Genomic DNA, 115,343 nt, shown 5'->3' on the forward strand with positions numbered 1-115,343 from the left:
CTGCTGTTGCTGATCAACCAGAAACTGGTGGACGCGCAGCGCCAGAACCTCGAACGGGCATCGATTTTCAAGCGTGTTACCGACGCAGCCGTGAGCTCGGGAATGCGCCCGGGCGTGGACAGTTCCCTGGCCGCTGCGGAATATGCCAAAGCGCAATTGCTGCTGCTGGAAAGCCAGCGGTCGGAAAAAGCGCAGCGACTGCGGTTTTCGGAGCTTACCGGCGAGCTGCGCGACAGTGTCCAGGTGGATATCATGGGTTTTTACTCCCAATTGCCGATTGTGCCGGGCGAAGCGACTTCATTGCTCAAAAACCCTGCATTGCGGTTTGCGCAGGCACAGATGGACGCCTCGCTGGCACGTAGCCTGGCCGTGAAACGGTCCTTTTTACCCTCGATTTCCCTCGTAGGCGCCGGTTGGGGCCGCGGGTCGGGCATTTCCAACAAGGACGACTCTTTCCACACCGATTTTTCGAGCGGTGTCAAATACCAGGTCTTCAACTACCTGGTCGGCGTTTCCACGCGCTGGAACCTGACCGGCATCCTGAAAGTAAGGAACGACTACCACGCCGAACAATTCCAGGTGGAGCGTTTCAAATCGCTGTACCAAACCCAGCAATTACAACTCGACCGCCAGGAGCGCGAATCCGAAATCCAGTTCCAGCTATCGCTCGCGCAAGCGCGCCTCACGCCGGTGCAACTCGCAGCCGCCCGCACGGCTTTCAACCAGGCCGAGGCGCGCTACCAGAGCGGCATGACCGACCTGTTTACATTGGCCCAAAGTGTGAATGCATTGAACCGCGCCGAAGTGGACAAGTTTGTCACCACCGGCAACGCCTGGCGCTCGCTGCTGCTGAAAGCCGCCGCAGCCGGCGACCTCGACATTTTTTTGAGCCAGATAAACCAATAATATTATGTATCAACTCATCAGAACTGCCCTCCGACAGCCCATTTCTATCGTGGTGGTCGTGATCGGCATCCTATTTTTCTCGGTTTTGTCGATCCGGAGCATTCCGGTCGATATTTTCCCAAACCTCGACTTACCGACCATTTACGTGGTGCAGCCCTACGGCGGTATGGCTCCCGACCAAATGGACGGCTTCATCGCCACGCGCTACCAGGACCACTTTCTGTATGTGTCGGGGATTCGCGATGTGGACGTGAAAACGATCCAGGGTTTGTCGCTGATCAAACTGTCATTCTACCCCGGTACCGACATGGCGCAGGCTGCTGCGGAGGTTGCCAACAACGTCTCCCGCGCGAAAGCCTACATGCCCGAGGGCACGGTGCCTCCGCAGGTAGTCCGTTTCGATGCGAGCTCAGTGCCGATCGGGCAGATGGTTTTCGAAAGCGCTTCCCGCTCGCTGAACGAGATCCAGGACTTCGCCTCGTCGCGTGTGCGGCCGATGTTCAGCCGGATCGAGGGCGTTTCCAGCCCGCCGCCATTCGGTGGTAACCAGCGTACGATCGTCGTGCGCGTGGACCCGGAGCGCATCAGAAGCTACCATCTGACCCCGGAAGAGGTCATTAAATCCATCATTGCCAACAACCAGCCCTCCCCCGCCGGTAACATCCGCATGGGCGACAAAACTTTGATGACGCCCGTTAACTCTCTCATTAAGAAACCGGAAGACTTCCTTAACATCCCGATTCGCGTGGGAGCCGGGCCTACCGTGTTCATCCGTGATGTGGGCGTGGTGGAAGATGGTGCTGATGTTACCGTGAGCTACGCGCTGATCAATGGCCGCCGGGCGGTTTATATTCCGGTAGTGAAAAAATCTGACGCGTCGACGCTGGATGTGGTGAACAATATCCGGGCTGCATTGCCGCAATTACGGAATGCGGTGCCGGAGGATGTGAAGATTTCCTACGAATTCGACCAGTCGGTGTATGTGACCAACTCGCTCAAAAGCCTGATTACCGAGGGTATTCTCGGTGCATTGCTCACCGGTTTGATGGTGCTGCTCTTCCTCCGCGACTGGCGCAGCGTGATCATCGTGATCGTCACCATCCCGATTTCGATTCTTTCGGCGGTGATTTTGATGAATTTATTTGGACAAACGATCAATATCATGACATTGAGCGGGCTGGCATTGGCTATCGGCGTGCTCGTGGACCAGGCGACGGTGACAATCGAAAACATTCACCAGCACCAGGAAATGGGTAAACCGAAGGAACAGGCCATTTGGGATGCTTGTAAGGAAATCGCATTCCCTGAATTCCTTATTTTGCTGGCGATCCTGGCCGTTTTTGCGCCGTCGTTTGTGATGAGTGGTATTCCAAGATCGATGTTTTTACCACTCTCGCTGGCGGTCGGTTTTGCGATGATCGCTTCGTTTTTGCTCTCTCAAACCCTGGTCCCCGTGCTTGCAAACTGGCTTTTGAAAGACCATCCGCACCACGAGGCGCCCACATTGGCATTGGATAGCCAGGAGATTAAGGATGTGATTGAGGAAGGCGAGCACCCGTCGCTGCCCCCTACCGGTTTTGAAAAATTCAAACTAAAATACCTGAACGTGCTCAACGGCATTATGGGCAAGCGCCTGATCGTGCCGGTATACCTGGTCGGCACCATAGCACTGATCGTCGGCGGATTCTTCCTCATCGGCACCGACATTCTTCCGAAAGCCAACAGTCACCAGTTTCAAATGCGCATGCGGGTGCCCGATGGTACGCGCGTGGAACGTACGGAAGAGGCTACATTAAAGGTTTTGAATCTGATTCAATCGGAGGTCGGGAAGGGGAATGTCGAGATATCGTCGGCTTATGTGGGCACGGTGCCTTCCAGCTACGGTACTTCCAACATTTTCGTGTTCAACAGCGGCCCGCACGAGGCGGTTTTGCAGGTGTCGTTAAAAGAAGAATTTCCGGTGAGAATGGATGCATTAAAGGAAAAACTGCGTGCGCGGATCGCCAAGGAAATCCCGAATCTGGCCATTTCATTTGAACCGATCGAGCTGGTGGACAAAATTATGAGCCAGGGCGCTTCTACGCCGATCGAAGTGAGTGTGGCGGCCAAGGATGTAGAAGAAGCCGGAAGGTTTGCCCGCAAAATCCGGAAGGAAATGGAGCAGATCGCTTTCCTCCGCGATGTGCAGATCGCCCAGCCATTGGAATACCCGGTCCTGGATGTAAAAATCGACCGCGAACGCGCAGGGCAGCTGGGCATTACCTCTACGCAAGTGGCGCGCTCGATGGTAGCAGCCACGTCGTCCAGCCGTTTTACGGATAAAAACCTCTGGCTCGACGACGCCAAAGGGCTCGCTTACCAGGTGCAGGTCCAGATTCCGGAATACCAGATGACTTCCGTCGAAGACATTGGTACTATTCCATTGAAAACCGGCGTGAGCAACCCATTGCTGGCCGATGTGGCTACATTTTCCGAAAAAACCGCCCCCGGCGAATACGACCGCGCCGGCCCCAACCGACTCGTGACTGTGACGGCCAACATTCATCAAAAAGACCTCGGTGCAGCCACTACCGCCGTTCAGAAAGCGATTAAGAATGCAGGCGAGTCGCCACGCGGGGTTATTGTAGAATTAAAAGGCCAGACCGACCTGCTGACCGAAACATTGAGCAGCCTCCAAACCGGCCTGCTGATCGCCGTGGTGATTATGTTCTTGTTGCTGGCGGCTACTTATCAGTCATTCAAACTGTCGCTGGTGGTACTTTCCACCATTCCGGCCGTGGTGGTGGGCTCGATTGGCCTCCTCCTGCTCACCGGCGCGACACTGAACCTGCAATCCTACATGGGGCTGATCATGTCGGTAGGTGTGTCGGTAGCGAATGCGATCCTGATGGTGACCAATGCCGAAAACCTGCGCCTCCAATTGCAGGATGCGCATAAGGCGGTCACCCTCGCGGCTGGCAGCCGTATCCGCCCGATCCTCATGACGAGTATCGCGATGATCGCCGGGATGGTCCCGATGGCATCCGGCATGGGCGAAGGCGGCGACCAGATTGCCCCGCTCGGACAGGCGGTAATCGGCGGGCTGATCGCCTCCACATTGGCATCGCTGCTCATTTTGCCTGCCGTATTCACGTTGGTGCAGCGCAAAGCGTCCGTCAACTCGGTATCCCTCGATCCCGAAGATCCCGAAAGCAATTTTTTCCGTAAAAAACTCCAAACATCCGTTTCCATGAATACCCTGAAATCCATCCTGATACTGATCACCGTCGCCGTCGGCCTGAGCGCATGCAGCAGCACCGCCGAAACGAGCGATAGCCACGAAGCCAAATCCGCCGGCGAAGCCGCGGCGGGTAGCGCAAAAGAATCGGCTGCTGTGGAACTGGCTTACGTGAAAAGTATGAAGCCCGCCCGGCAAGTAGCATTACCCGGTGAATTGAAGCCGTGGAATAAGGTGAGCATTCATCCAAAAGTGAAGGGGTTTGTCAAAACGGTCAATGTGGATCGCGGGACTTTTGTCAAAAAAGGCCAGGTGCTGTCGGTGCTGGAAGCGCCGGAAGTCATTTCGGAACTCAGCCAGGCCAAAGCACAGCTCATTGCCGCCGAAGCAGCCTTGCATGAAATCACTACGCGCTACCAGGCCACCGCATTGACATACAGTAGATTGCAAAAAACCAACCGCACGGAAGGCGCCGTGTCGCTCAACGAGCTGGACCTTGCCAAAGCCCGCGCCGCGGCAGACAGCGCTGCCATGTCGGTTGCGAAAGGCAACGTACAGGCCGCCAGGTCATTCATGGAAACCAAAACGGAGCTATCCCGATACCTGACGGTTACGGCACCGTTCGACGGCATTATTACCGAAAGAAATATCAGCCCAGGTGCGCTGGTAGGTCCGGGAGAAGGTGGCGCGAAGCCGTTGTTCATTCTGGAAGATCATACCAAACTGCGCCTGACACTTGCGATTCCTGAAAACATGTCGAGTGCCATTCCCAACAAAGGCGAAGTGAGCTTCACCGTTTCGGCCAGCCCCGAAAAAGTGTACAAGGCCGTTTACGCCCGCAGTTCGCGCACATTAACCGAAGAAAACCGCTCGATGATGACCGAATTCGACGTCAATAACCGCTCCAATGAGCTGAAAGCCGGCATGTACGCGCAAGTGCAGCTCAACACCGAGCGCACAGGCAACACCCTCTTCGTACCCACCACGGCCGTCGTCAATTCCAGCGAGCAGGTATTCGTCATCCGCGACAAAGGCAAAAAAGCCGAATGGGTCCCAGTCAAGCGCGGCGTTGTGGTAGACACGCTGGTAGAAGTCTTCGGCGATCTGCACGATGGCGATGCGATTGTAAAGAAGGCATCGGAGGAGTATCGGAATGGGGAGGATTTGTAGGTTTAAGTCCATTCTCAACAATAAATGCCGGGTTTGAGGCCCGGCATTTTTTGTTTTTTTAAGCAATCACTACTTCCTGCTGTAAGTATCCGCCGTTGCTTCGGGGAATGAGCGCAGGATGTCGGCCATCGTGTTTTTGATCATCGTGTTCTGATCTTCTTTTTTAGTAGGCGCCTTTACTTTGCCGGAAGCCCATCCTTGCCATACCATCCGCTCGGTGGTTTTCTGGTAGATGTTCAGGATGAAACGGCTTTCCTGGTAATTATAGGTGGAGATATTGTTGCCTCCGCCGTACCACCACATGTAAGGCGAGTACATGTTGTTGGAACGCACTTGCTGGCGATCTTTCACATCCGTCATAAACCGCACGACGATTTCAGGATTTTTGGTATCCATCTTGTAGCCTTTGGCCTCCATCACTTCTACGACCGCATCACCCAACCGGCGACGGTTCAATTCGCTACCCAGCAGCGGGTCCTGCTCCATATTATGCTCGGCCTCCACTTTGAAGGTCTTGAATTGTTTCAGGTTCACCGAGGAGTCGTAATCGTAACTGACTTGGAGGGCATTGCTGCACGCCATCATGAATACACCCGCCACAACCGCTACACCAGCGGACTTTATCAACTTCACTATGGTTTTCATTGTGTTTTTGAACGTTTGGTTTTGTTACATTACTCTGACAGTTTCAGGGGGTAAATGGTTTAAATTTCCTCGAAACATCTATTAAACTTATAAACAATTAAAACTGATATATCGATCGGAAAAATCTATAAACAAAAACGCGCCCGGGGTTGGCCGGACGCGATGTACTGGGAATATATAAGGGACCACGAACTTTAATGACCGATCCTAGACATGCTTATAGTCAGGATGTTTGTAAGGTGCCCGGTAAGCACGGGCCAGCAATCCATTCGCCTCTCTGTCTCCCACAATTTCGCGTTTTATCGGATCATAAACAATGGAACGACCGGTTTTCACCGAAAGATTTGCCAAAATACAGCTGGCGGTCGAAATATGGCCTTCCTCGATGTCGGCCACCGGCCTGCCGCTGTTTTCAATGGCGTTCAGGAAATCGAGCATATGCAGGCGCGTTGCCGGTGCAGCATTGAGCTCGATCCGGTCTTCTTTCAGGTCTTCGGGATACTTTTCCTTTTCGTAAACGACGTCCTTGTGAATTTTCTCTCCCTTTCCCTGCGGAATGAAATCATAGGCCATTGTACTTGCCCAAAGCGTCCCTTTCTCGCCATACAGCGTGAAAGACCACGGATAATCGGGATTGTTGGGCGTTCCCCAGGTGCGATGCTGCCACACGCAGTTCAGGCCGTCGTATTCGAAAATGGCGGATTGCGTATCCGATATATTGGATTTACCCTCTTTCTGCACATAAATACCACCGGTCGAGGTAATTTTTTTCGGCCAGCCTAGTTTCAGCATCCAGCGCACCGTGTCGAACATGTGCACACACATATCGCCGGTAATGCCGTTACCATATTCCATGAACGTCCTCCACCAGCGGATGTGGGGCGAGCCGTCGTACGGCCGGAGGGGTGCCGGACCGGTCCATTTTTCGTAATCGAGGTAATCGGGCACGGCCTCCACCGGCGGGTTACCATTGGCCCGCATGTGGTAGTAGCAGCACATTTCGACGTGTGAAATCTTGCCCAGCAGGCCAGCATCCACGATATTCTTCTTCGCTTCGATCAAATGCGGCGTGCTTTTGCGCTGCGTTCCTACCTGCACTACTTTTTTGTATTTGCGGGCCGCGGCTACCATCGCCTCGCCCTCCATCACGTCCACGCTGATCGGCTTCTGCACGTACACGTGTGCGCCTGCCTTCACGGCGTCGATCATCTGCAAGGCATGCCAATGGTCGGGAGATCCGATGAGCACGATATCCATTTCATTTTCGGCGAGCATCTTCTGATAGTCGCCGTACAACTTCGGCGTCTTGCCCGATTTCTGCCGTTGGCTTACCAGCTTGCCCGCTTCGTTCAATTGATTTTTATCGACATCACACAGCGCGATCACCTCCACAGGTGCCACCTGAATAAGCCTGAAAAGGTCGCTTTTACCATACCAACCGGTACCGATCAGCCCGACGCGCCATGTTTTAGCGGGGTTGATCAGGTCCATTCCCTGCGCTCCGAAAGTAGAAAGTGCCAATGCAGCCGTGGCCCCGTGCATGAAGCTACGACGGTTGATATTGAAAGTATTCATTCTTGATTTTGATTGGTTTTAGGAAACAGGCAACTGCGTTCTGCCGGTAAAAGCGCGGGAAGCGTGGCGTTTTACTTTTAAGCGGGGATTATTTTACATTTGCCAAACATCGCCACTCAACTTCCTGCATTCGATATGGTACCAGTTATCTCCCGATTGTATGGATTTAGAATTTTATCCTTTTCAAACCGATGATGATCGGCTTTATTTTGAATTTTTGAATGTCAGAAATGAAAGATTAATCCGAAAATCAGTGATTTTTACGGAGTTTCCTCAAAGGAATCGGGTGTTTAACCTTGCGCTAGTGGATATTCTTCCGAATGGTGATATTAGCGATAGTGCGTCAGGTGATAATAGTCTCGATCTGAAAAAAGTCATGGCGACAGTGGCAGAATGCATCCGACTCTTTCTTGATAAACGTCCGGATGCAGAAATACAAATACAGGCTAATACACCAGCAAAGAACCGATTGTACAGAATTATCATTGGCCGGGAGCTTTCAAATATTGAGAAGTATTACGAAATTTATGGAAGCAACGGCGCATTCGCTGAGCCCTTTGCTGCCAACAGGGTGTACATGGTTTATACGCTTAAACTCAGACCTAATGAAGACTCAAACTGAAACATTTGAAGAACGCAAAAAACGAGTGCTTTCTGACCCTCGGGTACAAGTTATTATTAAAGAAAAGATGGAAGCTTCCCGGGAGTTTATTGAAAGCGGAGGACTCGAAAGGCTTCGTGCATTAAAACGATAGCCTATTTCAAAAACCCCTCAACGTTCCCCTTATCCACCAGCTGAAAAGGAATCAGCACCTCCTTCTCAAAGGCCTCTTTCTTAGCCGCCTTCACCGCCGTTTCAATCGCCTTTCCGCCCTGTTCTTTGGCGTTTTGAAAAACAGTGGCATCCAGCGTTCCCTTTTTCACAGCCTGCAATGCGTCGGGGATAGCGTCGACGCTCACTACCAGCACCTTACCTTTCAAGCCAGCCGCTTCCAGGGCCTTCACTGCGCCCATGCCCATTTCGTCGTTCTGTGCAAAGATGGCATTGATTTTGTCGCCGTAGGATTGAATCCAGTTTTCGGTGAGTGACATGCCTTTCGCGCGGTCCCATTCGCCGGATTGCTCGGCGAGGAGTTTCAGACCCGGATTGGCTTTGAGGATATCCTTGGCCCCGTTATCGCGCTTGATCTGCGCCGCCTGGCCCATGAAACCGTGCATCATGAGGATGTTGCCCTTGCCGCCGAGCTTTTCGGCAATGTATTTCATCGCAATGCGCGCCGATTCGGTATCGTCCGAGCCTACGAATGCAGTCGGTTTGGCAGAGGTTTCGGAATTGACGTTGATGATTGGAATCTTGGCGTCCATAGCCAGCTTAATGGCCGGCGAGCTCGCTTCCACCTCGGCAGGGTTCATGATGATGGCGTCCACGCCCTGGCCGATAAAGCTCTCTACCTGCTCCACCTGCTTCAATGCCGACCGTTCGGCGTCCACCGTGATCAGCTCCACACCCATTTCCTTCGCCTTTGCTTCCATTGCGTCGCTCACATTCACGATAAACTCGTTCTGCATGCTCAACATCGTGGCGCCGATCACTAGGTTGTCGCCGCCGGACTCGTTGTCAGAAGATTGATTACATCCCGCCAGCAGTGCAGCGGCGATCAGAGTTGCGAAAATTGCGTTGCGTTTCATATTGCTATCGGCATCCGGCCATCAGCCGCCAAGTTTATATTAATAGTATAATCGTTCAAAAAAAATCCTTCCTCCATCCTCCCTTTCCTCCATTTTCCTTTTCAATCCTTCTTCCCAACCCCATCCAGCACCACAGCCCCGATAATGATCACGCCCATGACCACCTGCTGGTAATAAGACGTCACATTCAGCAGATCAAGGCTGTTGCTGATCACGCCGATCAGTAAGGCGCCGATCAAGGTGCCCGTCATGGTGCCTGTGCCGCCGGAAGTGCTCGTACCGCCGATAATCGCCGCAGCGATGGCATCCAGCTCGAAACCGGCTCCGGCATTGGGCTGACCGGTGGTAATGCGCGATGTGAGCAGGATACCGCCCAATGCAGAAAGCAATCCGCAAATAGTATATACCCACATTTTCACCCGGCTCACGCGTATGCCCGACGCGCGCGCCGCAGGCTCATTACCCCCGACCGCATACATGTAGCGCCCCAGCACAGTTTTATTCAACACAACCGAACAAACCGCGAATGCCACGAAAAGTATGATAATCGGAAACGGGATGCCGGCTATATTTCCTCCACCGATAAAATTGAATCCATCGGAAAGGTTCGAAACCGGCCTGCCTTTGCTCAGGATCAATGCGAGCCCGCGGCCGATCGTCATCGTACCGAGCGTAACGATGAACGGCGGCACCTTACTTTTGGTAATCACAAGCCCGTTGAATGCGCCCATCGCCGAACCGGCTGCTAATCCAGCCAGCAGCGGCACCACCAATGGATAAGTATCCGGATGCGCAAATGTGGCTGCGACAACGCCGGTTACCGCCACCATCGAGCCGAGGGATAGGTCAATACCACCGGTAATAATCACAAACGTGACGCCGAATGCCAGCAACGCATTGATCGAAACCTGGTTACCAATGATCAAAAGGTTGGAAACAGTAAAGAACTTGGGTGTACTCAATGCGAGCACGAGGCATATCAATGCAAATGCGAGAAAAATGCCGTACTGGCTTAGTTTGGAGAGGTTGTTCATATTTTAAGACTTCGGCTGTCGGCTTTCGGCAGTCGGCTTTTTGATCTGAATATTATAAATTGTAACCTAAAAACTAAGCCTAAAGCCTAAAGCCGAAAGCCGAAAGCCGAAAGCCGAAAGCCAAAGCCGAAAGCCAAAGCCGAAAGCCGACACCGACACCGACACCGACAGCCGAAAGCCGACACCGACACCGACAGCCGACAGCCGATAGCCCCTAAGCCACCGCATACCGCATAATCACCTCCTGCGTCGCTTCGGTCTTGGACAGCAGCGCTGTTTGTTTGCCTTTGGATAATACCAGAATGCGGTCGCTGAGGCCGAGGATTTCGGGGAGTTCGGATGAGATCATGATCACGGCCATCCCGCGGTCGGCGAGGCTGCGGATTAGTTTATATATTTCAAATTTCGCCCCAACGTCTACGCCGCGCGTCGGCTCGTCGAGGATGATGATTTCGGGGGAGGCCAGCAGCACTTTGCCGATGACGACTTTTTGCTGGTTTCCGCCACTTAAATAAGTAACATGCTGACCGGTTCCGGCCGTTTTGATCTTCAAATCGGCGATCATTTTTTCGGTAACCGATTGCTCACTGTGTGTGTTGATAAAGCCGCCTTTGCGGTGATTGTTCATGCTCGAAAGCGTGATGTTATCCTTTACGGACATTCTGGGAATAAATCCAAGCGCTTTCCTGTCCTCGCTCACATACCCGATCCCACGGTCGATGGCTTCCCGCGGCGTGCGTGCAAGAAATGGTATCGTTTTAATCATAACCTCTCCCTCATCCCACTGATCCAATCCAAATATGGCCCTTGCGATCTCGGTCCTGCCAGCGCCCATTAGCCCTGCCAGCCCCAGTATTTCACCCGATTTTACATGAAAACTAATGTTTGAAAACTTACCTGCCTTGCCCAGGTTCCGCACAGAAAGCACTTCCGGCCCCACCGGCTGCGTGGCTTCGGGGAACATCTGATCGATTTCCCGACCCACCATCATAGCAATCAATGCGTGGTGGTCCAGCTCGGCGGCGCCTTTGGTACCAATATACTTCCCATCGCGGAGCACGGTGATAGTGTCCGAGATTTGGAATATCTCGTCCATTTTGTGGGAAATGTAAATAATGCTCACGCCCTGTGCTTTCAAATCGCGGATGATCTGGAACAGCGTCGCCACTTCTTTGTCCGAAATCGCCGACGTAGGTTCGTCCATGATGATCACTTTTGCATTGTTGGAAACGGCTTTCGCGATTTCTACCATCTGCATCTGTGCCACGCTGAGGTGCTTCATCTTAGCCTTTGGAGCGATATTAACACCCATTCGGTCAAGCAAGGCAGCCGCACGCTGGTTGATTTCGCTGTCATTCAGCCAGGCCGACAGGATTCCGCGCTTCCCCGAAACCTCCCTTTCTCGTCCCAAAAAAATATTCTGCGCCACGGTCAGTTCCGGAACGATCAGGATTTCCTGGTGGATCATGGAAATGCCTTTTTTCAAAGTCTCATTCACATTGTGGCCGACAAGGTTGTCGTTTTCAAGCAAAACCTCACCGGAATCGGGCGTCACCAACCCGATCAGGATTTTCATGAAAGTGGATTTCCCAGCCCCATTTTCACCCATCAGGGCGTGTACTTCGCCTTTTTTGAGGTCAAAATGAATGTTATCCAGCGCTTTCACGCCGGAAAACGACTTCGAAATTTCCCTAACCCTCAGAATGTGATCGGACATAGCAGTATCGAAACTGAGGCTTCGACCAATCCCGCAGAAAATGGTCAAAGCCTCAGATTATGAATGCATTATTGGATTAACCCTCCCAATTCACGCCAGTATCTTTCCAGCTTTTGGAAGCAGCCGATTCCAGCACCGCTTCGCACACTTTCTGTGTCTCATAAGCATCGCGGAAAGTCGGCGAGCAAGGTTTGCCGGTTTGCAGGCTTTCGAAGAAATCCGCCGCCTGGTGTACGAACGAATGCTCGTAGCCAATGCTCGTTCCCGGAATCCACCAGCGCTTCATGTAAGGCTGGTCGCCGTCGGTCACGAGGATCGAACGCCATCCGCGCACGATCGACTGATCGTCGTGGTCGAAGAATTCGAGGCGGTTCATATCATGCAAATCCCAGCGGATCGACGCATGTTCGCCATTGATTTCAAACGTATAAAGTGCCTTGTGCCCACGTGCATAGCGCGTCGATTCGAACAAACCGAGCGAGCCGTTGTCGAAGTGGCAGTGGAAAATACAAGCATCGTCGATGCCTACTTTCTGCACTTCGCCAGTGCCTGCATGCTTGCGCTCCTTGATAAACGTCTCAGCCACAGCCGATACGTCCTTAATACCGCCATTGATCCACATCGCGGTGTCGATACAATGCGCGAGCAAATCGCCGGTCACTCCGGAACCCGCCGCGTCTACATCGAGGCGCCACGTAGCTGTTCCGCCCTGCGGTACATCCGGGCTGATCGTCCAGTCTTGGAGGAAGTTGGCGCGGTAGTGGAAAATGCGGCCCAGCTTACCTGAATCCACGATTTGTTTTGCCAAAGTCACCGCAGGCACTCGGCGGTAGTTGTACCAAACCGTGTTTTTCACGCCAGCCGCCTCAATGGCTTCCACCATCGTTTTTGCCTCTGCCAATGTGCGCGCCAGCGGTTTTTCGCAAAGGATCATTTTGCCCTTCGCAGCCGCTGCCAATGCGATTTCGGCGTGGGTATCATTCGGCGTACAAATGTCCACCGCGTCGATATCGTCGCGCTCGATGATCTTGCGCCAGTCTGTTTCGTACGATTCGTAGCCCCATTGCTCGGCGAAAGCCTTCACTTTCTCCTCGTTACGGGAACAAACTGCCGCCAAAACAGGGCGATATTCAAGCTCAGGAAAAAAGTCCCCGATTCTTTTATAACCATTGGTATGCGTGCGGCCCATCAAACCGGAACCGATCAGGGCAACGCGGATTTGTTTTTTTTCAGACATTGGAGTTAAAATGGCTATCGGCCGTCGGCTTTCGGCTTTCGGCTTTTGATTTTGAAATGTACTTCGGCCGTTGGTTTTGGCTTGGTTTTGAAATGTACTTCGGCCGTCGGCTTTCGGCTGTCGGCTCTCTTAAAATATTTGCAGCAATCGGATGTCAACCATCGAAAACAAGCCGATAGCTGATAGCCGACTGCCGAAGTTTTTTTACGCCTTCCACCCATGCGCATTGCGCACTTTTACCAGTGCGGCGAGGATGTCGTTCCAGGTTTCCTGCTTGTACATCACCTCGTTCGGGAACATACAGCCGTCCCAGCAGATGTGGCGGAATGCTTTGGTGAGCTCGCCTTTTTCGTCGCGGAGCCAGAAGCCGGCGTGGTGTACGATGTCGAGCTTGCCGTTCGGATCGGTCGCGAGGCAGTGGCGGCCGGTTTTGTCGTGCGAGCCTGTGCCGTGCACGGTTCCGTCGTTTTGTGCTACGTGAAAATCGATGGTCCACGGACGCAGCGCGGCGGTCATTTTCTTGAATGCTTCGTCCAATGTAGCGCGGTCGTCCCACTGGAAATCTGCCGGCAGAATGCGGTCTTCCGGCGCATTGTAACCGAGCAAATACAGGAATGTATGCGACATATCTGCCTGGAAACCGACATTCGGACGATCGGTCTCTTCCAGCGTGTCGATCATCGCCTTCCAGCTATGCATCCCGCCCCAGCAGATCTCGCCTTCGGCGGCCAGTCTTTCACCAAAATCGGCGGCTACATCGGCAGCGCGACGGAAAGTTTCTGCGATCTGTTTGGTATTGCCTTTCGGATCGGCCGACCATGCTTCGGGCGAAGCGGCAGAGTCAATGCGGATCACGCCGCCCTGACGCACGCCAACGTCGCGAAGTTGCTTACCGAACTCGCATGCTTTACGCACCTGCTCCACAAATGTGTCGCGGGCATCCTTGCTACCCATAGCCGAACCGGCCCACACATTGGCAACCAAGCTTCCTGCTTCGAGGTTGTATCCTGCCAGCTTGTCGGCCAGGCGCTTCCCGCCGTCGGCGCTATTCAGGTATTCACCGATATGCTCATCGAACAAACCGATATCGACGCCATCGAATTTCACGCCATCCACTTCCGCAGCGGCGGTTTTTTCGAGCAATGTATCAAAAGGAATAATCGGCTCTGAATCAGAACCTTTACCTACGATGCCAGGCCATGTGGCATTGTGGAGCTTGGGGAAATTATTTTCAGGCATGGTTTAAGGAATTTTAGTTTTTACAGAAAAATAGCTCCGGAGGAGCCCCCTGTTTATAGCAACAATGTTTGATTTGATGTCTGGCTCCGTAGGTGCCTCCTGTGTGTCAGGCGACTCCGATGGAGTCTTAGAAATTCAATTCTTACGGTTTGCTAGAAACAGGGTGCCCCGCCGGGGCTTCTACAATACTAAATCAGGATTACCCGGACCGAAGTGTTTCAAGATCACGATCGGGTCGGTTTTCGATGGGTTACTGATCGTAACACCTTCTACCGCAGCTGCTTCGGTTACGAAATATTCGTCGTTGGTGAGCTGCCCGTAGCGGATCAATGCAGGGGTTTCGATATCCCACACACCGAATTTGCCGTGGCCCTGCATCACGATCATTCCGTATGCTCCGCCGTCTTTGATGGTTACAGTTTGTCCCGGGAAGACGGTCAGTTCCTTGGCGCTGTAGGCCTCATTTTTATAGCAAATCCAGTTTTCGCTGTATCCTTCGGCCTCCATTTCAGCCACATCTTTCACCGGTTTCGGACGCATGAAGTGTTTTTCCATCAGATTAGGATTTACATTCAAATCCCAGTCGATCACTTCCATGAGCAGGTCGTAATCGCCGATCCGGTCTTTTGGTGTGCCTTTCCAAAGCAATTCCTCCGGAATAACTGCTTCATTCACAAGCGATTGATACATTGCGAAAATATCTGAGGCTTTTTGAGGCTCATAAGTACACAAGCTGCCCGGCGCGTGGAGCATGCCCGGAGGCACATCCCAGCCTGTTCCCGGTTCCAGACGGAACGCCTGGGAATAATTGGTAATCTTGTTATCACCCTTGGTGAAGTTCATCAGGCACTCCTTGATCTGCTCTTTGGTCGTGCCGGGCGCGATTCCAATGAATGTGTAAGGAAAATCGCCACCGTGGTTGTTCAGCTGCGGCGGGAAATAGTAGGCTTCCGGCTTGCCGTTCTGGCCCACCATCGCAGCGTGCTCGTCGCGGTGGTGAATGTGGTGTGGAAGCGGCCCCATATTGTCAAAAAACTTGGAGTACATCGGCCAGCTTTGGTATTGATCCCACAGCCTGTCGCCTATAATCTGGCCTTTCAGCTCTGCTACCGCGTCACGCAAGGTCACTTTTTGAACGCCCGATTCATCTTCCAGAACGATTTGGCTCAAACCTTCATTTTCGCCGGTAAGCGGCCCGTTTTCCGCCGGAGTTGTGGACGACAACCAACGCTCATCGATACCTCCACGCTCTCCACCCAATATGTAATAATCGTCGGGGTGCAATTTGATCCTGCGGCCGGGAACGCAAAACGAACGCGGCACCCAGGTCGGCGCCAGCCGCAAAATGCCTTTCCCCTGCTCCAATGCCTTCTCAGCTATACTTGAAAGTCCCATTGTTTTTGTATTAAAGAATTGGTTTTTGGTACAAATATTATGGTGCGCTGCACCGGGTTATAAATTCATTTAAAACTCCTACGATACATTCACCTTTAATTCAAACTCCTCGATCTCTTCCTTCGCCGTTAGCACGCTCAGTTCGAGGTCGTATTCTCTGGTTTCTTCGGGTTCTAGGAAAATCAATGTCCCGTCTTCCCGCGCTTTGGCCTGACCTGAAAGCGGGTGTGTGCTCGGCTCGATGCCCGTCACGTATTCGCCTTTGCCCCAATGCTGCCAGTTGGCGAGCCAGGGCAGTTGTTCTTTTTTGAATTTCAATGCGACAGCCAGTCCGAGCTGCTCATTGCGCAATCCACAAATGCTGTCACCGAAAATATCAGCATCCACGTCGATCAGCGCCACCTCCTCGCCGCTGCCCAAATGCGATTCCAGCGGCGCAGGCACTTTTTTGAATGCATTTCCCTCTTTGAAAATCTTCGCATTCCCTTCGCCGTGGCGCGGGTGCCATTGACCGTTCCAGAGAATGTCCGCACCTTCGTCGACCAGCGGCCAGCCGAAGTTGAAATGGTACAGCAGCATATGCGGCGCGGCGGTGTTGGCTTTGTTGATCACCTCGTCGTGAATACGCAGCTTTGCTTCGCCCAATGTGGCGGAAATGGTTCTTTTCAGCTCCAAACTGGGTCCGAATGGCCGCGTTTCGCGGATAATGCCGGTGATGCTCATCTCATATTTCCCGGCACGCAGGTCAGGCTGGATGATGGAAATGATCTCCGCGGGCTGGTTGCCGATCAGGCCGTGCAAGCCGCGGTCGCCGTACTCGTCCGACTCAGGTCCGCCCGCGTGCGAGAGGCCGCAGGTCGTGAGCAGGCCTCCGCCGAATGTTCGGAGCCAGTCGATGCCTTTATCGGAAAACGGTTGCGGCGAAGTAACGCCGCCGTGGCTGATCCACGCCAGGCTGTGCTGGTTGTAAAATGCCTCGGCAATGTCCATCGCGCGGTCGATCACGACTTTGAAGCGCAGCCCACCGCCGGTATTAATCCACGCAATGCGGGTACCGCGCCCGGCGCCATTGTCGAGCACCGAGGTTTCGATGCCGCCCACCTGAATGGGGTTCGACACCTTGTTCTTCCAGTCTTCTGCTTGCTTTTCAATGCCTTTCCAATCGCCAATCTCCATTATATCTTAATTAAACTAATAATTGTCTAAACCTGAAAAAGGCGCAAAATGCCTTGTTTTAATGCTTTTAATTGAAAAAATGCGGGATCAGGCCACCGGCACGCGGCTCAGCCAGTTCCTCACACGGGCATTGAAATCTTCGGTATTTTCAAAATGGAATGCGTGCCCGAGCTTATCGTACAAGTGCAGCTCAGCACCCGGAATGCCGCCTGCGACCTCTTCGGCCATCCATACCGGCGTAAAAATGTCTTCTTTACCCCCTATCACCAATGTTGGCGCATTGATCTGGCCCAAATCGGGCAATGCATTGTGATTAATGCAAGCCGCGGCCTGCCCTTCGAGCCCGTGCAGCGGCTGCGGAAACGGATTAAACGCGTCAATCCGGCGCCCGTTTTCCAGGTCTTCATGCTGTTTCGCATCGTCCCACGACGATTTTGAAAAGATCAGCAACTGAATGTACAGGCTGAATTCCTCCGGCCGGAAACGCGCCTTGGCATTCATAATATGCTGGAAAAGCCCTTTTGCATAATTGTCGCAGCGCGCCCAGGGGCACATTAGTACCAGCGATTTCACCTTTTTCGGATGCCGGATCGCGAGCTGCTGGGCAATGGTGCTGCCCATTGAGCATCCTACCACATGCGCATTCTCCAATTCCAAAGAATCCAGCAAACCGGCATAGTCATCCGCCATTTGCTCGGTTGAATACGGCCCGGCCGGCTTGTCGGTAAGCCCCACGCCGCGGTTATCGCCGATAATGCACCGAAAATGATGCTTCCAGTCAGCCACGTGCACATTCCACACAGCACCCGGCGCCGTGATGCCCATAATAAGCAACAAAGGCTCGCCAGAACCGCGTTCTTCGTAATAAAAGTTGATACCGTTGGTTTTGATGGTGGGCATGTTTTTATGGCAGTCGGCTTTCGGCTATCGGCCGTCCGCTTTTTTGTAATGTTGATTTTAACTAAAAGAATCCAAATGTCTGACTGCCGAAAGCTGACAGCCAAAGTACCTAGCCGACTGCCGATAGCCGACAGCCGAAGTACCTAGCCGACCGCCGAAGTCTAGCGCAGCCCCGGCACCAACTCCTCCTGAATCCACTTTCCGTCGTGCAATGTCACGAAATCGGGGTCTTCCAGGGCTTCTTCGCCTTCGTCTTCGCAGATGATCCAGCCGGTGTAATTGATGTCTTTCAGCCATTGGGTCACGCCGAGCAGGTCTACTTTGCCCTTGCCCATCAGGGTGAATTCGGGGTTTCCGTCCCAATCCTTGTAATGAACGTGGTTGATGAGCGACTGGTATTCTTTCATTTTCGTGAGCGGGTCCATACCGCCGTTGATGATGTGGCCCACATCGGGCGTCCAGCCGGTTACCGACGCATCCAGGCCGCCGAGCACGATTTTGTAATCTTCTTCGGTGCGGATAATGGAGCTGTGCGGCGAGTTGGGGTGGTAGCTGCACGGCACGCCTTTTTCGGCGGCACGGCGCGATACCGTGTTCACGATGTTGATCAGGCGTTTCTGGCGCTCTTCAATGTTATGCCGGCCCGTCGGGATTTGTACGGTGTTGAGCACGGCGCCGGGGAAGCGTTGCAGCACGCGGATGGCGTGGTCGGCCACTTCCCGTTCGCGGTCGGTTTCTTCGGCTTCATTCCAATCCAATGCGAGGGCCAATGCGGCGAGTTCGATGCCCTGTTCTTTCAATTTGGCTTCGAGCAGGTCGGGGTCCTGGAGGTCGCCCATCCAGGTGAAAATCGGCTGAATGCCGGTAAAGCCCGCTTTCGCGATCACTTCGATCATATGTCCTAACCGGCCCTGGTGCGTTTGGCCGCTGTTGCTCATGAACCAGGTGTAAACCTCTGACCCAAAGCGGAATGGAAGTTGCTTAGACATTAAAAAGTTTATTTTTTCGATTGATAAAAAATCACTTCGACTTCTTCTTCTTCACTACCTCGCCCGGCATAATGAGCGAATCCCAGCCCGCCAGGTCGGAAGGCTTCACATTGGCTTTGTACCCGCTGAAATTGAATGTGGTAGGCTTGTACGGGCCCACAAAAGCAATGTCATTGTTAGGTTTGATAGCGTTTTCCTGCCCCAGCCCCCAGAACATCGCATTCACGATCATTCTACGGAAGCCGTCATTGAGCAAATCCTCGGAAGCACCATGCGTAGTCGTAAACGCGCGGCCTTTTTTGCCGCCTTCCATCTGGTAATCGCGGATCCAGGCAACGGGCAACAATTCCTTTGTTGGATCGGCAGGAGAATCGGCCGTCATACCATTCAGTACCTGGCCTTTAGCGAGCACGGTGCCTTTCGGCTCAGCGGTGTAGCCGCCCGATTGCACCCACATGTCTTTCACGCCGCGCATGATCGGATGGCTTTTCTGCGCTTCGTCGATGATGATTTTGGACGATTGTTTATGGTTAGTCCCGTAATGCGACACCCAGGTCTCACCCAAAATATGTTCCCCGAAACCATCTTTCCAGGCCGTTTTCGGACCTTTGTAATTCCAGGTGTAATGCTCCCACTTCGGGTCGTTTTTGATTTCGAATGCGTGGGTGGAAGTGCGGAATGCCACGATGGGCCCACCGCGTTTGAGGTAATTGTCAAAATGCTGCATTTCCTGGTCGCTGAAATGCGCGAAACGCATGAACAGCACCATCAGATCGGCCTTTTCGAGCACGTCGAGGCCTTTTACATTCGAACTGCCGGGGTAAATGTAGCCATTGGAATCGAGCGCGTACACGACGGTGCAGGTGAACCCGTACTTCTTCGCCATAATGCGCGCGAGCGCCGGAAGCGATTCTTCGCCACGGTATTCGTGGTCGGTGGCGATGAAAACGATGTTTTTGCCCACGCCAGGCCCCTTGTCGCCTTTGTACACCACGCGGTGTTTCGCGGGATTGTCCTGCGCATTCGAGGCGAAGGTTACCAGTGCAATGCCGAGCGCCAGCATTGATTTCAAAAGATTTTTCATAAACCCGACTGGAAAATGTGGTTGATCAGAGCCCGTGTTTCAGGCTCATTTCGCGGATGAATTTGTAGCCGTTTTCCGCAATGTCCCACGGCTCGTTAAACTCCCGCCAAACGCCGATCGCATTCGCAAAGCCCGGATCGTTGCGTGAAAATGCCTCGATCGTCAGCCAGCCGTCATATTTGATCGCTGCCAAGGCAGCAAATGCGTCGTCCCATTTCACCTGGCCTGTGCCCGGCGTACCGCGGTCATTTTCGCTGATGTGCACGTGCGCGAGGACTGGCTGGATCGTCTGCAATCCGTTCAGATAGCTTTTTTCCTCGATATTGGAATGGTGCGTGTCAAACATCGCCCGCACGTTGGGATGGTCGGCGGCTTTCACGAGTTTGAGCAGCTGCTCCATGGTATTGCACAAATAGCATTCAAACCGGTTGAGCGCTTCCAATGCAAAGGTGATGTTAGCTTGTGCGGCATACTCAGCGGCGGCATTCAGCACTTCGCCGGCCAATGCATATTCCCGGTCTTCGGCGGGGCGGTTCACAAACACCGTGTGCGCCGAATGGAACGGCCCGCAAATCACTTTTGAATTGAGATCATGCGCGCGGTCCACCGCCCATTTGATCTTGTCCAGCGCTTTCTGCCGAACTTCAATCGAGTCGCTTACCGGGTTTTCATCGGCTCCGAGCGTCATTACCGCGGTGGTTTCAAGACCCAGGTCTTTTACAAAACTGCCCATTCGCTGGTAAGCCGCTGCTTCCTGGGGTCCTAAATAAAACTCGGCACCGTCGTAACCAATCGTTTTCAGTCTTTCGATGATCGGAAACAGGTCATCCGAAACTGCCGCCGTCCAGGCCAGCACATTAAATCCGATTTTATTCATTATGAAGGCTTTATGCTTTAAGCCTTAGGCTATAAGCTTTACGTTAAAGGTTTTACATCAAGCCAAAGGCCGACGGCCGACAGCCGATGTTCTAACTATTATTGTTTGATGCGCAGGTCTTTGTATTCCACTTTCATAGGCGGCCCTACGTGCACCTGTACTCCTAAAAGGCCTTTTTTGGCGCCATTTACCGTGTCATTGTCGGTAACATCGCTCATCAGGACGTCATTAATGTAGTGTTGCAGGCGGTTTCCCTTCACTACCAGGTGGAAAGTGTTCCAGTCTTCACTCTTGATCAATGTCTTCAAAGAGTCGGAAGATCCGAGCGAACCTACCACTTCGAAGCCGGTCCAGGCGTTTTTCGACACGTTTTTGCGGACGCCTTCGGGTGTTTTGTCGCCGGTGTATTCCTTGATCACCGTTTTCTGGCCGCGGTAGGCCAGTGTGGTGCGCTTGCGTTCTTCGTAATTCTGGCCGGTGTAGTTGTTTTTACCATCGATATCCGCCTGGTAGCCTTTCAATGCAAAAGGCACGTCGGTGAGCTGCTCGGAGCGGTAATTAATGCCGGAGTTTCCCGCAGCTGCGATTTTGAAAGAGCCTTTGAGCTCGAAATCGCCGGGCTCGCCGCCGCGCCAGATGATGAATGAGTTCGTTTTCAGAAGCGTCTCAGGAGTGATCTCGCCTACCAGATTGCCGTTTTCAACGCGCCAGTATTTCGGATCGCCGTCCCAGCCTTTGAGCGTTTTTCCATCGAAAATGGATTTGAAGCCTTTTTCAGCTTTTTGAGCAAATGTGTCGACCTGGCTTGTGAGGGTCATCACGGCGGCCAGGAGCATTCCGGCCTTGATAAATCTGAAACTCATTTTTGATCGCATTTATAGGTTTAGTGACTCCTGAACAACTGACTTCCCTTACTACAAGGGCTATTGGAATATTTATTTCTCTTAAAAAAGCAGAAATTAATATCCAAAAATTCCTAAAAATATCTGTTGCACTATCCTGTACTAACCTGCCCGGCCGGAGTGCCCGGCCGGAGAGCCGTACCGGAGGCTAGTTCGGAATAGGATCGCCCGGGGCTTTTCTGGAAGGGTCGAACTCGGCAACGCCCACGCGCGAATCGGCGCAGCCGTAGTAGAGCAGCCATTTCTTCTTGTGGTACACCATTCCTTCAATAAAAACCGTCCCGGCCACGTATTGTCCGCTTTTTTCAAAAGGCTCCATCGGGCGGAAAAACGGCGTATCGAGGCGAGCGAGCACTTTGGTAGGATCGTTCTTGTCAAACAATACCTGCCCGGCACAGTAGCTGTTGGGAGTGAAGCGCTTGTCGCCATCTTCGCCTTTGTCGTTTTTGCCGTTATAGAGTAGTACAATGCCCTTGTCGGTGAGTATAGCCGGGGGGCCGCATTCGGTGAGGTTGCTATCGAAATAGCCTTTTCTGGGGGAAATAAGGTTAATCAAATCGCCTTTGCTGTCCACTACCGGCTCCCAGTTCAACAGGTCGGTAGAGGTGGCGATGTTCACATTCGCTTCGCCGAAATAGAGCCAGTATTTGCCGTTGACTTTGGCAATCACCTGTTTGTCGCCCACGAGTTTGGTAAGAATCGAGCCCGATTTTGTCCAGATATTATTGAATTTCCCGCCGTACGCTTTCGCAAATGCAGGACCTTGCTTGTCCCATTTGAGCAAATCGCGGGATGTGGCCACACCAAGGCGCGCCTTGTCTTTGTTCCATTGTGTGTAAATCACGACGTACAGCCCATCCTCCGTAACCGCAACGCGCGGATCTTCGCAGCCGCCGGGCCATTCGTTGGCTTTCTGGCTGTCTTCGGCCGGGAAGAGCACCGGTTCTTTTCTTCTTTTGAAATGAATGCCGTCCTCGCTCTCCGCATAGCCCAGCCGCGAGGTGCGCATGCCGATTGCCTTGCCGGCTTTGTCCTCGGCGCGGTAAAGCACTACGATCTTGCCGTTTTTCATGGTCGCGGCAGGGTTAAATGTGTCGTTCGATTCCCAATCGACCTCGCGTTTGTTCATCGGACAAAAGAAGCGTGTGGTGCTGTCGGGCGAAACGACGGGGTTCACGCCGGCAGGGCGCTTAAAACCGCCGAATGCCCAGTCGGGTAGTTTATTTTCGGTTTGGGCAAACGCCTGACCGGTCAGGATCGATGTGCATATAGCGAAACCAGCGATAAAATTTTTCATAGAATTTCTATCAGTTATCGAATCAATTTTTTCAAATATAAGCATTTCGGGCAATGCCGGACGGTATGCGGCGAGGGCAATAAAAAATCCGGTCTGATCGCTCAAACCGGATTTGGTGTCTTTTAAATATCTGATGATTATTTGTTCGCAACCAGATTTACGTCTAGCGTAAAGTCATTGTCGATCGCCTTGTCGCCCAGGTTTTCGAAGAAGTTCGTCGAGCGGAATTTGATGTCATATTTCGTACGGTCGATCGAAACTTTCGCATTGGCAGTCACTTTTTTGGCGTCGGCTGTTACGGTTGCGGGGAATTTCACGTCCTGCGTAATGCCCTTAATGGTGAGCTTGCCGGTTACGTCATAAGCATTGCCCCCTTTGGGTGTTACCGATGAAATCACCAGTTTCGCCTGCGGGTGTTTTTCAACCGAGAAGAAGTCGTCGCTTTTGAGGTGATTGGTCAATTTTCCGTTCATTTCCTTGTCGGTAACGTCGGTTACAACCAGCGATTTGATGTCGGCTACAAAACTTCCTCCTTTGAGTTTGTCGTTATCCACCACGAGCGTACCGCTTTCCAGAGGCACCGTTCCGGCGTGCGTTCCTGTCACCTTTTTAGCGCCCCAGTTGATGGTGCTTGCTTTGGGATCTACCTTCAGTGTTTTGTCGGCAGCATTTTTTCCAGGACCGTTGGCAATAGCAGCAACATTGAAAAGCAAACCAGCTGCTGCGAGTACAAACATTCTTTTCATAATAATTTCAATCGTTTAAAGTGTAGAAGAATTGTTTTGAAAGATATGAAGAATTAAAAGGACTTAACAAATCATTAACAGGCTTTAACAATCGTATACGTCATTTATCAGGAGCGCGTTGCCTCGCTTTCGAGCAATTTCACGCTTTCAAAATGTTCCAAAATCTTCTTGCCCTCTGTCCAATCTTCCAGCCCTGAAACTGCATTGATATGGCCTTTTTTGCCAATATTGATAAAATCGCTGCCCCAATTCGCCGCGAATACTTTCGACCGGGTAATGGTTGCGTAAATGTCGTTCGTACTCGCCACCACAATCGTTTTAAACGGGATAGCGCGCACCGGGATAGGCGTAAAACCGACCACAAAATTCAGGCGTTTGGAGAGCTCCGCATCTGCCGGCGCCACCAGTAATGCGCCCTTAATGTGCTCCGAACTGAATTCCTGCGCCCAATGCGCCACGGTAATGCAACCCAGGCTGTGCGCCACGAGGATCGTCGGTCCGGTGAGTTCGCTGATCTGCTTTTGCAGCTGCCCCACCCAATCCTCCTTAACGGGCCAGTCCCAGTTGGCCTGCCGCACGCGGTCGAAACGGTCGGGATATTGCTCTTCCCAGATGGTTTGCCAGTGCTGCGGGCCGGAGCTCGCAAGGCCGGGTACGGTCAGAAAGCGCATACTCATAGCTTTATCGGTTTGTTAACTGATCATTTTTTATCCATCACACAGCGGAAACCGAGGTTGTTGCTGCCGCTGGTCACCTCTCCTTTTCCGCGGCTGCCCGCCTTGTAGCGAATGCAATAGTCGTCGCTGCACAGGAACGATCCGCCGCGCTGCACGCGCTTCACGGCTCCCGGCTCGTCGGGATCGTAACTGTCAGACGGGCCTCTTGGGTTCACGCCCGGACTTTTCTGATAGTAATCCGGCCGGTAGAGGTCCTCGCACCATTCCCACACATTGCCGTCCATATCGTAGAGGCCATAGGGATTGGCCGGGAACGAGCGGATCGGCGCGGCGGTGAGGTAGCCGTCTTCTTTCGTATTTTTATCGGGAAAGCTGCCCTGGTAAATATTGGCAACCCATTTACCGCCCGGTTTCAGTTCCTCGCCCCAGTAATAGGTATGATTTCCCTTGCCGCCCTGCGCCGCAAACTCCCATTCCGCTTCGGTAGGCAGTCTTTTTCCGGCCCATTTGGCATAAGCGGCCGCATCTTCGTACGATACGTGCACCACCGGATAGTTTTCACGTCCTTTGATCGAGCTGGAAGGTCCTTCGGGATGGGCCCAGTTGGCTCCCGGCACGTAATTCCACCATTGCAGCGGGTTGTCCAGGCTCACACGCGTTGGCGTGGGCGTGAACACCGCCGAACCCGGAACCAGCTTGTCGGCCGGCACGCCGGGGTAGTCCGCGGGGTTGAGCGGGCGTTCGGCTACGGTTTTATAGTTGGTGGCTTTCACAAAAGCGGCGAATTCGGCGTTGGTCACCTCGTGGGCGTCCATGTAAAATCCATTGATAGTCACCTCGTGCATGGGACGCGAATCGGGGAACTCGTCGGCGCCCATCAGAAACTTGCCGCCGGATAGCCACACCATTTCCGTGGTATCCCCTGCACCTTCGGCTACGTGGCTCGCATTGCGGATCGCCGCTGCGCGCGTGGGCATTCCATCGGCAATGCAGGCAGCAAGGCTATCGGCTTTCCGCTTTTCCTCGGCGCTTTGTTTGCTTTCGCAGCCTAGCAACGTCACGGCCATCAGGCCCACCATCCCACAAAAACCTTTTATTGTAAACTCCATATTCCTTTAAACCCAATTACCCTATTTTAACTTTAAAAACGTCCTTCAATGCCTGCCGGGCCGCGTGGTACCCGCACATGCCATGCACGCCCCCGCCCGGAGGTGTGGACGATGAGCAGATGTAAATGTCGTCCGCCGACGTCCGGTAAGGCGAGACACTCACCACCGGACGTGAATACAATTGCCAAATATCCTGAATACCGCCGTTAATGTCGCCGCCGATATAGTTTGGATTATATTGTTCAAAAGCGCTGGCATTGGTGGCATGCTTTGCCAGGATCACATCCCTGAAACCGGGCGCATACCGCTCGATCTGGCTTTCCAGGGCGTCGGTCATATCGCGGTCGTCGCCGTTGGGCACGTGGCAGTAAGCCCAGGCGGTATGTTTGCCTTCGGGTGCGCGGGTTTTGTCAAAAACACTTTGCTGCGCTACCAATGCGAATGGCTTTTCGCCGCGCTTACCGTTTCCTACATTGCGTTCGTACCGCACAATTTCTTCAAATGTGTTGCCCAGATGCACCGTGCCGGCTCCCCGGCATTCCTCGCGCTGGAACGGGATCGGCTCGTTTAATGCCCAATCCACCTTAAATATCCCCGGACCCTGCCGGTAGGTTCCGAGCCGGCGCTTGTACGACGAACTCAGCCTGCTGCCCGCAATGCGGACCAGTTGCCTGGGCGTTACGTCCATCAGTATCACTTTCGACGACGGCAGCTCATCCGCCGAGGCCACCATCCAGCCTGTCCGGATTTCCCCGCCAAGTGACCGGAAATAGGCGGCGAGTGCGTCGGCAATACTTTGGCTACCGCCCACGGGGATCACCCAGCCTTTAATATGCGCTGCCGCCATGAGCATGATGCCAAATGCCGACGTTGCGAGGTTGCCAAGCGGCTGGATCGAATGTGCGGCCATTCCGGCCCACAATGCACGTCCTTCCGCGGTTTTGAACCGTGCCGCTGTCCATGTCGCCGGCGGCAATGCCTGCAATCCGAATCCCGCCAGCCGGAATGGCTCTTCTGGCCATTGGAGCGGGCCCAGCAATGCCGGCAGCAGTTTTGGAATGGAGTCGAGCAGGCTGCCCATCCACTTGCGGTAGGTGTCGCCGTCGGCACCCAACTGTCGGGCCGTCGATTCTACCGACTGGTCGAGCACCGCTACCCTTCCGCCATCCAGCGGGTGGGCCGCGTCGTGCGTCGGCTGTACAAACCGCAATCCAAAATCGGCGAGCGGTAACCGGGCGAAAAACGGCGACATTAGCGCCATCGGGTGAACAGCCGAACAGATATCGTGGCGAAAACCAGGCAACGTTAGTTCAGCAGTACGCATTCCGCCGCCGATCGTATCCTTGCCTTCCACCACCAGCACCGACAGCCCCGCTTCCTGCAACGTAATAGCCGCTGCAAGCCCGTTCGGGCCCGAGCCGACCACCACCGCATCATATTCCGGGGTCTTCACTCGGGAAGTATCCGCTCTGGAAGTGTCCGCTTGGATTGTCGCCACGCTGATCAGGGTTTCGCTGCCGCAAGAATTCTAAGGGCCTCGTCGTCTTTGTATTCGTTCATCAATGCTTTCAGCTTGCCTTTCAAGTCGGCTGTGAGCTTCTCGGTCCCTTTTGTTCCGTAAATATTGGAAACTTCTTTAGGGTCCTTCTGCAAATCGTAGAGCTCCCAGGAATCCACGCCGCCGTAGAAATAAGCCAGTTTGTAGCGGCTTGTGCGCAATCCGAAATGCGGGTAAACGTGGTGTGGCTCCGGAAACTCGTAGTAATGGTAGTAAGCTTCTTTACGCCAAGGCACCTGCGCGAGGTTGTTGGCTTTGAGTAGCGGAAAAAACGATTTCCCCTGCATGTCAGTCGGCGTGGACACGCCTGCGATGTTCAGCACGGTGGGTGCCCAGTCGATATTGGCCACCAGGTTGTCCACTTTTGTCCCCGGTTTGATTACCCCCGGATAGCGGATCACGAACGGAGTTTTCAATGATTCTTCGTAAATAAATCGCTTATCGAACCAGCCATGCTCGCCCAGGTAGAAACCCTGGTCGGAAGCATAAATCACCACTGTATTTTTGGATAAACCACTTTTATCAAGGTAATCGAGCAGTTTGCCGATGTTGCGGTCGAGTGAATTGGCGGTCGAGAAATAATCGCGCAGGTAGCGCTGGAATTTCCATTCAACCAATGCCTTGCCCGTCAGGTTTTTGTCGGTAACTTCCTTCGAAACCTTGTCGTAATAGGCTTTGAACACCTTCTTCTGTTCAGCATTCAGGCGTTTGTAGAGGAAATCTTTCTCATAATCCACACCCACCTTGAGGTCGTACTTCATGCGCATCGTTTTGTCGATGGTCATATCCTGTTCGGCGGCGGCTTTTCTTCCTTTATAATCGTCGTAGAATGTCGATGGCAGCGGGAAATTCACGTCATCGTACGCGCCAAGGTCCTGCAAATCGGGCAGCCATTCGCGGTGTGTGGCTTTGTGGCCCACAATCAGGAAGAACGGCTTGCTGTCTTCGCGCTTTTCGAGCCAGCCGGTGGCGAACTGCGTGATGAGGTCGGACACGTAGCCGGTGTACCGGGTTGTGTCGTTGGGCTGGCCGATGAAATCGGGGTTATAATAATGTCCCTGGTCGGGCAGTACATTCCAGTAATCGAAACCTGCCGGCAGGCTGTTCAAATGCATTTTGCCGATCCACGCCGTTTGGTAGCCATTTTTGCGCAATGTCTCGGAAAGCAGCGTCTGGCTGGTATCGAACCGCGTGCGGTCGTTGCGTTTGTAGCCATTCAAATGGCTGTATTTGCCGGTGAGCAGCGTGGCACGGCTCGGCCCGCATATCGAGTTGGTAACGATGTTGTTGGTGAGCAACGCGCCTTCGCGGGCAATGCGGTCGATATTGGGCGTTTTCACGATTTTGTTCCCATAAGCGCCAATGCCCTGGTAGGCGTGGTCGTCGGAGAAGATAAAAATAATGTTCGGCCGCGAGGGGGTTTGCGCAATCGCCGGGGCGACCGACAGAACCAGCGCCAGCAGACCTGAAATGGCGGATAACGTTGACTTAACGGAACGGGTTAGAATAGCAAACATGAATTACTCTATATAATAGGTAGACAAAATAAACTTATGCAAAATCAATTCGCAAGCGTTTCGCCGGAATTACTTTGCAAGACGGGCATTCACCCGCGTTAAAATTACAAATTGGCGATTTGTTTTCACTATCCTGTGTTTTTAAAAGCGAAAAGCCCGGAGCGATCTATCGCCCCGGGCTTTTATACGCATTTATACTGACCTATTTGGTCTTTTTGTGCAATGCTTCCGCCATTTCCAGGTGGTGTTTCAAAGTCGGGACCTTGCCCTGCGCCCAGGCCTTCACGTCCGGGTCCTTGGCTTCCTTGGCAGCTTCCTCAAACTCGCTGATATCTTCCTTATGGTCGTCTACCATAAACGACATATAAGCTTTGTCAAACTCAGCTCCTTTCTTCTTGGCGAGATCATCGTATTTCTTCTGCTTCTCATTGCTCAGCATGGCCGGCAGTGTAATGTTCTTCTGGGCCGCGAGCGTTTTCAGCTCCTCGGAAGCCTTGGAATGATCGGTCATCATGGTTTCACCAAACTTTTTGACTTCGGCGCTGGCGGCATTTTTCTGGGCCAGTTCGCCCAGCTGCACTTCCATCATTCCGCCATCGGCGGCCGCTACGGCAAACTCGGCGTCGTCTTCCAGATCGGTGGTGTCGAGTTTCGCTTCGTTTTGCTCTTCGGCCACTTCGGTGGTGTCTTCCGTTTTCTGACTGTTACATGCCGCGAACGACATTACTGCGGCGATCAGCATGATGCTTAATTTGATCTTTTTCATAAGCGGTTTTCATTTTTTGATGATTTAGTTCAGAAAAGGGAAAAAAGCATGCCATCCAACCGGCCGCTACCGCGGACCGGCAAGAGGTTTCGTTTGACGAGGGTAGAAAAAGACATTTAGTTTTCTGGAAAAAGAATACATATTTTTGTCGATACCGGCCGATAATTACCTGAGCTATCCGGGTGTTTCGGCCTTGTACCAAACGCGCCTCTAAACTAATAAATGAGCCCTCTTAGCCCCCTGCGGATCTTGCTGGCCGACGACGATGATGATGACACCTTCCTTTTCCGGGAAGCTTTGGCCCAAGTGCAGCTGGCAACGGAGCTATCGGTTGCCGGAAACGGCGTGGAGCTGATCCGGATTCTGAAAGACACGAGCGCCAAGCCGGACATTATATTTCTGGACATGAATATGCCCGTCAAGAACGGTCTCGAATGCCTCGAAGAGATCAGAAGTACGGCCGGGTACGAACAGATCCCGGTGGTGATACTTTCCACTTCCGTTGCACAATACCTCTGGGAGTCGGCCTACCGGAACGGCGCCAACCTGTATATCCAGAAACCAACCAGCTTCAACGGCCTGATAGAAATCCTGAAAAAGTGCCTGCTCAAACAGGCCGAACCGGCCGAGCCCGAGGGGTTGGAACAATTTTTGATAATCAATTAATTCTTACAGGTTTTCAATTTGCATTCAGCATGAGTGAAGCGACAGCTTTCAACACGGAGCAAGACTTATTTTTCAAACGATTAAGACAAGAGACAGCGGAAAGTCACCAGAATCTGGAAAATAACCGTCTTTCCAAAGCAATACTCACTCCCTCGGTTTCCATCGCGGACTATCAGGCCTATCTGGCTGCTCTTTTTGGAGTAACGGTTGCCTGCGAGGATCAGATATTTCCATCTATTTCCCATATTATCACCGATTTACGGGATCGATATAAATCGCGACTGATCATTGACGACCTGTTGGCCACGGGTTTTTCGGAGGCCGAAATTGATGCGTTGCCAGTTTATCGTTTCGAATTTTCGTCCGTCGCCGAAGCGCTGGGCATTATGTATGTACTGGAAGGTTCCACGCTAGGCGGAAAGATTTTATACCGGCATATCCACGAAGTGCTCGGCCTCACGCCCGAAAACGGCGCTTCGTACTTTTGGGGATATGGTGCGCAAACCGGGAACTTGTGGAAAAGTTTCATCTCCTCCCTTACCCAGTTTGTCGACGAACATGACGAACGCGATGCGGTGATCGCCAGCGCAAAAAAAACTTTTACCATCATTGACAATTGGCTTGGCCAGAGCGGCCCGGCGGGTCGTAACTGATCAGCAGGAATGAACATTAAGGACATTGTGAATCGCGACATTGTCAACCTGACAAATTGCGAAAGTGAACCCATCCATATACCAGGCAGTATCCAACCCCACGGCTTTTTGCTGGGGATTAAAAAAGGAGATTTCAGAATTGAGTTCTGCAGTGCCAACACTGCAGACTTTATAGGCGCAGGCCCCGAGAAACTGCTCGGCAAATACATTGCAAAAGTCTTCCCCGAGGAACAAGCATCACTCTTCGCGTCATATGCTAATGAGGAAGTGATCGACCCGGCCAAACCGTTCGTATTCATACTGCACGGCACCTCGTTTAACACCACCGTGCACCAGAGCGGCGATAATGTGATCATGGAACTCGAGCCGTTCCCGGACGGCACGCTGCAATTGCCTAACCTGTACACACAAACCCGGAACTTCGTGTCGATCATGGAGAAGTCTACCGGCTTGCTGGACCTCTGCCAGGAGGTTGCGGACGAAACGCGCAGCATTACCGGCTATGATCGTGTGATGATCTATCGCTTCGACGAACAATACAATGGGGAAGTGATCGCCGAAAGCCGGCGTGAAGACCTTGTGTCGTTTGCGAACCAAAAATACCCGCATACCGACATTCCCGTTCAGGCGCGCGAGCTGTATATCCGCAACCCGCTGCGCGTGATCGCCGACATTAATTACCAACCGGTGCCGCTGCTGACGATTGACGATTCGTCCGCCAAAGGCAACCATTCGCTCGACCTCAGCCTGTCTATTCTCCGAAGCGTATCGCCGATCCATATTGAATATCTCAAAAATATGGGTGTGGGCGCAACGCTGACGATCTCGCTGCTGCAAAATCAGAAACTGTGGGGGCTGATCACGTGCCATCATTATGCACCGAAGATATTGCCGCACTATACACGCCTTTCCGCATTGCTGCAAGGGCATTTCCTCACTTCCCAGATCTCGGTGCGCGAAGTGGCCGAGGAGTACAAGATAGGCGAGGAAGTGGATAAAGCCCTGGTAGAATCGCTTACCATTCTCCACCAAACGGAGAACTTCATGGAAGCCTGCTACGAATCCGCGTCGTTGCTGAAACTCGCCAATGCCACCGGCGCTGCCATTTATTATGATGGCAAACTGTACACCAACGGGCTCGTCCCACCGGATGCCGACTTGCTCGCATTGTTTTCGTTCCTGTCGAATGCCTACCCGAACCAGAGTGTTGAGACCGACAATCTGATCGACATTTATCCGGCGGCCAGGGATATTTCCAAATATGCGGCCGGCGTCGTATTCCATTCGATGATTTCCGGTGGAAACGACGGGATATTGTGGCTGCGGCAAGAAAAAGTGGAGACCATCAAATGGGCAGGAAACCCCGACAAAGCGGTTTTGAAGAATGAAGACGGCAACCGGCTTTCGCCGCGCAAGTCTTTTGAGCTCTGGGCGGAAATTGTGAAGGACAAGAGCATGCCTTGGCGGAAATCGGAGATCAATGCCGCTTCCAGCTTCTCGTATGCATTGCAGAAGCACATCAATTACCGCGTGATCCGGGCGCAGGAAGATCAGAACAGGGCGCTCAACGAGGAGTTGAAGCTTGCCAACAAGGAGCTATCCAACCTCAACTGGATTTCCACGCACGATTTGAAAGAACCGCTGCGCAAAATCCAGATTTTCGCATCCAAGGTGCTCGACCGTGAAGACCCGGACCTATCCATGCAAGTGAAGGATTCGGTGGAGAGAATGCGCTTCGCAGCTGAAAAAATGCAGGTGCTGATCGAGGACATCCTCACCTATTCGAAGGCCGGCAATATGGAGAAGGTGTTCGTCCGCACCGACCTGAACGAAGTGCTTACTCATGTACTAAGCGAACTGGAAGAAAACATCGAGGAAAAGGGCGCTTCGGTACAGGCCGACAACCTCCCGGCGATCGAGATCATTCCGTTCCAGGTGCACCAGCTGTTTATCAACCTGGTTAGCAATGCCATTAAATTTGTAAAAATCGACCGAAAGCCGGAAATCAGGATCACAACTAGCATTGTCGCCGGCGAAAACGTGCCCGACGGCAAAGGAACGAGGGGACAGCAGTACCATGCCATTGCGTTCCACGACAACGGGATCGGTTTCGAAAAAGAATATGAGCACCGGATTTTTGACATTTTCCAACGCCTTCACCCGGCCCACAAATATCCGGGAACAGGTATAGGGCTGGCCATTTGTAAGAAGATCATGGAAAATCACCGCGGATTCATCGACGCCACGTCGGTGTTTGGCGAAGGCTCCGTTTTCACCATCTATTTTCCCGCCAAATAGCCGCTCCGTAAGTGAGTACATTGTTCCTCAGCTTCGCCATCGACAAGGCGGTGCTGGGGATTTTTTTTGTACTCAAAAACCCTCCCTAGTGACGCACAAGCGGTTCCGCGTTCCCTCGCATGCTGGTATTAAATTATTATAACAGCATCACAAAAAACTGTAAACCAAATGTCAGTAGCCGCAGCCCTGGAAATGCCAACCGACGAGCCTGTGATCACGGCCCGGCAGTTTAAAAAGCTCAGAAAAAATCCCGCATTGGCCGCCGAAGCCGCGGGACTACATTATATACAGTCGGCCGACGCCCCCGGCTATACCCGGAAAGGCAAAGCGCCGCGCTTCTACTACACCGATGCCGCCGGTCAGCGCTGCAAGGACCCGGAGACGATCAAGCGCATCCGGTCGCTCGTGCTGCCGCCTGCCTGGACGGACGTGTGGATCAGCGCAGATGCGGACACGCATTTGCAGGCCACGGGCATCGACGCCGCCGGCCGCAAGCAGTACCGCTACCATCCCTACTGGAACCTGGTGCGGAACCAGGCGAAATATTACAAACTGCTCATGTTCTCCGAGGCATTGCCCGTGCTGCGCGAGCAGGTGGAGCACGATTTGCGCAAGCGCGATTTCGACCTGTCCAAGGTGATTGCGCTGGTGATCAAGCTAATGGACAAAACCTGCATTCGCGTGGGTAACCAGCGCTACAAGGTGCGCCACGGCTCATCGGGCATTACCACCCTCGACGCCCGTTGCGCAACCGTCACGGGCAGCCGCATCCGCTTTATGTTCAAAGGAAAGAAAGGTATCCAACAGGACATTACCCTCCGCGACAAGCAGCTTGCCCGACTGGTGAAACAATGCAAGGAAATGCCCGGAAAGCGGTTGTTTCAATACATTAATGAAAACGGCGGCAAATGCGCGCTGAATGCACAACAGGTGAACGACTACATCCGCCGCCACACGGGAGCAAGTTTCTCCGCCAAGGATTTCCGGACCTGGATGGGCACCGTCACTGCGTTTGAATACCTGAGCCACCAGGAAAAAGCCGCGTCACAGCGCCAGCTTACCCGCACGCTGAACTCCTGCCTCGACGCCGTAGCTGCCCATCTGGGCAATACCCGGGCTGTTTGCAAAAAATATTACGTGCATCCTGCTGTTTTCAGGGCTTATGAGAACAACCGCATTCAACGGTTTTTGAACAAACAAGTGGAAGAAGCCGCCCATTTCTCCGAAACCGAGCAATATGTGCGGGCATTGCTGGCACGGCCGTCCTGACGCTCCGTGCCGGTGCAATGCAGAGCGACGAGGACGGCTTCTCACCCGCCGGGCAATATCTCCTACATATACGCAGCCGGTAATGTGTGTCAGAAACCGTTTTAAGCGGCTTTTGAAAATTTGGCACAGCATTTGAAAGTGATGCAACTGTTTACAAATAAAACTTGTCACAAACTTTAACATCGACTAATCATGGAAACCAATGAAAATTTGATTGAAGTATTAAATGATCTGATCCGAATCAATAACGACCGCGTGGACGGCTACGAAAAAGCGCTCAGCGAGGTTGAAGACATAGATCTGGACCTGAGAGGGATCTTCCAGAAAATGGCCAACGAAAGCCGTGAAAATATCAATGAATTGAGCGCCGAAGTCCGCAACATGGGCGGCGAGGTGGCAACAGGTACCACTACTTCTGGTAAAATTTACCGCGTGTGGATGGATATCAAAGCTACATTCACAGGCCACGACCGCACATCGGTGCTCGAAAGCTGTGAATATGGCGAGGACGCAGCGCAAGAAGCCTACGACGACGCCTTGGCTACCGACGCCGATCTACCGGTGGACATCCGCCAGCTGATCGCCAACCAGAAAGCCGGGTTGCTCGAATCACATAATCTGATCAAGAAATACCGCGACTTGCACCAGGCAGTCAACTAAGACAATCCTATATAACGCTTGTAAGAAAAATGGGTGAGACCGGAAGGCTCACCCATTGCTATTTCTGCTATTTTCAAGAAACTATCGCAGGTCCACTACTTCGACACCCGGATATTGCTTTGCGTTGAAAGCGAAGAAATTGTCAGCCACATTCACGTCGGGCACGAACTGGTCGACTTTGTAGGTCACTTCCTGGCCATTCTTCTGGAAAATCTTCCAGCTGCTGATCGACTTGTCGGCTTTATTCACTTCGATCTGCACCTTGTTCACCTGGCTGTTTTTATTGGTCGACGTGAGCTCCACCACTTCCAGCGCTTTTCCGGCTTCCTGTTTTTCCTTTACAAATGCGGATTTGAAGCCCTTTTTGTATGCGGTGTAAATCTTGGTTGGATCGAGGTCGCCGCCGGCAGCGGGGTCAAAGTCCTGCAAATTCACTTCGTTGGTTTCTTTGATATATGTCGCCATCAGTTTACCGTCGTTAAAGATCTCCTGACCTGCCATTTTCAGCCTGAACTTCGTCCCCTTCACGGTCGCTTCTCCTTTCAGCGGCTTCTCTCCTTTTGAAATATAGGTAAAAAGTGCCTTAAAGGATTTGATCTTCTGGTACTTGCTGCTCATGGCATCGAGAATGGCTGCTGATTTTTTATCGCCCTGCGCGTTGGAAACGAACGGGTTCAACAGGAACATAGCCATTACCGCAAGCAAACAAGCACTTCTCTTCAAATTTCTCATATTCAATCGTTTAAATACAAACTAAGGTTATTACAACGGGGTTTTAAGTGAAATATTTGAATTTTAGACCTGATAACGCGGCCATGGTTTAATGGCATGGCCTAGCTTACGCCCATTACCCGAAGGTGTTCTTCGAGCATGTTAAGATCGTGGAACATGACGTCGCGCGCCTTGCTGCCTGTGAACGGACCTACCACACCCAAAACTTCCAGCTGGTCCATAATGCGCCCTGCGCGGTTGTAGCCCAATTTCATTTTCCGCTGAATGAGGGAAGTGCTGCCTTGCTGATGTGTCACGATCAGGCGGGCGGCATCCGGCAGCAGGCTGTCGAAATCATCGGGATTGAGCTCCGCTTTACCTTCCGCGGCGTCGTCGCCTTCATATTCCGGCAATGCGTAGGCTTCGTCGTAACCGCGCTGGCCGCCGATGTACTCGCAAATGTCCTCGATTTCGCGGGTGTCGATGAACGGACATTGCAGGCGGATCACTTCGGAGTTGATCGCCAGGAGCATATCTCCCTGCCCCACCAGCTGTTCGGCACCGCCCATGTCGAGGATCGTACGGGAGTCGATGCTGGATGTTACCCGGAACGACAAGCGCGCCGGGAAGTTGGCTTTGATCAAACCTGTGATAACTTTCACCGATGGCCGCTGCGTCGCTACCACGAGGTGAATACCTACCGCACGCGCAAGCTGCGCAAGGCGGGCGATCGGTGTTTCTACTTCCTTGCCGGCCGTCATCATCAAGTCGGCCAACTCGTCGATCACGAGCACGATATAAGGCAGGAAGCGGTGTCCTTTCTCGGGGTTCAACCGCCGTGCGGCAAATTTCGCATTGTATTCTTTCAGGTTCCGCACCGCCGCCTCTTTCAGGAGGTCATAGCGCGAATCCATTTCAATACAAAGGGAATTCAATGTAAAAATCACCTTTTTGGTATCGGTAATGATCGCCTCTTCCGCATTCGGGAGCTTGGCCAGGAAGTGTCTTTCCAGCTTGTTGAAGAGCGTCAGTTCCACCTTTTTCGGGTCAACGAGCACGAATTTCAGCTCTGCCGGGTGTTTTTTGTAGATCAATGAGGCCAGGATCACGTTCAAACCCACCGACTTTCCTTGCCCGGTCGCACCCGCCATGAGCAAGTGGGGCATTTTGGCCAGATCGGCAATGTGAATGTCGTTTGAAATGGTTTTACCCAAAACGATCGGCAAATCGTAGTTCGATTTCTGAAAGCGCTCATTGGCCAGCACCGACCGTGCAAAAACCGTCTCCCGGTTCTTGTTTGGCACCTCGATACCGATCGTTCCGCGGCCGGGCATCGGTGCGATAATCCGGATTCCGAGCGCCGCAAGGCTCAGTGCAATGTCGCCTTCGAGGTTTTTGATCTTCGAAATCCGTACGCCCGCTTCCGGGATGATTTCATAAAGCGTTACCGTCGGACCGATCGTCGCTTTGATTTTCGAAATGTTAATACCATAACTGCCAAGCGTGTCGACAATCTTGGTTTTATTACTTTCCAGCTCCTCCTGACTTACTTTTTCATGCTGGTTTTCGATCACCTCGTTCAGCAGGTCGATTGTCGGGAAATGGTATTGCGGCAGGTCAAGCATCGGATCATATTGCCCGAACTCGCGCAGAATGGACGCATTCACATCCTCATCCTCAAATTCTTCTTCGGCCGGCTCATTCGCATGGGTGGTATCCTCCACTTCCAGCTCCAGCAGCGGTTCCGAAGGCACCGCCGAAACTTCCATCGGCATCACGGGCAGTTCCATCGCCACGGCCGGCGCCACCGGCGTCTGGATGGTTACGGGCAATACCGCCGCCGGATGCGGCGCCACGAGCGGCGCTTCTTGCTCAGTTTCCAGGTCGTCGTCCGGCTGTTCCTCCGGTGTCAGTACCTCGTCGTCGTACGTATCATTCACTACCGATACAAACGGGCTTTCCGGCACTGCCGGCTCCTCCGGTGCAGCTTGCGGCGCAGACTCTTCTCCTGCATTGGCCGCTGCCGGCTCGGGTTTGGCGTGTTTGGCCTGCCACGACTCATATTTGTCGCGTACATCGTAGAAGAACACGGCAAACACAAACAATGCAAACAGAATCGGGATCACGCTTCCCCATTTGAGCCAGTCGAACAACGAAACGTTCACGAGGTAGCCGAAGCCCCCGGACAGGAAGCTCAGCGTATTCTCGTTATTGCTCATGAGCACAATATAGCCCATCAGCACGCTTACCCATAATGTGAAAAAGATCGCTTCCTTGGTCGTTTTGCTCAGCGGCAATATTTCCCGGCCGAATGCCATTTTCCAGCCCGCCACAAATGGCACGAGCGGCAATAGCAATGCGCCGATTCCGAACCAGCGGTAGACGAAAATGTGCGAAACCACCGCACCGAGCACGCCCAGGAAGTTGCGGGTTTGCCGCCCGGCGTCACGGATCGACTGATTCCCCAGGCCATCGAGCACGCTCTGGTCGGACAGACCGGTGGCGATGTAGGAGAAAAAGGATGTTTCCAGGATTAATCCCAGAATGATAAAGAATGTGCCCCAGGCCAGCGTATTCTTCGGGCTGGTGAAAATGTGTTCCCAATCGAGGGATACACGAAGCCGGGGAGCGGCGGCCTCCTCCGGTTTCTGGCGCTGTGTGTTACCTCTTGGCTTATTGACTGACATTTATTTCAATTCCGGGATGCGTGAAGTGCTGTGTTTCGATTTTACTTCCTGACCAATGCCTTGCAGATTCTGCTGACCACACCGGGCCCTTCGTAAATAAAGCCGGTATAAAGCTGAATCAGGCCGGCACCTGCATTTATTTTTTCCAAAGCGTTTCCGGGAGTAGCGATACCGCCGACTCCGATAACGGGAAATGCATGGTTGGATTGTTCACAAAGGTAACGAATAACTTCCGTCGACCGATGCGTGAGCGGCGCGCCGCTCAATCCACCCGCACCTATCTGCGCCACTTCGGCTTTATCGGTTACAAGCCCCTCGCGGCTGATCGTCGTGTTCGTCGCGATTACGCCTGCAATGCCTGTTTCCTTCACAATATCGATAATATCATCCAATTGACTAGTGGTAAGGTCCGGCGCAATTTTCAGGAAAATCGGTTTCGGGTTTACCCGCTCCTTGTTTTTCGCTTGCAGTTCTTTCAGGATTTCCGTCAATGGCCCTTTCTCCTGCAAATCCCGCAGGCCGGGTGTGTTGGGCGAGCTTACATTCACTACAAAATAATCTACCACGTCGAAAAGCTCGCGGAAGCAGATGAGGTAATCGCTCAATGCCTGTTCGTTGGGAGTATCCTTGTTTTTCCCGATGTTTCCCCCGACAAGGATTTTAGATTTCCGTTTTGCCAGCTTGGCGGCAGCTACCTGCACACCTTTGTTATTGAAGCCCATGCGGTTAATCAGCGCCTTGTCCTTTTTGAGGCGGAAGAGCCGCGGCTTGTCATTTCCCGGCTGAGGGCGCGGCGTCACCGTTCCGATCTCGATATAGCCGAAACCAAGCGCCTCCAACTGATCCACCATTTCGGCATTCTTATCAAACCCCGCCGCGAGTCCTACCGGGTTACGAAACCGCAAACCGGCCACTTCCTGCACCAGGCTCGGGTGCTCGTACGTGTACATAGCACGTATGATCTGCGGCATGAAAGGAATCTTGAAAGCGAAATGAAGCACCTCGCACACAAAATGGTGAATGCGCTCAGCGTCAAACAAAAAAAGTATAGGGGAAATGAGGATCTTATACATCCTGCAAAAATAGAATCTTTCGCAGGAAGGCGGGGGGAGGTGAGGGAATTTTATTTCTAAAACTTTCCGAGGTTATGATCAGCTGCCGCTACGCTTTTTACCGATTCTTTCGAGCAACTCGTCTATCATCAACACATCGTGCAAATCTTTGGGCCGCCTGGCAAGTATCTTCAGTTCTCTCAGGTCATTGATATGTATAAAATGAATTGTCTGACCTTCAACTGTGAGAAATTCCCTGGCACGGCTCCGGCAAATATCATAGTCAATGCAAAAGTGAACAACTGTCATCACATCAATGGGCCCAGCCAATCGAATGTGCTGCGCCTGCAAAAAATCGACTTCTCTCAATCTTGCGATTTCATATTCATCGTAACCAAGTATTATCAGCGTTTTGACGAATCTTTCTTTATTCTCATTAGTAGGCCTTACCCAAACGTCGGCGTCTCGCGTGTATCGCGCGATACCATGCATTGCCAGTGCCAGCCCGCCGATCAGCATGTATTCCAATTCATTTTCGGCGGCGGCTTTTACAAATTTGAGAAATTCAACATCTTCAACGTCCATAGGTTTAGAGAGAATCAGCTTTTTAACAGTGTCTGGATAGCGCATATCTTCCCCGATCTCCCGAAACAGTAGCCGATGGAACCTCCTTAGTTTCCAATAGGATTCCCACCGTTCTTCGAGACTGGATTCGATATTCATTTCCAGTTGGTCCTGATCGAGTTCCTCGAACGAATCAAAGACCTTAATCTTTTTCCTTTCCATAATTGAACGTTGCCTATAAACAAATATAACCAAAAAAAGCACCCCTGTTCCCAGGGATGCTTTCACAAATGTGCAAACTAACATACTTACTTTTTCTCCGGCCAGACGTATTCGAACTTGTCATTCGTCGGCGCGCCGAAGTAGTTTACACCCAGCATGTCTAGGCGTTTTTTGTGGATTTCGAGGCGTTTGCTGAAATCTTCGAAGTTGCGGCCTTCTTTTGAGGTCCAGCCTACTTCTGCCAATGCCGTGGCGCGGGGCCATACCATATATTGCACATAGGCCGGCGTTTTCATATATTCAGTCCATACGTTGCCCTGCACGCCGAGGATGTGCCTGGCTTCTTCGGCCGACAGCGCTTCGGGAGTAGGTTCGAAGGAGTAGGATTTGGCCAGGTCGGTGAAGCCGCCGAATGCTACCGGCTGCGTTTTGGGGTCGGCCTGGTAGTGATCGAGGTAGCAGAAGCCGCCGGGCGTCATAACCACGTCATGGCGCTCTTTCGCGGCTGCAATGCCGCCGTCGATACCGCGCCAGCTCATTACCGTTGCATTGGGCGACAGTCCGCCTTCGAGTATTTCGTCCCAGCCGATCATCCGGCGGCCTTTCGAAGTAATGAACTTGTCGATGCGCTTGATCACGTAACTTTGCAGGCCGTGCTCATCTTTCAGCCCTTCCTTGCGGATGAGGTCTTGCGCAAAACGGCTTTCTTTCCACTGCACTTTCGGGCATTCGTCGCCGCCGATGTGGATATATTTGCCCGGGAACAGGTCGATCACTTCTTTAAGCACGTCTTCGAGAAACTTGAAAGTTTCTTCACGCGGCATGAACACGTCGTCATAAACACCCCATTTGGTTCCTACTTCATAAATTTTGTCCGGATTATTGCCCAGCTGCGGATACGCCGCGAGCGCCGCCAGTGCATGGCCCGGCATTTCGATTTCCGGGATCACATTCACGAAACGATCCTGCGCATATTTGATCACTTCCCTTATTTCGTCCTGGGTATAAAAACCTTCGTAAGGCTTGCCGTCGAATTTCTGATCGCGGTAATGCCCTTTCATCGTTTCCTTACGCTTTGAACTGATCGTTTTCAGTTCCGGGTATTTCTTGATCTCGATCCGCCAGCCCTGGTCGTCGGTCAGGTGCCAGTGGAACTGGTTCTGCTTGTGCAATGCGATCAGGTCGATGTATTTTTTTACAAACTCGATGGGCATGAAATGGCGGCAAACATCGAGCATGAGCCCGCGATATGGATAGCGGGGCACATCTTTTATAGTTACATACGGGACGGTCCATTTGACGCCGGCCACGGGTGTTTCGCTGAACACTTCCACTGGCAGCAATTGCAGCAGCGTCTGAACACCGTAGAATGCACCTTTGGCAGTCCGCGCCTGGATCGTCACGCCTTTGGGCGTGGATAGCAAGCGGTAACCTTCCTCGCCGAGGCTGGCGTCGCCGGATACCACGAGTGAGATGTCGCCTTTGCCTTTAACGATGTTGGGTACTTGGCCGGTGGCTTTGCCCAGCTGCGCGGCAAGCATATTCGCGACGTGCGCCCAGGTCGTATCTGCGGGCGCTCCGATCTTCGTTTTGGCTTTAAGCGCCCATGCGCCTTTGGCGGTCAGGACCTGGGTGGGTTTGGGAATGACGTTGACTTGCGCGAATGCTGAGTGCACGAGCATGCAACAAATCAGTCCGAAAAGGAAACGTTTCATGAAGTGGGAAAACAGGTAATTATTAAAATTATTTAAAAATGCTGCAAGTTAACGTGTTCCCATTCTAAAACCTGTCATTCTTAAATTTTTAATAATTTTATGTAATTATTTCAAAAAAGGGTACGTTACCAGTATTATGGGTAACTTTGCACCCGTGAAAGATTTACACCTTGGTTTTGTTACATTTCCCCACACGCTATCCCTTTTTTTCCTGACATAACTCCTAATAAAATCTAAATCCTATACCCGTGAAAAGAACTCTGTTTCTTAACAGTATCGCCTTATTTTTACCGACACATCTACTTCTTGCCACTCCTGATAACCGCCCGATTCCTGTAAATGGTACAAGTTCGCATCGTGCTGCCGGCGGTAAGCTCGTGGGAAAAATCGTTGAAGGCCCCGGCAGTGCGGGCGTCGCATTTGCGACCGTGGCGCTGCTGATGCCCAAAGATTCGTCGCTAGCGAATGGCGCTGTTGCCGATGAGAATGGTGCATTCACCATTGCCGACGTCACACCCGGCACTTATCTGCTCCGCGTGACCAACATGGGTTATCAGACGCTCTATCGCCCGAACGTCAAATTAGCGCCCGAAGCCAGCCTGCTCGACCTCGGAAGCATTACCATCCAGGCCGAGGCCCAGAAACTTGCCGAAGTGGTAGTGAAAGGCGAGAAAACGATGATTGTGGACGATATCGACAAAAAAATCGTCAACATCGGCAAGGACATGCTCGCGACCAGCAACAACGTTAGCGACCTGCTCGAAAAAGTCCCGGCCGTTTCACTCGACGAGAATGGTAACCCGCAGGTGCGCGGCAAAGGAAATGTGGTGGTGCTCATCGACGGCAAGCCATCCAACCTCTACGGCAGCGACCTCCCGACCATCCTGCAATCGTTCCCCGCGAACCTGATCGAGCGGATTGACGTCATGACCACGCCCTCAGCCAAATATGAGGGAGAAGGCGCATCCGGTGTGATCGATATTATCACGAAAAAGACGAAAATCCGCGGAATGAATGGAGGAGCGCGGTTGAGCCTCGGACATAAAAACAACAATGCGGCTTCCGGGAACCTTAGCTACAAAGTCGGCAAGTTTGGCCTGAATGCCTCTTTGAGCGGACAAACGCGCGCCATGACCTGGGAAAGGGCATTGAGCCGCGACAACTTCGTGGGCGAATCGACCTCGCGCCTGCAACAGGATGGTACCGGCGGCAACAAAGGCAAAAATGCATTCGGCCGCGTGGGCGTCAATTACGATTTCAACGATCGGAATTCCCTCGAAGCCGGCGTGAACTACTCGCGCGACAATAACCGCAACAACAGCAACATCCTCAACGAAACGACATTCGCTTCGGGCCTCACTCCCGAAACATTCCGCCGCCTGAACAATACCAAAGGCAACGGCAACAACGTCAATTTCAGCCTTGACTACCGGTTGAAACTCGCCGAAAAAGATCACCAGCTCAATTTCAATTCGAGCTACTCGATCGGCGGCTCGGACGGCGAATCCTATTTTTCACAGGAAAGCACGATCGACAGCCTGATCCGCAACCAGCAAAACCTGCGCAACAACGACCGCCATTCGCTATTCCTCAACGCGGATTACACCTGGCCCATTACGCCCAAAGCGACATTGGAGGCAGGCGTTCGCTCGCGGACCAGCTCGAACGATAACGTCAATTCCTTCTATAACCTCGACCGCGAGACGAACAGCTACATATTCGACAACAACATCAGTAACGTGTTCGGTTACAAGGACGCGACCTACACCGGTTTCATGACGTTCTCGCAAAAAACCGACCTCTGGGGCATCCGGGCAGGTTTGCGCGTGACCGACTACAACCAGGATATCAATCAGATCAGCCGCAACCAGGAATTCAGCGTGCATTTCCTCACGTTGGTACCATCGCTGGCAGTAACACGGAAGCTGGGAGAATCGTCGCAATTGAAGCTCAATTACAGCCGTCGCGTACAGCGCCCCGAGGCCGACTGGCTCAACCCGTTCACCGACGTGGCCGATCCGCGTAACGTCAAAACGGGTAATCCCAACCTGCGCCCGGAGTTTACCCACAAGGCTGAAATGGGTTATTCCAATTACGAAGCCAATGGCGGCTGGGGACCATCGCTGTTCATGGATTACTCTAATAACGCCATCACACAGATCCGCACCATCGACGAAGTGGGCGTTTCGCTGACGCGCTATGACAATGTCGGCCGCGAATTTTCGTATGGTTTCGAAACGGATTTTTCACAAAAACTCTTTGGCGACGTCCTGAAAATCAACGGCAGCGGGCGTGTATTCCGCAGCGAGGTAGTTTCGGCTATCGCCCAGATCGACAACCGGACGTGGAGCTATTCGGGTAACCTGAATGCATTCATTTCGCTTCCGGCCGACTTCCGCGCTTCCGCGTACGTGAATTACGAAGGCCCGCGTGCGATCGCACAAGGCACGCGTGACGGCGTTTTCATCGCCAATATGGGTATCCGGAAAGACCTGCTTGAAAAGAAAGCGACGATCTCGTTCAATGTGCAGGACATTTTCCTTTCACGGAACTACAAGAGCCAGCTGAATACCGAAACCTATTCTCAGTCATCTAACTGGCACCAGACCAACCGGCTTGTGAATGTGACATTCCAATACAGATTCGGCAAAATTTCCGCAAGCGGCGACGATGCCTGATGCATTCCCCGCGATTTGTTAATATTTGTGAAAAGGAAGGGCCAACGCGGTCCTTCCTTTTCATTTACAAGCAGTTTCAAATCTAGCCACAATGCCCGCCAGCCCCATTTACAGCGCCACGGCCGCCCATGGAACGGTTTTTGCAAATAGCTCGCACAGGAGTCGATTAATTTTACTTATTTAAACCCGAAACACGGAATGTGATCTAAAAAACAGATTCTGGAACACTTCCGAACTTTTAAACACAAATTCTATAACCAATGAAAAAGCTCAAAATGCTGGCCGCATTATTACTCATATCGGCCGGTTCGTATGCCCAAAAATTGCCCGCCGACTCCATATTTTCGCAGTTCTACAAAGCAACCGGCGGAAAAGCCCTGTGGGACGGAGTAAAATCCTATAACCTGAAAAGGAGCTACACCGCATCCGCCGCAACTCCGTACGATGCAACTATAACCGCATCTATACCCGAGCAGTCGATCCACAAGAACAAGACCATCATGAAGAGAAGCTTCGCGTACACCGTGAAAGGCGACCAGGGGTGGATCAAAGTGCCGATCGGGCAGCGGACGGATGTGAAGGATATGAGCCAGGCCGAGCAGCAAACCATGCGTCAGGAGCTGTACGATAACCTCGTGCCGTTCATCAACTACAAAGACCGCGGGCTGATCGCCACCACGGTAGGCACCGAAACGCTCAACGGCGCGCAGGTAAACAATGTAGAATTGCAGGGCAGAGGCGTGAAATATAACCTCTATTTCGATGCAAAAAGCGGATTGCTCGTACGTCAGAAAGAATCCAAGGCCGGTGTTGAAAAGACTTCCGACCTATCAGATTACGCGAAATCGACGTATGGTATCATGTATCCGACCAAAGTCGTGGAATTGAGCAGCTCCGACAGAAAACCCGTTACAATCAAATCGACGCTAACTGTGAACGACGCGGTGAATGTCGAACTCTTTAAAAGATAATCCGGGGCACAAACAGCCCTTTGTCCGGCGGCCCGGGCGCAATGTACCGGGCCGTTCGGTTTTCACAACAAACAACGTTCTCAACGCCGTCGAAATAAGGCGGAAAAAAGCCAGGGATGAAGAAAGCACTAAAAGTATTGGCCATAATAATCCTGACAGTATTGATTCTGGTTGGCGTGTTGGTCTGGGGCATCCAGACACCGTTCGGTCAGAATTTTTTAACGTCCCAGGCTAACTCCTTTTTGCGTAAAAAGCTGAAAACCAAAGTCAATATCGAGAAAGTGCGTTTCGATATTCCGGATTGGGTGTTGCTGGAAGGCGTGTATTTCGAGGATTTGAAGGGCGACACGCTCGTAGCCGGCAAGCGGCTGTATGTTGACCTGGATATGTACAGCCTCATCAAGGGCGATATCGGGATCAACAAAGTGGAACTGGAAGGCGTGAATGCGAATATCAATCGCGTTTTACCCGATACCACCTTCAATTTCCAGTTTATCGTCGATGCATTCGCTGGTACCGATACCACCACAGTGGACACCGCCGCCTCGAAACCGCTGAATATGCGGCTGGACCAAATCTCGCTCAAAGACGTCCGCTTCTCCTACCGCGACGCGGTCATCGGCACCGACGCATCCGGCAAAATCGACTCAGCCGTCGTGAAATTCGACAAATTCAACCCGACCCTCTCGCAATATCATCTCACCAACACCGCATTGCATAACAGCGAGGTAAAATTGCGGATGTACCCGGCATTGAAAGTCGCCGCCGCAGGCCCCGAGCCCGCGCCAGACCCGGCCGACTCGCTGGATATCAAGGTTGGCGACATTGACATTCAACAATTTAAATGGCAGTTCGACGATGAAACGTCGGGCTTGAAAAACGGCATGACGGTAGGAAAGCTTGCCGGGCATGTCAACAATGTGTACATGGGCAGCCAGCGCGTGGATGTGAAGAACATTTCGCTGCAAAACATGTCGCTCTTTGCCGAATTTGCCAAAAAACCGAAAGCTGCCCCGGCGAAAGAAGACACCACCGCTTCGGACACGCCCGGCTGGTATGTGAAAGTCGGGGAAATCAAGCTGGCGGACAACGACATCCGTTACGACGATTTCAATTCTCCTGCCATTCCCAAAGGCCTGGACTATGCTCACTTGAATATCCAGGACCTCAATGTCGATTTGCAGGACTTCCTGTTTTCGCCTGAAAACATCGCCGGAGCGCTCAAATCGGCCTCATTTAAAGACAAAAGCGGTTTCAGGCTCGATGCACTGCGGACCAACTTCGCTTATGGCGCCAAAGAGACGTATCTCCGGAACCTTTATGTAAAAACACCCAACACGCTTATTCGCGACGAGCTGAGCCTGCGCTACAACAACCTCGACCAGCTGACGAACGACATCGGCAAAGTGAAGCTCAAACTCCGCCTTACCGACAGCCGCATCGCATTCGCCGATATTCTCCTGCTCGCTCCCGACCTTGCCAAAACGCCTCCATTTGACCAGGAGCCGAATGGCGTCGTGAAAGGAACGGGGCAAATCACCGGCTCGGTGGACGATATGCTGATCTCCAAAGCGAACTTCTCTTTGCTCGACGGCACCGTGCTAAGCGCCGACGGCCGCGTGAAAGGCTTGCCCGACGCCAACAAGCTCGCCCTGGACCTGAATATCAACGAAATATCATCCACGAAGGCCGACCTGATGAAAATGCTGCCCGACAGCGCCGTGCCGGCTTCGATAGAGTTGCCGGAGACGATCAAGCTCTCAGGAAAGGTGAAGGGTTCCATGGAAAACCTCACCCTCGCGACGACCATCAACACATCGTTCGGTACGGGAACATTTTCGGGGAATCTCAAAAACATTACCGACAGCCTGAGGGCGCAATACACAGGCACATTGGCATTCAACGAATTCGACCTCGGCAAGCTGATGAAACAGCCGCCTTCCGAAATGGGCAAGCTCACGCTCCGCACGGACGTGGAGGGCGTAGGCTACGCGCCCAACACCATGAAAGCGCGCCTCGACGGTAATATCGAAAGCGCGGATATTAAAGGTTATGTTTATCAAAACCTGAGATTGAAAGGCGACATCGATCATGGAATGGCTAATATTTCGGCCGACATGAACGACCGCAATATCGGCCTCGACCTTACCGCACAGGCCGATTTGTCGAAAGAATATCCGTCCGTCAAAGCGGATCTGGAAGTGTCGAACCTGGATCTTACGGCATTAAATCTGTACGCTGATTCTTTGCAGGTGAAGGGTAATATCAAAGTCGATATGCCCTCGACAAACCCTGAAAATCCGCTCGGAACGGTGAAAATGGACAGTCTCGTGCTCACGCACCATGGCCGGCCGGTGCGTATTTCGAGTGTGAACGTTCAGCTTACCGATTCCAGCGGCGGCAAACAGGCCTACATTGAATCGCCCATTCTGAAAGCCAAAATGACGGGCCAGTATTCGTACACCGAGCTCGGCGACGCGATCCTGACCGAAGTCGGGAAGCATTTCAAATCACCCGACATTACCTATAACGAAGTGACCAAGCCCGTCAACTTCGCGCTGGATGCCACTGTGACCAACCACCCGGCGATCCAGGTCTTCGTTCCGCAGATCCGCGAACTGAATACGGTGCGTTTCCGGGCCGAGATGGACAACCAGAAAGACTCGTCGCTGGTAGCCCGGCTGAGCATTCCAATGGTCGATTACGACAGCATTCGTGTGGAGCGTGTGGCGGTGGATTTCAGCACGGTGGATGCCAATGCGGCTTTGAATGCAAATGTAGGCATGGTGAACACCGGCGGTTTCCGGATGCAGAACGCCTCGCTGGCGACCCAGATCGTGAATAACAATGTCCGCTTCGATTTCACGGTGCGCGACTCTCTGAATACCGAACGCCATTCGGTAAAAGGCGACCTGGCCGTGAATGGCAGCCGGTACCGCCTCAACCTCCGCGACGACCTGCTGCTGAACTACGCCAAATGGGATACCGACACGGCTGGCTATGTTCAGTACGCGACCGACAGTGTTTTTGTAAATAACTTCATGATCAGCAACAATGGTCAGTCGCTGAAAATCAACTCTACTTCGGACGCTCCGAACAGCCCGCTTGACATCGCAATGTCCAACATCTCCATCGGCCCGCTGATCGAGATCGCCACGCTGGATTCGACCCTAGCGGCGGGTACTTTGAATGGAAAAGTGCTGCTGAGCGATTATATGAAGTCGCCGGTGTATACGGGCGAGCTTACGATTAACGATCTCGCAGTAACTCAGATACCTGTCGGCGACCTTTCGCTCAAATCGACGAATGAAACCGAGAACCTGATCCGCGTGGCAATGTCGCTCGTGAGCGACCAGAACGACGTCAATATCGGGGGTAGCTATAACCTGAAATCCGATTCGCCGATGGATTTCAAAATGGACCTGAAAAAACTGAGCGCCAAAACGATCGAAGCATTCAGTTTCGGGGAGCTGAAACGGGCGGAGGGCAATCTGACGGGCGATATCGCCATCACGGGCGCCACCGACAGCCCGCGGCTCAATGGCGCAATCAATTTCGATAACGTAGCATTTAATGCAACGCAGCTTGGATCGCGGTACTCGCTGGCCGGCCAGAAGATCCAGTTCAACGGCCAGAATATCAATTTCAACAACTTCACGATCACCGACTCGCTGAACCAGGCGATGAAGATCAATGGTAATGTGAGCATTGCCAAGCTGCCGGATGTGGGGTATAACCTTAATATTTCGGCCAACAACTTCAATGTCCTCAACTCGACGCAAAAACAGAATGAGCTGTTTTTCGGAAAGGCGGCCATTGATGCGAACCTTACCGTAAAAGGCCAGGGCGCAAAATCGGTCGTGGATGGCAGCGTGAAGGTCAACCCGGGCAGTAATGTCACATTCGTAATGCCAAGCGATGCCACCGAAGCGGGCGATGCTACCAAAGGCGTGATCGAATTCGTGGACATGAGCGATTCCACACAGGTTGCCAAAAACGACTCGCTGGAAACCGCTCAGAGCGTAGTCGTCGATTTTGCTTCACAAATCTCACTGGATATCGACGTCGACGACAAATCGGAGTTCAAAGTGGTAATCGACGAGCTGAATGGCGACAATATCCGCCTGAAAGGCAATGCGCACCTCAACACCGGTATAGCGCCGAATGGCCAGCTATTCCTGCTTGGCTCATACGACCTCACCGAGGGATCTTATGATCTGACGCTGCAAATCCTGAAAAGACAGTTTGAAATAAAAGAAGACAGCAGGCTCCTTTGGACCGGAGATCCGATGAAAGCCGACCTGAACATTACCGCCGCATATCCGGTGATGGTCGATCCGGGGTCCATTTCCTCGAAATTCCAGGGGGCGAGCAAAATACCGGTCGAAGTGCAGGTTGTGATCACCGGGAACCTCACCACCCCGAACATCACATTCAATATCGTGATACCGGACGATGTGGTGGACGCGAATGTTAAAAACGACATTACCCAACAGACGTTCTGGAACGATATGGTGCATAACCCGTCGGAAATGAACAAGCAGGCATTTGCATTGCTGATCACGAACAAATTTATTACCGATCAATCGACGGCCGGTTTCAACATCGGATCGAGCGCCGAAGCAGTGGCACGGCAAAGCGTGAGTCAGCTGCTCAGCGACCAGCTCAATAACCTCGCCTCCGACCTCATCAAGGGCGTAGACCTCAATATTGGCCTGAACTCAACGGCAGATCAAACCCAGGGAGCACGCACCGACCTCAATGTAGGGCTGAGCAAAGCATTCTTGAACGACCGGTTGAAAATTTCCGTAGGCAAGAACTTCGAGCTCGAAAGCCGCAACAATACCGGCAATTCCACAGAAGTGTTCGACAACATCGCACTCGATTACCTGATCAGCCGCGACGGCCGCTATATGTTCCGCGGTTATCGCAAAAATCAATACCAATCCATCCTCGAAGGGTTCATCATCGAAACCGGGGTTAGTTTTATCATTACGGCGGACTATGATCTTTTCCGCGAAATTTTCCAAAAGCAGCGCAATGAGAAGTAATATCGGGTATTTACTGGCCATTTGTATTTTCCTGGGGAGCTGCTCGGTAAATCGATACGTGCCCGAAGGCCAGAGCATTTATGTCGGTAACAAAGTAAATGTGCAGGCCGACACGCTGTCGAAGCCTAATGTGTCCGGCTTGTCGTCCCAGCTCGAAGGGCTGATCAAGCCGCCGCCCAACAAAACCCTTTTCGGGTTTCCGTGGAAAGTTTGGTTTTATTATTGGATAGGCGAACCCAAAGACGAGGGCGGTTTGCGGAGCTGGTTCAGGAAAAAACTGGGCGAACCGCCGCGCTATGCAACGCAACGCATTGTGGACATTAATGCCGCCAATATGGTAGCTTACCTGGATAATGAAGGCTATTACCGGTCGTCGGTGAAGGGTAAAATCGTGCCTCATAAAAAGAAGAAAAAGCGCACGGCGGTTACGGAGTACAATGCGTATGTCATGCCGCGCTACGTGATCAACGAGCTCACGTACGTCATTCCCGACAGTTCGCGCTTCAACCGCGACCTCGATTCGGCCAAGGCAAAAACCCTTCTGAAAAAAGGCGACCCTATCCGGCTCGATGTGGTCAGCGCCGAACGCACGCGCATTGATCAGGAACTGAAAGGCAAAGGATACTATTTTTTCAACCCGGATCATCTGATCGTCAAGGTCGATTCCACGATTGGCGGCGCCGATTCAACGCTCGGGCCGCAGCAGGTTAATTTATACCTGGAAGTCAAAAAAGAAACTGCGCAAACTTCGCTGAAACAGTATTTCATCAACCGCATTTTCGTCAATACCGGCACGGAGGAAAGCCAGCAAACCGATTCTACCGCCCTTGCCACGCGCGGTCCATTGCGGAGAGGGATCAACGTCACCGACCCCGGCAACAAGTACAAACGCCGGATATTCTACGACGCGATCGGGTTCAGAAGGGGTAATATGTATACCAATACCATGCACGACGTGTCGCTGCAACGGTTGGTAAACCTGCAAAATTTCCGTTTTGTCAAAAACCGCTTCGACCTCGTTCCCCGCTCCGATTCGGCATTGCTGGACGTGTATTACGACCTCGCGCCGATGAAGAAAAAGTCGCTGCAAACCGTCCTTTCGGCCAGTACCAAATCCAACAACCTCGGCGGCTCGCAGCTGGATGTTACCTGGCGAAACCGTAACTTCTTCCGCGGGGCCGAAATGCTCGCGCTCAGCGCCTATTTCGGTTTTGACGTGCAGCTGGGAGGAAACCGTAACTCATCGAACAACATCGGAAACGAGTACATCCGTTACGGGGCAAAGGCCGATCTTTCTTTCCCGCGCTTTATTATCCCATTCGTGCGGATCAGGCCGGAAAAGAGCCAGGCATTGCCCAAAACGATCCTATCGCTCAATTACGAAAACCGCATCCAGCGCAATTTCTACACCACCCGCTCCATCCGCGGCGACTGGTCGTACGTGTGGCGGCGTAATTCCGAAGTCGAGCATACCCTCACGCCCATTTCAATCAACTTTGTGGAGCCGAGGAATATCAATTACGAAACCTACGACAAGATCATCTTCGACCCGGACACGAACCCGCTGGACGTACAGCGTTACCTGACGATCCTCGAAACGAAGTACCTCATCATGGGTTCTAACTATTCGATCTCTTTCCGGCCTACGCCGCGCCCATTCAGCAAAAACCAGTTTGCATTAAGCGGCGGTATCGATTACGGCGGGAATTTGTTGAGCCTTATTGCCAAAAAGATGGAGTACGACAGCATTCCAAGAGAGCTTTTCGGGGTGCCGGTGTTTCAATATATCAAGTTGGATGGTGATGTAAGATACTACCGCACGATCACGCCGTCGATCAAATGGGCTAATCGCCTTTTGCTGGGTGCAATCAGGCCGTATGGTAATTCCAAAACGATGCAGACGCCGCTGTTCAAGCAATATTTCGGCGGTGGTAGCACGGGTATCAGGGCCTTCCGGGCAAGATCACTCGGGCCGGGCGTTTATCCGCCGGATTCAAGCTCTATCGCGCTGTTCGGCTACCAGACTTTTGCCGACATCCGTATGGAATTCAACTCGGAAATACGCATTAAGTTTACCGACATTATCAACACAGCGCTGTTTGTAGATGCCGGCAATATCTGGTCGTTCGGTAGTGCGGAGCGGTCGGGTTACGACGAGCGGGCGCTTATCAGCAATGACTTTTTCAAACAGCTCGCCGTAGGCGGCGGGATAGGCCTTCGTCTGGACTTCTCCTACCTGGTTTTCCGCCTCGACCTCGCCACGCCTTTCCGCAAGCCGTGGTACACGCAGGAAATTGAATCAGAAACACCCGAGGGTGATATCAAATACAAAAACCCGTGGGTTTTCAATGAGATCAAATTCGGAAGTAAAAGTTGGAGAAAGGAGAACCTGATCTTGAACATCGCGGTGGGGCTGCCATTCTAGCCCTCACCGGATTTCCTGGCAAAGTTCGATCAGCACGCCGTAGGCGCTTTTGGGATGTACAAAACAGACCAGCTTGTTATCTGCGCCGCGTTTGGGCGATTCATTGAGGAGCGTAAATCCCGCATTGCGGAGGCGGTCCATTTCAGCAAGAATATCGTCGACTTCGAAGGCAATGTGATGGATGCCTTCCCCTTTCTTGGCAATGAAACGCGCAATGGCGCTATCGGGCCCGGTGGCTTGCAGCAGCTCTATTTTAGTTTGGTTCACTTTAAAAAACGAAGTCAACACCTGCTCCGACTCCACTTCCTCCCGCTTATAAGGCGCCGCACCCAAAAGCGCTGCATAGAGCGTTTCCGCCCCCAGAAGATCGCTCACCGCAATACCAATATGTTCTACATTTGTCATCATCCGTTCCGTTTACCGCACCACGGCGGCTCATTCCCCGTTCCACGGCGGCTCATTCACTCATTCACTCATTCATTCAGTGAGCTCCCCTACTTCCGGTTATCATCCCCCAGCATCATGCTCAAATAGCTCTCATAACGCGTTATCGCGATTTTCCCTTCCGAAACGGCATCCTTCACTGCGCAACCCGGCTCGTTGATGTGCTGGCAATTGTTGAAGCGGCATTCATTCAGCCTCTCTCGCATTTCGGGGAAGTAATGGCTGATTTCCTCCTTCTCCATATCTGCCAGACCAAGTTCCTTGATTCCCGGCGAATCGATGATGAACGTACCCTTTTCGAGCTCGAACATTTCGGCGAATGTAGTGGTGTGTACACCCTTGTTCGCAAATGTGGATACCTCCTGCGTCTTAATATCCAGGTCGGGCGCAATGGCATTCACCAGGGTTGATTTCCCCACTCCCGAGTGCCCCGACAGCAGCGAAACTTTGCCTTTCAAAATCTGCTTAAAATCTTCCAGACCGAGCTCCGCGAGGGCGGTTGTGGCGATACAGCGGTAGCCGAGCGACGTGTACAGTTCCATCAGCTCCGCCTGAAAACCTTTCATTTCATCATCCAGCAAATCCTGCTTGTTGAATACGAGCACGCCGGGAATGCGGAAAGATTCGATGGCCACCAGGAAGCGGTCGATAAAGCCAAGGGAAGTGCGCGGAAAAACGAGTGTTGCGATCAGAATGGCCTGGTCCACATTCGCGGCAATGAGGTGTGCGTGTGCGGTTTTATGCACCGAGCGACGGATCACATAGTTCTCGCGCGGCACGATCTCATGGATAATGCCAAAGTTTTCGCCCTCGTTCTCCACTTCAAAATTGACATAATCGCCGACGGCTATCGGATTGGTCACTTTCAGACCTAATGCTTTGAACTTACCTTTCAAACGACACTGCCAGATGTGCCCGTCCCTGCTATCCCTGACATCGTACCACGAACCCGTCGAACGAAGCACCAAACCCCTTATTAAACCCATTTGTCTTTATTTTGGAATCAGCGAATTTAAAAGGACTTTGGCAGAGTCCCTAAAAATTACCGTTTAAGTCAAAATCGGGAGCCAGATAAGTAGTTTTCAGGCGCGACTGATTTTTTATGAACATTACGTATAACCTGCTCCATTTTAGCCGGAATCCCCATTGTGACTGCGAAATCAATTAGAAAACGTTTGGCATATCGCCCGATCTGCTAAGGATTTTACAACAAATAATAATATTTTTTAAAATCAACGCCGTTTTTTCTGATTATTTCATACATTAGTACCACCCAATCGTAAAGAAAATTAAAAACATTATCCTATTAATATTTTCTACTCCGCATAATGGACTTAGTGGCAGAAGAACCGAGTTCGGTGATTGATATTCGCAAAAATCGCATTAGAAGCAGCCTTTTGCTGCATCTATATCAAAATGGGGACACTTCCATTAACAAAATGGCAAAGCTGTTCCACGCGAGTATCCCCTCCGCAACCGGAATTGTAAATGATCTGATGCGCGAAGGCTGGATCACCGAAACCGGGACTGGCCCGGCGAGAGCTGGCCGCCCACCGGTACTATATGGTCTGAATTCGAAAAAGTACCTCACGCTGATCATGGACATCAACCGCCATGACACCCAGCTCGTTATTTTCGACCTGCATAACCAGCTGATCCTCAAAAGAAAAGTTGCCATACGCCTCGACGACTCTGCCAACTTCCTGGAAGAGCTTTTTGCCTCGACCGACGATTTCCTGAAATCCAATAACATTTCACATAGCAAGCTGTGGGGCATCGGCGTTTCGATGCCGGGGCTGATCAACTCTTCACAGGGTATTAATTTAACTTACCTGAACCTTACACCGCCGGGTGTGCCGCTGGTAACGTACCTCAAAGAGCATTTCGACCTGCCCGTGTGCCTTTTCAACGATACGAAGGCCACCACCATCGGCGAGCACCGCTTCGGATATGCGGTAGATAAATCGCAGGTGCTCACGATCAATATCGACTGGGGTGTGGGTTTGGGCATTATCATCAACGGCGAGGTGTTCAACGGCGCTTCGGGCTTCGCGGGCGAGCTGGGCCACATTCAGGTGAAACCCGACGGTATGCTCTGCCATTGCGGCAAAGTGGGCTGCCTGGACACGATCACGTCGGCCATTGCGCTGATTCGCCAGGCCAAGGAAGGCATCCACAGCGGCCGGGCCACGATCCTGAAACAGATTGTGAACAACGACCTCGAACAGCTGGAAACTTCTCACATTATTGAAGCAGTGCACGCGGGCGACGAGTTTTCGATCGACCTGCTAAGCACCGTGGGAACCGAACTGGGCAAGGGATTGGCTACCGCGGTTCATTTGTTCAATCCCGAAGTGATTATTGTTGGCGGGTTGCTGGCCGAAGCGGGGCCGTTCATTTCCAACCCGATTGAGCAGGCGATCAACAAATACTGCCTGTCGGATTTTAAAAACCCGCTGTCGATCCACATTTCCAAGCTGGGCTCCAAAGCCCGTCTGCTGGGGACACAGGCTTACCTGTTCGACAACCTCATTACGAAGGAATTTTCCTGAAAATCATTGGCTGATGGTGCCTGAAAAGGTGCCGTCAGCGCATTGCCTCCCTTACTTTTTGCATGATCCGCCCGGTGGCACCCGTCCCCGAATGCACGTATTCGCGGCTTATTCCACCCGCCGCGGAGGCTGATCCTGGATTATTCACCCACCGTTCCAGCATTTGCAGCAACGCATTGGAATCAGCCATTGCGAATGCGCCACCTTTTTCGATCAGGTCTACGGCCTCCTGGAACCGGTGATAGCTTTTATTCCCAAAAACAACCGGCAAACCGAATGTCGCAGCTTCAAGGATGTTGTGCAGCCCGACACCAAACGAACCGCCTATGTAAGCCATATTTCCGTACCGATACAAGGACGAAAGCATCCCTATATTGTTAATAATCAAATAGTCAAACCCTTCCGGATTTTGCCCTGCCGCCACTTCCGAATACAAAATGGAACGACCGCTCAACTTTGCGCGCCAGCCGGCAATTTCGTCTGCCTTGATCTCATGCGGCGCGATGATCGCCTTCAATTTACCTGTCAATGCATTCAGCGCCGGAATGAGCACCTGCATATCGGCGTCCCACACCGAGCCTGCGATGAGACATTGGTTCCCGGATTTGAACAGGCCGATTTCCGGCAACTCGCGCGCATTGGACGCGATGGCCCGCACGCGGTCGAACCGGGTATCGCCTGCGATGCTGGCGTGGGTGATGCCGATGCCGCTCAGCAGTGTTACGGAAGCCTGGTTTTGGACAAATAAATGATCGAAATAGCCGAGCATTTTCCGGAAAAAGCCGCCGTACGGCTTAAAGAAAATCTGGTTCGGACGAAAAATGGTTGAAAAAGAAAGAATATAGCTTCCGTTTTTCCGCAGTTCGCGGAGGTAGTTAAACCAGAATTCATATTTGATAAAAAAGGCCACCTGCGGACGGGTGATTTGTACAAATTCCCGTGCATTGGAAGGCGTATCGATCGGCAGGTAGCAGATCAGATCGGCTCCCGTGTAATTTTTACGGATTTCATAACCCGAAGGCGAGAAAAACGTCAGCAATATAAAATGGTCCGGAAAAGCTTCGCGGTAAGCTTCGATCACCGGCCTTCCCTGTTCAAATTCCCCGAGCGACGCGGCGTGGAACCACGCTACCGGCCGCCCTGCCGACTGGGCTGGAAAAGTGCTGCGTAAGCGATCGAGAAGGCCTTTCCGGCCCTCGGCGCCGAGCTTTAATTTGGGATTGAAAGGTGCGACTAACCGGAATAGAAATGCGAAAACCTGAATGGCGACCTGATAAATGATTTTCACCAAAACTCTGATTAAAAGGATATTAGAAGAGCAACAAACGACCGGTATTTTAACCGAAAAGAGACGGCCAGGAGGCTTTTTTGTTTCTTTTTTCGTTTCAAGAACATAAATGTACAAAAAACCGTTAATGTGGTGTCGATATACAGCAGCATACGCTATTATTTTGTACTTTCACTGTTCATACGACACATACATAGTCACAGAGAATTTATACTAATAATATGATGCGTGTAAAACTTTTACTTTCAGTATCGATTCTGTTTGCACTATCGACAGAAATATACGCTCAGCGCAGGTCTGTGAAGAACGATGACACCGAGGAGACCTATAAATCATTTACCTCTGTGGGCATTACAACCAATACCAACTCGGGGATTCTCGGAGGCGCAGTATTCCGGCAGTCATCGGCATTGGGCTCGAAAATGTTTGGCAAGAATGCCTACCGCTACCTGGCGCTGGAATTGGTGAATGTGAAGCATCCGAAAGAACTATCCACACAAGACTTTATCACCGGCGCGAGGCTGGTATATGGCAAGCAAAACTACCTGTTTGTGCTGCGCCCCGAATACGGACGTGAAATAGCGCTTTTCAGCCGCCAGGACGACGAAGGCATCTCGATCAGTGGCATCATTGCGGCGGGTCCGTCGCTGGGTTTTGAGAAACCTTATATGGTGCAATACCAGGGCTCCGACGGCCGCGTGACCACCGAGCCTTTCGATCCCAACAGACCGGGCGATATCATCGGTGCAGGCAGCTTTTTCCAGGGATTCGGGAAATCGAAAGTGGTGCCGGGGCTGCATATTAAAACTGCCATGAGTTTCGAACTCAGCGCTTTTCGTGACAATGTGACGGGTGTTGAAGTTGGGTTTATCGCGGAAGCCTTTTCACGGAAAGTAACCATCATGGCCGATGCGCAAAACAAGGCCTTTTTTACGTCCGGATACCTGACCCTTTATTTTGGAAGTAAGAAAAGATAATTACCACTTTTATAAATTGACGGCGCACGGCAACGACGCGTCTTCGGAGATTACAGATTGATATGATTGAATTGCCAGTAATACCATCGGAACGCAGAAAACGTCCCGATTGGCTCCGGGTCAAACTCCCCGCAGGCCCTGAATTCAGGAAAGTAAGACAGCTGGTCGACAACTATAAACTCCACACCATTTGCGAAAGCGGCAACTGCCCGAATATGGGAGAATGCTGGGGCGCTGGAACGGCCACCTTCATGATCCTCGGCAATGTGTGTACCAGAAGTTGCAGTTTCTGCGCGGTAGCGACCGGCCGGCCCAACGAATACGACACCGACGAACCACGGCGCGTGGCGGAGGCGATTAAGCTGATGCAGGTGAAACACGCGGTGATCACATCTGTAAACCGCGACGAACTGAAAGACAAGGGGGCCGAAATCTGGTACCAGACGGTTCGCCAGGTGAAGGAAAACACGCCGGAAACGACCATCGAGACGCTGATCCCCGATGTGAAAAGCAATTGGGAGGCCCTCATTCACATGATCGAAGGAGGCCAGGAGGTGGTTTCGCATAATATGGAAACGGTGGAACGTTTATACCGAGCGGTACGCCCGCAGGCTAAATATGCCCGCAGCCTCGAACAGATCAAACGTACGAAGGAATACGGCCAACGCACCAAATCCGGCATTATGCTCGGCCTGGGCGAAACGCAGGATGAAGTGTACAAGGCAATGGACGACTTGGCCGAAAACGGACTTGATATCCTGACTTTGGGACAATACCTGCAACCTACCAAAATGCACCATGAAGTAATCGAATGGATCACACCCGAGATGTTCGATAATTACAGGGAAGAAGGGCTGAAACGCGGACTAAAATATGTCGAGTCAGGGCCACTGGTACGTTCGAGTTATCATGCGGAACGACACGTGAATGTACCCATCTGATTTGTGAAGATATATTGATCAAACGGCAAAGCCGGCGTAGTGGTACTATGCCGGCTTTTTTGCAATTTGGACGTGTTTTGGGAAGGAAAATCTATTCAATCGATAGAATTCTCAAACTGAATATCTAAAGGATTACTTATTTTTGCCGGTAATTAGAAAAAAAGCAAGGGATACCAATCCAGTAATAATCACACATTTAAATTTTTCTGTAACTTTTATTTCGTTTCCAATGCCATACTTATTCACCTCGGAGTCCGTGTCTGAAGGACATCCTGACAAGGTAGCCGATCAAATATCAGATGCACTGATTGACAATTTCTTAGCATGGGATACCAACAGTAAGGTGGCCTGCGAAACACTGGTAACGACCGGACAAGTAGTTTTGGCCGGCGAGGTAAAAACCAACACCTACCTCGATGTTCAGAAAATCACGCGCGATGTGATCAAAAGAATTGGTTACACGAAAAGTGAATACATGTTTGAAGCCAACTCCTGCGGTATCCTCTCGGCGATCCACGACCAGAGTGCCGATATCAACCAGGGTGTTGACCGCGCTGCTGCTGCCGAGGACTTCGAATCCAAAGCGAATGCACAGGGTGCCGGCGACCAGGGTATGATGTTTGGCTATGCAACCCGCGAAACGGAGAACTATATGCCGCTGGCACTTGACCTGGCGCATAAGATTCTTCAGGAAATGTCTTACATCCGCAACAACGAACCCTCACTGATCCCTTACCTGCGCCCCGACGCGAAATCACAGGTAACGATCGAGTATAGCGACGACAACGTGCCCCAACGTATCGATACCATCGTGGTTTCGACCCAGCACGACGACTTCGACAGCGAAGAAGCCATGCTCGCGAAAATCAAGGATGACGTTATCAATATTGTAATTCCCCGCGTGAAGGCGAAACTGACGCCTGAATTGCAAAAACTGTTCACCGGCGACATTACCCACCACATCAACCCGACCGGCAAATTCGTAATCGGCGGTCCGCATGGTGACACCGGCCTTACCGGTCGTAAGATCATCGTCGATACCTACGGTGGCAAAGGCGCTCACGGTGGTGGTGCATTCTCCGGAAAAGATCCTTCCAAAGTGGACCGTTCAGCAGCTTACGCGACGCGCCACATCGCTAAAAACCTCGTTGCCGCCGGACTCTGCGACGAAGTACTCGTTCAGGTTTCATACGCGATCGGTGTGGCTGAACCTTGCGGCTTGTATGTAAATACCTACGGTACCGCGAAAGTGGCCGACAACGACGGTGCTATCGCTGCTAAAATCGGAGAAATCTTCGATATGCGCCCGTACGCGATCGAGCAGCGCCTGAAACTGCGTAACCCGATGTATTCCGAAACAGCGGCATACGGCCACATGGGACGTAAGAACGAGATCGTTAAGAAATCATTCAAAGGCGCCAACGGCGAAGAGAAAGAAGTAGAAGTTGAACTTTTCACCTGGGAAAAACTCGATTTCGTAGATGCGATCAAGGCGGAATTCGCGCTCTGAGAAAGCACTTAAAGTATGTTTGGGAAGGGGCCGGCATTGCTGCCGGCCCCTTTCGCTTTTAGGTACGTTTTCAAAACTTTATTTCAGTTATCAACATTCGACCGCATTTTTGAAGCTAATAATCAAATTGGATGAAGCAATTGCTAATAATAATCCCAAAACTCCGTTCCCATAGAGCCGCCCCACTGATTTAAACTGCGTCATCCGCTTCCTTCCATGCAATATCAAAAAGTCAAATTCACAAATCCGGAGAAAAGTACTTTTTTTCCTACCCTAAGACACCGGGTCGATCAGTACTTCTCCGCCAACGATATCTGCAAGTCGGGTGGGAAAAGTATTATTTACAAGGCCATATTCATGCTGAGCCTGTACCTGGTGCCATACATCCTGATCCTTTCCGATCAGTTCGGCATACTCGCTATGGCAGGTTTTGCGGTTGTGATGGGGCTTGGCGTGGCGGGCGTAGGGATGTCGGTCATGCACGACGCGATTCACGGCTCGCTGGCGACTTCAAATTTGCTCAACCGGATTTTCGGCGCGTCGATCTACCTGCTTGGCGGCAATGCCTATAATTGGGAAGTTCAACATAACAGGCTGCACCACACCTACACCAACATTCACGACGTAGACGAAGACATTACGGGCAAATTCCTCCTGCGGCTCTCATTTCAGGAAAAACAAAGGTATATCCATCGTTTTCAGCACATTTACGCATTTTTTCTGTACAGCCTGATGACGCTGTCGTTCCTCTGGAAGGATTTTAAGGAAATATCCCTTTTCAATAAAATGTCTGGTTCAGGAATGACCAAGCCCTTTCCCCGAAAGGAACTGGTGAAACTGATATCCACCAAGCTGGCTTACGTGATATTTATATGCATCATCCCGCTCTGGCTGACGTCCATAACCTTCTCGGAATGGCTGATCGGCTTTTTGATCATGCACGCCACGGCTGGGATGATCCTCAGCACGGTATTTCAAATGGCGCATGTGGTAGAAGGTGCACAACAGCCGGAACCTGACAATTCGGGCTGCATTGAAAATGCGTGGGCCGTTCACCAGCTGCAAACCACCTCCAATTTCGCAGGAAAAAACCGCCTGCTCTCCTGGTTCATCGGCGGCCTCGACTACCAGATCGAACACCACCTCTTCCCCTCCATTTCCCACGTCCATTACCACGCATTATCGCCTATCGTAAAAGCCACCGCATTGGAATTCGGGCTCGTTTACAACGCAAAAACCAACTTCCGCAACGCACTTGGTTCGCATGTGAGGATGTTGAAAATCATGGGAATGAGGTAGTTAAGGAGTTTTAGTGACCAAAAAATCTGCTCCACAAGCCACTGCGCAATCAACGAACTTGTCATCGTCGGGATCTTGTGCAATCAGCTGCCAATGGTAAAATGGCTCGATTGCATGCACATTAGACAGGAAAAGTAATTGGGATAGTTGTAGCTCTGTCCTTTCAACACCTAATCGCCGCCCGATCTGTTCCTCTGCCAAGATTTCATTGGTAAAAAAAAGATTGTAATCCTTTCTCAGTAAGCCCAGAAAAATCGGATGGTATTGGGAATGACTGGGAAGCGAAACGAGCAGGACATTAGTATCCAGAACAACGTTCATTCATTATTGCCTGGCTTCGTTCAAAATGTCTTCCATATCTTGTTGAGCCCAGCCACTCTTATCCCATGCTGCATCCGCGTGGGAGGTCAGTCGACCGGCGAAGTAAGCGCCGAGCAATTCCTTTATATTTTTCAAATCTTCCTCACTGACCTGCTGCGCGTATAAATGCAGCAATTCCTGTTGAAGATTTGTCAAATTCGTTTTGGCTGTTGCGGGCATAATGAATGACTATTTATACCGAAGTTAACAATCTCCGGCGGCATAGTTAACCCGCATTGCTCATGTCAAAAATGCGCTGGCTCTTCCAATTCGCTGTCCCGCGCGACGCGTTCGATCATTTTCATTTTCTCGAAGTTTTTGGGCCGGGAGAAGAATGTGTAAATGGCCGGAATGACGTACAGCGTCAGCACGAGTGAGAACAGCAGTCCTCCCATGATCACGATCCCCATCGACATGCGGCTGCGGCCTGCCGAGCCCAATGCCATCGCGATGGGCAATGCGCCCAGGATCGTAGCAAGGCTCGTCATAAGAATGGGCCTGAAACGCAGCGTTGCCGCCTCCAATGCCGCCTCCCGAATACTTCGCCCTTGCTCCCGCAGCTGATTGGCAAACTCCACGATGAGAATACCGTTTTTGGTCACCAGACCAATCAGCATAATCATACCGATCTGGCTGAAAATATTGAGGGTCTGATCGAAGAACCACAGCGAAAATACCGCTCCGCCGATCGCCAGCGGCACGGTGAACATGATAATGAACGGATCGACGAAGCTCTCGAACTGCGCAGCAAGGATGAAATAGATCAGCACCAATGCCAGGAAGAAGGAGAACATCGTGTTGGATGAGCTCTCGGCATAATCGCGTGACGAGCCGCTCAATGCGGTCTGGATCGTTTCGTCATTCAATTTATCGCGGATACGGTCCATGGCCGCGATACCGTCGCCGATCGTCTTGCCGGGTGCCAAAGCGGCCTGCACGGTGGCGCTCATGTAGCGGTTATAGTGAAAAAGCTGCGGCGGACTGCTCTCTTCCTCGGCCCTCACGATGTTATCCAGCTGCACGAGACTTCCGGTATTTGTTTTGACAAACATGCTTTTCAAATCCAGCGGCTCGTCGCGGTTTGCGCGATCGTACTGCCCGATTACCTGGTACTGGCGGCCATTCATCGTGAAATACCCAAACCGCTGTCCTGCAAATGCGAGCTGCATGGTTTGCGCCACATCCTGCACCGATACACCAAGCGATTTCGCCTTCTCGCGATCGATCATGATCTGAATTTCGGGCTTGCTGAATTTCAGGTTCACGTCGGTGATGGCAAACGTGGGGTCGTTGGACACCTCTTCCATGAATTTCGGCAGGTATTCCCTCAGTTTCTCGAAATCGGGTGCCTGAATGACGTATTGAATGGGCAAACCGCCGCGGGAATCGACTGAGATCGTCTGCTGTTGCACGACAAACGACTTGGCGTCGGGCATTAGTTTCAGTTTTTTGTTGATATAATCGGCGATCTCCTGCTGCGATTCCTTTCTGAACTTCTTGTCTACCAGCGCAATCCGCCCGCTGCCGGTATTGGCCGCTCCAAGCCCAGAATTACCCGGCGAGGTGATGAGCATAAGGCCCTTTTTACCCGGCATGGAGTCCATAAGCATATTCCCTACATTCTGCACATAGCGATCGGTGAATTCGAACGATGAACCTTCCGGTGTTGTCATATTGATCCTGAACCAGTTGCGATCGTCCAGCGGAGCGAGTTCGGATTGCAGGTCTTTCCCGAAAAACCAGATCATACCCAGCGTAACCGCCACAATCGGGACCGCTGCCCAACGCATGTTAAGAAAGCGCTCCAGTGCATTGCCGTAATTGGCGGTGATCTTTTCAAAAAATGGCTCTGTTTTCTCGTAAAACCAGCTCTTTTTGTGCGTTTTGCGAACCAGGTACGCATTCAGCATGGGCGTCAGCGTGAGCGATACGAAAGCGGAAATCAATACAGCGGCGGAAATAACGATACCGAACTCGCGGAAGAGTTTTCCTACAAAACCTTCCATAAAAATAACCGGCAAAAAAACCGAAGCCAGTGTAATGGATGTGGATAAAACGGCAAAAATGATCTCGTTCGAGCCCTTAATGGCGGCTTCGATGGGGCTCATGCCCTGCTCGATCTTCTTGAAAATGTTTTCGGTAACCACAATGCCGTCATCGACCACCAGCCCGGTTGCGAGCACGATCGCGAGCAGCGTGAGCACGTTCACCGAAAAGCCCATGATGTACATGATAAAGAAAGTACCAATGAGCGAAACGGGTATATCAATGAGCGGACGGAATGCAATGAGCCAATCGCGGAAGAACAGGTAGATGATGATCACCACCAGCACGATCGCGATCAGCAGGGTTTCGCCCACTTCTTCGATCGAACGTTCTACGAAAATCGTGTTGTCGATGAGCGTGTCCAGTTCGTAGTCTTTGGGAAGTTCCTTTTTGATGGCGGCTATGCGCTTGTTGACCTCCTTTGCAATGTCGAGGTAGTTGGCGCCGGGCATCGGCGAAATCGCCAGACCTATCATCGGCACATTATCCAGTCGCAGGATCGTCTCCTCGTTTTCCGGGCCCAGCGTCGCCGAACCGATGTCTTTCAGATGGACCGTCTGCGTGGCGGAGTTCTTGATGATCATTTCATTGAAATCCTCCTCGGTACGGAACCGGCCGATGGTTTTTACGGTGAGCTCCGTATTATCGCCGGCCAGTTTTCCGCTGGGCAGCTCCACATTTTCCTTATCAAGCGCAACTTTCACATCCTGCGTGGTAATGCCCAGCGCAGCCATCTTAACCGGGTCCATCCAGATCCGCATCGCATATTTCTTTTGCCCGAAAATGCGGATTTCGCTCACACCTTCGATCGTTTGAAGGCGCTGGGCGATCACGTTTTCCGCATAGTCGCTCACTTCAAGGTGCGAGCGGGTGTTGCTGGTGAAAGTGAGCACGATAATCGGCTCCGAGTTTGCGTCGGCTTTGCTTACGACCGGCGGGCCGTCAATATCCAGCGGCAATGTCCGCGATGCCGAGCCTACTTTATCGCGCACGTCGTTCGCGGCACGTTCCATATCCACGCCAATGTCGAACTCCACCGTGATCTGGCTCGTTCCCTGGCTGCTGGTGGAGCTGATGGATTTAATGCCTTCGATACTGTTCAGCTGCTTTTCCAGCGGTTCGGTGATCTGCGATTCGATGATGTCCGCATTGGCACCGGTGTAGCTCGTTCGAATGGAGACCACGGGCGGGTCGATCGACGGGAATTCGCGCATTCCCAGAAATTTATACCCCAGGAACCCGAACAATATGATGAGCAGGTTCATCACAATCGCGAGAACCGGCCTTTTGATGGAAAGTGTTGAGATGCTCATAGGTTGACCTTCACGGCAGTGTTGGGTTTGATGGCAATGATCCCGGAGGTAATCAGCGAGTCACCCGGCTGCAAGCCCTCGATGATCTGGATCTTTTTGTCGGTGCGCAGGCCGGTGGTTACCATTGCCTCCTGTGCTTTGCCGTCTTTCACGATAAACACCTTTTTCCCTTTCAAAACCGGCACAACGGCTTCCGTAGGGATCATCATGGCAGCCCGGTTGGCGTCGAGATCGGCCAGCACTTTCACAAACATACCCGGTACGAAACGGCCGTCAGGGTTGTTCGCCAGGGCGCGCACGCGAAGCGTGCGGAGGCTTTCGTCCACTTTGGGGTCCACCGCCAGGATTTTGGCGCTGTATGTGGAAGGATCACCGTCGAGATTGAACTTGACGGTGCTTCCCACGCGAATGCTCGGGCTGTATTTTTCAGGAACGGTAAAGTCGATTTTGACCGGATTACTCTGCACAATCGTTACGATGGGCGTACCCGGAGCCAGAAATGCACCTTCGCTGATGAATTTCAAACCGATACGGCCGCTAAACGGCGCGCGGATCTCGGTCTTTTCGAGCTGGGCTTCGATCACTTCTTTCTCTGCTTCCAAAACCCGGATATTGTTGGAAGTAACATCGTATTCTTCGAGATTAATCGCCTCAACATTCAGCAGCTTTTTTTGCCTTGCTTCAATCTTCTTACTCAAATCCTGGTTGTATGCGATCTTTTGAAGCTGCGCCTGCAACTCGCGGTCGTTGATTTTCGCGATCAGCTGGCCTTTGGTAATGTATGCGCCTTCCTTGATGTCGAGCTTCACCAGCCGGCCCGAGATTTCGGACATCAGGTTCACTTCCTCGTTCGGCAAAACCGTTCCCGAAGCAAAAATCTGGTTCTCAATGGATTCCTTACCTACAATAAACACATTCACCGGCACGGCACCGCCCGATGATTTCGCATTTTTCCCGTCCCCACCTTTTTTCACCTCGGGTCCCTTGCCCTCGCCGGATTTGGAGAAAATGAATAACTTTCCCAAAACCAGCGCGACGATGATCCCCGCCACCAACATGATCGTACGCATAGAGTTACTTAAAAATAAAATTTGTTCAAGAAGAGTAGTAATTGGTTATATTCTGCAAAAGCATTATTTAAAGATACTTCATATTGTAAAAAGAGGCAATGTAGATGTTTTATACTTCTACATGGCATTGCTTTCCGAAGCAGTTTGCTGAATGACGCTTTCCGGCCGCTCAATGCCGTTTTTGGCACTGCGGTGTTTTGTTATATTTACCCTGTTCATCACAAACCAAATCTTCATCCGATGAAATTAGCGTACACCTTCGGTTACTATCTGATCATCACCATTATTATATCATTAACTATGCACACCTACGGACAGGGTTCATTGAAGAACTACGATAGCGAGTGGAAGAAAGTCGAAGCGCTCGCGGGCAAGGGGCTTGCCAAAGATGCATTGGCACAAGTGAAGGAAATATATGCGCAGGCCAAAAAGGATAAGCAGGACGCGCAGCTGATCAAAGCGGCGTTGTACATGACGGAATTGCAGGCGGAAAACCGCGAGAACAATGCCACCGCAGCCATACAGGAACTGGAAAAGGAAATGGCCGGCGCCACAGGCCCCGCACGGTCGATCCTGGCTAGCCTGGTGGCTTCCGAATATTACAACTATTACCAAACGATCAGATGGCAGCTCTACAATCGCACGGCTACTGTCGCTTTCGAAAAAGCCGATGTGGCAACCTGGGGCACGGAGGATTTTCACCAGCGAATCGGAGCATTGTTCCTCCAATCCATTGAGAATGAAGCTGCATTGAAGCCAACCAGGCTGGACCCGTACGACGCGATCATTACCAAAGGCAACATGCGCAAACTGCGCCCTACCCTGTTCGATTTGCTGGCATTCAGGGCATTGGAATATTTCTCTTCCGACGAACGTGAGATTAAAAGGCCTGCATATGCATTCGAAATCAACACGGCATCCGCGTTCGATCCCGCGGCGGATTTTGTGCACAGGAAGTTTGAAACCAAAGATTCGGCTTCTCTGGAACATCACGCGCTGCTGCTCTACCAGAAACTGATCGCATTCCACCTCGAAGATAAAGACCCCGCCGCATTGATCGACGCCGACCTGGCGCGGCTGCAATATGTGCGTCAGAAATCGGTACACCCTGATCAGAGCGAGCTGTATTTTATGGCTGTCAGCCACGTTGCGGACCAATATCAGTCAACACCGGCAGCGGCGCAGGCGTGGTACCTCAAAGCGGCCTGGCTGAATGAAAAGGCGGATGCCTACCAGCCCGGCAAAGATTCTACGGCCAGATTCGAAAGAGTGAAGGCCGCCGAGATTTGCCAGCGGATCATGCGCGAAAACCCGGAGACGGAAGGGGGCGCTAATGCATTTAACCTTCACAAATTAATCAACCACAAATCCCTTGTATTTTCAATCGAAGCGGTAAACAGCGATTCCAGGCCATTCCGCGTGTTTGTACGATACCGGAATTTCGACAAGCTGCATCTCCGCGTGCTCAAAGCGACGGAGGTATTGCGGAAAGCATTGGAAAACAACGAAGAAAGCGAAAAGTGGAGCACATTAGCCAAGCTTCAATCCGTAAAATCCTGGGAACAGCCGCTTCCCGACACCCGCGATTTCCAGCAGCATTCGGTGGAGATCAAGGCCGATGGGCTGCCTGCCGGTGAATACCTGCTCCTCGCCAGCTCCGACCCTGCTTTCCATAACACCAATGCAGCCCTCGGCGCGGCGGTCTTTTACGTTTCCGACATCAGCTATATTCAAAAAGAGAGCGATCTGTTCGTGCTGAACCGTGAAAACGGCGCGCCGCTGGCCGGTGCCAAAGTGCAACTCTGGGAAAGACGCTATGACTATAACACCCGAACCAATGTCAAAAGCAAAACCGCATTGCTGACCACCGATGCGAACGGACATTGCACGGTTCCGGCGCTCCAGAGAGATAACTACGGAACGCAGCGCCTCCTGGAAGTCACGCACGAGAACGACAGACTGTTTGTCCAGGAGAATGTAAACCAATATTACTATTACAACGAGCAGCCAGAAACCGAACACGATAACGTGGCAGAAGATATTTACCTGTTCACCGACAGGAGCCTCTACCGCCCAGGACAGACGGTTTATTACAAAGGCATTGTCCGAAAAGGCGAGAGCGTCCTCCGCAACCAGCAGGAGGAATTTACGGCCGCACTTTACAATGCGAACGGCGAGCATGTGGCCGAGGCCAGGCACCGCGTGAATGCGTATGGAAGCTTCTCCGGTTCATTTGCGGTACCGGGCAGCGGGCTTACGGGCAGTTTTCACATCCGGGTGAGGGACAATTCCCGCGTTAATTTTCAGGTGGAAGAATACAAACGTCCCCGGTTCGCAGTGGAGTTTGATACGCTGAAAGCGGCCTACAAAGTAAACGAGCAAATACAAGTAACCGGAAAAGCGAGCGCTTATGCGGGCAACGCCATTGATGGGGCAACGGTAAAATACCGCGTCGTGCGCAAGCCGAGGCTGTTATATACGGGGCTGCTCAAACGCTGGTGGGCACCCGAAGAGCTGATGGAAATTGCACATGGCGAAGCCGCCACCGATGCATCCGGCCGGTTTCAGGTCAGTTTCGAAGCAATTCCCGACCGGAGAGTGAATGTAAAACTCGACCCGCTTTTCGACTACACCGTCTACGCGGACGTGACCGATAGTAACGGAGAAACAAGAAGTGCGCAAACGAACGTGACCGTGAGCTACAAATCGTACGTGCTCAAAACCGAAATTCCGTCGGTAATAGACGTGCAGAACGCCAGGTCACTGTCGATCCGCACCGAAAACCTCGCGGGAGCATTTGTACCGGCGGAAGCGAGCATTCAGTTTACTAGGATTGAGCCGGAAAAGCGGCTGATCAGAAAGCGCTACTGGGGGCACCCCGATCTTTTTGTTTTATCCAAAACAGCATTTGTAGCCAGTTTTCCGCACGACGAATACGACCAGGAAACGGAAATGGAACAATGGGAACCGGCTGGTTCGCCGGTCGGCAAAACCTTGCAATTACAGGCCGGCAGCCCGGTGGACATCACCGGACTCGCACTTCCGGCAGGTTTTTACAAGATAGAAATCACCACCACCAATGCCGCCGGCGAGAAACTGAACGACGTCAGGTTCACCGAGTTGAAAGATTTTGAAGCAAAAAAACCTGCCTACCCGCAATACCTCGCCACAACACCCGGTAATGCCGCCGAACCAGGTGAAAAAGGAAATTATGCGATAGGGACCTCCGCCGAAAAGGCTTTCGTGATCAGCAGCACAAACCGGAAATCGGCGCCCGGCGGATTCTCCTATCTGACACTGAACGACGAGCAGCGGAAATTCGAATATACCCCTACCGAAGCGGATCGCGGCGGCTTTGCGGTCGATTATGTATTTGTAAAACATAACCGCATCCACAGGCACACCGAACACATTGCCGTGCCGTGGACGAACAAAGACCTGACAATCGCATACGAGACATTCAGGGACAAAACGCTGCCGGGAAGCAAGGAAACGTGGAAAATAAAAATCAGCGGCTACCGGAAAGAGGCCGTGGCTGCGGAAATGCTCGGAAGCATGTACGACGCCTCGCTTGACCAGTTTTACCCGCATCAATGGGTGAAACCAAACGTTTGGTCGGTCCTCACCGGCATGCGGCACTGGTCCGATGCCGGCAATTTCGCCTCCGTCAGTGCCTTCGCGCAATACGGAAATTTCAGCGAGTTCAAATCTTTCGACAAAAGATATGACGAGCTGATCGGCTATATCAACAAACGTCTCCGCCGGACCAGGACGCAATTGAGGGGCGCCGTGGGCGGAAGAGCCGCTCCTTTGAGTAAGGCCACGACAGTGCAACCCGCCCCGGAAAGTGACGTCAACGAGGACAGGGGTTTCATGAGCGTAAGCGAACCGGAGATGAACAAGCGCCGTGACGTCAGATACAAAGCAGCCAGTGATCCGAATGCCCCGGATGTCGACCAGCCTACCCCGGCTATCCGCAAGAATTTCAACGAAACCGCCTTCTTCTTCCCCGATTTGAAGACCGACAGCGAAGGCAACATTACCTTTTCTTTTACCATGCCGGAAGCGCTCACCCGATGGAAATTCCAGGCGCTCGCGCATACGCCGGAACTCGCTTTGGGTTACACCAGCAAGGAAATCGTTACGCAGAAAGACCTTATGGTGCAGCCCAATGCGCCGCGGTTTCTGCGCGAGGGCGACCGGATCAGCTTTCCCGTGAAGGTGGTCAATCTGGGAAGCACTTCGTTGAGCGGCGAAGTATCGCTCTCCCTTTCCGACCCCGAAACCAATGCCTCGCTGGACAAGCTCTTTAAAATCGAAAAGCCGTCGAGTCAGTTTTCCATCGCGGCAGGGCAGAGCAGCACGGCATTTTTTACTTTGGAAATACCAAAAGGTTTCAACAAAATGGTCACCTGGCGGGCAATCGCAAAGGCTGGAAATCTGTCGGATGGCGAGGAAAACCTGTTGCCGGTGCTGCCCAATCGCATGCTGGTGACCGAGAGTATGCCCATTTCGATGAAAGGCAATGGTACAAAGCATTTTACATTTGAAAAACTCCGCAATTCGTCTAAATCGGCGACCCTAACACATCAGTCGGTTACCGTAGAATACAGCAGCAACCCGGCCTGGTACGCAGTGCAGGCATTGCCTTACCTGATGGAATATCCCTACGAATGCGCGGAGCAGACCTGGAACCGGTATTATGCCAATTCGCTCGCCTCGCAGGTGATCAATGCGTCACCGCGGATCGCAGAGGTTTTCAAGTCATGGAAAGGGACCGATGCCTTGCAGAGCAGTCTTTCTAAAAATGAGGAATTGAAGTCGCTGCTCGTGCAGGAAACGCCCTGGGTTTTGGCTGCTAAAACCGAAGAAGCGCAAAAACGGAACATCGCATTGCTATTTGACCTCGCCAAAATGGAGAACGAGCTAAATGCGAACATGCGTAAATTGCAGGAAATGCAAAGCCCCAACGGAGGCTTTTGCTGGTTCAAAGGCGGCCCCGACGACCGCTACATCACACAGTACATTGTGATTGGAATCAGGCATTTACAAAAAATAAATGGCATCGCACCATTGCAGCAACCGGCCATCAACGCCATCCTCGACAAAGCGATCCCCTACCTCGACAAGCGCATCGAAGAAGATTACAACCGGCTTGTCAAGTCGAAAACGAACCTGGACAAATATGTCCCCGGCGCTTCGGAAATACAATATCTGTACGCCCGCAGCTTCTTTGTCGTGCCCATTCCGGCCGCCACGCAGAAAGCCTACACCTACTACCGCGAACGCGCCAGGCTCACGTGGACTTCGCAATCGAAGTTCCTGCAAGGCATGACGGCCCTGATGTGCCACCGCACGAAAGACAGCAAAACAGCCGGACAGATCCTCGAATCGCTACGGCAAACTGCCGTTCGCAACGAAGAGCTCGGCATGTACTGGAAAACCAGCCAACGCAGCTGGTGGTGGCAAGAGGCGCCCATCGAACGCCAGGCATTGCTGATCGAGGCATTCCAGGAGATCGCCAACGACCAGGCCACCGTGGCGGATTTGAAAACCTGGCTCCTCAAAAACAAGCAAACCAATAGTTGGGAAAGCACCAAAGCCACCGCGGAGGCCTGCTATGCGCTCCTCATGAACGGAAGCGACTGGCTCGCCGAGTCCCCGCAAACTGCCGTTCGCCTCGGCGGCACGGAAGTTAGTTCCAAAGAACAAAAAGCTGAAAATGGCACCGGGTATTTCAAAAAAACCATTGACTCAGGAATCACTGCACAAATGGGTAATGTGGACGTTGTGGTGAATGGACAATCGGGCACTTCCCAGCTCCCGTCGTGGGGCGCCATTTACTGGCAATATTTCGAAGATCTAGACAAAATCACCTTCGCCGATACGCCGCTCAAACTCAGCAAACAGCTTTTCGTAGAAACCAACACTGACTCCGGCCCCGTGCTCACACCGGTGCGTGAGGGCGGAACGGTGAAAGTAGGTGATAAAATCAAAGTCCGCATCGAGCTGCGTGTGGACCGTGATATGGAATATGTGCATATGAAAGACATGCGCGCTTCCGGCCTCGAACCGGTGAATGTCCTGAGCGGCTACCGCTGGCAGGGCGGCCTGGGATACTACGAAAGCACCCGCGACGCGAGCACCAATTTTTTCTTCAATGCATTGCGCAAAGGAACTTACGTGTTCGAATACCCGCTTTTTATCACTCACGAAGGCGATTTCAGCAATGGCATCACCACCATCCAATGCATGTACGCACCGGAATTTACCGCCCACAGCGAGGGCGTCCGATTGAAAGCATTACCTGCGAAGTAAAGCGGGCAGGAGGCAAGCGGGGTTACCTGGCTGCCTCCTGAATTTTTAAAATAGCACTTGCAAAAGCTTCCATGTCGGCCCGCTCTCCCAGCATGGCATGTTGGAGAATCCATATGGCATCGGTGTCACAAGCCTGCTCCGCCACCGGGCAATGCGTCTGGCTGTAATCGGCGGTGTCGGGAATGGCGTAGCACATCCAGGTTTTGTTCTGAAAAAGGGGCTGCTTGTAGAGCGGATGCGGGTAGCCCTTGAAGCTCGGAACTCCTTCGGCTGCAAGCATCGCCGCAAATTCGCTTTTGGGCAGCCCGCCGAACTCCGATGCGTCATATTTGAAAATGTAGATATGATACCCGTGTAAAGTGACGGCTTCCGTTCGTTTGAGCGGGGCTATGCCTTCAATATTCTCTAATAAACCATTCAAATACAACCCATTGCCATTTCTTTTTCGCGTTTGTGCTTCCAGCCGTTTGAGCTGTGCGCTGAGCAGCACGGCCTGCATTTGGGTAATGCGGTAGTTGCAGCCGGGATTGTAATGCTCATACCATTGTCCGCCTTCAACGCGGCCTACATTGCGGAGCGAATGCATAATCGCGTAGAGCTCGTCGTCATCGGTAATCACGATGCCGCCTTCGCCGGAGGTGAGATTTTTGGAGGATTGAAAACTGAAACTGCCCACATGCCCGATCGAACCTAATTTTTTGCCTTTATACTCGGCCCCATGCCCGTGCGCGGCGTCTTCGATCACTTTCAGCTGATGGCGCTTCGCAATATCCATGATCGCGTCCATATCGCAGGCAAGCCCGCCGAAATGTACCGGAATGATCACTTTCGTACGCGGCGTGATGGCTGCCTCAATCGCGGCCGGACTGATATTGTAGGTTTCCGGATCGATGTCCACGAACACCGGCACGCAGTTGCATTCGATCACCGACGACGCCGTGGTGATAAACGTGTACGGCGGCACGATCACCTCGTCGCCCGGCTCCACCCCGCAGGCCATAAGCGCCAGTCGGAGCGATACTGAGCCGTTCACGCACGTAATAGCATATTTACTTCCGCAATACTCCGCGAATGCCCGCTCGAAGCGCTCCACTTCATCCCCGCAATCGGGATTGCCCCATTTGCCCCCCGCCACGACCGCAGCTACGGCATTTACTTCGCTTTCATCATAAATAGGCCACGGGAACGTCTTTTCGATGGTTTTGGGTCCGCCGTTAATGGCAAGTTGTCGGGTTTTGCTGCTCATGGGATTGTGGTGCCTGAAATATCGTGGCCAGTTTAACGGAATACGATCACATGGCTAATTCGGGCCATTTCCGGCTCACAGGCGATCGCATTATAGTCTTTTTCGGCGACGACTCAGTACTTATCCCACAAACCCATAGTCGCATTCCATTCATGAACAACAGACAGTTACTTTACGCGCTGCTTGTGGCAGGCATGTCCCTGGGCACGGCCTGGGCTATCCGGGGCCAGTTTGGTCACGAGCAGGGCGCCGCCTGGGCGGGTGGTATCGGAGGCCTGAGCATTGTGCTCATTGCCAAGCGGAAAGATTGGTACGCCAAAGCATTTCAGCTTGCACTCGCATCCGCCGCCGGCTGGGGTGTCGGTGGGATTATCAGTTATGGTAAAGTGGTTGGGTTTGCGCGCGGGTTGGAGTTTGGTAATGTGTATTATGGATTCCTGATGCTGGCGGTTATCGGCGGACTATTTGGGTTGATGGGCGGCGGACTGTTCGGCCTCACACTCGCATCCACGCGTGAAAAGCCGGTCCTATGGCCTCAGCTCATCACCGAAATGACGGCCGGGGCGATCATTTTCTACTACCTGCTGATCGAGCAGCTAGGCTGGCTCATGACCCCTCCACGGTCCGAAGCCTGGGCAGCCTGCTTCGGGATGACCGTCGCGCTTTTCTGGTACATGATCCGCCACGAGCAGCGTTCGTCCATGCGGCTAGCGGTTTTTGCCGGGCTGGGCGGCGGGTTTGGATTTGCGTTCGGCAACTTTTTGCAGGTAATGGGTAATGTTTCAGGGATTCATTTCAATTTCTGGAATGTGATGGAATACTCGATCGGATTCTTTGGCGGTGCGGGAATGGCCTATGGCACTTTCACTTCCGAATGGCCGACTTCGGCCTACGAACCCGCGCCACGAAACCGCCTCGCAGCGATTGTGATCCTCACGCTCATCATCCCTTTTGTAGTTTGGGACCAGTCGTTCGAAACCAAAAGGCTTGTCGACACCATCCAGGGCTTCAACACGCTTGCGGACACGGCCGGGATCACGGTTGCCGTGCAATGGACGGCATTACTGCTGGTAGTCGCATTGGCAGGTTATGCCATTCGCCGATATTACATTTCCGCCAAAACCCTGGGCACCGATCTTGAATACAATGGCATCCAGCTGTTCTTCTTTCTGAACCTTGGCCTGTACACGATTTTCAGCATCCTCATCACCGCCGCATTCATGAGCCTGTACCGCATCGAGCAATACCTCTACATCCTGAATGTGGTCATACTGGGCTTTTTAATGAAAAAGACCCAAGCCAGTTTCTCCAACCGTGGCCTGAACATCAGCCGCTGGGCAATCAATTTCGCATTCATCATCGCCATTTTCGCCATCCTCACAGCCGTAGCGATCAGCACGCACGGGGAATTGAATGGAGCTAACAGGCGGTTTGAATAGTAGCAAGGATTGAATTAGTTTAGTGTTGGTTCCATTTTAGTAGTAAAAGAGTTAGATTAGTAAATTAAACGATTCTCAAATGGACGCACTGTCAGACATCGTTCAGATATTGAAAGAACTAAAACCAGAGCTTACGGATAAATATCATGTAAGCTCAATCGGCTTGTTCGGCTCGATTGTACGTGACGATTTCACTATCGACAGCGATGTGGACATTATTGTAGATTTCAGCCAACCTGTTGGCGTCGAATTCATCGATTTGGCAAATCTCATTGAAGACCGAATCGGCAAACCCGTGGATCTGTTTTCAAGAAATGGCGTCAAACCGCGATATTATCAAGAGATCGCTTCCGAAATAATTTATATCTAGCCGCAAGCCATCTCTGCTGGTTCAGGACATTCTTGAAAGCGGAAATAAAATACTTTCCTATACCGAAGGTCAATCATTTGACGAATTCATCGAGGATGACAAAACGGTTGACGCTGTAATCAGAAATTTTGAAATTATCGGCGAAGCTGCAAGCCGCCTACCTGAAGAATTCAGGGATCGTCACACCACAGTTGACTGGCACAAGATCCGGGGTTTTAGAAACCGCATCGTCCACGACTACTTCGGTATAGATTACGCCATTGTCTGGGATATCAAAACGCAGTACTTGCCCCACCTTCTAGCTGAATTGAGTAAGCTGAATTTGTAGCAAAATTTGACGGCATCCCACCCTTCTTGCTGAAATAGCACGTTCCTATCTGCGCAACCCCATCTCCCGCAAAGTAACCATCACTTTCTCCGGCTCGTCGGTTTGGATGACATTTGCGCCGGCGCTGGTTAGGTTTTTAATTGCCTCCCGGGCATTTCCTTTCCTGATTTGCTCGTCCGTGGCACCCAGGGCGTTGATCCATACCCTTGCACCGCGCTTGCGGATCGCAGCGCAGACTTCCGCCGTGTAGAACTTCGAATCTATATGGATTACCTCCGGTTGGAAGCGCGTCAGCGCAGAGTCGGCCATTACATGCGAGTATGCCCGGGGCATGATCATGTACTTTTTAGAAGCGGCGTCCACCTTCGAAAGCACCTCGTAATCGCTGTCAAAAAAGAATACATACTTCTCTGCATTCATTTTTTTCACCACTTTGATCACCTTGTCAATCTGCTCCGTTTTCAGGTCCAGGTCGACCAGTATCCGTCCTTTCGCAACCTGCAATGCTTCTTGCAGTGTGGGAATCATTTCGTCCGTGACCTGCCCATTAGAAACGAGCCGGAGCTTCCGCAAATCGTCGAATGTTTGCGTTTCGAGATCACCGTTGCCGGTGGTCGTGCGATCGACCTTGCCGTCGTGCATGAGCATCGGTATGCCATCCTTACTCACCTTAACGTCTATTTCGATGATGTCAACGCCCAGCCTGATCGCCTCGCGGATCGCGGGAAGGGAGTTTTCGGGTAATTCATGGTGCACCGCGCGATGCGACGCCACCAGCACATTTTTAGAATTTGGATTTAAAAACTCTTTGCGGATCGGACGAACCTGTGCGGACGTTTTGAAAACCAGCAAAAGCAACAAAAAAGCAGATAATGTAATCCGGGTCATTTACAATTTGAGATGATGAAAAACTATTTTGTGATCGTGAGCTCGTCCTTCACCTCGCCTTCGGGATTGTAGCATTTATAATGCAGCGTATTCCCTTTGATCGAAATGTGCTGGTACAGCGGGCCGTCCTTGTACCGGACCACCGCATAATCTTCGTCCGGCCAGCGTTCTTGCTTGCCCGGGATGCTGATGGACATCGTGTAAATTGTTCCCTTCGCAGGGCTTGCGGCTTCCTTCTGGTTGAACATCGGCTTCGTGCGCAGGTAGTAATGCATATGCCCGCTCATGACCATATCCACGTGGTATTTGTCAAAAAGCGAACACCATTCGCGCTGGATCTCGTCGTACGGCTCCTCGAAATTATAGGGAGGGAAATGGAACATCGCGAATTTCCACCTCGCTTTCGAGTTTTTGAGCTGATTTTCGATCCAGGCGCTCTGCTCCGGCACCGAAAGCGTAGCGTCGACCATCAGGAACAATGCGTCCTGATATTTGAATGCATACGTCATTTCCGAAGGCTGACCGGCGGGGCCATTCTCGGGCAGGCTGAACATCTCTTTGTACATCCACGCCCCGAGGCCATCCTGGCTGTCGTGGTTGCCCGGCACCGGCATGAGCGGACGTGTAGTGAATGTCGGTCCCGCATACGCCCAGAGCTGATCCCAGTCGTCGCGGTGCAGGCCGGTCGTTACGAGGTCGCCGGCTATGGAGAAAAACGCTGTTTCAGGATGTCTTTTGATCGATTTTCGAGCCATATCACCCCAAATCTTCGAAAAATGCGTGTCGCCGAACCAGATGAACGAAAAGTCCCGCACTTGGTCGGAGGCGGTCTGGAATGACGAAGGTGCCGACCACCGCGATGACCCCGTCCCGATGGAATACTGGTAAAGCGAACCCGGGCTGAGTCCTTTCAGTTGGGCGGTAAAACGGTTCACGAAACGGTCGTTCTGCAACAGCCGGTCTTCCATATTAAATGCCGAGGCATCCGTAAAAAGCGTGTCGGAGCTGCCCGATTTCCAGTATTTCACCCGGCTTTTGAGCACTTTTGGACTGGTGCGCCATTGGATAGCGGCCGTGGTAGCGGGGTCGCCGCTCCACGTCATCATTACCTGATCCGGCTTGTCGGAAGAAGGTATAGGCGTTGTTCTGAATGCATTGACCAAATGCGCCTCGCGCGCTCGGCCACGCACGGTAGTGAAGAGAACCTGACCGTTCAGCTCGTCAGGAACTTCGGTGAGCACCAGGCTGTCCCAATCGTGATAGGTAAAAGCGCCTTTTTGCATTGTTCCGAGCGCGTATTGTGCCGGAACGACGTTCGAAACGGTGAGCTTTTCCGCTTTATCCAGCGGTGCTACAGTTGTAAAATAAACGGGCCTGTCTTTGTCAAAACCATTGATGCCCAAGCCGATATTGCCCTTACCAAAATCCTTTTGCCACACTTCATAAGTGTATTCTTCGTTGCGAACAAGCATCGAAGTTTTCTTGAAACCACTCTTTTCGAGCCAGAAAGGCGGTACTTTCTGCCCTTTATGCCGCATGACCGACACCCGCACAGGCACATTCACCTCAAACGTCCAGAACCGCGTCGCCAATATCTCCTTATCCTGATCGCTGAGGGCGCTGAGCACATATGCATCGGAGATGGTATCGAGCTGCGCCGGCGTCAGGTTTTCATAAAACTTCGTCACCACGCGGTCGATTACCTCTTTCACCGTTTTCTCGGGCTGCTCGCCCTTTTCCGGGTAAAACGACATCCAGAGAGGGCATAGCAGTGCCCCCCAAAGCATTCTTTTATTGTTGATCATGGCCGTTCAGTTTCGCATCTGGTATAGATACATTTATTTTAAAGATTCACAGAACCGACTTATTATCCGTCAAAAACACCCGCGTGCTTTCGGTGTATAAGTCGCCTTTCGGTGTTTTGTATTTCAAATCCACGTAAAATGCGCGGAACCCGCTGGCAGGCAGTTCCGCGGTCACCTTCACGGTCGATTTATTACTGATTTTCAAACTCTTGGCCGTCCATGTATCATTCCGCAGATCCTGGTCCGGCGAGCTCGCCGACCATAGGATCACGTCCACCAATGCGTCGGAAGTGGCCTTGATGTCCAGATTCACATTTCTGCCTGCGAGCTGCTGGCTCCATTTGCATTCGGTGTAAGGCCGTTTGTTGATCGTCGCGCCGAAGAATGCGCTCAGGGCTTCCATTGCCTGCTTGCCGTCGCCGAGGTCGTGGCCTGCATTGGGCACATAATGTAGCATATTAGTGCCGGGAATCTTGTCGAGGTAGTTTTTGATATTATCCACCACCCAATACTCGTCGTTCGTGCCCATGAATATCATTTTGGGCATGGTCAGTTTTGCGCGGTACGAATACGGGTCGATCATCGTCGTGATGGCCTGGCCTTCGGGCGAGCCGGTCGATTGCGGAATGCCGAGTTTTACGTAATCTTCGATCTGGATGCTGTAATCACCCCACGATTTGATCTGATAATCAAGACTTACCGGCATATTCAGCACATCTATCACCATCGGCGCAATCGCCTGCACGCGCTTGTCGCTTGCGCCGGTGAGCCATGTCGTCCAGCCGCGTTTGGAAGCGCCAGTCACCACAAAACTGTTCACGGTGTGTTTCAATTGCTTTTGGGAAAACTGCTGCACGGCATCCATGGCCTTTACCGCACTTTTTACCATCGGAAACAGCAGCGGCCAGGTGTAATCCTTGTCTTTTTTGAAGTTGTGTAATGTGTAGGAAATGAGTGCATCTTCGGTAAGATCGCCGAAAAACGGCTGGTTAGGCGTTTGTTTCAGCAGCGCTACAATGGCCTGGTTCGTTGTCGCGACGGCTCCCAGCGACGCGTACATTTTTTCGTCTTTTTTGCTGTTCCAATTGGGTCGTCCGTCGGTATTGGAGCCGCCGGTGATGAACATCAGAGCGTCGTCGTGATGGTTCTCAGCCGGGACGATGATCGTCAACTGGTGTGTCCAGGTGAATTCGCGCCATTTTTGCGAAGTCAGCAATACCTGGTAAAAAGTAAGATTTTCGCGCTTAAATGATTCTTTCAACTCCCATTTAAATGTCTTGTCACCATTGTTAAGGTAACTTTCCAATGCATTCTCAGGGGTGATTTTTTGTGCATTGATGAAGCCCGACGCCAGGAACACCACCAGCATCGATAAAGCAAACCTGATTTTTATTTTCAAAAACATCATCATTCCGGTTGGTTTAAGGATCGCATTATTTGTATCCGGCGGGCGCCGGGCTGTCTTTAACTAATTTCAATGCCTGCTCCATGTAAATTTCACCCGTCATTTCCCCGAGGCTCGTCCGGCTGACGTATTCATACCGTTTGAAACTGTTGAAATCGACCTTCGTGAGCATATAACCGAATGCATCGTTCGTCAGCCCGAACAGGAACGGCTGTTTTGTACGCATATTTCTTTTTACATAATAACCAATGTTAGGCAACGCCTCGCCGGGGATTGTCAGCACCTGTGCCGTGCCGATATTCAGCAGGTTCAGCGTGGTGGCTACACGATTGTCGCCCGCCATTTCATTTTTGATCGGCGACTTTTGCAGGATAAAGCGCATAATATCCGAATCCACCGGAAACTCAATTTTGCGGGAAGAGCAATACAGGTCCGGATTCTCCTGTAATGCCGCCTCCTTCACGATCCGCAATGCCTCGTCTGCCAGGAGCTCACCTATTCTTTTGCATTCGTTCCAATCGTTGGCTTCTTTGCCGTTTTCGAGTCGGTTATCGGCTGTTACCATCCCGCCCTGGGCGCCATTCATGAAAACGGCAATGCCGCCAGCTTGTGATTCGATACGGTCGTAAAGCGGGCCGCAGATGTCGGGACTGAGGATACCCCGGCCAGAGCCGATCACCTCGGGATGCACGGCATAATTCACCAGCGTGGCGATGGCTTTTCCACGGTTCGTGCCGGACGCGGCCACGGCCTGGATCACGCCGCAGCGCGGGTCGTAAAGCTGGTCGGCGTAGTAGTTGTATGCGATTTTCCCCTTTGCGTCGCCCACAGCGATTTTCAGCGAAGCATCTTCCAGTTTTCCTACGGCCTCATTCACGGCGTCGGCGATCTGCCTTACGCAGCGGTCGAGATACGCGAGGTCGGCAAAAGATTCGCCTCTTTCGTTCGGAAAACCGTAGGCATCGGGGCCGCTGTGCGTGTGCGTAGCGCCAATGAGCACATTTTCAGGTGAAACGCCCTTGATCAGTTTTCTCGACTGGTTGCCCAATGCGGCCGGCCAGCCGAGGTTGTCCACATTCACAATGGCAATGCGCACGCCGCCTTTTTCCATCACCAATGCCCGCGCGTAGAGGTCGCCATTCTTTTGCGAAGCTTTTTTCGGCGTGCCTATTCCACCCGAAACCGGCAGCAGCGGGTCGGGCGTGATCACCCGCACGGCTGCCGCCGCTCTGAAATGCTGCGCCCTTACCGGCAAGCACCAGCACAGGCAAAAACAACAGAAAAGAATAATCGTGGCTTTCATGCGGAACAGATTTTCGAGAGAAAAACTAAACCGGAACTGCGGATAAGCCCACAGCCCCGGTTGAAATACTCACCTAACCACAAATATGACTACCACGGCTTGCCGGTACCTTGCAAAAGCCACGGTTTCGACCACGCGCTGTTGCCATTGTCGGCCTGCGAGTAGTTGGTCACTTCCAGCTTGCTCACCGCATCCTGTGCGTTGGCTTTGTTAATGCGCAACTCGTCCTGCATGTAGTAAAACCGCACGGGCAGCACTTCGCGCTTGGCCGCAGGACCGGCTTTCAAAGCGGGCAGGCCCGTGCGCCGGAAATCGAACCAGGCTTCGGTAGCGGCGGTCCAGCCGGCGATCCATTTCTGTTCGATCACCTGTTTCAGTGTATTATCAAAAGCGACGCCGGGCGTTGCAATGTAAGCCGCGTATTTATCGCCCACGGTCCAGGTTTCCATCGAGGCCTTCACCCCTGCTTCGTAGCGGTCTTTTGCTGCGCCAGCCGCCCAGCCTTTCAGCGCGGCTTCCGCGAGGATGAAATTCACTTCCGCTGCCGAAATAAGGCGTGCGCGCAGCAACGGGCCTTTTGCGGCTTTGTAAATATCGTTCAGGAACGATACGTGTGGGTTAAATGACGTCTGGCCGGGTGTAGGGTTCAGGTTGTAGGAGGAGGGCAGCGCCGAGAAACTTGGCGGCATTCCCACATATTCGGGATCGGTGTCCACCGGTTCGGCCCCCACCTTATCGGGCGAGAGGATTCGCTTGCCGTCTACGATTTTGTCGGTTTTGGGAGGTTGTTTCGGATCTATAACCAGTGGGACTTCCACTTTGTTGGCCCAAATGCCGAGGCGCGGATCTTTTAAAGTCTGCATTCTTTCCACCAGCGTAGCGCACATTTTAATGCGGCGGTAGTTGCTGCCGCTGGCGTCGGTGACGGTGTTGGCCGGCCACGAATCGGCTTCGCTATTGCCCGCGAAGCCCATGGTGGCATCGTCTGCATTGGATGCGAAAATCGGATATTGCGCCGCATTGGCGACGATTTTCTCGATACCCGCCTTGGCGACGTCGGGTTGCTTGCCCGAAATGCGCATGTAGTAGCGCAGCATCAGCGAATTGGCCATTTTGCGCCATTTGGCGGGATTTCCGCCGTAAATCACATCCACATTATCAACAATACCTTCGTAGTCGGCCTTGCTTTTGGACAGTAATGTGTTTGCTTTTTCCAGATCCGCGATAATTCCTGCGTAAATCTTGTCCTGGCTGTCGAATGAAGGCAGGATGTCGGCGGTTGAACCGGCTTCGCCTTTCAATGCATTGGTATAAGGCGCATCGCCCCAGAGGTCGGTAATGAGGCCGAACATGAACGATTTCATCACCAGAGAGACACCCTGATGAAATTCGAAGTTTGTTTGTAAGGCCCTGTTGTAAAGCAGGTCGTTGTTCCGGAGCACATCGTAATAGGCATTCCATGATTGGTCGCCGCCCCAGTCGTAATCGTTGTGCCCGCTCGACCAGGCGTCTTTTTGCGTGTGCTGCACCACGCCGGCAATGTCCTGATAGCCCAGATTAACGTACAATTTGCCAGCCTCCGTGAGTATGGTCGGCAATACGAGGTTCGGGTTTACCGTCTCGGGCGCGACGCCGTTCGGGTTTTCATTGAGTTCCGTCAGGTCTTTGCAAGAGAAGATCATGCATGCCAACAGCAAGGGTATGATCACGAATTTGTTATGAAGCTTTTTCATGAGTTTATTTATCTTAAATAGACTAGATGATTCTTGATCAGAAAGTTAACCCCAGCTTGAAACCAACCGGAATTACCCACGGCGTTACATTGTAGCGCTCGATACCCTGCTTGAACTGCGTACCGGCCTGCGCGCCCGACTCCTGCTGGAATGCCTGCTCGGGATCGATACCGATTTTGGCCTTAGTCCACAGGATAATGTTCCGGCTGTACACGGCGATGTTGGCATTTTGCAGACCAATGCGTTTCACGAAAGCCGACGGAAGGTCGTAGCCGAGCGAGATTTCACGCAATTTGATGAACGACGCGTCGAATGTGGCTGCGCGGGTGAAGTCCCACGGATAGTTGTCGCCATAAGGAATGTATTTCGTGCCCGCCCCGCCAAGGTTTTCGGTGTACCCCACAATCTCCCCGGCTTCGTTGTACTGGGCGATCACGCCCGGGTTGAACACGGCATAATCGTACGTATTGCCGCCGTATTTGAACGGAAACCCGCCATACTCTTTGGTAGGCCCGCCAACGATATTGAATTGGTTGCCGCGAATAACCACCTTGTCATTGTTGATAAGATAGTCCCTCAGCTGGTCGCCGGTCATGCCGTTCGGGTTGATCAGGTTATCCAAAAACCGTTGCGATTTCAGGTCAGACTCGCCATAACGGTAGGTTTGGGAAACGAAATCGCCGCCCTGGCGCCAATCGAAGGACATATTGAGGGTAAAGCCTTTGTACGACAGCGATGTTTGCAGGCCCATCAGAAAATCCGGGTTGAAGTTTCCGATCTTGTTCCGCGAGTTAGATGCGCTCACTGCCTGCCAGGAGCCATTAATGTCCAGAATGGGGTAACCATAGTAAGGCGAATTCTGGTCCTTCACCGTGACGATCTCCGCGTCGTAAATGTCGCCGATCTGCTCGCCTACGTACGTCCACGCGCCGCCCTTTGCGTCGGTCCAGAGTGTGTAGAAATCCAAACCTTCCGAAAGCGATTTGATGGTCGTGCGGTTTCTCGACCAGTTGGCATTGATATCCCAGCGCCAGCCGTTTTTGTCGATCGGCGTGCCGCCCAATGTCAGTTCCAACCCTTTGCTCACGAGCAGGCCCGCATTGATGTTTTTGGAAGTAAAACCACTCGATCCGGGAAGTTTGGTCGGAATGATCTGGTTGCGGTTTTCGACCTGGTAGTAAGTGGCGGTCAGCCGCAGGCGGTTGCGGTAGAGGTTCAAATCCAAACCATATTCATACGAAGTGGCGATTTCCGGTTTCAGGTCCGGCAGCAGGATCTGCCCCGATTTTGAAAGACGCGTAATCCCATCCCAGGCGCCCGCATTGCTGAGTGTTGCCAGGAGGCTATACGGATTGGTGTCATTACCCACCTGCGCCCAGCCGCCCCGCAGTTTGAACAGGCTGATCTGATTGCTCATCGGGATCATTTCGTTCAGCACCAAACTCAAAGACGCAGACGGATAGAAATACGACCGGTTGGCCTTCGGCAAGGTGCTCGACCAGTCGTTGCGGGCTGTAATATCCAGGTAAATCATGTCTTTGAAACCCAAATTAGCCAATCCATAGGCGCTGAAAACGGCCCGCTCGTACAAATAGCTGCTGTAATTGAGGTTGGCCGGAGCGATGTTCGCCAATGTGTAAAGTCCGGGAATGATCAGCCCCGTGCCGTTTCTGGTGGCTGAGTTGAGGTCCGTATTCTTCTGATAACGGGTATTGCCCCCACCGGAAACAGACACGCTGAAATCACTGATATCACGCTTGTAGGTCAGCAAAAAATCCGCATTGCGCTCAAATCTCGACAGGTTGATAAGCCCGAAACCGCCCCGGCTATCGTTGGTGTAGCTGTTGCCGATCTTGGTCTGGCGTTCTTCGCGATAGGTGTCGAGCGCATAACGGCCCATCAGGCTCAGGTGCGGCGTGATTTGCCAGTCGGCCTTCACGTTGCCGAACACCCGGTCGCGCACAAAGCTGTTGTTGACTTCGTAGGCGAGGAACCACGGGTTATTAAATGCACCCGGGCCTTGCGACAGCTGCTGCAAACCTTCCTGCCCGGGCACCCAGTAATCGCGCAGGTCGCGTATATCAATGTGCGGTGACACGGCATACGCCCATTGGAGCGGATTGGTTCCACGGTTGGTAGCGGGCCGGTTGTTGGAGTTGTTACGGCTGAAATCAATGTTAGTACTCACCGTCACTTTCTTACCAAGCTTCACCGACGAATTGATATTGAATGAGTTACGGAACAAATCAGAGTTAGGGATAATGCCGCGGTTGGACATGTTGGAATAGGAAAGGCGGTAGCTCAGCAGGTCGTTGCTGTTGGCAATCGAAACGCCGTTCGTGGTGGTGATCCCGGTTCGCACGAAGTTTTTCACATTGTCGGGGTGCGACACCAGGTCCGTAGCAATCGGATTTCCGTCGGCGTCTTTCGGGCTGTTCCATTGAATGGCTTTGTAACCTTTATCAAGCTCCGGGCCTACGCCGCCGGCAGATTTCTCGTCAATCACCAGCACGCCGCCCGGGTATGGGTTGTTGTCGGGCGTGAATGGAAGCACGCCCGTCGCAAACTTGCTGTGCATGTTCAGGTATCTGAAGGGTTTGTCGAAAACGGTGTTGGAGTTAATGGAAACCGTCATTTTTTTCGACTTGCTACCGCTTTTTGTCGTAATAAGCACCACCCCGTGGCCTGCCCGCGAGCCGTAGAGTGCCGCTGCATTGGGACCTTTCAGGATGGAAACGCTCTCCACATCGTCGGGGTTAATGCTGGAAATCGCATTGCCGTAATCGACGCGGTTGTCGTTGCCCACCTGGCTCACGTTGTTCAAAGTGTTGGCGATGGGCACGCCGTCGACCACGAAAAGTGGCTGGTTATCATTGCTGAGCGACGTGGCACCGCGGATGATCATGCTGACCGACGAGCCCGTGCCGCCGGTAGAGCTGATCGTCACGCCCGGTACGCGGCCGGAGAGCGAGTTGAGCACATTCTCCTGCGCCACCCGGCTGATGTCCTTGCCATCCACTTCGGCAATGGCGTAACCGAGCGAACGCTTCTCGCGCGAGAGGTTCAATGCCGTCACCACCGTTTCATTCAGCGTTTCGACACCTTCGGCCAGCACCACGTCGATTACCGATTGGTTGCCGACAATCACCTCCTGCGTTTCGTGTCCGATATAGGAAAAAACCAGCACCGGCCGGGCTCCCTCGTTCACATTGATCGCGTAGTTTCCGGAGGCGTCCGTGGAAGTGCCCGTTTGAGTACCTTTCACGATAATGCTAACGCCCGGCAGGGCCGCGCCGTCAATTTTGGAAGTAACCTTTCCTCTGATCGTCTTGTCGGACTTCGTCGCCGCGAAAGCCGGACCGACCAGAAAAACCGCCACGAACATGCATAAAAGCAACCTTCGCAGGCCAAAAGTAGAATTTGGATCCATAGTTTTTGTGTTTAAGGTGATGGCACTTTTCATTATTCTGAGCAAAAAATCAAGTCGAAAAATGAGGCACGGCAAGGCCAGATACCCCCTGGTAGGGGATCGTCCACACACATCAGGCAGGCCCTTCTCCCGGTGCGCCGGCGGCCGGAAGGCTAGGTTCAAATCCTGATCATTTTACAAGGGTTGGTGTCTTTCGGGTTATGCTCGATCCGGTTATATTCTGAAAAACAGTTGACAGAGGAGGTGAGTAATGTCGGATTGCTATGAGTCGTTGGAAGATGGCCCACCATTGGGCCGGTTGTCATTCATGAGGCGGTTAAAGTAGATTTCAAGGGCATCAGCATACATTTTCCGCTTCTCGTCATCGTTAATTCCCGCCAGTAATTCCGTCAGTTCATCCTCGGATATCTTATTGCTGATTAGCTTGTTAATCAAATTTTCCGCCCGGGAGAATGACATGATGCTAGTTAGTTTTGGTATGTGAACAGGATACGCCGCGTGCGCGATAACAGGCTACTCATTTTCGCAGCTTTTTTGCAATTTTTTAATCCTTTTTTCCAAAGCACGCATTGCCGGACGCAAAACAGAGGAAACCGGTAAAAAACGCAAACCGCCCGGAAAGCCTATTTCTGGCCACGGATGGTTACCATTCTGCACGATCTCCTATTTTTGCTAAAATTTTATCAATTTAACAGGAAGTATCGTTTCTATACCGAAATCGAAACCGGGACCGTGAAGAATGAACCCTAAGAAGTGCTGTCAGGAAATTTACTTTCTGCTATTAATCCTTTTGATCTCCCATTTTGCCGCAGGCCAGACCGCCGCTACCGATAGCACCGGGCAGGTCATCGTGGGGGACATTACCGTGGAAGGGAACCACCGCACGCGCACGGGTATCATCATGCGTGAGATGGACATCCGCAAAGGCGATACGCTGACCGCCGGGTTACTGAAAGAAAAGCTGGAAATCGACCGGAGAAAGGTTGTGAACACCAATTTATTCGTCACCGTTGATCTCCTGACAAAATCTAGCCCCGATTCGCTCCGAACCGATATCCGCATTGTGGTGAAGGAACGCTGGTATTTCATTATCCTGCCCGTTTTCCAGCTCGCCGACCGCAATTTCAATGAATGGTGGTACGAACGCAAACGCGACCTTTCGCGCACCACTTACGGCGTTTATCTCAGCTATGGGAACGTCACTGGCCGGGCCGATAAGCTTCGGTTTCTTGCGGAATTCGGTTTCATCCCCAAGTTCGAGGTGGCCTATACATTGCCTTACATCGACAAGGCCCAGAAAACCGGCATTACCGTAGGGACATCCTATTCCATCAACAAAAACACCGCTTTCAGGACCTGGCGCGATAAATTGCAATACCTCAGCAGCGAAGAAATCAACCGGGAACGCTTTTATACATACGTGAGCCTGACGAGGCGTAACAAATATTACACGTTTCATTCGGTCGATCTGCGGTGGAGTTATCTCACGATTTCGGACACGATAGCGGCGCTTAACCCCAATTATCTGCTGAATGGGGATAAACGGCAACGCTATTTCCAGCTTACCTACACTTACAGCTACGACAAGCGCGACAATGTGCAATACGCATTGCAAGGCCAAACCGCGGGCGTGCAGATCTCAAAAACCGGGCTATTGCCATCGGACGACGTGAATACGCTGTATGTATACGGATCGTACCGCAAATTCGTCCCGCTCGGCAAAAAATTCTATTTCAATACCAACGTCCGCGGACGGCTTTCTTTTCCAAAGCGCCAGCCTTACACGCAAACGGTAGGCCTGGGTTACCGCAACGACCTTGTGCGGGGATACGAGCTTTATGTCGTCGACGGCCAGGATTATGCTTTGGTTAAAAATGAACTGAAATACAAGCTGTTTTCAATTCAAAAACACTTGTCGTTCATTCCCGTGCGGCAGTTCAACACCATCCCGCTCGCGGCTTATATTAACACGTTTGCGGATGCCGGTTATGTCAAAAACAGCTACCCGGAGTTCAGCAACACCCGGCTGGGCAACTCGATGCTGTACGGCGCCGGCGCAGGGCTGGATGTGGTGACGTTCTACAACATCGTCGCGCGGTTTAATGTCACGCTCAACGGCCTGGGCGAGCGGCGGTTCTTTTTCAATCTCGCGCGGGAATTCTGAGGTCATTTCCGGAAGTGGGAAATATGTATAAATTGCAATTCAACCCACCGAATTAGTTACAAGGCACGATAATTTCTCAACTTTATTTAAACCGGATGGATACAACATCTACGCTTATGAAAACGCTGAAAAACGGGGCCGCAATCCTATTTCTGGCATGGTTAGCCACGGCTTGCGACACGAAAACGAATGAAAAAACAGAGGCAGCGACGGATTCGGTCGTCCTGCACGAGCCCACGCCTGCCGATCTGAACAGCGACCAGTCAACATTGTTGAAAACAATCCTCGGCCCGGCCGAACAAAGCTCCGCCGGGGCAGTTTTGCGCGGCATTGCATTCGGCGACCCTATCGCGAAAGTGAAAGCGACCGAAACCTTCGAAATGTTCGAGGAAACGGCCGACCACCTGGGCTACACTTCGGAAACCGCACAGTTGGAAACCATTGACGTGCAGTATTTCCTGACCTCCGAGAAAAAGGTAAACAAGATCACGATCGACGTGTACCTCAACAGTCCCGAGGCTACAAAACAGCTCTGGAATGCCAGCAAGCGGTATTTTAGTGAAGCCTATGCTTCGCCCAAGGAGGAATCCAAAAAGGTCAGCTGGAACACCAAGTCGGTGCGGGTAAACATGGAGGACGTATCCGAAGGCAAAGATTATGGCTTGAAATTTCAATTCTTCCCGGCCGATAAAAACGTACTGGCCGCCAAATAACACCTATGAAAACAAAGAGACCGATTATCCTGGCCGCATTGTGCCTGATTGCCCTTCAAGTTTGTGCCCAGAAACCGTCTAAAAAAGACGAGGTGGTCACCATCGCAACAGACAAAGGCACGATGCGCTTCATTCTTTTCGACGAAACGCCGAAGCATAAAGCCAACTTCATCAAGCTCGCCAAGGACAAATTTTACAATGGATTGCTGTTTCACCGGATTATCGACGACTTCATGATCCAGGGTGGCGATCCTAATTCCCGCAATGCGAAACCCGACGAAATGCTCGGCCGCGGCGACAATGGCTACAAAATCCCTGCGGAAATCAACGGAAAACTTTTCCACCAGAAAGGCGCATTGGCCGCCGCACGCGACAACAACCCCGCCAAAGAGTCGAGCGGATGCCAGTTCTACATTGTGGAAGGCCGCAAATGGAGCAAGGGTGATTTGGAAAAACAATCGGCACGCGCAGCCCGCAAGCTCACCGACAGCCAGAAGAAAGTGTATGAGACCGTCGGCGGCACCCCGCACCTCGACGGCGCGTATACCGTGTTCGGGCAACTGATAGACGGCATGGACGTGGTCGATAAAATCGCCTCGGCGGACAAGGACGGACGCGACCGGCCGGAGAAGGACATTGCGATGAAAGTGTCTGTCAAAAAGATGAAAAAGAAGAAGATCGCCCGCAAATACGGCTGGAAATACGAAGCTTAACATTGGAAAAGAAGAAAATCCTGATCACCGGCTCCAACGGGCTGCTCGGCCAGAAACTCGTAGCACTGCTGGTTTCAAAAGCGCATATCGAAACGATCGCGACGGCGCGCGGCGAAAACCGCCTGCCGTTTCAAACGGGCTACCGTTACGTTGAAATGGATATTACCGACCCCGAATCCGTTGATCGCGTGCTTGACGTGGAACGCCCGCATGTGCTCATCCACACGGCCGCGATGACGAACGTCGATCAATGTGAAATTGAGAAAGATGCGTGCTGGAAATTGAACGTAACGGCCACCGAAACGCTGGTTGCCGCCTGTGCGAAGTACAAAATCTTCCTGGAACATGTTTCTACGGATTTCGTATTCGACGGTACTTCGGGGCCTTACCGTGAGCAGGATGTGCCGAATCCGGTGAGTTTTTATGGTTGGAGCAAATATGCGGCGGAAAAGGCCGTGATGTCGTCGGACATCGAATGGGCCATCGCGCGCACAGTGCTCGTGTACGGCATCGCGCACGATATGAGCCGGAGCAATATCATTCTTTGGGTTAAAAAATCGTTGGAGGAAGGCAAGGCCATCAAGGTCGTAACCGATCAGTTCCGCACGCCTACTTTGGCCGAGGACCTTGCACTAGGCTGCTTCCTCATCGCTGATCAGGAAGCCAAAGGCATTTATCACATTTCCGGAAAGGATTTTCTGACACCCTACGAAATGGCCCTCGCCACCGCAGAATACTTCGGCCTCGACGCCTCGCTCATTTCACCTACCGACGCATCTGCATTTACCCAACCAGCCCGCCGCCCGCCGCGAACCGGTTTTAAACTGACCAAAGCAAGCAATGTGCTGGGCTACGAGCCGCATTCATTTCGGGAAGGGATTGCGATTCTGGCGGGGCAGATTTAGTCCTGTATTAGCGGGTTATTTTCGCAAGATCTAAGTTAAACCCTGGAAAAACAGGCTCCCCCGACAGCTGGATATCAAGGCTCGAATGCTCAGTGATAGACTTACCCGGTTCATAAACATATGCTTTCTGCGCATACTTGTCGATCAACCAGGCAAGGCGACAGCCATTAGCCATGTATTCCTGCATTTTGTCCTGCAAGTAAAATATGCTATCAGTTTTCGAGCGCACTTCAACCACAAAATCTGGGCAGACAGGTGCGAATCGCTCCTGATCGGACTCTGGTATTGAATCCCAGCTTTGGCTGTTAACCCAGGCAACGTCGGGCGAGCGGACAGCGCCATTGGGAAGCGTGAAGCCAGCCGATGAGCCAAACACCATACCTGGATTACCGTGCTGATCCAGCCATAAACCGAGCGCGATAAGAATTTTGGAACTAAGATTGTCAGATAAACTTCCCGCAGGTGACATAAAAATTATATTGCCTTCGCTGTCACGCTCCAAGTTGAGCGTATCGTTCATCTGGCAAAAACGAAAGAATTCGTCCTCGCTCATGATATCTCCAACAATGAATGTAACAGGCGTGTCCATAACTTAACGATGTCCTAAGGAAGTCTTTCGATAATACATTAAAGATAGCAAATTTAGCCTCAACTACACAGGAGTGCAGGAGGACGAATACCCAAACACCTCAAACTGTTGAACCAACGGTCAGCGCCTCCGCATTAACCGCAATTAACTGTACAACAACTCATAATACTCCCGCGCCATGCGATCCGAGTTGAATGGCTCGCTTACTTCGTTCATACTATTTAAAATCATTTGCTGCCATTTCTGCGGGGCGTTGTAGTAGGTCGGGATTACGCTGCGTTCGAGCGTTTCCATGAGATTGTCGCAGTCCTGCTTGTTGATATCGTCCCCTTTCGCCACCGGTAGCAGGAATGCATTGTGCTCGTCCTTCGCGAATTCACAGATCCAGCCGTCGAATGTCGAAAAGTTCAGCGCGGCGTTCATGGCGGCCGTCATACCGCTGGTGCCGGAAGCCTCGCGGGTCACGACCGGCGTGTTCAGCCAGATATCCGCCCCGTCTTTCAGCAATTTCGAAAGCGCCAGTTCGTAGCCCGTCAGCACGGCCATGTTCGGGAACAGGTGACTCATGTAGAACAGATGGTTGAACGTCCCAACCGCGCCCTCGTCTTTCGGATAAGGCTTTCCGGCCCAGATCACCTGCACCGGCTGATCGGTATTGGCCATCATCCGCTTGAAACGTTCGACGTCCCAAACGAGCATGTCCGGACGTTTGTAAGCCGCAAACCGGCGCGCCCACACGATCGTCAGCACATCGGGATCAAACAGTTTTCCGCTCTGGTCGGCAACGGTTTTGAAGAGCACTTTCTTCAATTCCTTTTTCCGCGCCACAATCGCCTCCACATCGTTAGCGATCCGCGCCTTTTCCAGAATGGGATCTACCCAGTAGGCCTTGTTCTGGGCATTGGTAATGTGGCCGATCGGCGCTATTTTGGGATGTGCCTTCCACATCTTGCGGGACACTTCGCCGTGCAATTTCGATACGCCATTGGCCTTGCGGCTCAGACTCAACGCCGCCAGCGAGTGGTTAAAAACGCCGTCGCGAATGCCGCTGATCTTCCGCACCGTCTCCAGGTCGACGCCCGAAAAGAAGCCCAGTTTGTCAAGGAAATGAATGTCGTGCTTTTCATTACCGGCCTCTTCGGGCGTGTGGGTCGTGAAAACGACCCGCTTCTGTACCTCGGCAGCGCTTTTGTATTTTTTGTACAAATGATAAACGGCCGATACCGCATGCGCTTCGTTCAGATGGTAGACTTCCGGCTCGTATTGCAATGCTTCGAGCAAACGCGCTCCGCCGATGCCCAGCACCATGCATTGCGCCACTTTGTACTTCACGTCGGCGTCATACAATGAATAGCTGATCGCCCGGGTCGATTCGTCATTGCCGTCGGTATCGGTGGTGAGCAGGAACATCGGCGCCGATCCGAAGGTTTCGGGATCGAGGTAATAGGCTGCTACCCATACGTTTTTGCCCATCATGGGAATCTGAAACCGGATGCGTGTATCGACCAGGAACGAGTACATTTTCTCGCGGAACTCGGGCTGCATGCTGCCGTCCTTTTTACGTCCTTGGTCGTAATAGCCATATTTCCAGAGCATTCCAATCCCGATCAGGTTCTGATTGAGCGCGTACACGCTGCGCATGTGCGAACCTGCGAGGAAGCCGAGGCCGCCGGAGTAGATCTTCAATGCCTGATCTACGGCGAACTCCATGGAAAAATAGGCAACTGATTTTTGCAATTTCTTGTCCGCGGTGAAAGGATGCTGGTAAGGGAGTGTGAAAGTTTGTTGTGACATTAGAACCAATTTTGATAAAACAAAGTCATTATCTGCCAAAAAGACGTGCCCAGAAACCTTTCGCCTTTGTCTTCGTTTCCACCACCTTTTCGGAAGCTTCTTCTTTCAACTCGGCGATTTCTTCCTGTGCTTTCGCTTTCAGCTCCGCAGCGCGGGCCTGCGCTTCGGCCAATTTCCCGGCAGCTACCTCTTTGGCATCTTCCAGTGCTTCGGCTGCATCTTCCCTGATATCTTCAAACTTATTAGTCGCGGCCTCCTTAATGTCCTCGAATTTCTCCGCTGCGGCTTCTTTAATATCCTCAAACTTCTCGCTAGCCGCCTCTTTGAGATCGGCAAGCTTAGCCGCAAAACCGGATTGCGCTTCTTCGGTTTTCTCCACCACTTCCTCTTTCACGGCGTCTGCCTTCGCTACCGCCTCTTCTTTTACCTCCGCCACGGTTTCACCGGCCGCATCCGCTTTTTCCACGATCAGCTCTTCCACTTCCGCGGTTTTGGTCTCGGCCTGTGCTTTCAGGTCGTCGAGGGTCTCGTACACTTCGGTTTTAATGCCGTCGGCAGTGTCCGCTGCCTCTTCCACCTTGTCCCCGGCCTTCGCTTCGAGCTCGGCGGCTTCTTCGGTCACCACTTCCTTCGCCTCATCCCTGATCCCCAAAATCTCTTCCACAATTTCGTCCTTAGCTTCTGCCGCCGTGGACACGGGTGTATTGGTTTTAAGTTCTTCCACTTTATTTTCCAGCGATTCTTTCGCGTCTTCTGGTGTAGGTTCGGTGTTCTCGGCCATGGGAACTGTGGTTTTAGGGTGGGAAAAAGTTGATACGATGAATGCGTAAGCTACAAATGTCTGGCCAAGGTTCCAAGCAATGCGCGAAGCTTTCTGTTAGGTTAATCTTCTAACCATCAAATTTTTAACCAATTCATAAAGCGGCTCCGGCTGCAACGTGCGCCAGTTGTTCAGGTGTAGCGTGCCGCCGAAATTGATGTAATAGTCTAGCCGGTATTTTTTCCATTGTTCCTCTACATGTTCCCGGAAATTGATGGCCACGATCCAGCCATCTTCCACGTCGTCGAACCACTCCGAATAGTAGTCGTCCTCGTTGCCGCCGTGGAAGTCGAGCACATTTTCTCCCAACAGAACAAACTGGTTAATCCCCTCATTCACAATCGGATCGATGACTTGCCTTTTGAGGAACATAATGTCGTTGTGTAGGGCGTCGTTCCACTCGCCGAACATTTCGATGATCACGAAGCGCTTCTTATAATCGGCGTACAAAATCTTCACATACAGCGTCTCCGAGCCGATATGGTCCCAAAGCGGGTGGATGTAATAGCCGTAAATCGTATTCTCGTAATATTCAAGGTTGTAGGTGCGGCCATAAAACGGCGACCGCTCGTCGTCGCTGGCAATGTAATGTTTCTCCCAATTGTAATATGGCTCTATTTCCTGCATGACAAAGGTTTGGATTGGCTTGAAATCAATATAAAGGAAAACAGAAAAGGCGTAAACGATGTTACCAACCATTTAAGGCATTAAAATTATTGTTCCTGAATAATTCATTATTTGGACTTAATATAAATAGTGTTGTAGCTTTGCGACCAACATCGCATTGGCACCGCATTGACCGACCTACCCCCAGATATTCCCCCATTGCTCATTCAAACCGACAAATCGTTTGAAGAACTCTACCATCTGCATTGGGAAAAGGTATTTGCGGTATGCTACCAGGGCACGCGCGATGCCGGGCGGGCCGAGGATCTGATGCATGAAATCTTCCAGTCGGTATGGGAGCGGCGCGGTGAACTGCGCGTGCACGGCCCGGCGGCGCATTACCTCGTACGCGCCGCAAAGCTCAAACTCCTGGCCTACCACCGCGACACGGCCAATCGAAGGCAGATCATTGACCAGATCGTTGGCCAAAAAGCCGGATTCGAGGAAACCACCCAGCGCCAGGTCGATTACCAACTCCTTTCCGATCGCGTAATGGAGCTCGTGGCCGGCTTGCCGCAGCCCTGCCAGGAGGTGTTTGTGATGAGCCGGCAGAAAGGCTTGTCCAACAAAGCCATTGCCGCGTCGCTCGTTTTGTCCGAAAAAACCGTGGAATACCACCTCACACGCGCCTTGCGCTTCCTCAGCAAGCAGCTCGCCGAATACCAGCATTAAAAAAAATTCACTTTACGCCAGGGTTACCCTACCCTTTACGCAACCATTTGGAAGAGACGCCTCGTCTCGCGAACCAATGGCGGTACATGAACATTACACCTGAACTTTTGAAGCGTTACACCGACGGGCAATGCACCCCTGCCGAAATGCAGGCCGTGGAGCAATGGCTCGACGATCCGGAAGCCCATGCGGAAGCCGTAACGGAAATCCCCGCCGAAGTGCGGAACGAAGCCGGCCCACGCGTGTGGGAACGCTTGCAGGCCAATGCCAGACAGCCATTTTGGATGCGTTACCGGCATTACCTGTCCGGCCTGGCCGCCGTGCTCCTGCTCGTGAGCGGGCTCGTGTGGCACATTCAGAAAGTCGAAAAACCGGCTGCGGGCCGGATTGCTATCCAAACGGTCCGCACGCAAAAAGGCGAGACGCGGCAGCTCGCATTGCCCGACGGCTCGGTGGTAATGCTCGCGTACGATAGCGAGCTCCGCTACCCAGCCGCATTCACCGATTCCGTGCGGCGTGTAGTGCTGATCGGCGAGGCGCAGTTTTCGGTTAAAAAGAATGCAAAACAGCCATTTATCGTAGAAACTGCCGCGGCACAAACGCGCGTGCTAGGGACGGTTTTCAATGTAAAAGAATATCCTCACGAAGGCAGCACAGCCTTGCTGGTAACCGAAGGAAAAGTACGCTTCATCAACAAAACGACCACTCAATCGGCCATTCTGACGGCCGGTAATGCGGGCATGATCACCGGTAAGCAGCTTACCACGCGCCCGGTTTCAGGCGCAGATGCGGAGGTGGCGTGGCTGAACAATGCATTGCGGTTCGACGACGTGCCGCTCGCACAAGTGACGCGCGAGCTGGAAAGGCGCTATAATGTGCACATCGACATTCAAACGGAGGCATTGAAAAACCAGCGGTACACGGGTGCATTTAAAAACCCTTCGCTGAGAGCGGTGCTGGGCAGTTTGAGCATTGCAGTCGGTTTCCGCTATGAAGTACAAGGAGAATCCATCCAGTTTTTTGAATAACAATCCAATCAATCATGAATAAATCGCCCTAGCTGCGGAGAATGGAAAAACCCGATGCGCCGTCGCCAAACTTTACATCGGGTCAAATGCCAATCAATCGCAGATCAATCAACATTTAAACAAAAATATGCAGCTCAATTATACTTCGCCCCAAACGGGCATTAAAAACTCCTTCGCTCCGCTCCGAAAATGCATGGCTGCCGTGTTATGTGCTACCGCATTGCTCAATGCCGATAGCTTGCACGCCCAAGCACCCGTACTGGCAAAAGCCGTGAACCTGAAATTGCACGACGTCCGCCTCTCCGACGCGCTGGCGCAGATCGGCGACCAGACGGGCACTTCCATTTCATACAGCAGCACGCAGCTGGATGTTGCCAAAAAAGTGAATGCCAATCTTGCCAATATTCCCGTAAAAGACGCCCTGCACCGCGTGGTAGGGTCGTCTTTGAAAGAGTTGCACGTGCAGGAAAACGTGATCACGATCGAAGCGAACGAAGGCCGCGGCGCATTGCGCGGTACATTGAAGACGTCCGACGGGAAACCGGCCGAGTTCGTGAACATTACCGTGAAAGGCACGGGCAAAGGCGCCCAGAGCGACGCAAACGGCCAGTTCCTGATCCGCAACATTCCCGCGGGCCAGCACACGGTCGTGATTCAGCTGCTTGGCTACGAGCCGATTGAGCGCCCCGTGACCATCGAGGCCGACCAGACCGTCGCATTTGAACCGATATTCCTCAATGAAGACAGCAAGGCGTTGCAGGAAGTGGTGATCAGCGGGGATATCAATAAGTTTTCCAAAAAGGAAAGTGAATATGTGGCTAAAATGCCGGTGAGCAACATGGAAAACCCGCAGGTTTACAGCGCATTATCCAAGACGCTTTTCACCGAACAGCTTATTACCGACTTCTCCAACATCGTCAAAAATGCGCCGGGCGTGTACAAAATCCAGGCGAACCGCGGTATCAATTCCGACGGGGCGACCTTCTACGCCTTGCGCGGTTTCCGCACCGAAATGGCCATGGTGGACGGCTTGCCCGTGCAAACCAACGGCGAGTTTGACCCGATTAATGTGGAAAAAGTGGAAGTAATCAAAGGGCCTTCGGCGACGCTCTTCGGCAGCGCGGTGACGTCTTTTGGAGGATTGATGAATATTGTCACTAAAAAACCGGTTGAAATAGCGGGCGGCGAGATTGGGTACACAACCGGCAGCTTCGGGCTCAACCGCCTGACGGCCGACATTTATTCTCCTATTAATGCTTCCAAGAATCTTTTGTTGAGGGTTAATGCGGCTTATCAATACCAGGGCAGCTTTCAGGATGCCGGTTTCCGCCGCAGTCTGGTGATTGCTCCTTCATTGGAGTACCGTGTGAATGAGCGGATGACCGTGCTGTTTAATGCGGGCATTTACCAGGGTGAAATGACGAGCCCTTCGGCCATTTTCCTCAACCGCACACGGCAGTTTGTGGCGCGCACGCCGGATGAGCTGGGTTTCGATTGGAATAAATCCTACACGAGCAACGATCTCACGATGAAAACGCCGACCATCAATGTGTATGGTCAGCTGAAATACAAATTGTCGGATAGCTGGACCTCGCAAACCGCGTTTTCGAGCAATACGCGCAAGTCTGATGGTTTTTACCAATACCAGTTCATCCGCGGCGCCGTGGCCGATACCCTGCTGGAACGCAATATTTCATTGCAAAACACGACCAACAATGCGATTGACGTACAGCAGAATTTTATCGGTGATTTCAAAATCGGCAGCTTGCGGAACCGCGTCGTGGTGGGCCTCGACTTTTTGAACCGCACCGCGCATAATAACAACTCGCCGTACATTGTGTTCGATAATGTAAGCGGCATCAATAACGACCCGAACTATCTGAAAATCAACCGAACGTCGGTAGAAGCGCGGCTGGCAACAGACAATGCTGCGCCTACGCGTAATTACAATTCAGGCAATGTGTACAGCGCCTACTTTTCGGATGTGCTGAATGTGACCGACCGCCTGCTCGCGATGATCAGCCTGCGCATCGACCGGTTTGAGAACAAAGGCACATTAAACCACGCCACACGCACCTATGTGGCTAACACGCAGTTTAAGCAAACGGCCGTTTCGCCGAAGTTTGGCGTGGTGTACCAGGTGATTAAGGACCGGCTCTCGGTTTTTGGAAACTATATGAACGGCTTTTTCAATTTAGCGCCCGTAACGCAGCCGCTGCCTGACATTTCCGGCGTGTTCAAACCCCAGCAAGCCAACCAGCTCGAAGGCGGTATCAAACTCGAAAGCTACCAGGGTAAGCTGAATATGACCGTGAGCTACTACGACATCAAGGTCGACAATACCACCCGCACCGAAGTGCTCGTGCGCGATGGTAAAAATTACAACATTACAGTGCAGGATGGCACCCAATACAGCCGCGGCATCGAGGTCGAGATCATCGCCAATCCCATCACAGGCCTCAATCTCGTGGCGGGTTACAGCCATAACGACAGCAAGCTGACGAAATCGACCGTTGCGCTGGAAGGCCGCCGCCCGGCCAATGCAGGCCCGGCCGACCTTGCCAATGCGTGGATCAGTTACAATCTGCCATTCGGAAAGCTCAAAGGACTTGGAGCCGGTATCGGCGGGAACTATATCAGCGAGCATTTGACGGCCAACTCGGTGGTGACGGGCATTTTCACCATTCCATCCTACACGGTGCTCAACTCGACTATTTTTTACAACACGAAAGCATGGCGACTGGGCCTGAAATTCGACAATATGCTGGATAAGAAATACTTCGCCGGACAAGGCGTGCTCACGCCGCAAATGCCCAAAAATTTCTCAGCCAATCTGACCATCAAGTTTTAGTTAACGCTAGTGGATTAATAATCAAAACGGGCTGCCTCGATGAAGCAGCCCGTTTTTGCATTTAACTATGATTATTATCTTACAACTCGCGAATCCAGACGTTGCGGAAGCTCGTTGTGTTGTTGTGGTCCTGCAATTTGATAGGGCCTTTTCCGTGCGGCTCGATCGTCGGCTGGCCCACGTAAGGAGTCGTCCCCTGAATAGCGGTGTGGTTTTGAACCAGCACACCATTGTGGATCACGGTAATGTACGGCGGATGTGTCATCTGGCCGTCTTTGTTGAAATGCGGCGCGGTGTACACCACATCGTAAGTCTGCCATTCGCCCGGGCCTACCGCTGCATTCACGAGCGGCATGGTTTGCTTATAAATAGAACCTGCCTGACCGTTGGAGTAAGTCGGGTTGTTATAGCTGTCGAGTACCTGCAATTCGTAGATTCCCTGCATAAAAACACCGCTGTTACCGCGGCCTTGTCCGTTTCCGTCCACTTTCGCGGGGGTTCTCCATTCGATGTGCAGCTGGTAGTCGCCGAATGTCTGTTTGGTTTGAATATCGCCTGATTTGGGAGCTACGGTCATGGCGCCGTCGGCTACTGTCCAGGGTGCAGCGGATTTGCCGTCTTTGCCCGAAACCCACTGATCGAGGTTTTTACCATCGAAAAGCACGATAGCATCCGAAGGTGCCGTGAAGCCCGAAACGGCCGGAGAGCTTTTACCGGGCGTTACGACACGGGGCACCGGGTTCCACAATTCGCTGGACTCGGGGGTTTGCTTCGCAGGTTGCAGTTGCGCGTGTGCGGCGAAGGCAGCAGCCATGCTGAACGCGGTAAGCATCAATTTTTTCATTTGAAAGGTAACAGTTTTAGTCTAATAACTCTTTGATATCGTATCAAAACACAACATTAAGTAAAAAGCAGCAACAAAAAGGATTCTCATCTATATAAATGTAATTTTCCCGATTCTTATCACGTAATTTGCAGGGCTAAAGGCATTCGTGGCCTGGATTGCTAATCTAAAACCGACTAAGCTTACTGCAAGTATGTTTAAAACCAACCGTTCACTTTTTCAATTAATCGCCTCTGGGGTAGCGGCTTTCGCTATGCATACCGCCTACGCCCAGCAGCCCATTCCCCTCAACGACCTCAGTGCTTTTACGACCAAATCCAGTGACTGGAAAATCGTCGGCAATGCATCGGCTGACCTCGCCAAAGAAAACGCGCTGACTACCAGCCCGGGCAAAGGTGTACTGGCCTGCCTTCACGAAAAAGGCAAGTACGGCAGCGACTATGAACTGATTTCCAATTTCAAACATGGCGATCTCGACATTGAAATGGATTTCATGATGAGCAAAGGTTCCAACTCAGGAATCTATCTCCAAGGCAATTACGAAGTACAGCTTTTCGACAGCTGGGGTAAAAAAGGCGCCAAATACAACGATGCCGGCGGTATCTACGAGCGCTGGAACGACTCCAAGCCCGAAGGCGAAAAAGGCTACGAAGGATATGCGCCCCGTTTCAACGTCGCGAAAGCGCCGGGTTTGTGGCAGCATATCAAAATCTCTTACCAGGCTCCGCGTTTCGATGCCAACGGCAAAAAAATCGCAAATGCGGTGTTCCTCTCGGTGGTGCTGAATGGCGTGACAATCCACGAAAATGTGGAAGTAAGCGGCCCTACCCGCGGTTCACTCACGGCTGAGGATGTGCCTATGGGCCCGATCCGCATCCAGGGAGACCACGGTTCACTGGCGATCCGCAATATTGTGGTGAATAATTTTGACAAAAAACCAGCGACGCTTTCCGAGCTGAGCTATAAAACTTACTATGGCGGACTGTCGGAAACGGAAGACCTTTCCAAACTGACGCCTGCCGAGACTGGTAAGTCGGAATCGCTGAGCTGGGAGATCCTGAAAGAGAACAACAATTACTCTTACGTATACAATGGCCGTTTCAATGCAGCTACCGAAGGCGAATATGCTTTCCGCTTGCAGGCTTCGGGTAATTCCTACCTGAAAATCGACGGCAAGGACGTGATCAAACCGGAGTGGAAATCGAACAACGAATTCCGCCTGGGCAAGGTGAACCTCAAAGCCGGCGACCATACCGTCGAAATCTTCAATAACAAAAGAGACGGCTGGATGCGTCCGGTACTTGGCCTTTGGGTAAGCGGACCGGGCTTCCGTGAGATCGCATTGCATTCCAAAAGCTCGGCCATGGGCGGCAATTCCACCGATCCGATCCTGATCCAGGCGCCTACCAACACCATTACGCGCTCTTTCATGGATTTCCGCAAGGACGAAAAAGCGAAAAGAACCCGCGTGGTACACGCAGTGTCGGTGGGTAGCCCTTCGAGCCTGCATTATACCTACGACCTCGACAAAGGCGCTATCCTGCAAGTTTGGCGCGGTGAATTCCTCGATGCCACCCCAATGTGGCACGACCGCGGTGACGGTTCTTCCCGCCCGCGCGGCAGCGTGACGTTGCTCGGCGACGATATGTTTCTGGGTAAATCAGGTAAATCCAAATGGGAAGCTGACACCACCGGCAGCGGGTACCGTCCGAAAGGCTACGTGCTCGATGAGGCCGATGTGCCTACATTCCAGTACCAGGCATTCGGTTCTACCATCACCGACTACGTTTCTGTGGTGAACAACCAGTATTTCGAACGTATTTTGAAGGTAAATAATCCTGCAAAAGACCTCGTAGCACGCCTGGCTGATGGTTCTTCGATCGAAAAAATTTCGGATGGACTTTATGCGGTGAACGACAAATCGTACTACATCCAGCTGGCCGACAAAAAACTTAAACCAGAAATCAGAGGCGCCAAAGGCGAACAGGAGCTCATCGTGCCTGTTACCAACGGCGAAGTGAAGTATTCTATCCTGTTCTGATTTTAACCTTATTATTTCTGATTGACAATGAAAAAACTGGCTCATATAGCATTCGCTCTTTTGGCTTCCCTCTCTACGCTGAAAGCGCAGGAGTCTCCGAAAGAAGAAGACTTTTACAAAATCGTTACCCCGCCGATCCCGGAGGGCATTATCCTGGAAGTGGGCGGATTGACCACCATGCCGAATGGCTCCCTGGCGATTTCAACGCGCCGTGGCGAGGTTTGGATCGTGGATAACCCTACCAGCCGCACGCCGTATTTCCGCAAATTCGCGACAGGCTTGCACGAGATTCTCGGTTTGGCTTACAAAGAAGGTGCATTGTACTGCGCACAACGCGGCGAATTGACGAAGCTGGTTGACAAAAACGGCGACGGCAAAGCGGACGTTTACGAAACGGTATACGCATGGCCGCTCTCAGGTCACTACCACGAATATTCATTTGGCCCGAAACTGGCACCGGACGGCAGCTTTTTCGTGAGTGGTAACGTGGCATTCGGTGACGAAGAATGGTGGAGAGGCGAAAGCCGTGTGCCGGGCCGTGGCTGGATTTTCCACATCACCAACGACGGCAAATACGAACCCTACGCAACCGGCGTACGCTCCCCGGCGGGTATCAGCATGATCAACGGCGAGCTGTTCTACACCGACAACCAGGGCGACTGGATGGGTACCGGCGCAATTTTCCAGGTTAAAAAAGGCGGCTTCATGGGCCACCCCGCAGGTTTGAAATGGGCCGGATTGCCCAACTCACCTGTGAAACTGACTGAAAAGCAATTCTTCGCTGAGCGCGACAACCGCCAGCACCGCAATGCGCAGGACCGCGCGATCAAGCCTGAAAACACATTGGGCGAAGAACCGCAGTTCCTGTACCAATTGAAACAGAAGTATGACATGGTACAGCTTCCGGCTGTATGGCTGCCCTACGGCGTGCACGGTGTATCTACCGCCGAGCTGATCCTCGACGATACCAAAGGCGCATTCGGTCCGTTTACGGGCCAGGTTTTCGTGGGCGACCAGGGACAAAGCAACATCATGCGTATCGTGATGGAGAAAGTGAAAGGTGAATACCAGGGCGCCAGCATCGGTTTCCGCAGCGGATTCCAGTCGGGTGTGCTGCGTATGGCATTTGATAAGGACGGTTCAATGTTCGTAGGCGAAACCAACCGCGGTTGGGGATCGGCCGGTGATGCTAACCAAGGCTTGCAGCGTTTGGTATGGAATGGCAAAATGCCTTTCGAAATGTACACTGTGAAGGCTCAGCCGGATGGCTTTGAAATTGAATTCACAATGCCTGTTGACCGCAAATCGGCGGAAGACCTGGATTCTTACAAAGTGAGCAGCTACCTCTACAAGCATTACCCTGTGTACGGCAGCCCGCAGATCAACCTGGAAGATGTGAAAATCACGGGTGTGAAAGTATCCGACGACAACAAGAAAGTACGCATTGTCCTCGACGGCATGAAGCAATATTATGTGCACAAAATTTCGCTCGAAGGCGTTCGCTCGGCTTCCAACAGCTGGTCGCTGGTACACCCCGATGCTTACTATACGCTGAACAACATTCCTGATGGGGAGAAAATGAAGGTTTCGGACCTGAAAACAACCCGCTCAGGCAAAGCGCAGGCATCTGTTTCGACTGCACCTGCGAAAGAGCACGTATCGCCGGACGGCAAAGGCAAGGCTACCCCTGCGAAAGCCGGAGCTGCAAAAGCGCCAACCTGGGAAGAAGTGAAGCCATTGCTGGCGAAAAACACCTGCCTTGCGTGCCACGCGCCCGACAAGAAAGTGGTTGGTCCTTCCTACCTCGATGTTGCGAAACGCAAATACAGCAACGAAAAGATCGTAGAACTGATTTACGCACCACAGCCTGAAAACTGGCCTGACTACGCGACGCCAATGGCGCCGATGCCTCAGGTTCCAAAGGCCGAGGCTGCCAAAATCGCAGCATGGATCAATTCGCTTGCGAAATAATTGACGTTCATGCGGGTCCGTCCCGTGTGATGCTCGAAAAAGGCTGCTTCCTTGTCGGAGGCAGCCTTTTTAGTTGAAGATCAGCGTGTTTAGAATCCCATTTTATACATTATATTCACATAACGAATCATACTAATGCGGTGCAAATCGCACGTTTTACTATTGAAAATGCGTTAGTTGGTATTGAACGTGACCCAAAACTATGTTTACTCTGCGTGGCCCGTCTTTCTTGAAATCGGTTAAAGGAAAAGTCGTTGTGGGCTTTTTCATAGCCTCACTCGCCCTGGCAGCATCCTGGATTACCAGCAAAGTGGCTTTTGATAACATGCTCACCACGCTGGATACGCTCTCTACGCCCGACGACAAGATGCGCCTGGTGAACAAAATCTTCAAGGACATTCTTACACTCGACCACCTTCAGAACGAACGCAAGCTGAAAGGCGAAGAGCTGAACGACGAAGTCCTGGCGCAATCGGTTGAGCTGATTGCCGCGCTCGACACCCTGAGCATGCTGAGCCTCGAAGACCCGATGCAGATCATCCGGATCGATTCGATGAAGAAGATCCTGAAAGAACGGGAAAAAATTTATGGAGATTATGTAAAAGTACGCTCCAAGCTGGTGAGCAACAAGGCCCTGGAAGATGAGGTAAAATCCATTTCCGGCCTCATCACCACTACGAAGGTCAAGCCGGACAGCACGGTTGTCAAAACCGAGAAACGCACTACTACCACCACCGTTTACACCGAAGTACCCGACACCAGCCAGAAGGCAAGTACCAAGAAAGGCTTTTTCGGAAGGGTATTTGGGAATAAAAAAGTAAAACAACCTGCGCCCGAGCCCACCAAAATGGTTCAGAAACAGGAAGTGAATGTGCAGGTGGACACCATCCGCGTCGCCAAAGCCGACAGTACGATTGAAAAAGTGGGCGAGGCCGTGCACGCCATCGAAAAATCACAGAAAAAACGGGCGGTAACTTTCGTGGACCGGGAGCAGGAGCTAGCAACGGCCGGAAACTCGCTGGTGAAGCAGTTGCTGGACGTGATGCAGGATGTTCAGAAGGATGTAATGGAAGACTCCAACCAGAACAACGCCCGCGCGAAAGGAATGGTGGAAGGCAGCGTTGATCACCTCGAATGGATCATGCTGGGCTTCTTCTTCCTGACAGCCGTGATGGCCTATTTCATTTTTACGGACATTGCCAAAAGCAACGATTACCGCCAGCAGCTCGAAGAGGCCAAAGAGGAAGCAGAATACCACAGCATGGCCAAACAACGCTTCCTCGCCAATATGAGCCACGAGATCCGGACGCCGCTACAATCGATCATCGGCTATGCGGAAGCGCTGAAAAACGAAGAGAAACCCCGGAAGCAGGATCTCGAAACGCTGCATTCGGCCAGCGAGCATTTGCTATACCTGGTGAACGAGGTGCTGGATTACAGCCGCATCATTTCCGACCGCTTTACATTCGAAGAAAGGGTGTTTTCCATTAACCCGCTGCTGAACGAGGTGGTGCAGGTGCTGCGCCCCACTGCACTATCCAAAGGGCTTATCCTCCGCCTGGAAAATTCGCTCAAACCGAACCTGTACCTCCACGGCGACCCGTTCCGACTGCGGCAGGTTCTGTACAACTTGCTGACAAATGCAATAAAATTCACCGAAAACGGCGAAGTAGTACTCAAAGTAACGGGCCACGAAACTGGTAATGCAGCAAAAATCGAGTACCAGATCTCCGACACCGGCATAGGGCTGTCCGCCGACCAGGTTGAGCGTATTTTTAACCAATTTGAGCAGGCAGATCCGTCTATCCAGCGTAAATACGGCGGCACGGGGCTGGGTCTCAGCATTGTAAAAGCGCTGGTAGAAGGCATGTCGGGCAATATCCATGTCACCAGCAAGCCCGGGGAGGGCACGACTTTTTTTGTCACCACCAGCATGAAAAAGGCAGAAACACTGGAATTGACAGAGGAAGTGCAGGAACGGAGCTACCAGATCAATGGCAAGGTGTGGCTCGTGGACGACGACGCGTTCATTCTCAAATGGTGCTCGTCGGTGCTCGAAATGAACGGCATTCAGCATGCGGCATTCTCGTCGGCTGAGGAAGTTCTGAGCCGGCCGTGGAATAGTGAAGTCAAATTCGTGCTCACGGATATGCGTATGTCGGGCATGAACGGCGCCGAGCTCGTGAAGCGCCTGCGCAAATCCGCACCGGCCGACGTCAAGTTCTTCGTGCTCACCGCTCAGGCATTGCCCGAGGAACGCAAGAAGCTTCTGGGTATGGGCTTCGACGGATACCTCATGAAGCCATTCCATTCCAGGGACCTGCTGGAACTGCTCGAATCGTCATCTACGCCGGAAATACCGGAAGCTGGAATACTTTCACCAATATTAGCGGAAACAGAGCTCGATAGCGCTTCGCATAACCTCGACTTTGATTTCTCGATGCTTACCGAAATGACATTCGGCGACGAAAGCCTGCTGCGCGAAATACTCGACCAGTTTGTGAAAGATTCGCGGGCGGATATCGATTCGCTCAGGCGTCATATTGCCGCCAACGAACCTGACCACACGCAGGAGCTCATGCACCGCATGGCCGGGCGTACAGGGCAAATCGGCGCGCGCGATCTGTCGGCGCGGTTCCGTAACCTCGAAATTGCATTGCGTGAAAATCCTTCGGAAGTATCGGAAAAAGAAATGACGCAGGTCGTAAACGACGCTGCGTCAGTGATTGAGCAAGTGGAGGAAAAAGCGCTCTCCTACTCGATATGATATTTCTCGATTTTGTAATATAAAGTCTTGCGGTCGATGTTGAGCAACTTGGCCGCTTTGCTTTTGTTGTAACGCACTTCCTGCAACACCTTTTCGATCATTTCTTTCTCGTGCGTTTCTTGCAATGCCTTCAAATCGGAGCCGGGAGCGGGTTTTTGCTGGTCTTCCATGGCCGTAATCATTTCCGACGGCAATGCGCTCAGCGTGGCTACTTCTTCTTTCGATAGCAGCACCAGGCGCTTGATCACGTTGTTGAGCTCGCGCAAGTTACCGGGCCAGTCATATTTCTGGAAAACATCCATGACCTCCTTCGACAGCTCCCGCACATTTCGTTCAAGCTCTTCATTCGCTTTATCCACAAAATGCTGGACGAAAATCGGCAGGTCCTCGCCGCGCTTGCGCAATGCGGGAACTTCGATTTTGAATTCATTCAAACGGTGGTAAAGGTCTTCCCGGAAATCTCCGGTAGCGGCATTGGCGATCAGGTCTTCGTTGGTCGCTGCAATGAGGCGTACGTCCACTTTCACCTGCTGCGTGCTGCCGATAGGCACGATAATACGCTCCTGCAATGCGCGGAGGAGCTTAATCTGCACATCATAGCTGAGGTTACCGATCTCATCGAGGAACAATGTTCCGCCATCAGCCGCTTCGAACTGACCGATTTTATCCTGCAATGCGCCGGTAAACGCCCCTTTCTTGTGCCCGAACAACTCGCTCGCCGCCAGGTCTTTGGACAACGAACCGCAGTCGATCGCCACAAACGGCCCGTCGGCGCGTTTGCTGAGGCGGTGAATGGACTTCGCCACGTGTTCCTTTCCCGTGCCGCTTTCGCCCTGGATGATCACCGACATGTCGGTAGGGGCCACGAGCCGCACGTATTCAAAAAGTTGCTTGGCAACCTTGCTTTTCCCTTCAATGTAGTCAAGCGACTGCTTGCCGGACTGCGCGTTGCTTTTCGCCTTCGGCGCGGTTTTCACGCTCGTTACCTCTCCCTTATTCAACGCCTCTCTCAGTACCATAAGCAATTCTTCCGGGTTCACCGGCTTGGTGATATAATCGAAAGCCCCGATTTGCATGGCCGTCACCGCCGTCCTGACGTCGTGAAAACTCGTCATGATAAATGCAGGTGTGCGGTTACCTTCGCTCCGGAGTGTTTTGAGGAAATCCACTGAGTTGCCGTCGGGCAGGCGGTAGTCGAGCATCAGTACTTCAAATGGACCGTCGGAGCTGCCTTTACCGAGCGTTTCCCGTGCCTCTCTGATACTTGTACAAGCTTTTACCTGATGACCATGCTTGCCGAGGAAATTGGTGAGCAATTTTGAAAATGTGGAATCGTCTTCAACGAGGAGCAGATGAGCCATGGGTGATTTTATTCAAAAAAAATAATTACTAATTAACGAGTGGGTATTATGTAAAAGTACAAAAACAAACGCCAAAAAGCCGGAGAAGTCTCCGGCTTTTCACTATGAGCCTGCCAGACGCGGGGAGGGACCGTTTTTAGTCGATCTTCTTCCCGTACTTGTCCAGATTGATTGTAGAAGTCTCTTCCGTTCGCTTGATGTTGATTTCGTAGTACTGTGAATTGTCGTCACGGGTAACCAGGTAAGCGCTGGTCACTTTCCATTCGGAGTAAGAACCTGCCAGCGTGCTTTTAACCGGTTCCGGGAGGTCCTCCGGCCGCACGGCTACCTTGCTTTGTTCGGCAATAACGGCTACTTGCGTCGAAGATTGTACGGAAGCGTCAACATTCGGCGCAGTCGCAAGGAGGAGGGCAATGGCTATCGGGTTTAATCGCATAGTAGGTCGGGCATTTAATTTTTAATGTAAAATGAAAAAGATATTCGTGCCAATGAAAACATACTACAAAAAAAGTTGATAATCAGGTATTAACCAATTTTTGTTTCCAGCCTGGCCAACGTAGGGAACGGGAGCTCCGCAACAGGTTGGGGAATTTCACACCAATTATGTGAAATTTACTAACCATTTTGCCCACGTACTCGTATCTTATTACAGCAACTAAAAAAAATTCAAATTATTTTGTCAAATATTTCGTTGTAAAAAACATTATCCCTTATATTTGCGTAGAAATTATTTACAGGCAAAAAGTCGCACAACTACTACACGCATTTAGAAACTTAACGCTATACATTCATTTATTGAATTATACCTCAGGCATTTATTTACTCAACGTTATTTAATATTATTATCGGTTAGTCTGAAACACTAAGAGTCCCCACCGGGACTCTTTTGTTTTTCCCCCGGCCTGCATTTCCCCCTGCTCCATACCCACTCCGATTTTACACCGGTTGATCTAAAGTTATTCACGCTGCGTACGTCTGTCAAAACTCTTTCGACACACGGAGAGTAGCTCAATAACCTTAGTTACTATGAACCAACACACAAACACGAAGAACACCTCCGGCAAAGGAGAAGAGGAAATCACGTCGGTTGTGAACAGACGTCTGTTTCTACGCTCCGCCGGACTAGCCACATCATTAGGAACAATCGTGATCGCCGCAGGTTGTAACGACGACGATGACGATCCGATGATCCCGGGCACCGGCGACACCGTCGACCTCGGCTCGGGCGACATTGGCGTGCTCAACTACGCTTACGCATTGGAACAACTTGAAGCCGCATTCTACACCCAGGTGATCCAAACGCCCTACGCCGGCATGACCGACGCGGAAAAAGCGATCCTCACCGACATCCGCGACCACGAGATCGTCCACCGCGACTTTTTCAAGGCTGCATTGGGCGACAAGGCGATCAAAGGACTTACCCCTAACTTCTCCGGCATTGATTTCAGCAAAAAAGATGCGGTACTGGGCGCCGCTAAGCTGTTTGAAGACACGGGAGTAGCCGCTTACAACGGCGCAGGAAAGCTCATCAAGGACGCAAAATATCTGCTGCTGGCAGGAAAGATTGTCTCGGTAGAAGCGCGCCACGCCGCTGTCATCCGTGACCTGATCAAACCCAAATCGACCGACTTTGCCGGTGACGACATCATCGACATGAACGGAATGGACAAGGCCGTTGCGCCTGCCGACATTCTGGCGGCCGTTAAGGGCTACGTAAAGGAAACCGTCACCGGAGCCAACGTAGGTAAATAATCATTCACACTAACAGGATCAGACACAATGGATATTTTCAAAATCATAGATAAGTTTCAGCAAATTGACGGCGACGCTGTGGGGAGACTCGAATACGCCTCACGCCGTCATTTTATGAACCGCATAGGAAGCAAGCTCGCTGCGGCAGCCATTCCGACCACCTTCGCGGCAGTTGTAAACAAGGCTTTTGCCCAATCGGCGGCGGCGGTGGATGTGCTCAATTACGCGCTGAAACTCGAATACCTCGAAGACGAGTTCTACAAAGCGGGTATTGCAGCCGCAAACCTTATCCCGGCATCCGACAAGGCGATTTTCACGCAGATCGGCAAGCACGAAACGCAGCACGTCGCATTCCTCGTGAAAGCATTGGGCGCGAAAGCCGAACCGAAACCGACATTCGACTTCCAGTATGGCGGCGCATTTGGTGACGTATTTACCAATTATAAAACATTCGTAACCGTATCGAGCGCGCTCGAAGACACAGGAGTGCGTGCCTACAAGGGCCAGGCCGGTGCATTGATTTCCGACCCGCAGATCCTGGAATATGCATTGCAGGTGCATTCGGTGGAAGCGCGCCACGCGGCCGTAGCGAGACGACTGGCGGCGACGTTACTCGGCAACGCTTCCATGAAAGGCTGGATTACCGGCAAAGAAGGCGCGGTAGCGGCGATTTACGCGGGTGAAGACAACATGGAGCAAGGCGGTGTGAACATCAAGGGCCTCGCTTCCAAGTCGGATGCGGCCATTACTGAGGCATTCGACGAACCATTGACAAAAGAAGCGGTACTCGCCATAGCCGGGCCGTTTATCAAGTAATAATCACACGCATTATCGTAAACTTTCCCTGTTGGCATATACATGCACTTATGAACGGGCAATGCCCGAAGTGCCAGGACACACTATTATGAATGAGGAGGTTACCGACAACGGTAACCTCTTTTTTATGGGTAAACTGCCCGATTTGCCGTGATATAATGGTTAAAGCCGCACGGTTTATGTAAATTTGAAAATAATGTTTTACAAGTTTTCCTGAACCAGTATTGATGAATTCCGAATTAAACAGAAGAGATTTTCTCAAACAGGGCAGCCTCACCGCGCTGGTTACCGCAATGGGTAGCCAGATCGTTTTCGCACACCACATGCCACCTGGCTACCGGCCTATTTTTCTGGATGAAAAGGACGCATTGAAAGGCAAAAGCACGGAAATGATCGTGCAGGGCGACAAACCGTGGAATGTGGAAACGCCGGTGCATTTGCTCGACGACCGCGTCACGCCCGTCGACAAAATGTTTATCCGCAACAACGGCCTCGTTCCCGAGAAAATAGATGTGGCGAACTGGACGCTCACGATTGACGGAGAGTCGGTAAAAGCGCCGAAAACCTACTCGCTGGCCGACCTCAAAAAGAAATTCAAACAACATACTTACCAGCTCGTGCTGGAATGCGGCGGCAACGGTCGCGCCGGTTACCAGCCGCAGGCATCGGGCAACCAGTGGGGCCAGGGCGCGGTGCATTGTGCGCAATGGACGGGCGTGCGGTTGAAAGATGTATTGAATGATGTGGGCATTAAAAACGATGCCGTTTACATTGGATACCACGGCAAAGACCTGCACCTGAGCCGCGACCCGAAAAAAGAGTCGATCTCGCGCGGCGTGCCTATGTCGAAAGCGATGGAAGACGAGACATTGATCGCCTGGCAAATGAACGGCCAGGACATCCCCGAGTTCCACGGCTACCCGCTCCGGCTGGTGATCGGAGGCTGGCCGGCTTCGGTGTCGGGCAAATGGCTTAGCCGCATTTCTGTACGCAATAAAGTACACGATGGCGCTAAAATGGAAGGCCATAGCTACAAACTACCGCGCAACCCGGTGGTGCCCGGCACGGACATTCCGGCTACGGATGAGTATTACAAAATCATCGAATCCATGCCGGTGAAATCGCTCATTACCTATCCCAAAACGGGCGCGATGCTCGATCCGGGGAAGCAGCTTGCCTTGCGCGGGCACGCGTGGGCCGGCGACCATGCCGTGAAAAAAGTGGAAGTTTCCATTGACTTCGGCGCTACCTGGAAAGAATGCAAGCTCGAAGCACCCGTGAACCGGCTGGCGTGGCAGCATTGGAATACCAACATTCAGTTTCCTGCCAACGGATACTACGAAATATGGGCGAAAGCGACCGACGACAAGGGCAATGCACAACCCATGCTGGTGCCGGGCTGGAATCCGGGCGGGTATCTCAACAATGCCTGCGAGCGCATCGCGGTGAAGGTAGGATAATGTACAACCACGCTCCCGGGCAAATCTGACATTTTATGAAGATCATATTCATTGCCATGCTCGGCGCAGGAATTGTGTTCCAAACCCTGCCCGAAACTTCGGCTAACCACCCTACTATTTCCGGAAACGCATTGGCCGACACCACTAAGCTGGACCCTGAAACGGGCCTCGTTGTGGACGAAAACCTGTATATGGTGAAAGCCCAATGCACTAATTGCCATTCCACCAAGCTCATTACCGCCAACCGCTTCACGCGCGACGGCTGGAAGCAAAAGATCCGCTGGATGCAGGCCAACCATAACCTCTGGGAATTGGGCGATGCCGAGAAGCCGGTGCTCGATTATCTCGAAAAAAATTATTCGCCAACTACCTCAGCGGCAAGGAGAGCCCCGTTGAAGGACATCAGATGGTATAAGCTCGAACAAAACTGATCGGAAAGTATACCTATCTTTGGGCACTCAAACATTCAAAATGATTAGCGTGCCCAATTTTCGTTTCCTTTTTTCCCGAATCACATTTTCCATTCTGCTGTTCCTCGCTCTTTCCAGTGCCCCAACGATGCTGGCGTCCTGCGCACTCTCATCGGAAGACCAGCAGCAGCTCCGCAGCAACAGCGATTTGCCCAACCCGCTCAAAGCGGAAGTAATCGCGATTCAGGATGGCGACACGATTGAGCTGAAATTTATATATTCCGGTAAGAAAGCAGGACGCCGAATGGGCAAACCTGTCCGCATTCGCTTTTTGCATATCAATTGCCCTGAGCGCAAGATGCCTTTTTACAGCAATGCAAAGCAGTTTACCAGTGAAAAATGCTTCCGGAAAACGGTTAGCATCCGCCACAAGGGAGAATTCGATAAATATGGTCGTCTGCTGGGCGAAGTGGTGCTCCCCGACGGCAAGGTTTTGAATAAGGAACTAGTCAAAAAAGGACTGGCCGTTCATTTTAAGAAATATTCTAAGGACCAGGAATATGCTAATCTTGAAATAGCTGCTAAAAAACAGAAAATAGGCATTTGGAGCCAGCCAGGCATACAGTTCGGGCAATTGTAATACATATGGAGCATTCGTCGGCAGCACTTTTTCAAATACTCTACCAGCATGAAATCCTGTTTCAACTGGAAGATCGTGTGCTGCCCGCCAACCCGCTGCCTGCCGAACCCGAAGAAAAGGCCGAAGCGCCCGTACCCGAGCCGGTAACCGTGCAGGCACCGGTGCCGACCTTGCCGGCCACTCCGGCCCTGCAAGCCGAGCCGCCGGCAATGCCTCAATCACCCGCATTGCCCCAGACGCCGGCCATTGCCCCGCCCACATCCACGCAGGTGGCGACGCCAGCTCCCGCTTTCCCCGCCTTGCAGCATAAAGTCCTTGTCCTCACCGACGAGCCGAAGCAAAAGGACATGCTCATGTCCGAAGCATTGTTTCTCGATAATATCCTCAAAGCCGTAGGCCATTCCCTCGAGACGAGCGATGTCCTCAATTTCAGCCATATGCCCGGGCAGGATGCGCGGACGGTACTTTCGGGTAAAAAGACCAACTTCTTCATTTCCTTTGGCGTGCCGCTGATCAGGCTCAACCTCGACCTGCTGCTGGTGCCCTACACGCCCAAAAACATAGAGGGGATCTGGTTCCTGCTCGCCGACCCGCTCGTGGTGATCGAAGCAGACCGGAATCTTAAGAAAAAACTGTGGCAGGCATTACAGAAGATGTTTGAAATGTCCTAATCCACAGGAGCTTACCTTTTTTAATAGCCGGTCATCACAATATTATAGCGAGTTTGTTTGTTTTCATGGATAATCGCAGGCTAACCCATGAAAAACTATGGCCAAACTGACTGAATTAATTGCCGGCTGGTTTCGTCCGAGAGCGTCCGACGAAAACGAATTTTATGATGATGAGTCCGTCCAGGCGAACGACACCCCTACCTCCTCAGTGGAACAAAATACGATTAATCAAATGCCCGTTGCCGACAACCGGCAACCCGTAATGGCTGCCGCACAGCCTCCGCAGCCCGCATATCAGCCGCCGTTGCATGTCACGCCTGTTCAGGCCGCACCGCAACCGCCATTTCCGCAGCAACCAGCGCCATTTCCACCCATGCAGGAACCTCAGAAAGTGGAGGTACCGATTCCGTACTGGCTGGAAGATGAAGACACATTGCGTGATGAAGGCGTGCTTTTCGGACTTTCGGAATCCGATCCGAACGAGAAGACCGACATTATTCACAAATATTTCTCTAACCTGGCCGCATCGCATATCGCCGACATCGAGCAGCATAACGAGCGCATTCAGGAGCTGAACCTATTCATT

The 115,343-nt window shown here is 52.1% G+C and carries 87 protein-coding genes (2 of these 87 only partly in view); 39 read left to right on the forward strand and 48 right to left on the reverse strand.

All coding sequences use genetic code 11. The features are described 5' to 3' along the window. Together DFER_RS15640 and DFER_RS15645 are read left to right on the forward strand one after the other, a co-directional pair. Positions 1-906 carry the 3' portion of a TolC family protein gene (locus DFER_RS15640; protein WP_083769126.1) on the forward strand. Its footprint begins 561 nt before the window's first position, so the window shows 906 of its 1,467 coding nt (coding positions 562-1,467); the start codon falls outside the window, past its left edge; the stop codon is at positions 904-906. Between the two features lie 4 nt (positions 907-910). Then, a complete protein-coding gene (locus DFER_RS15645) occupies positions 911-5,293 on the forward strand; it encodes an efflux RND transporter permease subunit (protein WP_015812618.1) in 4,383 nt (1,460 codons plus the stop codon). 69 nt (positions 5,294-5,362) lie between these two features. Here DFER_RS15645 and DFER_RS15650 read toward each other — a convergent pair whose 3' ends face one another. Together DFER_RS15650 and DFER_RS15655 are read right to left on the reverse strand one after the other, a co-directional pair. Continuing rightward, entirely contained in the window at positions 5,363-5,938 is a 576-nt protein-coding gene (locus DFER_RS15650; protein ID WP_015812619.1) for a DUF4136 domain-containing protein, read from the reverse strand. A gap of 207 nt (positions 5,939-6,145) precedes the next feature. After that, entirely contained in the window at positions 6,146-7,513 is a 1,368-nt protein-coding gene (locus DFER_RS15655; protein ID WP_015812620.1) for a Gfo/Idh/MocA family protein, read from the reverse strand. 160 nt (positions 7,514-7,673) lie between these two features. On the opposite strand from DFER_RS15655, the gene DFER_RS15660 reads away from it, so the two are divergent. Both DFER_RS15660 and DFER_RS30150 read left to right on the forward strand, forming a co-directional pair. After that, positions 7,674-8,135 carry a DUF6934 family protein gene (locus tag DFER_RS15660; protein WP_015812621.1) on the forward strand — a complete coding sequence of 154 codons (462 nt, stop codon included), beginning with the start codon at positions 7,674-7,676 and terminating at the stop codon, positions 8,133-8,135. Beyond that, positions 8,119-8,268 carry a hypothetical protein gene (locus DFER_RS30150; RefSeq protein WP_187293387.1) on the forward strand — a complete coding sequence of 50 codons (150 nt, stop codon included), beginning with the start codon at positions 8,119-8,121 and terminating at the stop codon, positions 8,266-8,268. Before DFER_RS15660 ends, DFER_RS30150 begins: the two co-directional genes overlap by 17 nt. 1 nt (position 8,269) lies before the next feature. Here the strand turns inward: DFER_RS30150 and DFER_RS15665 are convergent, their stop codons facing one another. The 19 genes from DFER_RS15665 to DFER_RS15755 all read right to left on the reverse strand — a co-directional run bounded on the left by DFER_RS15665 (position 8,270) and on the right by DFER_RS15755 (position 29,422). Continuing rightward, entirely contained in the window at positions 8,270-9,202 is a 933-nt protein-coding gene (locus DFER_RS15665) for a sugar ABC transporter substrate-binding protein (protein WP_015812622.1), read from the reverse strand. Positions 9,203-9,303: 101 nt separating this feature from the next. Then, on the reverse strand, positions 9,304-10,236 hold the full coding sequence (locus DFER_RS15670) for an ABC transporter permease (RefSeq protein ID WP_015812623.1): 933 nt from the start codon (positions 10,234-10,236) through the stop codon (positions 9,304-9,306). A 214-nt stretch (positions 10,237-10,450) separates the two neighbouring features. Beyond that, positions 10,451-11,953 (reverse strand): sugar ABC transporter ATP-binding protein, encoded by a 1,503-nt coding sequence (locus DFER_RS15675; RefSeq protein WP_015812624.1) that lies wholly within the window; start codon positions 11,951-11,953, stop codon positions 10,451-10,453. A gap of 76 nt (positions 11,954-12,029) precedes the next feature. Continuing rightward, positions 12,030-13,190 (reverse strand): Gfo/Idh/MocA family protein, encoded by a 1,161-nt coding sequence (locus tag DFER_RS15680; RefSeq protein ID WP_015812625.1) that lies wholly within the window; start codon positions 13,188-13,190, stop codon positions 12,030-12,032. A gap of 204 nt (positions 13,191-13,394) precedes the next feature. Further along, positions 13,395-14,429: a TIM barrel protein gene (locus tag DFER_RS15685; RefSeq protein ID WP_015812626.1), complete on the reverse strand. Its 1,035-nt coding sequence runs from the start codon at positions 14,427-14,429 to the stop codon at positions 13,395-13,397. Positions 14,430-14,609: 180 nt separating this feature from the next. Beyond that, positions 14,610-15,824: a class I mannose-6-phosphate isomerase gene (locus tag DFER_RS15690; protein WP_015812627.1), complete on the reverse strand. Its 1,215-nt coding sequence runs from the start codon at positions 15,822-15,824 to the stop codon at positions 14,610-14,612. A gap of 78 nt (positions 15,825-15,902) precedes the next feature. Continuing rightward, positions 15,903-17,000 carry an aldose 1-epimerase family protein gene (locus tag DFER_RS15695; RefSeq protein WP_015812628.1) on the reverse strand — a complete coding sequence of 366 codons (1,098 nt, stop codon included), beginning with the start codon at positions 16,998-17,000 and terminating at the stop codon, positions 15,903-15,905. An 87-nt stretch (positions 17,001-17,087) separates the two neighbouring features. Next, entirely contained in the window at positions 17,088-17,900 is an 813-nt protein-coding gene (locus DFER_RS15700) for an alpha/beta fold hydrolase (protein ID WP_015812629.1), read from the reverse strand. A gap of 161 nt (positions 17,901-18,061) precedes the next feature. Continuing rightward, positions 18,062-18,889 carry a sugar phosphate isomerase/epimerase family protein gene (locus DFER_RS15705; protein ID WP_015812630.1) on the reverse strand — a complete coding sequence of 276 codons (828 nt, stop codon included), beginning with the start codon at positions 18,887-18,889 and terminating at the stop codon, positions 18,062-18,064. A 31-nt stretch (positions 18,890-18,920) separates the two neighbouring features. Next, positions 18,921-19,973 carry a ThuA domain-containing protein gene (locus DFER_RS15710; protein ID WP_015812631.1) on the reverse strand — a complete coding sequence of 351 codons (1,053 nt, stop codon included), beginning with the start codon at positions 19,971-19,973 and terminating at the stop codon, positions 18,921-18,923. Between the two features lie 25 nt (positions 19,974-19,998). After that, complete coding sequence (locus DFER_RS15715; RefSeq protein ID WP_015812632.1) at positions 19,999-20,850, reverse strand: sugar phosphate isomerase/epimerase family protein; 852 nt, start codon at positions 20,848-20,850, stop codon at positions 19,999-20,001. A 98-nt stretch (positions 20,851-20,948) separates the two neighbouring features. After that, positions 20,949-21,686 carry a 3-keto-disaccharide hydrolase gene (locus DFER_RS15720; RefSeq protein ID WP_050774760.1) on the reverse strand — a complete coding sequence of 246 codons (738 nt, stop codon included), beginning with the start codon at positions 21,684-21,686 and terminating at the stop codon, positions 20,949-20,951. Between the two features lie 214 nt (positions 21,687-21,900). Next, positions 21,901-23,049, reverse strand: coding sequence for a beta-1,2-mannosidase (locus DFER_RS15725; protein WP_015812634.1), 1,149 nt, complete (start codon positions 23,047-23,049; stop codon positions 21,901-21,903). Positions 23,050-23,186: 137 nt separating this feature from the next. Beyond that, positions 23,187-23,786 (reverse strand): YceI family protein, encoded by a 600-nt coding sequence (locus DFER_RS15730; RefSeq protein ID WP_015812635.1) that lies wholly within the window; start codon positions 23,784-23,786, stop codon positions 23,187-23,189. A gap of 116 nt (positions 23,787-23,902) precedes the next feature. Further along, on the reverse strand, positions 23,903-24,472 hold the full coding sequence (locus tag DFER_RS15735) for an RBBP9/YdeN family alpha/beta hydrolase (RefSeq protein WP_015812636.1): 570 nt from the start codon (positions 24,470-24,472) through the stop codon (positions 23,903-23,905). Between the two features lie 23 nt (positions 24,473-24,495). Then, positions 24,496-25,581 (reverse strand): formylglycine-generating enzyme family protein, encoded by a 1,086-nt coding sequence (locus tag DFER_RS15740; RefSeq protein WP_050774701.1) that lies wholly within the window; start codon positions 25,579-25,581, stop codon positions 24,496-24,498. A 16-nt stretch (positions 25,582-25,597) separates the two neighbouring features. Then, positions 25,598-27,034, reverse strand: a complete 1,437-nt coding sequence (locus DFER_RS15745) for a phytoene desaturase family protein (protein ID WP_015812638.1) — start codon at positions 27,032-27,034, stop codon at positions 25,598-25,600. A gap of 50 nt (positions 27,035-27,084) precedes the next feature. After that, entirely contained in the window at positions 27,085-28,656 is a 1,572-nt protein-coding gene (locus DFER_RS15750) for a sulfatase family protein (RefSeq protein WP_015812639.1), read from the reverse strand. A 202-nt stretch (positions 28,657-28,858) separates the two neighbouring features. Continuing rightward, complete coding sequence (locus tag DFER_RS15755) at positions 28,859-29,422, reverse strand: DUF4142 domain-containing protein (RefSeq protein WP_015812640.1); 564 nt, start codon at positions 29,420-29,422, stop codon at positions 28,859-28,861. A gap of 222 nt (positions 29,423-29,644) precedes the next feature. Here DFER_RS15755 and DFER_RS15760 point away from each other — a divergent pair, with 222 nt between their 5' ends. From DFER_RS15760 to DFER_RS15780, 5 genes are all read left to right on the forward strand, one after another. Then, positions 29,645-30,088: a response regulator gene (locus DFER_RS15760; protein WP_015812641.1), complete on the forward strand. Its 444-nt coding sequence runs from the start codon at positions 29,645-29,647 to the stop codon at positions 30,086-30,088. 29 nt (positions 30,089-30,117) lie between these two features. Then, positions 30,118-30,741, forward strand: coding sequence for a biliverdin-producing heme oxygenase (locus DFER_RS15765; protein ID WP_015812642.1), 624 nt, complete (start codon positions 30,118-30,120; stop codon positions 30,739-30,741). 9 nt (positions 30,742-30,750) lie between these two features. Then, entirely contained in the window at positions 30,751-33,039 is a 2,289-nt protein-coding gene (locus tag DFER_RS15770; RefSeq protein WP_015812643.1) for an ATP-binding protein, read from the forward strand. A gap of 168 nt (positions 33,040-33,207) precedes the next feature. Then, on the forward strand, positions 33,208-34,308 hold the full coding sequence (locus DFER_RS15775) for a DNA topoisomerase IB (RefSeq protein ID WP_015812644.1): 1,101 nt from the start codon (positions 33,208-33,210) through the stop codon (positions 34,306-34,308). Positions 34,309-34,500: 192 nt separating this feature from the next. After that, positions 34,501-34,968 (forward strand): ferritin-like domain-containing protein, encoded by a 468-nt coding sequence (locus DFER_RS15780; protein WP_015812645.1) that lies wholly within the window; start codon positions 34,501-34,503, stop codon positions 34,966-34,968. Between the two features lie 81 nt (positions 34,969-35,049). Here DFER_RS15780 and lolA1 read toward each other — a convergent pair whose 3' ends face one another. The 5 genes from lolA1 to DFER_RS15805 form a co-directional block, all read right to left on the reverse strand. Further along, complete coding sequence (lolA1, locus tag DFER_RS15785) at positions 35,050-35,700, reverse strand: outer membrane lipoprotein periplasmic chaperone LolA1 (protein WP_041735195.1); 651 nt, start codon at positions 35,698-35,700, stop codon at positions 35,050-35,052. Positions 35,701-35,801: 101 nt separating this feature from the next. After that, positions 35,802-38,366 carry an FtsK/SpoIIIE family DNA translocase gene (locus DFER_RS15790; RefSeq protein ID WP_015812647.1) on the reverse strand — a complete coding sequence of 855 codons (2,565 nt, stop codon included), beginning with the start codon at positions 38,364-38,366 and terminating at the stop codon, positions 35,802-35,804. A 41-nt stretch (positions 38,367-38,407) separates the two neighbouring features. Then, the gene (locus DFER_RS15795; RefSeq protein ID WP_015812648.1) at positions 38,408-39,439 is read right to left on the reverse strand and encodes a quinone-dependent dihydroorotate dehydrogenase; all 1,032 of its coding nucleotides are present in this window, start codon (positions 39,437-39,439) and stop codon (positions 38,408-38,410) included. Positions 39,440-39,517: 78 nt separating this feature from the next. Next, positions 39,518-40,204, reverse strand: a complete 687-nt coding sequence (locus DFER_RS15800) for a hypothetical protein (protein WP_015812649.1) — start codon at positions 40,202-40,204, stop codon at positions 39,518-39,520. Positions 40,205-40,290: 86 nt separating this feature from the next. Beyond that, the gene (locus DFER_RS15805) at positions 40,291-41,919 is read right to left on the reverse strand and encodes a beta-N-acetylhexosaminidase (RefSeq protein WP_015812650.1); all 1,629 of its coding nucleotides are present in this window, start codon (positions 41,917-41,919) and stop codon (positions 40,291-40,293) included. A 248-nt stretch (positions 41,920-42,167) separates the two neighbouring features. Here DFER_RS15805 and DFER_RS15810 point away from each other — a divergent pair, with 248 nt between their 5' ends. From DFER_RS15810 to tamL, 4 genes are all read left to right on the forward strand, one after another. Further along, complete coding sequence (locus tag DFER_RS15810; RefSeq protein ID WP_229206016.1) at positions 42,168-44,597, forward strand: TonB-dependent receptor; 2,430 nt, start codon at positions 42,168-42,170, stop codon at positions 44,595-44,597. A 260-nt stretch (positions 44,598-44,857) separates the two neighbouring features. After that, positions 44,858-45,568, forward strand: coding sequence for a hypothetical protein (locus tag DFER_RS15815; protein WP_015812652.1), 711 nt, complete (start codon positions 44,858-44,860; stop codon positions 45,566-45,568). Between the two features lie 116 nt (positions 45,569-45,684). Beyond that, complete coding sequence (locus DFER_RS15820) at positions 45,685-50,619, forward strand: translocation/assembly module TamB domain-containing protein (RefSeq protein ID WP_015812653.1); 4,935 nt, start codon at positions 45,685-45,687, stop codon at positions 50,617-50,619. After that, positions 50,609-53,044 (forward strand): translocation and assembly module lipoprotein TamL, encoded by a 2,436-nt coding sequence (tamL, locus tag DFER_RS15825; RefSeq protein WP_015812654.1) that lies wholly within the window; start codon positions 50,609-50,611, stop codon positions 53,042-53,044. The genes DFER_RS15820 and tamL overlap by 11 nt, the downstream gene beginning before the upstream one ends. Before the next feature lie 3 nt (positions 53,045-53,047). Here tamL and mce read toward each other — a convergent pair whose 3' ends face one another. Further along, a complete protein-coding gene (mce, locus tag DFER_RS15830) occupies positions 53,048-53,452 on the reverse strand; it encodes a methylmalonyl-CoA epimerase (protein WP_015812655.1) in 405 nt (134 codons plus the stop codon). Positions 53,453-53,538: 86 nt separating this feature from the next. Next, positions 53,539-54,474: a ribosome small subunit-dependent GTPase A gene (rsgA, locus tag DFER_RS15835; protein WP_015812656.1), complete on the reverse strand. Its 936-nt coding sequence runs from the start codon at positions 54,472-54,474 to the stop codon at positions 53,539-53,541. Between the two features lie 453 nt (positions 54,475-54,927). Between rsgA and DFER_RS15840 the strand changes: the two genes are divergently transcribed. Next, a complete protein-coding gene (locus DFER_RS15840; protein ID WP_229206017.1) occupies positions 54,928-56,040 on the forward strand; it encodes an ROK family protein in 1,113 nt (370 codons plus the stop codon). Positions 56,041-56,074: 34 nt separating this feature from the next. On the opposite strand, the gene DFER_RS15845 is transcribed toward DFER_RS15840, so the two are convergent. After that, positions 56,075-57,331 carry a 3-deoxy-D-manno-octulosonic acid transferase gene (locus DFER_RS15845; protein WP_015812658.1) on the reverse strand — a complete coding sequence of 419 codons (1,257 nt, stop codon included), beginning with the start codon at positions 57,329-57,331 and terminating at the stop codon, positions 56,075-56,077. Between the two features lie 296 nt (positions 57,332-57,627). On the opposite strand from DFER_RS15845, the gene DFER_RS15850 reads away from it, so the two are divergent. From DFER_RS15850 to DFER_RS15865, 4 genes are all read left to right on the forward strand, one after another. Further along, a complete protein-coding gene (locus DFER_RS15850) occupies positions 57,628-58,305 on the forward strand; it encodes a hypothetical protein (protein WP_229206018.1) in 678 nt (225 codons plus the stop codon). A gap of 62 nt (positions 58,306-58,367) precedes the next feature. Further along, positions 58,368-59,246 carry a lipoyl synthase gene (lipA, locus tag DFER_RS15855; RefSeq protein ID WP_015812660.1) on the forward strand — a complete coding sequence of 293 codons (879 nt, stop codon included), beginning with the start codon at positions 58,368-58,370 and terminating at the stop codon, positions 59,244-59,246. Positions 59,247-59,475: 229 nt separating this feature from the next. Continuing rightward, positions 59,476-60,756: a methionine adenosyltransferase gene (gene metK / locus DFER_RS15860; protein WP_015812661.1), complete on the forward strand. Its 1,281-nt coding sequence runs from the start codon at positions 59,476-59,478 to the stop codon at positions 60,754-60,756. Between the two features lie 216 nt (positions 60,757-60,972). Beyond that, positions 60,973-62,055 (forward strand): fatty acid desaturase family protein, encoded by a 1,083-nt coding sequence (locus DFER_RS15865; protein WP_015812662.1) that lies wholly within the window; start codon positions 60,973-60,975, stop codon positions 62,053-62,055. Here DFER_RS15865 and DFER_RS15870 read toward each other — a convergent pair whose 3' ends face one another. The 4 genes from DFER_RS15870 to DFER_RS15885 form a co-directional block, all read right to left on the reverse strand. Then, positions 62,056-62,376, reverse strand: coding sequence for a PIN domain-containing protein (locus DFER_RS15870; RefSeq protein ID WP_015812663.1), 321 nt, complete (start codon positions 62,374-62,376; stop codon positions 62,056-62,058). A 3-nt stretch (positions 62,377-62,379) separates the two neighbouring features. After that, positions 62,380-62,595: a DUF8507 family protein gene (locus DFER_RS15875; RefSeq protein ID WP_015812664.1), complete on the reverse strand. Its 216-nt coding sequence runs from the start codon at positions 62,593-62,595 to the stop codon at positions 62,380-62,382. Between the two features lie 65 nt (positions 62,596-62,660). Beyond that, on the reverse strand, positions 62,661-65,774 hold the full coding sequence (locus tag DFER_RS15880; protein WP_015812665.1) for an efflux RND transporter permease subunit: 3,114 nt from the start codon (positions 65,772-65,774) through the stop codon (positions 62,661-62,663). Beyond that, positions 65,771-66,844: an efflux RND transporter periplasmic adaptor subunit gene (locus DFER_RS15885; protein ID WP_015812666.1), complete on the reverse strand. Its 1,074-nt coding sequence runs from the start codon at positions 66,842-66,844 to the stop codon at positions 65,771-65,773. Before DFER_RS15885 ends, DFER_RS15880 begins: the two co-directional genes overlap by 4 nt. Before the next feature lie 240 nt (positions 66,845-67,084). Between DFER_RS15885 and DFER_RS15890 the strand changes: the two genes are divergently transcribed. Further along, positions 67,085-73,162, forward strand: coding sequence for an alpha-2-macroglobulin family protein (locus DFER_RS15890; protein ID WP_015812668.1), 6,078 nt, complete (start codon positions 67,085-67,087; stop codon positions 73,160-73,162). Positions 73,163-73,184: 22 nt separating this feature from the next. Here DFER_RS15890 and DFER_RS15895 read toward each other — a convergent pair whose 3' ends face one another. After that, positions 73,185-74,408, reverse strand: coding sequence for a DegT/DnrJ/EryC1/StrS family aminotransferase (locus DFER_RS15895; protein WP_015812669.1), 1,224 nt, complete (start codon positions 74,406-74,408; stop codon positions 73,185-73,187). A 152-nt stretch (positions 74,409-74,560) separates the two neighbouring features. Between DFER_RS15895 and DFER_RS15900 the strand changes: the two genes are divergently transcribed. The 3 genes from DFER_RS15900 to DFER_RS29630 all read left to right on the forward strand — a co-directional run bounded on the left by DFER_RS15900 (position 74,561) and on the right by DFER_RS29630 (position 76,545). After that, positions 74,561-75,847: a hypothetical protein gene (locus DFER_RS15900; protein WP_041735199.1), complete on the forward strand. Its 1,287-nt coding sequence runs from the start codon at positions 74,561-74,563 to the stop codon at positions 75,845-75,847. A 79-nt stretch (positions 75,848-75,926) separates the two neighbouring features. Then, entirely contained in the window at positions 75,927-76,217 is a 291-nt protein-coding gene (locus DFER_RS15905) for a nucleotidyltransferase family protein (RefSeq protein ID WP_015812671.1), read from the forward strand. Between the two features lie 88 nt (positions 76,218-76,305). Beyond that, complete coding sequence (locus DFER_RS29630) at positions 76,306-76,545, forward strand: HepT-like ribonuclease domain-containing protein (protein WP_229206269.1); 240 nt, start codon at positions 76,306-76,308, stop codon at positions 76,543-76,545. A 45-nt stretch (positions 76,546-76,590) separates the two neighbouring features. Here DFER_RS29630 and DFER_RS29265 read toward each other — a convergent pair whose 3' ends face one another. From DFER_RS29265 to DFER_RS15940, 7 genes are all read right to left on the reverse strand, one after another. Further along, entirely contained in the window at positions 76,591-77,433 is an 843-nt protein-coding gene (locus DFER_RS29265; protein WP_015812672.1) for a glycerophosphodiester phosphodiesterase family protein, read from the reverse strand. 23 nt (positions 77,434-77,456) lie between these two features. After that, positions 77,457-79,238 carry a purple acid phosphatase family protein gene (locus tag DFER_RS15915; RefSeq protein ID WP_015812673.1) on the reverse strand — a complete coding sequence of 594 codons (1,782 nt, stop codon included), beginning with the start codon at positions 79,236-79,238 and terminating at the stop codon, positions 77,457-77,459. A gap of 46 nt (positions 79,239-79,284) precedes the next feature. Beyond that, the gene (locus tag DFER_RS15920) at positions 79,285-80,649 is read right to left on the reverse strand and encodes a PhoPQ-activated pathogenicity-related family protein (RefSeq protein WP_015812674.1); all 1,365 of its coding nucleotides are present in this window, start codon (positions 80,647-80,649) and stop codon (positions 79,285-79,287) included. A gap of 22 nt (positions 80,650-80,671) precedes the next feature. After that, a complete protein-coding gene (locus tag DFER_RS15925) occupies positions 80,672-81,946 on the reverse strand; it encodes a hypothetical protein (RefSeq protein WP_015812675.1) in 1,275 nt (424 codons plus the stop codon). An 89-nt stretch (positions 81,947-82,035) separates the two neighbouring features. Then, entirely contained in the window at positions 82,036-83,679 is a 1,644-nt protein-coding gene (locus tag DFER_RS15930; protein WP_015812676.1) for a SusD/RagB family nutrient-binding outer membrane lipoprotein, read from the reverse strand. Between the two features lie 37 nt (positions 83,680-83,716). Then, positions 83,717-87,064, reverse strand: coding sequence for a SusC/RagA family TonB-linked outer membrane protein (locus tag DFER_RS15935; RefSeq protein ID WP_015812677.1), 3,348 nt, complete (start codon positions 87,062-87,064; stop codon positions 83,717-83,719). 306 nt (positions 87,065-87,370) lie between these two features. After that, positions 87,371-87,568, reverse strand: coding sequence for a hypothetical protein (locus DFER_RS15940; protein WP_015812678.1), 198 nt, complete (start codon positions 87,566-87,568; stop codon positions 87,371-87,373). Between the two features lie 280 nt (positions 87,569-87,848). Between DFER_RS15940 and DFER_RS15945 the strand changes: the two genes are divergently transcribed. The 4 genes from DFER_RS15945 (at position 87,849) to DFER_RS15960 (ending at position 91,604) form a co-directional block, all read left to right on the forward strand. Continuing rightward, positions 87,849-89,273 (forward strand): BamA/TamA family outer membrane protein, encoded by a 1,425-nt coding sequence (locus tag DFER_RS15945; RefSeq protein ID WP_015812680.1) that lies wholly within the window; start codon positions 87,849-87,851, stop codon positions 89,271-89,273. A gap of 116 nt (positions 89,274-89,389) precedes the next feature. Continuing rightward, a complete protein-coding gene (locus tag DFER_RS15950; RefSeq protein ID WP_143828746.1) occupies positions 89,390-89,986 on the forward strand; it encodes a hypothetical protein in 597 nt (198 codons plus the stop codon). 5 nt (positions 89,987-89,991) lie between these two features. Continuing rightward, entirely contained in the window at positions 89,992-90,699 is a 708-nt protein-coding gene (locus DFER_RS15955) for a peptidylprolyl isomerase (RefSeq protein ID WP_015812682.1), read from the forward strand. A 2-nt stretch (positions 90,700-90,701) separates the two neighbouring features. After that, positions 90,702-91,604 carry an SDR family oxidoreductase gene (locus DFER_RS15960; RefSeq protein ID WP_015812683.1) on the forward strand — a complete coding sequence of 301 codons (903 nt, stop codon included), beginning with the start codon at positions 90,702-90,704 and terminating at the stop codon, positions 91,602-91,604. 7 nt (positions 91,605-91,611) lie between these two features. Here DFER_RS15960 and DFER_RS15965 read toward each other — a convergent pair whose 3' ends face one another. The 4 genes from DFER_RS15965 to DFER_RS15980 all read right to left on the reverse strand — a co-directional run bounded on the left by DFER_RS15965 (position 91,612) and on the right by DFER_RS15980 (position 95,434). After that, on the reverse strand, positions 91,612-92,193 hold the full coding sequence (locus tag DFER_RS15965; protein ID WP_015812684.1) for a Uma2 family endonuclease: 582 nt from the start codon (positions 92,191-92,193) through the stop codon (positions 91,612-91,614). A gap of 144 nt (positions 92,194-92,337) precedes the next feature. Next, complete coding sequence (glgP, locus tag DFER_RS15970) at positions 92,338-93,987, reverse strand: alpha-glucan family phosphorylase (RefSeq protein WP_015812685.1); 1,650 nt, start codon at positions 93,985-93,987, stop codon at positions 92,338-92,340. 28 nt (positions 93,988-94,015) lie between these two features. Then, positions 94,016-94,768, reverse strand: coding sequence for a hypothetical protein (locus DFER_RS15975; protein WP_015812686.1), 753 nt, complete (start codon positions 94,766-94,768; stop codon positions 94,016-94,018). Between the two features lie 96 nt (positions 94,769-94,864). Further along, positions 94,865-95,434 carry a hypothetical protein gene (locus tag DFER_RS15980; protein WP_041736478.1) on the reverse strand — a complete coding sequence of 190 codons (570 nt, stop codon included), beginning with the start codon at positions 95,432-95,434 and terminating at the stop codon, positions 94,865-94,867. A gap of 168 nt (positions 95,435-95,602) precedes the next feature. On the opposite strand from DFER_RS15980, the gene DFER_RS15985 reads away from it, so the two are divergent. From DFER_RS15985 to DFER_RS15995, 3 genes are all read left to right on the forward strand, one after another. After that, positions 95,603-96,145: a sigma-70 family RNA polymerase sigma factor gene (locus DFER_RS15985; RefSeq protein WP_229206019.1), complete on the forward strand. Its 543-nt coding sequence runs from the start codon at positions 95,603-95,605 to the stop codon at positions 96,143-96,145. A gap of 86 nt (positions 96,146-96,231) precedes the next feature. After that, positions 96,232-97,173: a FecR domain-containing protein gene (locus DFER_RS15990; protein ID WP_015812689.1), complete on the forward strand. Its 942-nt coding sequence runs from the start codon at positions 96,232-96,234 to the stop codon at positions 97,171-97,173. 127 nt (positions 97,174-97,300) lie between these two features. Beyond that, positions 97,301-100,024 (forward strand): TonB-dependent receptor, encoded by a 2,724-nt coding sequence (locus DFER_RS15995; protein WP_015812690.1) that lies wholly within the window; start codon positions 97,301-97,303, stop codon positions 100,022-100,024. 79 nt (positions 100,025-100,103) lie between these two features. Here the strand turns inward: DFER_RS15995 and DFER_RS16000 are convergent, their stop codons facing one another. Continuing rightward, positions 100,104-100,868, reverse strand: a complete 765-nt coding sequence (locus tag DFER_RS16000) for a 3-keto-disaccharide hydrolase (protein WP_015812691.1) — start codon at positions 100,866-100,868, stop codon at positions 100,104-100,106. Positions 100,869-101,061: 193 nt separating this feature from the next. Here DFER_RS16000 and DFER_RS16005 point away from each other — a divergent pair, with 193 nt between their 5' ends. The 3 genes from DFER_RS16005 (at position 101,062) to DFER_RS16015 (ending at position 107,647) form a co-directional block, all read left to right on the forward strand. Next, positions 101,062-102,909: a 3-keto-alpha-glucoside-1,2-lyase-like domain-containing protein gene (locus tag DFER_RS16005; RefSeq protein ID WP_229206020.1), complete on the forward strand. Its 1,848-nt coding sequence runs from the start codon at positions 101,062-101,064 to the stop codon at positions 102,907-102,909. A 27-nt stretch (positions 102,910-102,936) separates the two neighbouring features. Then, positions 102,937-104,880: a c-type cytochrome gene (locus tag DFER_RS16010; RefSeq protein WP_015812693.1), complete on the forward strand. Its 1,944-nt coding sequence runs from the start codon at positions 102,937-102,939 to the stop codon at positions 104,878-104,880. Positions 104,881-105,082: 202 nt separating this feature from the next. Beyond that, positions 105,083-107,647 carry a hybrid sensor histidine kinase/response regulator gene (locus DFER_RS16015; protein ID WP_015812694.1) on the forward strand — a complete coding sequence of 855 codons (2,565 nt, stop codon included), beginning with the start codon at positions 105,083-105,085 and terminating at the stop codon, positions 107,645-107,647. On the opposite strand, the gene DFER_RS16020 is transcribed toward DFER_RS16015, so the two are convergent. Next, the gene (locus DFER_RS16020) at positions 107,635-109,008 is read right to left on the reverse strand and encodes a sigma-54-dependent transcriptional regulator (protein ID WP_015812695.1); all 1,374 of its coding nucleotides are present in this window, start codon (positions 109,006-109,008) and stop codon (positions 107,635-107,637) included. The two genes, DFER_RS16015 and DFER_RS16020, sit on opposite strands and share 13 nt — an antisense overlap. 136 nt (positions 109,009-109,144) lie before the next feature. Continuing rightward, positions 109,145-109,444, reverse strand: a complete 300-nt coding sequence (locus tag DFER_RS16025) for a hypothetical protein (RefSeq protein ID WP_015812696.1) — start codon at positions 109,442-109,444, stop codon at positions 109,145-109,147. A 590-nt stretch (positions 109,445-110,034) separates the two neighbouring features. Between DFER_RS16025 and DFER_RS16030 the strand changes: the two genes are divergently transcribed. The 7 genes from DFER_RS16030 to DFER_RS16060 all read left to right on the forward strand — a co-directional run. Beyond that, positions 110,035-110,760 carry a ferritin-like domain-containing protein gene (locus tag DFER_RS16030; protein ID WP_015812697.1) on the forward strand — a complete coding sequence of 242 codons (726 nt, stop codon included), beginning with the start codon at positions 110,035-110,037 and terminating at the stop codon, positions 110,758-110,760. A 27-nt stretch (positions 110,761-110,787) separates the two neighbouring features. Beyond that, positions 110,788-111,576, forward strand: coding sequence for a ferritin-like domain-containing protein (locus DFER_RS16035; protein WP_015812698.1), 789 nt, complete (start codon positions 110,788-110,790; stop codon positions 111,574-111,576). Positions 111,577-111,803: 227 nt separating this feature from the next. Further along, complete coding sequence (locus DFER_RS16040; protein WP_015812699.1) at positions 111,804-113,036, forward strand: sulfite oxidase; 1,233 nt, start codon at positions 111,804-111,806, stop codon at positions 113,034-113,036. Positions 113,037-113,071: 35 nt separating this feature from the next. After that, positions 113,072-113,467 (forward strand): hypothetical protein, encoded by a 396-nt coding sequence (locus DFER_RS16045; RefSeq protein ID WP_015812700.1) that lies wholly within the window; start codon positions 113,072-113,074, stop codon positions 113,465-113,467. 127 nt (positions 113,468-113,594) lie between these two features. After that, positions 113,595-114,086, forward strand: coding sequence for a thermonuclease family protein (locus tag DFER_RS16050; RefSeq protein ID WP_015812701.1), 492 nt, complete (start codon positions 113,595-113,597; stop codon positions 114,084-114,086). Positions 114,087-114,091: 5 nt separating this feature from the next. Beyond that, a complete protein-coding gene (locus DFER_RS16055; RefSeq protein WP_015812702.1) occupies positions 114,092-114,757 on the forward strand; it encodes a hypothetical protein in 666 nt (221 codons plus the stop codon). 97 nt (positions 114,758-114,854) lie between these two features. Beyond that, a protein-coding gene (locus DFER_RS16060) for a hypothetical protein (protein ID WP_015812703.1) crosses the window boundary here: on the forward strand, positions 114,855-115,343 show its beginning. Its footprint extends 726 nt past the window's final position; the window shows 489 of its 1,215 coding nt (coding positions 1-489); the start codon lies at positions 114,855-114,857; its stop codon lies beyond the right edge, outside the window.

Source organism: Dyadobacter fermentans DSM 18053 (assembly GCF_000023125.1).
Lineage (GTDB): Bacteria > Bacteroidota > Bacteroidia > Cytophagales > Spirosomataceae > Dyadobacter > Dyadobacter fermentans.

Excerpts from the sequence above, each read along its gene's own strand:
- DFER_RS15645 (WP_015812618.1), top strand. The coding sequence starts at position 911 with ATGTATCAACTCATCAGAACTGCCCTCCGACAGCCCATTTCTATCGTG.
- DFER_RS15650 (WP_015812619.1), bottom strand. The coding sequence starts at position 5,938 with ATGAAAACCATAGTGAAGTTGATAAAGTCCGCTGGTGTAGCGGTTGTG.
- DFER_RS15655 (WP_015812620.1), bottom strand. The coding sequence starts at position 7,513 with ATGAATACTTTCAATATCAACCGTCGTAGCTTCATGCACGGGGCCACG.
- DFER_RS15660 (WP_015812621.1), top strand. The coding sequence starts at position 7,674 with ATGGATTTAGAATTTTATCCTTTTCAAACCGATGATGATCGGCTTTAT.
- DFER_RS30150 (WP_187293387.1), top strand. The coding sequence starts at position 8,119 with ATGAAGACTCAAACTGAAACATTTGAAGAACGCAAAAAACGAGTGCTT.
- DFER_RS15665 (WP_015812622.1), bottom strand. The coding sequence starts at position 9,202 with ATGAAACGCAACGCAATTTTCGCAACTCTGATCGCCGCTGCACTGCTG.
- DFER_RS15670 (WP_015812623.1), bottom strand. The coding sequence starts at position 10,236 with ATGAACAACCTCTCCAAACTAAGCCAGTACGGCATTTTTCTCGCATTT.
- DFER_RS15675 (WP_015812624.1), bottom strand. The coding sequence starts at position 11,953 with ATGTCCGATCACATTCTGAGGGTTAGGGAAATTTCGAAGTCGTTTTCC.
- DFER_RS15680 (WP_015812625.1), bottom strand. The coding sequence starts at position 13,190 with ATGTCTGAAAAAAAACAAATCCGCGTTGCCCTGATCGGTTCCGGTTTG.
- DFER_RS15685 (WP_015812626.1), bottom strand. The coding sequence starts at position 14,429 with ATGCCTGAAAATAATTTCCCCAAGCTCCACAATGCCACATGGCCTGGC.
- DFER_RS15690 (WP_015812627.1), bottom strand. The coding sequence starts at position 15,824 with ATGGGACTTTCAAGTATAGCTGAGAAGGCATTGGAGCAGGGGAAAGGC.
- DFER_RS15695 (WP_015812628.1), bottom strand. The coding sequence starts at position 17,000 with ATGGAGATTGGCGATTGGAAAGGCATTGAAAAGCAAGCAGAAGACTGG.
- DFER_RS15700 (WP_015812629.1), bottom strand. The coding sequence starts at position 17,900 with ATGCCCACCATCAAAACCAACGGTATCAACTTTTATTACGAAGAACGC.
- DFER_RS15705 (WP_015812630.1), bottom strand. The coding sequence starts at position 18,889 with ATGTCTAAGCAACTTCCATTCCGCTTTGGGTCAGAGGTTTACACCTGG.
- DFER_RS15710 (WP_015812631.1), bottom strand. The coding sequence starts at position 19,973 with ATGAAAAATCTTTTGAAATCAATGCTGGCGCTCGGCATTGCACTGGTA.
- DFER_RS15715 (WP_015812632.1), bottom strand. The coding sequence starts at position 20,850 with ATGAATAAAATCGGATTTAATGTGCTGGCCTGGACGGCGGCAGTTTCG.
- DFER_RS15720 (WP_050774760.1), bottom strand. The coding sequence starts at position 21,686 with ATGCTCCTGGCCGCCGTGATGACCCTCACAAGCCAGGTCGACACATTT.
- DFER_RS15725 (WP_015812634.1), bottom strand. The coding sequence starts at position 23,049 with ATGAAAAATTTTATCGCTGGTTTCGCTATATGCACATCGATCCTGACC.
- DFER_RS15730 (WP_015812635.1), bottom strand. The coding sequence starts at position 23,786 with ATGTTTGTACTCGCAGCAGCTGGTTTGCTTTTCAATGTTGCTGCTATT.
- DFER_RS15735 (WP_015812636.1), bottom strand. The coding sequence starts at position 24,472 with ATGAGTATGCGCTTTCTGACCGTACCCGGCCTTGCGAGCTCCGGCCCG.
- DFER_RS15740 (WP_050774701.1), bottom strand. The coding sequence starts at position 25,581 with ATGGAGTTTACAATAAAAGGTTTTTGTGGGATGGTGGGCCTGATGGCC.
- DFER_RS15750 (WP_015812639.1), bottom strand. The coding sequence starts at position 28,656 with ATGTTTGCTATTCTAACCCGTTCCGTTAAGTCAACGTTATCCGCCATT.
- DFER_RS15755 (WP_015812640.1), bottom strand. The coding sequence starts at position 29,422 with ATGAAAAAGATCAAATTAAGCATCATGCTGATCGCCGCAGTAATGTCG.
- DFER_RS15760 (WP_015812641.1), top strand. The coding sequence starts at position 29,645 with ATGAGCCCTCTTAGCCCCCTGCGGATCTTGCTGGCCGACGACGATGAT.
- DFER_RS15765 (WP_015812642.1), top strand. The coding sequence starts at position 30,118 with ATGAGTGAAGCGACAGCTTTCAACACGGAGCAAGACTTATTTTTCAAA.
- DFER_RS15770 (WP_015812643.1), top strand. The coding sequence starts at position 30,751 with ATGAACATTAAGGACATTGTGAATCGCGACATTGTCAACCTGACAAAT.
- DFER_RS15775 (WP_015812644.1), top strand. The coding sequence starts at position 33,208 with ATGTCAGTAGCCGCAGCCCTGGAAATGCCAACCGACGAGCCTGTGATC.
- DFER_RS15780 (WP_015812645.1), top strand. The coding sequence starts at position 34,501 with ATGGAAACCAATGAAAATTTGATTGAAGTATTAAATGATCTGATCCGA.
- lolA1 (WP_041735195.1), bottom strand. The coding sequence starts at position 35,700 with ATGAGAAATTTGAAGAGAAGTGCTTGTTTGCTTGCGGTAATGGCTATG.
- DFER_RS15790 (WP_015812647.1), bottom strand. The coding sequence starts at position 38,366 with ATGTCAGTCAATAAGCCAAGAGGTAACACACAGCGCCAGAAACCGGAG.
- DFER_RS15795 (WP_015812648.1), bottom strand. The coding sequence starts at position 39,439 with ATGTATAAGATCCTCATTTCCCCTATACTTTTTTTGTTTGACGCTGAG.
- DFER_RS15800 (WP_015812649.1), bottom strand. The coding sequence starts at position 40,204 with ATGGAAAGGAAAAAGATTAAGGTCTTTGATTCGTTCGAGGAACTCGAT.
- DFER_RS15805 (WP_015812650.1), bottom strand. The coding sequence starts at position 41,919 with ATGAAACGTTTCCTTTTCGGACTGATTTGTTGCATGCTCGTGCACTCA.
- DFER_RS15815 (WP_015812652.1), top strand. The coding sequence starts at position 44,858 with ATGAAAAAGCTCAAAATGCTGGCCGCATTATTACTCATATCGGCCGGT.
- DFER_RS15820 (WP_015812653.1), top strand. The coding sequence starts at position 45,685 with ATGAAGAAAGCACTAAAAGTATTGGCCATAATAATCCTGACAGTATTG.
- tamL (WP_015812654.1), top strand. The coding sequence starts at position 50,609 with ATGAGAAGTAATATCGGGTATTTACTGGCCATTTGTATTTTCCTGGGG.
- mce (WP_015812655.1), bottom strand. The coding sequence starts at position 53,452 with ATGATGACAAATGTAGAACATATTGGTATTGCGGTGAGCGATCTTCTG.
- rsgA (WP_015812656.1), bottom strand. The coding sequence starts at position 54,474 with ATGGGTTTAATAAGGGGTTTGGTGCTTCGTTCGACGGGTTCGTGGTAC.
- DFER_RS15840 (WP_229206017.1), top strand. The coding sequence starts at position 54,928 with ATGGCAAAGCTGTTCCACGCGAGTATCCCCTCCGCAACCGGAATTGTA.
- lipA (WP_015812660.1), top strand. The coding sequence starts at position 58,368 with ATGATTGAATTGCCAGTAATACCATCGGAACGCAGAAAACGTCCCGAT.
- metK (WP_015812661.1), top strand. The coding sequence starts at position 59,476 with ATGCCATACTTATTCACCTCGGAGTCCGTGTCTGAAGGACATCCTGAC.
- DFER_RS15865 (WP_015812662.1), top strand. The coding sequence starts at position 60,973 with ATGCAATATCAAAAAGTCAAATTCACAAATCCGGAGAAAAGTACTTTT.
- DFER_RS15870 (WP_015812663.1), bottom strand. The coding sequence starts at position 62,376 with ATGAACGTTGTTCTGGATACTAATGTCCTGCTCGTTTCGCTTCCCAGT.
- DFER_RS15875 (WP_015812664.1), bottom strand. The coding sequence starts at position 62,595 with ATGCCCGCAACAGCCAAAACGAATTTGACAAATCTTCAACAGGAATTG.
- DFER_RS15880 (WP_015812665.1), bottom strand. The coding sequence starts at position 65,774 with ATGAGCATCTCAACACTTTCCATCAAAAGGCCGGTTCTCGCGATTGTG.
- DFER_RS15885 (WP_015812666.1), bottom strand. The coding sequence starts at position 66,844 with ATGCGTACGATCATGTTGGTGGCGGGGATCATCGTCGCGCTGGTTTTG.
- DFER_RS15890 (WP_015812668.1), top strand. The coding sequence starts at position 67,085 with ATGAAATTAGCGTACACCTTCGGTTACTATCTGATCATCACCATTATT.
- DFER_RS15895 (WP_015812669.1), bottom strand. The coding sequence starts at position 74,408 with ATGAGCAGCAAAACCCGACAACTTGCCATTAACGGCGGACCCAAAACC.
- DFER_RS15900 (WP_041735199.1), top strand. The coding sequence starts at position 74,561 with ATGAACAACAGACAGTTACTTTACGCGCTGCTTGTGGCAGGCATGTCC.
- DFER_RS15905 (WP_015812671.1), top strand. The coding sequence starts at position 75,927 with ATGGACGCACTGTCAGACATCGTTCAGATATTGAAAGAACTAAAACCA.
- DFER_RS29265 (WP_015812672.1), bottom strand. The coding sequence starts at position 77,433 with ATGACCCGGATTACATTATCTGCTTTTTTGTTGCTTTTGCTGGTTTTC.
- DFER_RS15915 (WP_015812673.1), bottom strand. The coding sequence starts at position 79,238 with ATGATCAACAATAAAAGAATGCTTTGGGGGGCACTGCTATGCCCTCTC.
- DFER_RS15920 (WP_015812674.1), bottom strand. The coding sequence starts at position 80,649 with ATGATGATGTTTTTGAAAATAAAAATCAGGTTTGCTTTATCGATGCTG.
- DFER_RS15925 (WP_015812675.1), bottom strand. The coding sequence starts at position 81,946 with ATGAAAGCCACGATTATTCTTTTCTGTTGTTTTTGCCTGTGCTGGTGC.
- DFER_RS15930 (WP_015812676.1), bottom strand. The coding sequence starts at position 83,679 with ATGAAAAAGCTTCATAACAAATTCGTGATCATACCCTTGCTGTTGGCA.
- DFER_RS15935 (WP_015812677.1), bottom strand. The coding sequence starts at position 87,064 with ATGTTCGTGGCGGTTTTTCTGGTCGGTCCGGCTTTCGCGGCGACGAAG.
- DFER_RS15940 (WP_015812678.1), bottom strand. The coding sequence starts at position 87,568 with ATGTCATTCTCCCGGGCGGAAAATTTGATTAACAAGCTAATCAGCAAT.
- DFER_RS15945 (WP_015812680.1), top strand. The coding sequence starts at position 87,849 with ATGAACCCTAAGAAGTGCTGTCAGGAAATTTACTTTCTGCTATTAATC.
- DFER_RS15950 (WP_143828746.1), top strand. The coding sequence starts at position 89,390 with ATGAAAACGCTGAAAAACGGGGCCGCAATCCTATTTCTGGCATGGTTA.
- DFER_RS15955 (WP_015812682.1), top strand. The coding sequence starts at position 89,992 with ATGAAAACAAAGAGACCGATTATCCTGGCCGCATTGTGCCTGATTGCC.
- DFER_RS15965 (WP_015812684.1), bottom strand. The coding sequence starts at position 92,193 with ATGGACACGCCTGTTACATTCATTGTTGGAGATATCATGAGCGAGGAC.
- glgP (WP_015812685.1), bottom strand. The coding sequence starts at position 93,987 with ATGTCACAACAAACTTTCACACTCCCTTACCAGCATCCTTTCACCGCG.
- DFER_RS15975 (WP_015812686.1), bottom strand. The coding sequence starts at position 94,768 with ATGGCCGAGAACACCGAACCTACACCAGAAGACGCGAAAGAATCGCTG.
- DFER_RS15980 (WP_041736478.1), bottom strand. The coding sequence starts at position 95,434 with ATGCAGGAAATAGAGCCATATTACAATTGGGAGAAACATTACATTGCC.
- DFER_RS15990 (WP_015812689.1), top strand. The coding sequence starts at position 96,232 with ATGAACATTACACCTGAACTTTTGAAGCGTTACACCGACGGGCAATGC.
- DFER_RS15995 (WP_015812690.1), top strand. The coding sequence starts at position 97,301 with ATGCAGCTCAATTATACTTCGCCCCAAACGGGCATTAAAAACTCCTTC.
- DFER_RS16000 (WP_015812691.1), bottom strand. The coding sequence starts at position 100,868 with ATGAAAAAATTGATGCTTACCGCGTTCAGCATGGCTGCTGCCTTCGCC.
- DFER_RS16005 (WP_229206020.1), top strand. The coding sequence starts at position 101,062 with ATGTTTAAAACCAACCGTTCACTTTTTCAATTAATCGCCTCTGGGGTA.
- DFER_RS16010 (WP_015812693.1), top strand. The coding sequence starts at position 102,937 with ATGAAAAAACTGGCTCATATAGCATTCGCTCTTTTGGCTTCCCTCTCT.
- DFER_RS16015 (WP_015812694.1), top strand. The coding sequence starts at position 105,083 with ATGTTTACTCTGCGTGGCCCGTCTTTCTTGAAATCGGTTAAAGGAAAA.
- DFER_RS16020 (WP_015812695.1), bottom strand. The coding sequence starts at position 109,008 with ATGGCTCATCTGCTCCTCGTTGAAGACGATTCCACATTTTCAAAATTG.
- DFER_RS16025 (WP_015812696.1), bottom strand. The coding sequence starts at position 109,444 with ATGCGATTAAACCCGATAGCCATTGCCCTCCTCCTTGCGACTGCGCCG.
- DFER_RS16030 (WP_015812697.1), top strand. The coding sequence starts at position 110,035 with ATGAACCAACACACAAACACGAAGAACACCTCCGGCAAAGGAGAAGAG.
- DFER_RS16035 (WP_015812698.1), top strand. The coding sequence starts at position 110,788 with ATGGATATTTTCAAAATCATAGATAAGTTTCAGCAAATTGACGGCGAC.
- DFER_RS16040 (WP_015812699.1), top strand. The coding sequence starts at position 111,804 with ATGAATTCCGAATTAAACAGAAGAGATTTTCTCAAACAGGGCAGCCTC.
- DFER_RS16045 (WP_015812700.1), top strand. The coding sequence starts at position 113,072 with ATGAAGATCATATTCATTGCCATGCTCGGCGCAGGAATTGTGTTCCAA.
- DFER_RS16050 (WP_015812701.1), top strand. The coding sequence starts at position 113,595 with ATGCTGGCGTCCTGCGCACTCTCATCGGAAGACCAGCAGCAGCTCCGC.
- DFER_RS16055 (WP_015812702.1), top strand. The coding sequence starts at position 114,092 with ATGGAGCATTCGTCGGCAGCACTTTTTCAAATACTCTACCAGCATGAA.